This window comes from Nitrosomonas sp. sh817 (assembly GCF_030908545.1).
GTDB lineage: Bacteria > Pseudomonadota > Gammaproteobacteria > Burkholderiales > Nitrosomonadaceae > Nitrosomonas.
In genome coordinates this window covers 519043-634385 of the sequence record NZ_CP133083.1, presented here as the reverse complement: position 1 = coordinate 634385, position 115343 = coordinate 519043, and the positions used below count along the sequence as shown (strand labels likewise).

110 protein-coding genes and 1 tRNA gene (2 of these 111 only partly in view) are annotated in these 115343 nt (G+C 50.4%); 53 read left to right on the top strand and 58 right to left on the bottom strand.

Features of this window, described 5'->3' with window-relative positions; translation table 11 throughout:
- A protein-coding gene (locus tag RBH92_RS03025) for a thiol-disulfide oxidoreductase DCC family protein (protein ID WP_307933218.1) crosses the window boundary here: on the top strand, positions 1–150 show its 3' end. It extends 267 nt beyond the left edge of the window; 150 of the gene's 417 nt are visible here — the last part of the coding sequence; the start codon falls outside the window, past its left edge; it ends in the stop codon at positions 148–150.
- A 9-nt stretch (positions 151–159) separates the two neighbouring features.
- Here RBH92_RS03025 and pyrC read toward each other — a convergent pair whose 3' ends face one another.
- Together pyrC and rsmI are read right to left on the bottom strand one after the other, a co-directional pair.
- The gene (gene pyrC, locus RBH92_RS03020) at positions 160–1203 is read right to left on the bottom strand and encodes a dihydroorotase (protein WP_374049956.1); all 1044 of its coding nucleotides are present in this window, start codon (positions 1201–1203) and stop codon (positions 160–162) included.
- Positions 1204–1248: 45 nt separating this feature from the next.
- The gene (gene rsmI, locus RBH92_RS03015; protein ID WP_307933918.1) at positions 1249–2115 is read right to left on the bottom strand and encodes a 16S rRNA (cytidine(1402)-2'-O)-methyltransferase; all 867 of its coding nucleotides are present in this window, start codon (positions 2113–2115) and stop codon (positions 1249–1251) included.
- A gap of 2 nt (positions 2116–2117) precedes the next feature.
- On the opposite strand from rsmI, the gene RBH92_RS03010 reads away from it, so the two are divergent.
- The 3 genes from RBH92_RS03010 to RBH92_RS03000 all read left to right on the top strand — a co-directional run bounded on the left by RBH92_RS03010 (position 2118) and on the right by RBH92_RS03000 (position 4407).
- Entirely contained in the window at positions 2118–3239 is a 1122-nt protein-coding gene (locus tag RBH92_RS03010; RefSeq protein WP_307933216.1) for a penicillin-binding protein activator, read from the top strand.
- A complete protein-coding gene (locus tag RBH92_RS03005; RefSeq protein ID WP_307933215.1) occupies positions 3226–3564 on the top strand; it encodes a YraN family protein in 339 nt (112 codons plus the stop codon). Before RBH92_RS03010 ends, RBH92_RS03005 begins: the two co-directional genes overlap by 14 nt.
- Before the next feature lie 276 nt (positions 3565–3840).
- A complete protein-coding gene (locus RBH92_RS03000) occupies positions 3841–4407 on the top strand; it encodes a globin family protein (protein ID WP_307933214.1) in 567 nt (188 codons plus the stop codon).
- Positions 4408–4458: 51 nt separating this feature from the next.
- Here the strand turns inward: RBH92_RS03000 and RBH92_RS02995 are convergent, their stop codons facing one another.
- The 3 genes from RBH92_RS02995 to RBH92_RS02985 form a co-directional block, all read right to left on the bottom strand.
- The gene (locus tag RBH92_RS02995) at positions 4459–4839 is read right to left on the bottom strand and encodes a VOC family protein (RefSeq protein WP_307933213.1); all 381 of its coding nucleotides are present in this window, start codon (positions 4837–4839) and stop codon (positions 4459–4461) included.
- A gap of 46 nt (positions 4840–4885) precedes the next feature.
- Positions 4886–7441, bottom strand: a complete 2556-nt coding sequence (gene glgP, locus RBH92_RS02990; protein ID WP_307933212.1) for an alpha-glucan family phosphorylase — start codon at positions 7439–7441, stop codon at positions 4886–4888.
- Between the two features lie 91 nt (positions 7442–7532).
- Entirely contained in the window at positions 7533–8531 is a 999-nt protein-coding gene (locus tag RBH92_RS02985; protein WP_307933211.1) for a glucokinase, read from the bottom strand.
- A gap of 156 nt (positions 8532–8687) precedes the next feature.
- On the opposite strand from RBH92_RS02985, the gene RBH92_RS02980 reads away from it, so the two are divergent.
- From RBH92_RS02980 to RBH92_RS02970, 3 genes are read left to right on the top strand one after another with little or no spacing between them, the layout of a single operon-like run.
- Positions 8688–10196, top strand: a complete 1509-nt coding sequence (locus RBH92_RS02980) for a helicase HerA-like domain-containing protein (RefSeq protein WP_307933210.1) — start codon at positions 8688–8690, stop codon at positions 10194–10196.
- 31 nt (positions 10197–10227) lie between these two features.
- Positions 10228–10803: a Pvc16 family protein gene (locus tag RBH92_RS02975; protein ID WP_307933209.1), complete on the top strand. Its 576-nt coding sequence runs from the start codon at positions 10228–10230 to the stop codon at positions 10801–10803.
- Between the two features lie 26 nt (positions 10804–10829).
- Positions 10830–11690, top strand: coding sequence for a hypothetical protein (locus RBH92_RS02970; protein WP_307933208.1), 861 nt, complete (start codon positions 10830–10832; stop codon positions 11688–11690).
- Here RBH92_RS02970 and RBH92_RS02965 read toward each other — a convergent pair.
- The gene (locus tag RBH92_RS02965) at positions 11687–13843 is read right to left on the bottom strand and encodes a dihydrolipoyl dehydrogenase family protein (protein WP_307933207.1); all 2157 of its coding nucleotides are present in this window, start codon (positions 13841–13843) and stop codon (positions 11687–11689) included. The two genes, RBH92_RS02970 and RBH92_RS02965, sit on opposite strands and share 4 nt — an antisense overlap.
- Before the next feature lie 371 nt (positions 13844–14214).
- On the opposite strand from RBH92_RS02965, the gene RBH92_RS02960 reads away from it, so the two are divergent.
- Complete coding sequence (locus RBH92_RS02960) at positions 14215–14706, top strand: chemotaxis protein CheW (protein ID WP_307933206.1); 492 nt, start codon at positions 14215–14217, stop codon at positions 14704–14706.
- A 36-nt stretch (positions 14707–14742) separates the two neighbouring features.
- Positions 14743–16464 carry a methyl-accepting chemotaxis protein gene (locus RBH92_RS02955; protein ID WP_307933205.1) on the top strand — a complete coding sequence of 574 codons (1722 nt, stop codon included), beginning with the start codon at positions 14743–14745 and terminating at the stop codon, positions 16462–16464.
- 109 nt (positions 16465–16573) lie between these two features.
- Here the strand turns inward: RBH92_RS02955 and RBH92_RS02950 are convergent, their stop codons facing one another.
- The 4 genes from RBH92_RS02950 to RBH92_RS02935 all read right to left on the bottom strand — a co-directional run bounded on the left by RBH92_RS02950 (position 16574) and on the right by RBH92_RS02935 (position 20128).
- Entirely contained in the window at positions 16574–17521 is a 948-nt protein-coding gene (locus RBH92_RS02950) for a radical SAM protein (protein WP_307933917.1), read from the bottom strand.
- A gap of 2 nt (positions 17522–17523) precedes the next feature.
- Positions 17524–18570: a methyltransferase domain-containing protein gene (locus RBH92_RS02945; RefSeq protein ID WP_307933204.1), complete on the bottom strand. Its 1047-nt coding sequence runs from the start codon at positions 18568–18570 to the stop codon at positions 17524–17526.
- Positions 18571–18756: 186 nt separating this feature from the next.
- The gene (locus RBH92_RS02940) at positions 18757–19446 is read right to left on the bottom strand and encodes a TIGR04283 family arsenosugar biosynthesis glycosyltransferase (RefSeq protein WP_307933203.1); all 690 of its coding nucleotides are present in this window, start codon (positions 19444–19446) and stop codon (positions 18757–18759) included.
- The gene (locus RBH92_RS02935) at positions 19439–20128 is read right to left on the bottom strand and encodes a TIGR04282 family arsenosugar biosynthesis glycosyltransferase (protein ID WP_307933202.1); all 690 of its coding nucleotides are present in this window, start codon (positions 20126–20128) and stop codon (positions 19439–19441) included. Before RBH92_RS02935 ends, RBH92_RS02940 begins: the two co-directional genes overlap by 8 nt.
- 225 nt (positions 20129–20353) lie before the next feature.
- Here RBH92_RS02935 and ovoA point away from each other — a divergent pair, with 225 nt between their 5' ends.
- Positions 20354–22468 carry a 5-histidylcysteine sulfoxide synthase gene (gene ovoA / locus RBH92_RS02930; protein ID WP_307933201.1) on the top strand — a complete coding sequence of 705 codons (2115 nt, stop codon included), beginning with the start codon at positions 20354–20356 and terminating at the stop codon, positions 22466–22468.
- Positions 22465–23634 (top strand): MalY/PatB family protein, encoded by a 1170-nt coding sequence (locus RBH92_RS02925; RefSeq protein WP_307933200.1) that lies wholly within the window; start codon positions 22465–22467, stop codon positions 23632–23634. The genes ovoA and RBH92_RS02925 overlap by 4 nt, the downstream gene beginning before the upstream one ends.
- Before the next feature lie 139 nt (positions 23635–23773).
- Here RBH92_RS02925 and tnpA read toward each other — a convergent pair whose 3' ends face one another.
- Positions 23774–24205, bottom strand: a complete 432-nt coding sequence (gene tnpA / locus RBH92_RS02920; protein WP_307931618.1) for an IS200/IS605 family transposase — start codon at positions 24203–24205, stop codon at positions 23774–23776.
- Between the two features lie 173 nt (positions 24206–24378).
- Between tnpA and RBH92_RS02915 the strand changes: the two genes are divergently transcribed.
- The 11 genes from RBH92_RS02915 (at position 24379) to RBH92_RS02865 (ending at position 32670) form a co-directional block, all read left to right on the top strand.
- A complete protein-coding gene (locus RBH92_RS02915) occupies positions 24379–26091 on the top strand; it encodes a hypothetical protein (protein WP_307933199.1) in 1713 nt (570 codons plus the stop codon).
- A 491-nt stretch (positions 26092–26582) separates the two neighbouring features.
- Positions 26583–26798 (top strand): ribbon-helix-helix domain-containing protein, encoded by a 216-nt coding sequence (locus tag RBH92_RS02910; protein ID WP_307933198.1) that lies wholly within the window; start codon positions 26583–26585, stop codon positions 26796–26798.
- Positions 26782–27063 carry a hypothetical protein gene (locus RBH92_RS02905; protein ID WP_307933197.1) on the top strand — a complete coding sequence of 94 codons (282 nt, stop codon included), beginning with the start codon at positions 26782–26784 and terminating at the stop codon, positions 27061–27063. The genes RBH92_RS02910 and RBH92_RS02905 overlap by 17 nt, the downstream gene beginning before the upstream one ends.
- Positions 27064–27066: 3 nt before the next feature.
- Complete coding sequence (locus RBH92_RS02900; RefSeq protein WP_307933196.1) at positions 27067–27279, top strand: type II toxin-antitoxin system HicB family antitoxin; 213 nt, start codon at positions 27067–27069, stop codon at positions 27277–27279.
- A 165-nt stretch (positions 27280–27444) separates the two neighbouring features.
- On the top strand, positions 27445–27684 hold the full coding sequence (locus tag RBH92_RS02895) for a type II toxin-antitoxin system Phd/YefM family antitoxin (protein ID WP_307933195.1): 240 nt from the start codon (positions 27445–27447) through the stop codon (positions 27682–27684).
- Entirely contained in the window at positions 27681–28097 is a 417-nt protein-coding gene (locus tag RBH92_RS02890) for a type II toxin-antitoxin system VapC family toxin (RefSeq protein WP_307933194.1), read from the top strand. The genes RBH92_RS02895 and RBH92_RS02890 overlap by 4 nt, the downstream gene beginning before the upstream one ends.
- Positions 28098–28156: 59 nt before the next feature.
- Positions 28157–28570 (top strand): helix-turn-helix domain-containing protein, encoded by a 414-nt coding sequence (locus tag RBH92_RS02885; RefSeq protein ID WP_307933193.1) that lies wholly within the window; start codon positions 28157–28159, stop codon positions 28568–28570.
- 809 nt (positions 28571–29379) lie between these two features.
- On the top strand, positions 29380–29976 hold the full coding sequence (locus RBH92_RS02880) for a TetR/AcrR family transcriptional regulator (RefSeq protein WP_307933192.1): 597 nt from the start codon (positions 29380–29382) through the stop codon (positions 29974–29976).
- Positions 29977–30030: 54 nt separating this feature from the next.
- Entirely contained in the window at positions 30031–30309 is a 279-nt protein-coding gene (locus RBH92_RS02875; protein WP_307933191.1) for a DUF4242 domain-containing protein, read from the top strand.
- Positions 30310–30362: 53 nt separating this feature from the next.
- Entirely contained in the window at positions 30363–32105 is a 1743-nt protein-coding gene (locus RBH92_RS02870) for a tetratricopeptide repeat protein (RefSeq protein ID WP_307933190.1), read from the top strand.
- Between the two features lie 160 nt (positions 32106–32265).
- A complete protein-coding gene (locus RBH92_RS02865) occupies positions 32266–32670 on the top strand; it encodes a VOC family protein (RefSeq protein ID WP_307933189.1) in 405 nt (134 codons plus the stop codon).
- Positions 32671–32712: 42 nt separating this feature from the next.
- Here RBH92_RS02865 and RBH92_RS02860 read toward each other — a convergent pair whose 3' ends face one another.
- The gene (locus RBH92_RS02860) at positions 32713–33462 is read right to left on the bottom strand and encodes a DUF5765 domain-containing protein (RefSeq protein WP_307933188.1); all 750 of its coding nucleotides are present in this window, start codon (positions 33460–33462) and stop codon (positions 32713–32715) included.
- 433 nt (positions 33463–33895) lie between these two features.
- Between RBH92_RS02860 and RBH92_RS02855 the strand changes: the two genes are divergently transcribed.
- Positions 33896–34291, top strand: coding sequence for a hypothetical protein (locus RBH92_RS02855; RefSeq protein WP_307933187.1), 396 nt, complete (start codon positions 33896–33898; stop codon positions 34289–34291).
- Positions 34292–34392: 101 nt separating this feature from the next.
- Here RBH92_RS02855 and RBH92_RS02850 read toward each other — a convergent pair whose 3' ends face one another.
- Positions 34393–35205 carry an SDR family NAD(P)-dependent oxidoreductase gene (locus RBH92_RS02850; protein ID WP_307933186.1) on the bottom strand — a complete coding sequence of 271 codons (813 nt, stop codon included), beginning with the start codon at positions 35203–35205 and terminating at the stop codon, positions 34393–34395.
- A gap of 97 nt (positions 35206–35302) precedes the next feature.
- Here RBH92_RS02850 and RBH92_RS02845 point away from each other — a divergent pair, with 97 nt between their 5' ends.
- Complete coding sequence (locus RBH92_RS02845; RefSeq protein WP_307933185.1) at positions 35303–35611, top strand: cupin domain-containing protein; 309 nt, start codon at positions 35303–35305, stop codon at positions 35609–35611.
- A gap of 46 nt (positions 35612–35657) precedes the next feature.
- On the opposite strand, the gene rpmE is transcribed toward RBH92_RS02845, so the two are convergent.
- From rpmE to RBH92_RS02770, 15 genes are all read right to left on the bottom strand, one after another.
- A complete protein-coding gene (gene rpmE, locus RBH92_RS02840) occupies positions 35658–35870 on the bottom strand; it encodes a 50S ribosomal protein L31 (protein WP_307933184.1) in 213 nt (70 codons plus the stop codon).
- A 97-nt stretch (positions 35871–35967) separates the two neighbouring features.
- On the bottom strand, positions 35968–37227 hold the full coding sequence (rho, locus tag RBH92_RS02835; RefSeq protein WP_292925209.1) for a transcription termination factor Rho: 1260 nt from the start codon (positions 37225–37227) through the stop codon (positions 35968–35970).
- Positions 37228–37369: 142 nt separating this feature from the next.
- The gene (gene trxA, locus RBH92_RS02830; protein ID WP_292925208.1) at positions 37370–37696 is read right to left on the bottom strand and encodes a thioredoxin TrxA; all 327 of its coding nucleotides are present in this window, start codon (positions 37694–37696) and stop codon (positions 37370–37372) included.
- Positions 37697–37919: 223 nt separating this feature from the next.
- Positions 37920–38975, bottom strand: a complete 1056-nt coding sequence (locus tag RBH92_RS02825) for an ABC transporter ATP-binding protein (protein WP_307933183.1) — start codon at positions 38973–38975, stop codon at positions 37920–37922.
- 4 nt (positions 38976–38979) lie between these two features.
- Positions 38980–40605, bottom strand: coding sequence for an ABC transporter permease (locus RBH92_RS02820; protein WP_307933916.1), 1626 nt, complete (start codon positions 40603–40605; stop codon positions 38980–38982).
- Between the two features lie 77 nt (positions 40606–40682).
- Positions 40683–41696 carry a Fe(3+) ABC transporter substrate-binding protein gene (locus RBH92_RS02815; RefSeq protein ID WP_307933182.1) on the bottom strand — a complete coding sequence of 338 codons (1014 nt, stop codon included), beginning with the start codon at positions 41694–41696 and terminating at the stop codon, positions 40683–40685.
- A 118-nt stretch (positions 41697–41814) separates the two neighbouring features.
- Positions 41815–42576 (bottom strand): DUF3750 domain-containing protein, encoded by a 762-nt coding sequence (locus RBH92_RS02810; RefSeq protein WP_307933181.1) that lies wholly within the window; start codon positions 42574–42576, stop codon positions 41815–41817.
- Positions 42577–42598: 22 nt separating this feature from the next.
- Positions 42599–44164: a GTPase family protein gene (locus RBH92_RS02805; protein ID WP_307933180.1), complete on the bottom strand. Its 1566-nt coding sequence runs from the start codon at positions 44162–44164 to the stop codon at positions 42599–42601.
- On the bottom strand, positions 44165–45394 hold the full coding sequence (locus RBH92_RS02800; RefSeq protein ID WP_307933179.1) for a YcjF family protein: 1230 nt from the start codon (positions 45392–45394) through the stop codon (positions 44165–44167).
- Between the two features lie 12 nt (positions 45395–45406).
- Complete coding sequence (locus tag RBH92_RS02795; protein ID WP_307933178.1) at positions 45407–47047, bottom strand: type I restriction-modification system subunit M; 1641 nt, start codon at positions 47045–47047, stop codon at positions 45407–45409.
- On the bottom strand, positions 47031–47891 hold the full coding sequence (dinD, locus tag RBH92_RS02790; protein WP_307933177.1) for a DNA damage-inducible protein D: 861 nt from the start codon (positions 47889–47891) through the stop codon (positions 47031–47033). Before dinD ends, RBH92_RS02795 begins: the two co-directional genes overlap by 17 nt.
- A gap of 53 nt (positions 47892–47944) precedes the next feature.
- Positions 47945–48316: a DUF1016 N-terminal domain-containing protein gene (locus RBH92_RS02785; RefSeq protein WP_307933176.1), complete on the bottom strand. Its 372-nt coding sequence runs from the start codon at positions 48314–48316 to the stop codon at positions 47945–47947.
- On the bottom strand, positions 48313–49620 hold the full coding sequence (locus tag RBH92_RS02780) for a restriction endonuclease subunit S (RefSeq protein ID WP_307933175.1): 1308 nt from the start codon (positions 49618–49620) through the stop codon (positions 48313–48315). Before RBH92_RS02780 ends, RBH92_RS02785 begins: the two co-directional genes overlap by 4 nt.
- On the bottom strand, positions 49613–50158 hold the full coding sequence (locus RBH92_RS02775; RefSeq protein ID WP_307933174.1) for an endonuclease domain-containing protein: 546 nt from the start codon (positions 50156–50158) through the stop codon (positions 49613–49615). The genes RBH92_RS02780 and RBH92_RS02775 overlap by 8 nt, the downstream gene beginning before the upstream one ends.
- 192 nt (positions 50159–50350) lie before the next feature.
- The gene (locus RBH92_RS02770; protein ID WP_307933173.1) at positions 50351–52831 is read right to left on the bottom strand and encodes a type I restriction endonuclease subunit R, EcoR124 family; all 2481 of its coding nucleotides are present in this window, start codon (positions 52829–52831) and stop codon (positions 50351–50353) included.
- 395 nt (positions 52832–53226) lie between these two features.
- On the opposite strand from RBH92_RS02770, the gene RBH92_RS02765 reads away from it, so the two are divergent.
- From RBH92_RS02765 to RBH92_RS02755, 3 genes are all read left to right on the top strand, one after another.
- Entirely contained in the window at positions 53227–53952 is a 726-nt protein-coding gene (locus tag RBH92_RS02765; protein ID WP_307933172.1) for a phage tail protein, read from the top strand.
- A 99-nt stretch (positions 53953–54051) separates the two neighbouring features.
- Entirely contained in the window at positions 54052–55068 is a 1017-nt protein-coding gene (locus tag RBH92_RS02760; RefSeq protein WP_307933171.1) for a tetratricopeptide repeat protein, read from the top strand.
- A 76-nt stretch (positions 55069–55144) separates the two neighbouring features.
- Positions 55145–61195: a DUF4214 domain-containing protein gene (locus tag RBH92_RS02755; protein WP_307933170.1), complete on the top strand. Its 6051-nt coding sequence runs from the start codon at positions 55145–55147 to the stop codon at positions 61193–61195.
- A 170-nt stretch (positions 61196–61365) separates the two neighbouring features.
- Here the strand turns inward: RBH92_RS02755 and RBH92_RS02750 are convergent, their stop codons facing one another.
- Together RBH92_RS02750 and RBH92_RS02745 are read right to left on the bottom strand one after the other, a co-directional pair.
- On the bottom strand, positions 61366–62613 hold the full coding sequence (locus RBH92_RS02750) for a hypothetical protein (protein ID WP_307933169.1): 1248 nt from the start codon (positions 62611–62613) through the stop codon (positions 61366–61368).
- A 15-nt stretch (positions 62614–62628) separates the two neighbouring features.
- Entirely contained in the window at positions 62629–65439 is a 2811-nt protein-coding gene (locus RBH92_RS02745) for a hypothetical protein (protein ID WP_307933168.1), read from the bottom strand.
- 128 nt (positions 65440–65567) lie between these two features.
- Here RBH92_RS02745 and RBH92_RS02740 point away from each other — a divergent pair, with 128 nt between their 5' ends.
- Positions 65568–65702 carry a hypothetical protein gene (locus RBH92_RS02740; protein ID WP_307933167.1) on the top strand — a complete coding sequence of 45 codons (135 nt, stop codon included), beginning with the start codon at positions 65568–65570 and terminating at the stop codon, positions 65700–65702.
- Between the two features lie 24 nt (positions 65703–65726).
- Here the strand turns inward: RBH92_RS02740 and RBH92_RS02735 are convergent, their stop codons facing one another.
- Both RBH92_RS02735 and RBH92_RS02730 read right to left on the bottom strand, forming a co-directional pair.
- Positions 65727–66533, bottom strand: a complete 807-nt coding sequence (locus tag RBH92_RS02735; protein ID WP_307933166.1) for an abortive infection system antitoxin AbiGi family protein — start codon at positions 66531–66533, stop codon at positions 65727–65729.
- A 106-nt stretch (positions 66534–66639) separates the two neighbouring features.
- Positions 66640–66816 (bottom strand): type II toxin-antitoxin system HicB family antitoxin, encoded by a 177-nt coding sequence (locus RBH92_RS02730; protein ID WP_307933165.1) that lies wholly within the window; start codon positions 66814–66816, stop codon positions 66640–66642.
- A gap of 167 nt (positions 66817–66983) precedes the next feature.
- On the opposite strand from RBH92_RS02730, the gene RBH92_RS02725 reads away from it, so the two are divergent.
- On the top strand, positions 66984–68618 hold the full coding sequence (locus tag RBH92_RS02725) for a L,D-transpeptidase family protein (protein WP_307933164.1): 1635 nt from the start codon (positions 66984–66986) through the stop codon (positions 68616–68618).
- 47 nt (positions 68619–68665) lie between these two features.
- On the top strand, positions 68666–69259 hold the full coding sequence (gene mepK, locus RBH92_RS02720; protein ID WP_307933163.1) for a peptidoglycan L,D-endopeptidase MepK: 594 nt from the start codon (positions 68666–68668) through the stop codon (positions 69257–69259).
- 76 nt (positions 69260–69335) lie between these two features.
- Here mepK and RBH92_RS02715 read toward each other — a convergent pair whose 3' ends face one another.
- The 13 genes from RBH92_RS02715 to RBH92_RS02655 form a co-directional block, all read right to left on the bottom strand.
- Positions 69336–70058 carry an LbetaH domain-containing protein gene (locus RBH92_RS02715; RefSeq protein ID WP_307933162.1) on the bottom strand — a complete coding sequence of 241 codons (723 nt, stop codon included), beginning with the start codon at positions 70056–70058 and terminating at the stop codon, positions 69336–69338.
- The gene (locus RBH92_RS02710; RefSeq protein ID WP_307933161.1) at positions 70055–70201 is read right to left on the bottom strand and encodes a hypothetical protein; all 147 of its coding nucleotides are present in this window, start codon (positions 70199–70201) and stop codon (positions 70055–70057) included. The genes RBH92_RS02715 and RBH92_RS02710 overlap by 4 nt, the downstream gene beginning before the upstream one ends.
- A gap of 73 nt (positions 70202–70274) precedes the next feature.
- Positions 70275–73079, bottom strand: coding sequence for a CHASE domain-containing protein (locus tag RBH92_RS02705; RefSeq protein ID WP_307933160.1), 2805 nt, complete (start codon positions 73077–73079; stop codon positions 70275–70277).
- A 276-nt stretch (positions 73080–73355) separates the two neighbouring features.
- Positions 73356–76070 (bottom strand): TonB-dependent receptor domain-containing protein, encoded by a 2715-nt coding sequence (locus RBH92_RS02700; protein WP_307933159.1) that lies wholly within the window; start codon positions 76068–76070, stop codon positions 73356–73358.
- A 63-nt stretch (positions 76071–76133) separates the two neighbouring features.
- Positions 76134–76880 carry a carbonic anhydrase gene (locus tag RBH92_RS02695; protein ID WP_307933158.1) on the bottom strand — a complete coding sequence of 249 codons (747 nt, stop codon included), beginning with the start codon at positions 76878–76880 and terminating at the stop codon, positions 76134–76136.
- Positions 76881–76922: 42 nt separating this feature from the next.
- A complete protein-coding gene (yut, locus tag RBH92_RS02690) occupies positions 76923–77903 on the bottom strand; it encodes an urea transporter (protein ID WP_307933157.1) in 981 nt (326 codons plus the stop codon).
- Positions 77904–78007: 104 nt separating this feature from the next.
- The gene (gene ureG / locus RBH92_RS02685) at positions 78008–78637 is read right to left on the bottom strand and encodes an urease accessory protein UreG (RefSeq protein WP_307933156.1); all 630 of its coding nucleotides are present in this window, start codon (positions 78635–78637) and stop codon (positions 78008–78010) included.
- 23 nt (positions 78638–78660) lie between these two features.
- A complete protein-coding gene (locus RBH92_RS02680) occupies positions 78661–79350 on the bottom strand; it encodes an urease accessory protein UreF (protein WP_307933155.1) in 690 nt (229 codons plus the stop codon).
- Positions 79351–79577: 227 nt separating this feature from the next.
- Entirely contained in the window at positions 79578–81284 is a 1707-nt protein-coding gene (ureC, locus tag RBH92_RS02675; protein ID WP_307933154.1) for an urease subunit alpha, read from the bottom strand.
- 55 nt (positions 81285–81339) lie between these two features.
- Positions 81340–81648: an urease subunit beta gene (locus RBH92_RS02670; RefSeq protein ID WP_307933153.1), complete on the bottom strand. Its 309-nt coding sequence runs from the start codon at positions 81646–81648 to the stop codon at positions 81340–81342.
- Positions 81649–81672: 24 nt separating this feature from the next.
- Positions 81673–81975 carry an urease subunit gamma gene (gene ureA, locus RBH92_RS02665; protein ID WP_292924558.1) on the bottom strand — a complete coding sequence of 101 codons (303 nt, stop codon included), beginning with the start codon at positions 81973–81975 and terminating at the stop codon, positions 81673–81675.
- Positions 81976–82047: 72 nt separating this feature from the next.
- Positions 82048–83031 carry an urease accessory protein UreD gene (locus RBH92_RS02660; RefSeq protein WP_307933152.1) on the bottom strand — a complete coding sequence of 328 codons (984 nt, stop codon included), beginning with the start codon at positions 83029–83031 and terminating at the stop codon, positions 82048–82050.
- A gap of 230 nt (positions 83032–83261) precedes the next feature.
- Entirely contained in the window at positions 83262–84749 is a 1488-nt protein-coding gene (locus tag RBH92_RS02655; protein ID WP_307933151.1) for a hypothetical protein, read from the bottom strand.
- A gap of 698 nt (positions 84750–85447) precedes the next feature.
- Between RBH92_RS02655 and RBH92_RS02650 the strand changes: the two genes are divergently transcribed.
- From RBH92_RS02650 to RBH92_RS02630, 5 genes are all read left to right on the top strand, one after another.
- Positions 85448–85903, top strand: coding sequence for a universal stress protein (locus RBH92_RS02650; RefSeq protein ID WP_307933150.1), 456 nt, complete (start codon positions 85448–85450; stop codon positions 85901–85903).
- Between the two features lie 113 nt (positions 85904–86016).
- On the top strand, positions 86017–86580 hold the full coding sequence (gene ureE / locus RBH92_RS02645) for an urease accessory protein UreE (RefSeq protein WP_307933149.1): 564 nt from the start codon (positions 86017–86019) through the stop codon (positions 86578–86580).
- Positions 86555–87571 carry a metal ABC transporter substrate-binding protein gene (locus RBH92_RS02640; protein ID WP_307933148.1) on the top strand — a complete coding sequence of 339 codons (1017 nt, stop codon included), beginning with the start codon at positions 86555–86557 and terminating at the stop codon, positions 87569–87571. Before ureE ends, RBH92_RS02640 begins: the two co-directional genes overlap by 26 nt.
- An 8-nt stretch (positions 87572–87579) precedes the next feature.
- Positions 87580–88365, top strand: a complete 786-nt coding sequence (locus tag RBH92_RS02635; RefSeq protein ID WP_307933147.1) for a metal ABC transporter ATP-binding protein — start codon at positions 87580–87582, stop codon at positions 88363–88365.
- 19 nt (positions 88366–88384) lie between these two features.
- A complete protein-coding gene (locus tag RBH92_RS02630; RefSeq protein WP_307933146.1) occupies positions 88385–89296 on the top strand; it encodes a metal ABC transporter permease in 912 nt (303 codons plus the stop codon).
- 43 nt (positions 89297–89339) lie between these two features.
- Here RBH92_RS02630 and RBH92_RS02625 read toward each other — a convergent pair whose 3' ends face one another.
- The 9 genes from RBH92_RS02625 to ftsY all read right to left on the bottom strand — a co-directional run bounded on the left by RBH92_RS02625 (position 89340) and on the right by ftsY (position 96325).
- Complete coding sequence (locus RBH92_RS02625) at positions 89340–89996, bottom strand: response regulator (protein WP_292924726.1); 657 nt, start codon at positions 89994–89996, stop codon at positions 89340–89342.
- A gap of 395 nt (positions 89997–90391) precedes the next feature.
- On the bottom strand, positions 90392–91063 hold the full coding sequence (locus tag RBH92_RS02620) for a response regulator transcription factor (RefSeq protein ID WP_307933145.1): 672 nt from the start codon (positions 91061–91063) through the stop codon (positions 90392–90394).
- A 780-nt stretch (positions 91064–91843) separates the two neighbouring features.
- The gene (locus tag RBH92_RS02615) at positions 91844–92032 is read right to left on the bottom strand and encodes a hypothetical protein (protein ID WP_307933144.1); all 189 of its coding nucleotides are present in this window, start codon (positions 92030–92032) and stop codon (positions 91844–91846) included.
- 182 nt (positions 92033–92214) lie between these two features.
- Positions 92215–92415: an Arm DNA-binding domain-containing protein gene (locus RBH92_RS14945; RefSeq protein ID WP_374049947.1), complete on the bottom strand. Its 201-nt coding sequence runs from the start codon at positions 92413–92415 to the stop codon at positions 92215–92217.
- 179 nt (positions 92416–92594) lie between these two features.
- Positions 92595–92687, bottom strand: a tRNA-Ser gene (locus RBH92_RS02610).
- Positions 92688–92758: 71 nt separating this feature from the next.
- On the bottom strand, positions 92759–93604 hold the full coding sequence (rpoH, locus tag RBH92_RS02605) for an RNA polymerase sigma factor RpoH (protein ID WP_307933143.1): 846 nt from the start codon (positions 93602–93604) through the stop codon (positions 92759–92761).
- 109 nt (positions 93605–93713) lie between these two features.
- Positions 93714–94625: a permease-like cell division protein FtsX gene (gene ftsX / locus RBH92_RS02600; protein WP_307933142.1), complete on the bottom strand. Its 912-nt coding sequence runs from the start codon at positions 94623–94625 to the stop codon at positions 93714–93716.
- The gene (gene ftsE / locus RBH92_RS02595) at positions 94622–95275 is read right to left on the bottom strand and encodes a cell division ATP-binding protein FtsE (protein ID WP_307933141.1); all 654 of its coding nucleotides are present in this window, start codon (positions 95273–95275) and stop codon (positions 94622–94624) included. The genes ftsX and ftsE overlap by 4 nt, the downstream gene beginning before the upstream one ends.
- Positions 95276–95299: 24 nt before the next feature.
- Positions 95300–96325: a signal recognition particle-docking protein FtsY gene (ftsY, locus tag RBH92_RS02590; RefSeq protein WP_292924738.1), complete on the bottom strand. Its 1026-nt coding sequence runs from the start codon at positions 96323–96325 to the stop codon at positions 95300–95302.
- A gap of 75 nt (positions 96326–96400) precedes the next feature.
- Between ftsY and RBH92_RS02585 the strand changes: the two genes are divergently transcribed.
- Positions 96401–97804, top strand: coding sequence for a M16 family metallopeptidase (locus tag RBH92_RS02585; protein ID WP_307933140.1), 1404 nt, complete (start codon positions 96401–96403; stop codon positions 97802–97804).
- Between the two features lie 74 nt (positions 97805–97878).
- On the opposite strand, the gene RBH92_RS02580 is transcribed toward RBH92_RS02585, so the two are convergent.
- Positions 97879–98304 carry an EF-hand domain-containing protein gene (locus tag RBH92_RS02580; protein ID WP_307933139.1) on the bottom strand — a complete coding sequence of 142 codons (426 nt, stop codon included), beginning with the start codon at positions 98302–98304 and terminating at the stop codon, positions 97879–97881.
- A gap of 95 nt (positions 98305–98399) precedes the next feature.
- Positions 98400–98945 carry an oligoribonuclease gene (gene orn / locus RBH92_RS02575; protein ID WP_307933138.1) on the bottom strand — a complete coding sequence of 182 codons (546 nt, stop codon included), beginning with the start codon at positions 98943–98945 and terminating at the stop codon, positions 98400–98402.
- A 150-nt stretch (positions 98946–99095) separates the two neighbouring features.
- On the opposite strand from orn, the gene RBH92_RS02570 reads away from it, so the two are divergent.
- From RBH92_RS02570 to rsgA, 3 genes are all read left to right on the top strand, one after another.
- Complete coding sequence (locus RBH92_RS02570) at positions 99096–100352, top strand: M48 family metallopeptidase (RefSeq protein WP_307933137.1); 1257 nt, start codon at positions 99096–99098, stop codon at positions 100350–100352.
- Complete coding sequence (locus RBH92_RS02565; RefSeq protein ID WP_307933136.1) at positions 100349–100690, top strand: 4a-hydroxytetrahydrobiopterin dehydratase; 342 nt, start codon at positions 100349–100351, stop codon at positions 100688–100690. Before RBH92_RS02570 ends, RBH92_RS02565 begins: the two co-directional genes overlap by 4 nt.
- A gap of 113 nt (positions 100691–100803) precedes the next feature.
- Positions 100804–101607 (top strand): ribosome small subunit-dependent GTPase A, encoded by an 804-nt coding sequence (gene rsgA, locus RBH92_RS02560; protein ID WP_307933135.1) that lies wholly within the window; start codon positions 100804–100806, stop codon positions 101605–101607.
- Between the two features lie 58 nt (positions 101608–101665).
- Here rsgA and RBH92_RS02555 read toward each other — a convergent pair whose 3' ends face one another.
- Both RBH92_RS02555 and RBH92_RS02550 read right to left on the bottom strand, forming a co-directional pair.
- Positions 101666–103387 carry a methyl-accepting chemotaxis protein gene (locus tag RBH92_RS02555; protein WP_307933134.1) on the bottom strand — a complete coding sequence of 574 codons (1722 nt, stop codon included), beginning with the start codon at positions 103385–103387 and terminating at the stop codon, positions 101666–101668.
- A gap of 47 nt (positions 103388–103434) precedes the next feature.
- Positions 103435–103956 carry a chemotaxis protein CheW gene (locus RBH92_RS02550; protein ID WP_292924751.1) on the bottom strand — a complete coding sequence of 174 codons (522 nt, stop codon included), beginning with the start codon at positions 103954–103956 and terminating at the stop codon, positions 103435–103437.
- A 392-nt stretch (positions 103957–104348) separates the two neighbouring features.
- Here RBH92_RS02550 and RBH92_RS02545 point away from each other — a divergent pair, with 392 nt between their 5' ends.
- The 14 genes from RBH92_RS02545 to cas4 all read left to right on the top strand — a co-directional run.
- Positions 104349–105347 (top strand): helix-turn-helix transcriptional regulator, encoded by a 999-nt coding sequence (locus tag RBH92_RS02545; RefSeq protein WP_307933133.1) that lies wholly within the window; start codon positions 104349–104351, stop codon positions 105345–105347.
- Positions 105331–105888, top strand: coding sequence for an SEC-C metal-binding domain-containing protein (locus RBH92_RS02540; protein ID WP_307933132.1), 558 nt, complete (start codon positions 105331–105333; stop codon positions 105886–105888). Before RBH92_RS02545 ends, RBH92_RS02540 begins: the two co-directional genes overlap by 17 nt.
- Before the next feature lie 145 nt (positions 105889–106033).
- The gene (locus RBH92_RS02535; protein WP_307933915.1) at positions 106034–106759 is read left to right on the top strand and encodes an MbcA/ParS/Xre antitoxin family protein; all 726 of its coding nucleotides are present in this window, start codon (positions 106034–106036) and stop codon (positions 106757–106759) included.
- 191 nt (positions 106760–106950) lie between these two features.
- Positions 106951–107346, top strand: a complete 396-nt coding sequence (locus RBH92_RS02530; RefSeq protein ID WP_307933131.1) for an HIRAN domain-containing protein — start codon at positions 106951–106953, stop codon at positions 107344–107346.
- A gap of 17 nt (positions 107347–107363) precedes the next feature.
- Positions 107364–109781, top strand: a complete 2418-nt coding sequence (gene cas3, locus RBH92_RS02525; protein WP_307933130.1) for a CRISPR-associated helicase Cas3' — start codon at positions 107364–107366, stop codon at positions 109779–109781.
- Entirely contained in the window at positions 109774–110502 is a 729-nt protein-coding gene (cas5c, locus tag RBH92_RS02520) for a type I-C CRISPR-associated protein Cas5c (protein WP_307933129.1), read from the top strand. The genes cas3 and cas5c overlap by 8 nt, the downstream gene beginning before the upstream one ends.
- Position 110503: 1 nt before the next feature.
- Positions 110504–112462: a type I-C CRISPR-associated protein Cas8c/Csd1 gene (gene cas8c / locus RBH92_RS02515; RefSeq protein WP_307933128.1), complete on the top strand. Its 1959-nt coding sequence runs from the start codon at positions 110504–110506 to the stop codon at positions 112460–112462.
- A 20-nt stretch (positions 112463–112482) separates the two neighbouring features.
- Positions 112483–113415, top strand: a complete 933-nt coding sequence (gene cas7c, locus RBH92_RS02510) for a type I-C CRISPR-associated protein Cas7/Csd2 (RefSeq protein ID WP_307933127.1) — start codon at positions 112483–112485, stop codon at positions 113413–113415.
- Between the two features lie 161 nt (positions 113416–113576).
- A complete protein-coding gene (locus RBH92_RS02505) occupies positions 113577–113831 on the top strand; it encodes a DUF433 domain-containing protein (protein ID WP_307933126.1) in 255 nt (84 codons plus the stop codon).
- The gene (locus RBH92_RS02500) at positions 113828–114187 is read left to right on the top strand and encodes a DUF5615 family PIN-like protein (protein WP_307933125.1); all 360 of its coding nucleotides are present in this window, start codon (positions 113828–113830) and stop codon (positions 114185–114187) included. The genes RBH92_RS02505 and RBH92_RS02500 overlap by 4 nt, the downstream gene beginning before the upstream one ends.
- A 21-nt stretch (positions 114188–114208) precedes the next feature.
- Entirely contained in the window at positions 114209–114415 is a 207-nt protein-coding gene (locus RBH92_RS02495; RefSeq protein ID WP_307933124.1) for a hypothetical protein, read from the top strand.
- Between the two features lie 18 nt (positions 114416–114433).
- Positions 114434–114784: a nucleotidyltransferase domain-containing protein gene (locus RBH92_RS02490; RefSeq protein ID WP_307933123.1), complete on the top strand. Its 351-nt coding sequence runs from the start codon at positions 114434–114436 to the stop codon at positions 114782–114784.
- Positions 114771–115166: a HEPN domain-containing protein gene (locus RBH92_RS02485; protein ID WP_307933122.1), complete on the top strand. Its 396-nt coding sequence runs from the start codon at positions 114771–114773 to the stop codon at positions 115164–115166. Before RBH92_RS02490 ends, RBH92_RS02485 begins: the two co-directional genes overlap by 14 nt.
- Positions 115159–115343, top strand: partial view of a CRISPR-associated protein Cas4 gene (gene cas4, locus RBH92_RS02480; protein ID WP_307933121.1) — the 5' end (the start) only. The gene runs 448 nt beyond the window's last position; the window shows 185 of its 633 coding nt (coding positions 1–185); the start codon lies at positions 115159–115161; its stop codon lies off the right edge, out of view. Before RBH92_RS02485 ends, cas4 begins: the two co-directional genes overlap by 8 nt.

Below are 115343 nucleotides of genomic sequence, written 5' to 3'. Positions count from 1 at the left end.
GCATTCATTCATCTCTGGCGGCAATCACCCAAACAACGCTGGTTGGCAAAGTTGCTACAATTTCCGGTCATCCGGCAACTTGCTCAAGCGGCTTATAATGGCTTCGCAAAATTGTTATATCGCTGGAACCGGTTATTAAAACATTGGTAAACGCCCGGGTTACGATGCCATTTTCCAGGTCAACGCGTTGCCGGCATAAAGCGGTATTAATCGCTCGTCCGCAAAGTCAAAATGCTGCGGAACTGTCCAGGTCTCTTTATTCAGTGTGATAGTCCCCTGATTGCGCGGCAACCGGTAAAAATCAGCTCCGTGGAAACTGGCAAAAGGCTCCAGTCTATCTAAAGCGCCGGCTTGCTCAAATGCCGTTGCATAAAACTCGATTGCAGCATGCGCGGTATAAATCCCAGCACAACCACAAGCATTTTCTTTACTCGACAGCGAATGCGGCGCGCTATCGGTGCCCAGAAAAAACTTGGGATTGCCGCTTATAGCCGCATCCAGCAGAGCCTTGCGGTGAATCTCACGTTTCAATACCGGCAGGCAATAATGGTGCGGACGAATTCCACCCTGAAAAATCGCATTACGATTCAATAACAGATGATGCGCGGTAATCGTGGCCGCAATCGGATGCGATGATTCTTTAACAAACTGAACTGCGTCGCGCGTAGTGACATGTTCGAAGACCATGCGTAAATGAGGAAACCGTTGTGTCAGCGGCAGCAATACCCGATCGATAAAAACTTTCTCTCTATCGAACACATCGACAGCGGAATCGGTCACTTCACCGTGCAGCAGCAGCGGCAAATCCTGCGCTTCCATCATCTCCAGCACCGCATAGCACTTCATGATATCGGTCACTCCGGCATCCGAATTCGTCGTTGCGCCAGCCGGATATAATTTCACCGCATGCACCACGCCGCTTTCCTTTGCCCGGACAATCTCCGCAACCGGGGTGTTATCGGTCAAATACAACGTCATCAAAGGTTCAAACTGGTTTTTTAGTGCAGCGGGCAATGCCGACAGTATGCGCTGCCGGTACGCCGAAGCCTGAGCAACTGAAACTACCGGCGGGCGTAAGTTGGGCATGACAATGGCGCGGGCGAATTGTCTTGCGGTATGCGGCAATACCGCACGCATTTGTTCACCATCGCGCAAGTGCAAGTGCCAATCGTCAGGCCGGGTAATGGTAATGCTAGTCAAGATCGATTCCGGGAAGTGTTAATCAGCTTCATTATAACGTACGCAAGCTTAAAACCCAGGTTCGCTGGATTTTAGATTCAATGCTAATTGATACAGTGCATTTTTATTTTCACCGGTAATTTCAGCGGCCAGTTTCACCGATTGCTTCAGCGGCAGTTCCGCCAGCAAGCATGATAAGGTATGCCGGGCATCTTCGCTGATACCGGATTCTTCCGGCATCTCCGCCCCTGATAGCAGCAATACGAACTCTCCCTTTTGCTGATTGATATCCGCTTGCAGCCAAACAAGCGTTTCTGCCAATGTTCCGCAATAAATTGTTTCAAACAACTTGGTCAACTCCCGGGCTATGGTTATTCTCCTACTTTCGCCAAACACTTCGATCATATCTGTCACCGATTCCAGAATACGATGCGGCGCTTCATAAAATATCAGCGTAAACGGATATGACTGGATTCCGGTCAGCGCCCGCTTACGCAACCCGGATTTTGTCGGCAAGAAACCATAAAACAAAAAATGGGGATCGCTGATACCCGCTGCGGATAACGCGCAAACTGCCGCATTGGCGCCCGGAATTGGAATAACCCGGCAACCGCCCTCGCGCACGCGTTGCACCAGAATCGCACCCGGATCGGAAATGCCCGGTGTACCGGCGTCAGTCACTAACGCCACACGCTCTCCGGCCCGCAATAACGACAATATTTTCTCGGCAGCCGCGCTTTCATTATGCTGATGTAACCGGATCCATTTTGCGGTGATATGGTGCTTCGCCAATAAATGCGCGGAATTTTGCACATGTTCCGCGGCAATCGCATCGACCCCCGCCAACACCTCCAAGGCGCGCAAACTGATATCGCTTAAATTTCCTATTGGGGTGGCAACCACATATAATGCACTCTTTTCCAGCATCATTTTCATCCATGACACGTTGCTTTTCGATTTTCCTGGCACTGTTTCTGGCAATATACGGCAACCAGGCAGTATTGGCCACCGGACAGGAAGAATCCCCGCTGTCAGGCATAGCCGCCGGCCCGGTGATTGTGTCCCATATCGCGTTGATATTGCCGCTGGAATCGCCGTCGTTTGCGGAAGCGGCCAATGTCGTTAAAGATGGATTTGAAGTCGCCGCGCAGCGCGGACAGGCATTGCCGTATACCATCCGGTTATATGCAACCAGCGACGAACCGCTCGATATTCTCATGAATTATCACCACGCGATCGCTTCCGGCGCGTTATTTGTAGTGGGTCCGCTCACCCGGGACGGTGTTTCCGCGATCGCATCCAGCGAGGCTTTGGCAGTTCCGACATTAACATTGAACACGGTTGATACCAACCTGACCTTGCCGGGCAATCTTTATCTCTTCGGTTTACAAACGGATACCGAAGCCAGTCAAATCGCAAAATTGGCATCCACGATTGGTAGAAACCATGCCGTCGTCATCGGAGATGACAGCGCCTTATCCAGACGCCTGCAAAATGCTTTCATGCAGCGATGGCAAGAAGAATACGGCTACACCTCGCAATTATACCGTTATACCGACAATCCGGTTCTTTTACAGCAACTGCGGGATTTAACCGCTGGCGAAGAACGGTTGGTTTTCCTGGCTCTGGACGCAACCAAATCGCGCATCATCCGCCCTTATATCGATCCGGAAACCCCGGTTTATGCCACTTCGCAGATTTTTACCGGTACCGCCAACTTTCTTCTCAATAGCGATTTAGAAGGTATCCGGTTTCTCGACATGCCATGGCTGCTGCAACCCGATCATGCCGCTGTAATGGCCTACCGCCATACCGGCAGCAATTCCAGAAGCACCGAAATGGAACGCCTCTATGCCTTGGGCATCGACGCTTTCCGTCTCATGACCAATTTGTTGCAATGGCATTCAGCCGATCAGATCACGTTCGACGGCGTTACCGGAAACATCCGCTTCACCCCGCCCAATCTATTCGTGCGTGAACCCATCCCGGCGCAATTTACGCAAGGTAAAGTGCAGCTCATCACAACTCCCGAGAATATCAGCGAAGATGAAAGGCAGTGATGCCGAGAAAATCGCCATCGCTTTTTTGCAACGGCAGCAATTAGTGCTTCTAGCCCAAAATTACCGCTGCCGCTTTGGAGAAATCGACCTGATCATGCGCGATCATGACACATTGGTATTTATCGAAGTCCGCATGCGATCAAACGACGCATTTGGCGGTGCCGCCGCCAGCATTACCCCGGCCAAGCAAGCCAAACTGCTACGCACCGCCCGGCATTATCTGTCAGCAATCAACAGCGAACCGCCTTGCCGGTTTGATGCATTGCTACTGTCGGGTAGCGATGGCCATAAAATCGAGTGGATTAAAAATGCGTTCAGTGAATAACGCTTAGACAACCGGTTTGGACTGAATCGTAACCGTGTTGTTTTGAAAAGCCAATTTGATCATTTATCTTATTGATCTAAGATAACTCTCCTCTCACACTATCACCGCAAGAAATTTTCAACATTCCTACGGCCGTTTGCATCCAAAATTCAAATCCCTGCGTATTGAGTATTGAAACCGCTTAAAAAGCTTTTCCGGCGGTTCCGGCACTTTCCGCCAGAATCCGGCGGCGCTGATTTGGAAAAAACTCAAAACTCATCAACAGGAGAGGAAATCATGACTATGACATCAAGACACTCGACCGAGTGGATCAAATATCTTGCCGTTGCCTTAATTTGCGCTTTAGTCGCCATTGACGGCATCGGCTCGGTAATGGCGAATACAGCCAGAACAAACGGGCAGCAAATGGAAGATAGCACCACCGACGTACCAAGGCTGGTTATAAAAAGTGATTCGGTTGCGTCAAGGCTGGGAGGCTATCACGGTATCCTGGCGTTTTTGCATAACTTCGCCGTTCCCGCTTTGCTCGCTGACGGAGAAATTGCCGCATTCTTCGGTAATTTGACCGTCACACCGGATGACATCGAGCAATGTCTGGCGATGATGCTGGATCATGATTTAGGAGGCTCCTCGCCGCATAGCGGCGCGGTCGTAGAATCCGGGCACAAATGCCGCGGTTCGATGCCGAAGATTCATAAAGGCCGGAACATTCCGGACCGGACCATCAGCAGATTCATTCAGATCATCAGTGAACAAGCCGCGCTAGCGGGTGTCAGCAAAACCGACATCAAAGCAATCGTCAAAGCGCTGGAACAGAATCGTGCCGGTATTCGTAACAAATAAACACCTCGCAATCAGCAAACCCGTTGCTCGCAGCGGGTTTGCGATTACCAGCTACTGCATCGAGTGCAATCCGATCATATTGCCTTCGGTATCACGGATCATCGCGATAAAGCCATATTGACCGATCGGCATTTTAGCTTGCACAATCTCTCCGCCCGATGGCACTGCCCGTTCAGCTTCGACAGCACAGTCAACGCACGAAAAATACACCAGCACGCAATTGCCGCCAGAAGGACCATCCGCCATTTTGACCAATGCGCCGGGCGCACCCATGGCATTCTCGATCATCGGAAAACTCCACAGCTCGACCGGCATATCCGCAGGCGTTTGCAAATGTTCGAGTTTGGTCTGAAACACCGACTCATAGAATTGTTTGGCGCGCGTCATATCTTGCACGTAGATTTCAAACCAGCCGACAGGATTATGATTCATTAGCAAGTCTCCTATTGTCACATCCAGCGGTTATTTAATAAGAAATTCACAACCACACCATCAATCCCATTTCCAGCGGATGCGTCAGCAGCGAATGGTACGGATAAACCCGGATGAAATATTCCTGTTTCCCGCACAATTCTGGCGTAAGCTTGAGCTCAAACAAATGCTCGCCGGAATCCTGCATGCCGGTACATTCCAATTGAAAATGCTGAAAATTACCGAGCCGGGTAGTCTTGAATTGACGGCAAATCAACAACTCGACGATCACATCTCCGGGAGCCAGATTGTTCAGCTTAACCGCCACCTTAAAATCCAATGTTTCGTCGAAATAGATCCGTTCAACGGGTGCATCCAGACGCCTCAGCGATACTCCGGGCCAAGCTTGCCTGATCTTGGCTTTCCATGCCGCGATATTTCTAGCGCCGGAAAAATCATCCGCAGCGTATGACGCTCCTTTTTTGCTGGCGGAACGGTAAAATTTGCTGACATACTCGTCGACCATGCGGGTGGCGTTATATCGAGGCAATAGCGACTTCATCGAATGCTTGGCCATTTTTACCCAATTGGACGAGTAGCCGAGCTTGCCGTAGTTGTAGAACAACGGTACCACCTGATCCTGCAAAATTTCATACAATGCGCGGCTTTCTTCTTTGTCGCGGACTACGCCTTCCATATCTTCCGGACCCGGCTTGATCGCCCAGCCGTTCTTGCCGTCGTAACCTTCCCCCCACCAGCCGTCGAGCACGCTCAAATTAATCGCGCCGTTGATTCCCGCTTTCATGCCGGAAGTGCCGCTGGCTTCCAGCGGATAAATCGGATTATTGAGCCAGACATCGACACCGGCGACCAAACGCCGGGCAAGGCGCAAGTCGTAGCCTTCGATTAACAGCAGCCTCCCCTCGAATTCGGGGAAATTGGCAATCTGACTGATGCGGCGAATCAAATCCTGACCCGGCACATCCGCCGGATGTGCTTTACCGGCAAAAATCAGCAATACCGGCCGTTCCTGATCAAGCACGATTCTCCGCAACCAATCGAGATTTTCGAACAACAAAGCCGCGCGCTTATAAGTCGCAAAACGGCGTGCGAATCCAATCGTCAGTACGCTGGGATTGATCGGATCGACAAACTTCAACAGCCGGTCGAGATGCGCTTCGGAACCGCGATTTCTGGCATTTTGCTCGGCAATGCGCGAACGGATGCCGTAAAACATTTGCGATTTCAACGACTGCCGTACGCTCCAAAACAAATGATCCGGTATTGCGTCGATACGCGACCAATAGTCGTCATCGCACATTTTATTGCGCCATTCGTACCCCAAATAGCGATCGAACAAATCCGCCCATTCCTGCGCCAGAAACGTCGGCACATGCACGCCGTTGGTGATATAGCTGATCGGATTCTCTTCCGGTTCGATTTGCGGCCATAAATCCCGGCAAATATCCGCGGAAACGCCCCCGTGAATCTTGCTGACACCGTTGTGCGTACGCGATCCGTGAATTGCCAGGGCGGTCATATTGAAATCGGGGCTTCCGGGAATATGGCCTAACGCCATGAATTCTTCGTAAGAAATGTGCAAATCGCGGTAGAAGCTGTCGAAGTAGGTTTGCATCATTTCCGCAGGAAAATGATCGTGTCCGGCCGGAACGGCGGTATGCGTCGTAAAAACCGTGTTGACCGCCACGCTTTCCAAAGCGCTGGCGAAATCCAGGCCCTGCTGCACCAGATTGTGGATGCGTTCCAGAATCATGAACGCCGCATGACCCTCATTGATATGCCACACGGTCGGTTCAATCCCCAGCGCATGCAACGCGCGCACGCCGCCCATGCCCAGCATGATCTCCTGCTCGATGCGCATGGCCTTGTCACCGCCGTACAAATTGTGCGTGATATTCCGATCCTGCGGCGAATTTTCCGGTAAATCGGTATCCAGCAAATACAACATGACATGACCGATCCTGACTTGCCAGACTTTTGCGATGACCGGACGGCCCGGCAGCGGCACTTCGATTTGCATGGAAGAACCGTCCGGATGCATCACCGGCGTCACCGGCAGATCTCCGAAATCCGACACGGTATACGTCACTTGCTGATTGCCAAGCCGATCGATCGTTTGAAAGAAATAGCCTTGACGGTAGAGCAAGCCAATCGCGACAAAAGGCAAATGCAAATCGCTCGCCGCTTTGCAGTGGTCGCCGGCCAGAATACCCAACCCGCCCGAATAGATCGGCAGACTCTCGTGAAAACCGAATTCGAAACAGAAATAAGCGACCTGATCCTGCGGGCCTAAACTTTTAGAGCCATTCAACGCAGACGGCGCATCGTGATAAGAATCGTAGGTAGACAGAATACTGTTATACGATGCCATAAAAATACGGTCTTCCGTTGCCTTCAGCAGCACCGATTCATCGACGCGCTTCAAAAAGGCTTTCGGATTATGTCCAACTGCTTCCCACAAAACCGGATCCAACCGGGAAAACAGCGTGCGTGTCGCTCGATCCCAGCTATACCAGAGATTATTGGCCAGTTCCTCCAATCGCTTGAGCCGCGGCGGTATCTTAGGGTTTACAGTAACGGTAAAAGCAGTGCGCGGAAACATTCGAATTCTCCAAAACTAAAAATAATGATCGGCAAACGCCAAGTTTATCGCATATCCCCCATCAAGCCACTAAGAGTCTATCAGAGCTTGATTAACAAGACCGGTTAAGCAGCCGTTGCGCTTCTTGTTGCGCGCCTAACAAGCCAACTTGCGGATTGGTAACGATATGCACCGGGATTTCGTGCATTAATGCGGAAAACCGTCCTTTGGCGCAAAATGCTTTGATAAAACCGCCCGAACACAACACATCGGCAATTTTGGGCGCGATCCCGCCGGCCACATAAACACCGCCGCGGCATAATCCCGCCAACGCCAGATTACCGGCATACGCCCCATAAATCGCGGCGAACAGTTCCAGTGATTGAATCGCCACCGGGTGATGTTGCATCAGCGCCAGCGATGTGATGGCCGCGCCGCTATCTTCTTCAAGCTCAACGGAAACCGGATGGAAATCGCCGCCATCGTCTTGTTGTAAGAACTTAAATATATTGGTCAATCCGGAACCGGATAATAAACGTTCGACCGACACATGACCGAACCGGTGTTGGAGCGACTCCAATAATTTAATCTGCAGCGGATCAACCGGCGCAAAATCCATATGCCCCGCTTCTGTCGGCAAAGCGTGATACCGGTCATGCAACCATGCCAGCCATGCCACGCCCATGCCGGTGCCCGCGCCTAAGACAACCCGCGTGGTTTGCGGGTGCGCTTGCCCGGCTTGCAGTGTCAGTAAATCGCTGGACGGCACATGTTCGATTGCCAGTGCAATGGCTTCAAAATCATTGAGCAGCTTTACGGCGGGAATTGAAAATTCCGCCGAGAGGCTTGCGCTGCTGAATTGCCAGGATAAATTCGTCAATGCCACCTGCTGACCGGTAATCGGTCCCGCTACCGCAAAACAAGCCGCATGCGGTCGATTGGAAGCTCCGGCTTGACTCAGAAAATCCCTCAGAATCTCTGAAAAGGAGGTGAAATCGGCGCTACGATAATGCTGGATCAAGCGTTCCTGTCCATTGTCATCGGTTATTTCAACCAATTGCAATAAAGTTTTGGTGCCGCCAATATCGCCGCAAATCAACTTTTTATTCATACGTTTTTTATCCGGCAATTAATCAATCCGCGCCGTTCATCGCACTCCAGACTCTTTCACGCGTACCGCATGGTCTCTATCCACGAACATGTTTTTATTGTCTTTACCGGAGTTTGACATACAATTATGTCACGGTAGTGTTTTTTAATAGACTAGATGGTAAATTCATTGATCATCGCCTCAACCAATACTGCGGAATTAGCGCTCTTACCCGAAATGGCCACACGGCACGGCTGTATTACCGGCGCAACCGGCACCGGCAAGACCGTGACGCTGCAAAAAATGGCGGAAAGCTTTTCCAGTATCGGCGTGCCGGTGTTCATGGCCGATATCAAAGGCGATTTGACCGGCATCAGCAAGCCCGGATCGCTATCGGAGAAACTGCGGGCGCGCCTGGAAAAACTGCAATTGAGCGAACCCCGTTGGCACGGCTTTCCGGTGACGCTATGGGATGTATTACAGGAAAACGGTCACCCGCTGCGCGCTACGATCTCCGATATGGGACCGTTGCTGCTCTCGCGCTTGCTGAACCTGAATGAAACCCAGGAAGGCGTATTATCACTGGTTTTCAAAGTAGCCGACGATCACGGCTTGCTGCTGCTCGACTTGAAAGACTTGCGCGCATTGCTGCAGTTTGCCGGCGACAATGCGAATACGCTTAAAACCCAATACGGCAATGTGTCATCCGCTTCGATCGGCGCGATTCAGCGGGCCTTGCTGCAAATCGAAACACAGGGCGGCGAGCGTTTCTTCGGCGAACCGATGCTCGCTATCGAAGATTTAATGCAAACCATCGACGGCCAAGGCGTCATCAATATCCTCGCTGCCGAAAAATTACTAAACTCGCCACGGCTCTACAGTTGCTTTCTGCTATGGCTTTTATCCGAGCTATACGACCAACTGCCGGAATGCGGTGATCGCGACAAGCCCAAGCTGGTATTCTTCTTTGACGAAGCGCATCTGCTTTTCAACATGGCCTCGCCTGCATTACTGGAAAAGATCGAGCAAGTCGTGCGCCTGATCCGCTCCAAAGGGGTCGGTATCTATTTCGTCACGCAAAACCCGCTGGATATCCCGGAAAAGATCCTGGCGCAACTCGGCAACCGCATTCAACACGCATTGCGCGCATTTACCCCGCGCGATCAAAAAGCGGTCAACGCCATCGCAGAGACCATGCGCTCAAATCCGCAGCTAAACGTCAAGCAAGCGATTCTGGAACTATCCGTCGGCGAAGCGCTGGTTTCGTTTCTCGATGCCGACGGCACGCCGGGCGTCACGCAGCGCGCTTTTATCTTGCCGCCTGCCAGCCAGACCGGCCCAATATCAACGCAGGAACGCCTGCAATTGATGCAATCCTCGCTCGTAGCCGGCGTCTACGATCAGGCAATCGACCGTGAAAGCGCGTATGAAATCCTGCAAGCACGCGCTGACGTAGAAAGCACTGGCGGCGATTCCTCCAAAACCGCCGATGCCGCAGGTGCAGGCGCTGACGTACTATCCGGTCTGGGTGACTTATTGCTGGGTTCGACCGGCAAACGCGGCGGGCGGCGCGAAGGAATGATCGATGCCTTTGCAAAAAGCGCAGCCCGTTCCGTCGGTTCTTCAATCGCGCGTGAAATCACTCGTGGCTTGCTCGGCTCGCTGCTCGGGCGAAAACGGCGTTAGCCTTCTCCACTCTTTTATACTGCGTTCCGCTATGATCAATGTGACCGTACAACTGCTCGCAACACAACTGAATCAGCATTTCCGCCGCATTTATAATCTCGGCGAAGACGTGGTGGTAGTCTCCAATTTACTGGAAATGGACGGCACCGTCGCCGCCAATGTCAATAACAAGCTGGTCATTTTTCTGGTCAATATCGAGAAGGATGCGGTGCCGTTCCGCAACGTCAACCTTCACGAAGTCGGCGATCGCGAGGTGCAAAGCAGCCTGCCGCTCTATTTCAACATCTACTTGATGATGACGGCCAATTTCACCGGCAACAACTATCCCGAAGCGTTAAAGTTTCTATCCAGCACCATCAGTTTTTTTCAGAAAAACCATGTGATCAACCGTCAAACGGTGCCTGAACTCGATGGCCGCATTGAAAAACTGATTCTGGATATCGAAAATCTTTCCATTCAGGATTTGAGCAATTTGTGGGGTGCTTTGGGCGGAAAATATCTGCCTTCGATTGTCTATCGCGTCCGCATGGTCGCTTTCGACAGCGGAGACATCGCAGGCCGCACGCCAGTTGTCGGCGAGTCCAAACCGCTGGTTAAAGGATCGTGATGAAAAAAATCACGGATTGATCAAACATGGGTACATACTGTCCGCTCTTCAGCGTCACCATCGAACATGCCTATTTCTCGGGAAATAACTGCAAATTGCTCGAGTTTGTTCCCACCGCACCCAGCGTTGCGTTGCTACGCAATGCCGGCTTGCTGCTCAAATCTTCCGAAAGCGGCGTCGCGGTTTATTTTGATCATGACAATATCGATATTCTGCGCCTTCATGCCGCCGACAATCTGACGCTGACATTCAAAGTTTTTGCCAAGGATCCCAATTTTCTGCGCTACACAGCGCCTGGCGCGCCGCCCGATCAGGCAATACTTTTTTTCGATAACCGCGCAATCAACCGAGATAATCCAGACAAACAATTGCTGCACGGCGGCGCCACGGTCGCGGAAGACTCATGGGCGGACATGGCGGTCGAACCGCTGGCAAGCATTCTGGATCGCAAGGATCTGCTCATAAAACCCGCGTTCATTCTGCAAATGAACATTACCGCCGATGCGCAAGGATTGTGCTCGGATCAACTGGATCCTGCCGAGCGCAAATTTTTCATCCGTTTCGGCGCTAATCAGACTTTCTGGAATTACTACGTTCTCGGTGAACTCTCCAAACGCGCGATCTACATCGCCGACCTGGATAACGCCGTGCAATTCAAATCCATCGGCAACGTAACATTGCCCGGGCAGCGCGAAGCACTCGTGCTGCAATCATCCGTCGCCATCCCGATGCAAGAGCACTCGCGCCATCGTCTGCAACTCAGGGAATCGGGGAACATGGGCGATAAAGTGCTGATCAAGCGCCTGCCGAATGCCAGCGTCGACCAGACCTTCAGCGAGATGGTCAATGGCAGGATGGAGAGTGTGTCGGAGATTTTTGTAAACTAGGAATCTGACGCAGTTCCGGTCTTTCCCCGCTGGCGCGCATGATATCGCTCCAGCCACTTTAGCAATCGTTGCGGCGCATGCGCGCGTTTCCAGGCACCCGCTGCGTATTTATTCGCTTCCGGCCAGGTCGGGTAGGCGTGAATGGTGCTTAGAATCTTGTTCAAACCCAGGCCATGTTTCATCGCCAGCACGAATTCCGCCAGCATGTCGCCGGCATGCCTGCTGACGATACTGACACCAAGGATGCGATCGCTGCCCGGTACGGTCAGCACTTTCACGAAACCGTGCGCGGCCTCGTCGGTAATCGCCCGATCCAGCTCAGAAAGATCAAAGCGCGTCACTTCGTAAGCGATATGCCGCGTTTGCGCTTCGTTTTCCGACAAGCCAACCCGCGCCGCTTCCGGGTCGGTGAAAGTCACCCGCGGAATCACCGAATAATCGGCTTTGAAGCGTTTAACCGAGCCGAACAAGGCGTTGACCGAGGCATGCCACGCTTGATGCGCGGCGGTGTGCGTAAACTGATACGGGCCTGCAACGTCGCCGCACGCGTAGATATTCGGATAAACCGTTTGCAGCCAACCATTGGTTTCGATGGTGCGCTGCGGAGAAACGGTTATGCCGAGCTGTTCCAGCCCGAAACCTTCGGTACGCGCGACCCGGCCAACCGCGCATAACAACGCGTCAAACGGCAACCTCGTTTCTTCGCCGTTTTGCTTACGCAGGATCAAGAGTTGCTCGTTGCCTTGCCGCTCGCATCGCAACACTTCCGCGTGCGTCAATAGGTTCACGCCATCGGCTTGCAAGGCGGCTTTAACTAAATCCACGGCATCCATATCTTCACGCGGCAACAAATCGCTGCGAACAACTTGCGTAACATTGCAACTGAGCCGTGCAAAAGCCTGCGCCAATTCGCACCCGACCGGGCCGCCGCCCAGCACGATCAAACGTTGCGGCCGCTCGGTCATTGTCCAGATGGTATCGGAAGTGTAATAACACACGGCTTGCAATCCGGGAATATCCGGCACCAGCGGACGCGCGCCGCTAGCAATAACGATGGCGCGCGTGGTCAGTGTTTGACCGTTCACTTCCACCGACCACGGCGATACGATGGTTGCATCGCCGTGCAGCACTTCCACGCCGAGGCTGGTGTAACGTTCCACTGAATCATGCGGCTCGACGGTTTTGACAATCCGCTGCACCCGCGCCATCACCTCCGCAAAATCGTAAGTCACATCGGCTCGTTGAATTCCCAGCGAAGCGGCATGCTTTGCCTGTTGCAGAAACGTCGCGCTACGAATCAGCGCCTTAGACGGCACGCAGCCGTAATTGAGGCAATCGCCGCCCATCTTGTGGCGTTCGATCAGCGTCACCTTGGCGCAGGTTGCAGCGGCAACATAAGCGCTGACCAGTCCGGCGGCGCCGGCGCCGATCACCACCAGATTCCGGTCAAAGCGGGCTGGCTTCGGCCAGCGCGCATACAACCGCTGGGTTTTAATCCGCTCAATACCCCAGCGCGCCAGCCACGGAAACAGCGCCAGCAACGTGAACGAAACGATCATCTCCGGCGACATCACGTCCGATAGCTGCGTAATCGCTGCCAGCTGCGTACCTGCGTTAACGTATACGGCGGTTCCGGCGAACATTCCGGCCAGACTGACCCGGAAGTATGTACCGGTCCGCATCGCGGTCAATCCCATCAGCAAATTGATCAGAAAGAATGGAAAAACCGGCGCCAGCCGCAGCGAAAATAAATAAAACGCGCCGTCGCGTTCCAGCCCCTTGTTGATCGCTTCCAGACGGTCGCCGAAGCGCCGCTGCACGATATCCCGCAACAAATACCGCGCCATCCAGAATGCCAATGTGGCGCCAATGGTAGCCGAGATCAAGACCACCGGCACCCCCACCCACACGCCGAATATCGCCCCGCCGGCCAGGGTCATCACTGCAGCGCCGGGAAACGACAAAGCCGCCATGACGACATAAACCGCCGAATAAATACCGATCACCAGCAGCGGTTGCCGCTGATAGGCTTGCAACAAATCATCCCGCCCGTCTTTCAGCATTTCGAGACTGAAAAACCGGCTTCCGTCGAAGATCAAAAAACAGCCGACCGCCAATCCCAGCAGTAAGACGAGCCACCCGCGTTTCCTCATATAAACCTCATACCATTTGGTTTTTCACCGACCGGTTCAGCTTACTACGGCTGATCCCTACCGTTGAAAAAAGCCATTGCAGCACAAACCGGACAAGCAAAGAAGACAGGCCGGGATCGAAAAAGCCGGAATTTGAATCCATTTTTCACAAAGAGTTTACATTCTCTCAACATTTCATCGTGACAAATAACGTATCGTTCGACCACTCGTGCTGATGCGCAATGTAACCTTTTCAATGCGTCATCGGCAGGTAGTCGCGTAAAACTCCGGTGATAGCTCCGGACAATTCCGCGGAACGCTTCGGTTAATTATTAAGCTGATATGTTGAAAAATAGCCAGGAGAAATATCTATGACGCCGCAATCGCAAACTATGAACACAACTAACCCTCAACCCCCAGTGGCCACGCCGGTCGCGAATGAATTTCTGACTTTCCGGCTTGGGCACGAAGAATATGGAATCGAAATTCTGAAAGTGCAAGAGATCCGCGGCTATGACGCAATCACGCAAATTGCCAATTCACCGGAATTTATCAAAGGGGTGGTGAACTTGCGCGGGATCATCGTCCCAATCGTCGATATGCGGATTAAATTCGATCTAGGTCAGGCGCAATACGACCAATTTACGGTAGTCATCATTCTGAATGTAGCCGGACGCGTGATGGGCATGGTAGTCGATGGCGTTTCCGATGTGCTCACGCTGGAAGACGAGCAGATCCGTCCGACGCCGGGTCTGGGCTCGATCATCGATACCGAATACATCATGGGACTGGGAACCGTCGATGAGCGTATGTTGATTTTGATCGACATCGAGAAATTGATGAGCAGCAGCGATATAGGTTTGATTGAATCAAATTTTAACTAAAACACATATCAAATTAATCTTTTAGAGGAGAGAACCATGTTTACAGAAACATCGATTAAATTCCGCTTGATGCTGGTCATGAGTATCCTATCGGTACTGATGGTGAGTATCGGCGCGTACGGTTTATATGGATTCAATCGATCGAATCACACCGTTCAATCGGTCTACGAAGACCGCATGATGCCGGCGGTGCAACTCGGCACAATCCTCGATGTGTGGTATCAAGTCCGCGAAAAAGGCAGAATCGCAACGCAAGCGAACAATAGCGCGACCGCCGGCGCTTTGGCCGAAGAAGCCAACAAACTGGTAAAACAAAACGAAAGTGTCTGGGCGAAATACCTGGCCACCAGCTTACTGCCGGAAGAGGAAGCCCTGACAAAAGTAAAAGGCGAACAGCATGTGCAATACGTTCAGTCGATGAATAAAACGTTTCAGCTCGCCATCGCCGGAGAATTTGAAGCAGCCGCAAAAAATCTGGAAACCGATACCACGCCAAAATTCAATGCGTTGCGTGATACGGTATTCGCATTGTTGGATTTGCAAGGAACATTGGCTTCCCATCAGTACGCCGATTCACAAAGCAGCTTTGAAACCATTTCGATGATCTCGATCATTGCCATAGCCGCGAGCATTCTGCTGGCAATTACATTCGGGTTCCTGTTGTTGCGCTCAATCGTCGCACCGCTGGACGAAGCGATCGAGATTGCGCATAAAGTAGCTGCCGGCGATCTGACTTCAAACATTGTCGTGACCTCGACCAAATCGTCAACGGGCCGTTTGCTGCAAGCGCTGAAAGAAATGAATGACAACTTAATCGATCTGGTAGGCAAGGTTCGTTCGGGAACGGATCAGATCGTAACCGCATCGGGCGAAATCGCTTCGGGTAACTCGGATTTGAGTCAACGCACGGAAGAACAAGCATCCAGCCTGGAAGAAACCGCCTCCAGCATGGAAGAACTGACATCGACCGTGAGACAAAACGCGGATAATGCACGCCAAGCCAATCAATTGGCAGTCGGTGCGTCGGAAGTTGCAGTGAAAGGCGGTGAAGTGGTCGGACAAGTCGTGCATACGATGAAATCGATCAACGAAAGCTCGCACAAAATCGTCGACATTATCAGCGTAATCGACGGCATTGCCTTCCAGACCAATATCCTGGCTTTGAATGCTGCGGTGGAAGCGGCGCGCGCCGGCGAGCAAGGCCGGGGCTTTGCGGTAGTCGCGACCGAGGTGCGTACACTGGCGCAGCGATCAGCCGCTGCGGCGAAAGAAATCAAGGAATTGATCAGCGATTCGGTCAGCAAGGTCGACGAAGGATCGCGGCTGGTCGACGAAGCGGGAACCACCATGGAGGAAATCGTCACCGCCGTCAAGCGTGTTACTGACATCATGAGTGAAATATCGGCGGCATCGCAAGAACAAAGTTCCGGTATCGAGCAAGTCAATCAAGCGGTCACGCAGATGGACGAAGTCACGCAACAAAATGCCGCGCTGGTTGAAGAAGCGGCCGCTGCCGCAGAATCGATGCAAGAACAGGCGCAGGCGCTAACACATGCGGTCAGCACCTTCAAACTGGCGAATAGTCATGCGGCAACGATCGCACCGGTAAAAAGAAGCAATCACGCTGCGAATATTGCCAAACTGCCTAACCGCGGACCGGCAACCAAAAAAGCACCGGCAGCAATTGCACTTGCAGCCGCACCTGCAAAACCTCGTAAAGCCGCGACCGGCACCGGCGAAGATTGGGAGGAATTTTAACCGCCTGTAATCGCAATCAGTAGATCCGGCGGCGTCTAACTTCAAGCGCCGCCGCATTCAGGAGTACAAAATGCCAGCAAAGCCAAACGGCTATCGCTGGCATTTTCATTTAGCGCTTCATTTCACTGCAAGTCGCGCCATATTGAAAGCAACTATAGCAACGGTGATGTTTCATGCTGACCGATACTTGCAAGCTCTCCGCCAGAGTTCCTCCGAGCGCGTAGTCGGGGTCGTCATCGACCAGGGTGCAGGCATACACTAGGCATTTCCCTTCGCTTTTCACCACCATGCGGCTGAATGCGCACATAAATCCGCGGCGCGTTTTTTCAGTCTGGTAGTCAGTCATGCAGCTTTGCGTGATCTGCGGCGCGGCTACGGTAATACCCGGCGGATAAAACTCGGGAAACACGATGCGCGGCAGATCCGCCGGCAAACCGGCATTACGGAACACTTCCGCAAAGCATTGCGCGGCTTTGCCAGGCGACATTCCGGCAATTTTCTGGCTGGCGACGGAAACGCCGAAGCCCATCGCATGTAATGCCTTCAGCCCTTCCAGCGCCAGTGCAAACATGCCTGCTCCGCGATTTTTGTCATGCTCTTCCGCTAAAAAATGATCGAGACTGATACGGAAATGCAACGGCTGCGGATGTTCGAGCAAAGCGCGCAATTGCGGCAGGCGCTTCATCAAGGGCTCGGTGGCGTTGGTCAATACCATGCAGGGCCGATGCTGCAACGCATAATCCAGAATATGAATCAAATCTTTGTTTACAAACGGTTCGCCGCCGGTAAAGGAAAATTGCTTGATACCCAGTGTCAACGCTTCATCGATATAAGGCTTGGCATCGTCAAAACGCATCAATTGCAAACGGCCATCGCCAGGCTTGGAGCCTTCCAGGCAAAACGGACACGACAAATTACAGGCCGTGCCGGTATGAAACCACAATTCTTCCAGTGCATGTGCACGGATAAAGCCGCGCGGCTTATCATCCGCCGTCACATACCAATGCTTGGATCGCGATTGCTGACCGCCGCCAACGGGTAACCCTGCCGCTTCCATACTCAACAGCACCCGCCTTGCTGTTGCTCCGCCGCAGCTTCGGCGAACGGCATACCCATGCCGCAGCCGGGAAAAATACCGAAATGCCGGTCAAAATCACCGTAAAAATCAAAATGCCGGATAAATCGCGTATCGTGCAACATGCGCCAGGTATTGCCGCAAACCGGGAATTGTCTGCCGGTTTCGATGAAATGATGCTTATCCAGCCGGAAAGCATGCGCATGGTGCGGGATGGTGCCGCGATACACCACGGATTGCCCGTGATCTTCGCAGGCCAATTCCAGACCCGGCAGTTTAAACAGCCGGTAAGTCGCCGAGTAAAAGCGGATATTGCCGGTTTTCTCCGTCAACGCCGGATTATCGATCGTAACCGGACGGTCATCGACCAGGCGCGGATCGGTGAAACCGCTGTTGCGCGCCAGCTGTAAAAAATCGTTCCAATACAACGCGCCGCTCAGACACTCGCCGTACAACACCGGGTCGCGCATCAAATCCGCCGGAATGCGCCGGTCGCTGTAAACATCGGAAAAATATAATTCACCGCCCGGCTTCAGTACGCGGAACGCTTCGCGCAATACCGCCGCTTTATCCGGCGCCAGATTGATGACGCAATTCGATACGATCAAATCCACGCTGGCATCGGCCAGTTCAAGCTCGTCCAAGCGCGCGATATCGCCGTGCAGAAAACGCACATTCCCACGCTTGTAACCGAATGCTGTTTGATGGTATTTCTCGTGCCGGCGTGCAACCGCGAGTTGCTCTTCGGTCATATCCACGCCGATCACTTGCCCCTTTTCGCCAACCAGTTGCGACAGCACGTAGACATCGCGCCCCGCGCCGCAGCCCAAGTCAAGGATCGTCAATCCCTCGAGGAGCTCCGGCAGCACCAAGCCGCAACCGTAATAACGCGCTAGCACTTCGGCATGCACCCGCGCCAGCAACGGTTTAACAAAATGCGGCAGCGCAGCATCGGTGCAACACGCATTGGTCTGTAAATCCTGGCTGTTTGTCAGCGTTTCACCGTAATATTTTTGCACCGCTTCTTGCATGGTGATCCTTTCAATCGAGAATTTTTCATCATTATGAGACCTTTGCACGGTGTCATGAGCGGTACGAGAATAAGGCAAAAATTTGCGAAAAAGCGGAGTTTACACGAGGTAAATGAGCATTTTTCGCGAATCTTTAACGCAATTATCGTGCCGCGTAGTAACCGTGCAAAGGTCTCATTATGTCATTCACGAACCATTTTTAGAATGGTAACGTGCGGCCAAATCCTGCGGCGCCGCACCGCTCATGAATCTCAATGCCAGCCAGCGATTTTTCAAACTGCGCCGCCACCAGCCGTCGCGTTGCCAACGGCGCGAATCGACAAAAATCGGCTCCGGCAACGCTACAAATCGCCCCAAACGCCGCGCTGCTTTCACTAAAGGCACTTCTTCGAACAACGGCCAGGGCGCATGGCCGCCAGCTTGATGATAAACCATCCGCTGCATGAAAATTCCCTGATCGCCATAGGGTACGCCCAAACGGCAACGCAACGTGATGGCCGGTTCCAGAATCGCCGCCGGCCATGCCCGCGGCGCGGCAAAACGGAACCGGAAATAACCACCGATCGCGCCGCGTTGAATCGCCGCAGCCATCACCGGCAACGGATCCGCTGCTAGTTGCGCATCGGCATGCAGAAACCATAGTACATCGCCCCGGGCTTGCACCGCGCCGATGCCAAGCTGCCGGCCACGGCACGGTTCACCGGTCAGTCGAGTAGCCGCCGATTGTTCGCAAAGCTCTGCGCAATGGCGGCTGTCCGCCGCGTCGACGACGATGATTTCGCGAGGTTGATGCGGCAATCGCCGCAACTGTTCCAGCAAACGCACCAATGGCGCTTCATCGCGATAGCACGGTATCACGATGCTGAAATCAGGCATCCTGCACGTCCGCTTCTGAAAGAATGCAGCTGACTATTTGCAGCAATGCCCGCCGCGCAGGCCGCGGATCGCGCTGCAGCAAGGCCACCAGCTTCACCACGTCGCGCCATTCATCCACGTCGCAGCCATGCCCAACCGCGCTTACCGAATGTCCGGCCCGGCGGCAAAGTCCGGTCAACGCTTCCTCCAACCGGTTCGAGCTCCAGGGCAACGCGGACATATCCGGCCAGGGCTTGCGGTTGGCCATCAGCACCACGCCGCCGTCGGCTGCGGGAATTAACGCCACATCCGCATGCTGCAATGCATCCCGCGCCGCTGCATAATCGCTTGCAAGTAAGCCCGGCGCGTCGCTGCCGATAAAAAATAAATGTTGCATGCCTTGCATTCGCAAAGTCCGATCTAACGCGTTCAACCGTTGTCCGAGATTACCCGTTTCCTGCGGCAATACCGCGACCGCCATAGAACGAGAGATTGGCAGCGAACGCGCCCAATCCGCATCCGCTGCCCCGGCAGGCGCGATCACCACCGGCCCCGGCCACTCAGCCGCGTCCTCCAATGCGCACGCCAGCAGCGCATCCGCAATCAGAAACGCTTTTTCTTGTCCCAGCTTCGCGGCCAAGCGTTGCTTGCCGGTGCCCGGCGCAGGCCGCTTGCAGACCAAAACAAGCGTATTTTTATTCAAGATGGATTGTTGCAATTTAGAAAAATGTCATTAAACTAAAATACGGTTAATTACTTTAAACATCGCCTATTTCCTTCAAAACAGCATGGTTTTTTCACTTTAATCACCGATTCCATAACATTCCGGTCAGTAAAAGTGACTTTTGTCCCGATTTGGTAACGCCTGAAAAGTGCATGGCGTTATAATACCGGTCAAACTAATGAGAGAACTGTCAAAAATTACAATATGCCACAACTTTTATTCCAAAGAACACCTCTGCTCGATGGCGACGACATCAACCTGAAACGTGAAGAAATCCGCAGTTATTTCCACACCACGCTGGATCGTTACGAGCAACTTTTCGAAACACTGCGCACCGACGAAGCGTATTACAAGAAACCGATCTCATTGCGCCATCCGCTGATTTTTTATTTGGGTCATACCGCGACGTTCTTCGTCAACAAGCTGATTCTCGCCGGACTGATTACCGAACGCATCAACCCGCGATTGGAATCGATTTTCGCCGTCGGCGTCGACGAAATGAGCTGGGACGATCTCGACAGCACGCACTACGACTGGCCGACCGTCGACGAAGTGCGCGCGTACCGCAAAACCATGCGCGCGATAGTCGACAACCTCATTTCCACGCTACCGCTAAGCCTGCCGATCACCTGGGAAAGCCCGTGGTGGCCGATTGTAATGGGCGTCGAGCATGAACGCATTCACCTGGAAACATCGTCGGTGCTGATCCGCCAGCATGCGCTGCATTTCGTGCAACCGCACCCGAATTGGCAACCGTGCCGCACATCCGGCGCGGCGCCGCAGAATTCACTGATTAATGTTGCCGCCGGATCAATCACGCTGCATAAAACCAAAACCAATCAACAGCATTACGGTTGGGATAACGAATACGGCCTGCACAGCGCGGACATCGCCGCTTTCCAAGCCAGCAAATATCTGGTCAGCAATCAGGAGTTTTTGGCTTTCGTTGAAGCCGGCGGCTACCGCACCGGCAGTTACTGGCAAGAAGAAGGCCGTTCGTGGCAAAAATTCACCCAAGCCGAGCACCCTACGTTTTGGGTTAAAAAAGGCAGCGATTGGTACTTGCGCTTAATGACCGAGGAAGTGCCGATGCCGTGGGATTGGCCGGTGGAAGTCAATTACCACGAAGCCAAAGCATTCTGTAACTGGAAAGCCGCAACGACGAAACAACCGGTGCGGTTGCCGACCGAGGACGAATGGTACCGGCTGTACGATGTTGCCTGTCTCAGCGAAGTACCGCACGACCGCAAGGCGGCTGGCAATCTCCATCTGGATTATTACGCGTCGAGCTGTCCAGTCACCGAATTTGCGCACGGCGAGTTTTTCGACATCGTCGGCAACGTCTGGCAGTGGACCGAAACGCCAACGTACCCGTTCGAAGGTTTCGACGTGCACCCGCTGTACGACGACTTCACCACGCCAACGTTCGACAATCAGCACAACCTGATCAAAGGCGGTTCATGGATCGCTTGCGGCAACGAATCGATTCGCAGCTCGCGCTATGCGTTCCGCCGGCATTTCTTTCAACATGCCGGTTTCCGCTATGTGGTGTCGGACGCACCGGCGACATTGCCGACATCGAATTATGAAACCGATAAATTGCTTTCGGAATACGCCGAGTTTCACTACGGCGACACCTACTTCGACGTGCCGAATTTCTCCAAAGCTCTGGCGGAAATTGCCATCGCCGCGATGGGCGACCGGCCTAAACGCACCGCACTGGACTTGGGCTGTGCCTCCGGCCGTTCGACTTTCGAGTTAGCAACAGTATTCGATCACGTCACCGGCATCGATTTTTCCGCGCGCTTCATCGGCCAAGGCGTACAACTCGTGCAACAAGGCATTTTGCGCTATACCCTGACCGACGAAGGCGAATTGGTGTCGTACAAGGAACGCACGCTGAGCAACCTGGGACTCGATCACGTCAAGCACAAGGTCGAATTCTTCCAGGGCGACGCTTGTAACCTGAAGCCGATTTTCACCGGTTACGACCTGATTCTTGCCGCCAATTTGATCGACCGCCTGTACGATCCGGCCAAATTGCTCAACAGCATTCACACCCGCATCAATCCGGGCGGATTGTTGATGATCACGTCGCCGTATACCTGGCTCACCGAACACACCAAAAAAGAAGCATGGATCGGCGGCTTCAAGCGCGACGGCGAGAATTTCACCACGCTCGACGGCTTGAAAGAAATGCTCGGCAAGCATTTCCGCCTGATCCAAGGCCCGCAGGCGGTGCCGTTCGTAATCCGCGAAACCAAGCGCAAATTCCAGCACACGCTGGCGGAAGTCACGATCTGGGAGCGCATCGCTTGAGCGACGCGTTCGATTTCGACCGGGAAATCGATTGCACAGGCACGCACAGCGTCAAATACGACAGCCGCCTGGCGGTGTTCGGCAAGGCCGACGTCATCCCCGCGTGGGTGGCGGACATGGACTTCGCCGCCCCGCCCGCCGTCATGCAAGCCCTGATCGAGCGCGCACAACACCCGATCTACGGTTACACCGTATTTCCCGATAGCCTTTACGAGGCGCTGATCGATTGGCTGCAACGGCGGCACGGCTGGATGGTGCAGCGCGACTGGATCGTGATGTGCCCCGGCGTGGTGCCATCGATCAACGCCGCCGTGATGGCGCTGACGCAACCGGGCGAAGCCATCATCGTTCAACCGCCGGTATATTTCCCGTTTTTCTCCGCCGCCACGCAAACCGGCCGCAAGCTAATGCTCAACCCGCTGCGGCTCGACAACGGCCGCTACACCATTGACTTCGATCACTTGGAACAATGCGCCCGGCAAGCCAAATTCCTGCTGCTGTGCTCGCCGCACAATCCGGTCGGGCGCGTGTGGTCGCCGGATGAATTGGAACGATTGCTGCAACTCGCCGCAAAGTACGAGCTGGTGGTTTTCTCCGACGAAATCCACCACGACCTGCTCTACCCCGACCAACAACACCACGTGCTCGCCGCGCGGGCAACCGATCAGCGCGCCGTCATCACCGCCGTCGCGCCGAGCAAAACCTTCAACATCCCCGGCTTGAATCTGTCCGCGCTGATCGTTCCCGACAAAACGATGCGCAATGCGATCATTCAGGTTTTCAACAGCCTGCACGTCAGCGCTTCCAACCCATTCAGCGTCACCGCCTTCGAAGCCGCCTACCGCGGCGGCGAAGCCTGGCTGGAAGCACTAAAAATTTACCTGCGCGACACGCGCGATGCGGTCGAATCGTATCTTGCTGAACATTTACCGGAAATCAAAGCGATCAAAGCCGAAGGCACCTACCTGCTATGGCTCGACTGCCGCGCTATGAACCTGACCGACGCCGAACTGAAACACTTCTTCATCCACCAAGCCGGGGTCGGGCTGAACCCCGGCGTGCAATTCGGCCAGGAAGGCAGCGGGTTTATGCGGTTGAATATTGGGGCGCCGAGGAAGACGGTTTTGCGGGTGTTGGAAAGAATCAAACACGCTAGATACAAATAATACCTCTTACAGATCATGCACACATGAAATCTTTGCTCTGCAACGCCGTACAATTGCATACTAAACAACCACCGGCTAAAGCCGGTGGGTTTGAGTTACGGACTGAAAGTCCGGATACGCGTCGACTAAACGACGCGTCTTATTCCGGCTCCATTTTAAAATTGTCGTTTGGATTTGGCTCAAAATGATGCTCCAAGTATTGTTTGATCATCTCTTCTGTCATCTGACCTACTGTCACGCAGAAATACCCTCGCGCCCAAAAATGCCTTCCCCAGTACCGCTTCTTCAAGTGAGGAAATTCTTCAAACAGATAGCTCGATGTTCGTCCTTTTAGCCGCCTCATGATCTCACTCGGAGCCATCTCCGGCGGACAACTCACCAGAATATGCACATGATCCTTACTTACTACACCCTGTACAATTCTCATTTCAAATGCTTCACACGTCTGACGAACCAACTCTCGTACTCGTTCTGCTACTTCTCCCTTCAGAATCTTATATCTATACTTCGTTACCCATACAAAATGATATTCAATCTGATAAACCGTATGACTTCCATATCTATAATCCATGCCACACCTCCTGTGTGGCATATTCTCGCAGCTAAAGCTGACCGGCTGAAGCCGGTGGTTTTAACCTTATGATGGACAATAAATTTTGAATTCTTAACGCGCTCCCAAATCTTTCCCTTTTTTCGAGCAGCTCCTTTCCTTCATTCTCACTAAACCTTCTCACTTTTTTGATTATGACAATAGATACATTTCTAATTCCAATATTTTTCATTACAGTAGGAATAATAGTATCGCTTGATGTAGCGGGCCTAACATTAATTAAGAGCAGGCAATTCTATGAACATCCGAAAAGCATATTTTGGTGGGCATTTACTAATGCAGCGTGGCATTCAGGCCTATTGCTTGTCTACATACTAACTATTTCTGGATTATTTGACTTTATCCCTTTAATAGTAAAAAAACTTCCTGAATTGGTTGAACATGTTGCTGCATATATTCCAATCCTCGCAGAGTTAATAATGTATTTGGCGCTAATTTCTGAAGCATTGTCTAATCACGCATCAGTTCTTCTTGGCCTGCTTACTTTGTGTCTGGTTTGGGTGATCTATTCAAACAAAATAATAAGTCAGCCGAGTGATGGAGCTGTTCACGAATTGCCTCCTCTTGCACGTTTCTTCTTTAATTTTATGGAGATAGGGGTTCGACTATTACTACCAAGATCTTGGGTTGATGAGAAAAATATTGCAATAAAAGTTCATTGGAATTTGCAGGCTGCATTAGTAGCAGTTGATATGCTTGCATTGGCCGCACTCCTAAAATCTATGCAGGTTTTGCAAAGCTCATGGTCTAATATACTTATTTTATTTATCGTCTTTTCTTGTGTACTAATATGCACTTATTGTGCAGCTATTTTTGGAAGTCGAATCTATTCTGAAGCTCACATTGATGGTATGGGAGCATCACATAAATCAACTCGAGAGTGGGTTCTAGTAACTCTACGCCTTGTTGAGCCATATTTTATCTTCTACTTCGCTCTTCAAGTTCTCGGATTCTTAATTTTTGGTGAACAAATACACAGTGTGACTTTCTTCTTTGCAGCAGGCTTTCTGGTCTTAGCACTGGTTAAGCACCATTCCTTAACCAATATAGTATCAGCCGCAATTGCAGAGCCTTCTATAAAGAAGGAAACGCCTGCAAAAATAAGTGGCTGGAAAATATATCTACAAATTGCAGAATCTCCTGTAACAGAAGAAACTCCTGCGCCTATTCGAAAGATACGTGAAATCCTAATTGATTCTTGGAAACTGTCTATACAGTTCTTGGGTTGGTTTGGATTGTTCGTGAAAGTAATTTTTGGTTTCGCGGTCTTTCTCTGGATTAAAGCTCTATTCATAAGATTAATTTCTGGTGGAAATATATACCCCACTGATAAAGTTACAGTGATTTCATTTGAGTCAGAGATCAGTTTTCTTATTGCAACACTTGCATTTATTGGAGCTTTATCTTATGTCCTACAAATCTCAAAATTGATGAGTAGAATCGACAATTTTATGTTGGTATTTCTTCCTTGGTTGATCAAACATAGTTATGCATTTGTCTTTATAGCACTAGCTCTCTTTATGGCTGCAATTTTCCCACTTTATGATGTCCTAGTGGATGCTTGTCAGTCTAATCAGAGCAATTGCTCTGATTCTTATATAGTTACAAACATTTTTGTTGATAACCACCGTCACACGCTTCAATTTGGGCTTTGGTTGTTTTATCTTTTGTTACTGTCAGGCATCACCCTCACCATAAATCGACGATGGTCATCGGAAATTGAAGAAGTTGAATCAGATCCAGTAAAGAAAGAGTTATTCTGGCGTATAGTGTATGGTTGTTTGTGTACACTTGCTGGAACAGTGCTCGGCTTTATTGGTTTTATTCAATCAAACATTGCAAATTAGCTCGAAGGTTGGGGTAAGACACGAACCCCAACATCACGTAATCGCCAATCGTTTGGCTTCATTTCATTCAACTCAACCTACGGGCTATGCTCTCGTCCGGAAAGTAAGACTCCGTTGCTTTTCCAATGAACACCTCCTCAAGGTTTCTCATGCTGCGAGGCCTTTGCACGGCTACTACGCGGCACGATAATCGCGTTAAAAATTCGCGAAAAATGCTCATTTACTCCGTTGCAAACTCCGTTTTTTCGCAAATTTTTGCCTTATTCTCGCACCGCTCATGACACCGCGCAAAGGTCTCGCTACAACCTTAAATCGTATCCAGGATTATTAACCATCACAGCAAGTAGCCTGGATAAGCTTGCGTCATCCAGGATCAACAATGGCAACCAATAAAGCGCAATTCGTATTTTAATAGCAAAATGTATCAGCTTACGCTAATGTGACATTCAGTGAATTTCGTTGACATTAAGAATTGGGATAGAGAACCTGAAATGAGCCAAATATCTGCAAGATTACCGGATGAATTGATTGCTGCCCTTGATGAAGCGGCCACAAAATTGCATCGCACGCGTGCCGATGTGATCAGACAAGCTGTCGAATATTACCTCGACGATTTTGAAGCCATTTCCCGTACCGTAGAAGTTTTGCACGATCCGGCTGACCCGGTATTGGATTGGGAAACCGCAAAGCATGAGTTACTCCGTTAGCATTAAGCAAAGCGCGATGGAAACACACGATAAATTGCTTCGCCGCATCCTTGAAGGCCGCTCGGATGCCAATATCGATTTTTCTGATTTACGGGCACTTTTGTTACACTTTGCCTTTGAAGAGCGTGTCAGGGTAGTCATCACATTTTTCGGCGTAATGGTATTGAAGAACGAATCAATCTCCAAAAACAAGGCAGCAAAGCCAAGCCTTATCAAGTACGCCAAGTCCGCGCAGTTATCTTACATTGCCGCTTGGGAGAAATAAGCGATGTATAAATATGAAGTAATTATCTATTGGAGCGCCGAGGACGACGTTTTTGTCGCGGAAGTTCCTGAACTTCCCGGTTGCATGGCGCACGGCGACAATTATGAATCGGCCTTATCGAACGCACAGGAAGCCATCGGTCTTTGGATCGATACTGCAAAAGAGTTCGGCGATCCGATCCCGGAACCCAAAGGGCGGAGACTTCAGCTTGCTTGAAATGCTGTCTCTAACTCAACTCGTGAGTTGAGGTGAAGTACAAAACCCAACAATATCGAAGCTATTCAGAACTTTGATTTCACTTCACCCGACCCTGCCAACTGACAGAACCAGCGCCATCTGTTAAACTGGTTTACAAGATCAACCAGAATTGAGAGCTAAGCGATGATTACTGTCGGCGCCTTTGAAGCAAAAACCCATTTATCTTCGTTGCTGGAGCGGGTGGCCCAGGGCGAGGAAATCATTATCACCCGCCACGGCAAGCCTTTGGCACGGCTGGTGCCTGTAAATGTTGCAGACCGCTCGCGAATCGATTCCGCGATTGCAAAATTAAAGGTGCTGCGAAAAAATTGCACCCTTGATGGTATTTCGTGGCAAACGCTGCGTGACGAAGGCCGCCGATGACCGGGTTTGTTCTTGATTGCTCGATTGCCGTCGCCTGGTGTTTTGAAGACGAAGCATCGGATACTTGCGATGCGTTGCTGGAACGTGTCCGCGATGAAGGGGCATTAGTGCCTGCCCTATGGTATCTGGAATTGGGAAATGTCATGATACAGGCGGAACGCAGGGGAAGGATCATGCCCGCCGACGTTTCGATCCGGCTCGAGTTGATTGGTGACTTGCCCATAAGCATCGACGATGAGACTTCGCCTCGCGCTTTGCACGAAATTCTCGCCCTCGCTCGTGCTCAAAACCTGACGACTTACGATGCTACTTATTTGGAGCTTGCCATCCGGCATGGCCTTCCGCTCGCAACGAACGACAAGCGGCTGCGAAGTGCAGGCATAAATTGCGGTGTTCAGGTAATTCCGGTTTAATCCATGATATCGCACTTGAAAATTTAATTGTGGATCGGCGGCGAAGGTGCCTGGAAATCATGACAGTATCCATTGACATGAAGCATCTGCTACCCGCTTGGGAGCAATTCCGCAACCGAACCGACATTGCACTCATTCGCGATGATATACACTACGATCGCATGATTGCATTGTTGAATGCATTGCTGGAAGAGGCATCAGGCGACGAGAATCATCCAGCAATGAGCTTGGCCGATATTGTCGGCGATTTGGTCGAAGATTACGAAACGCAGCATCACCGCTTACCCGATGCAACCGGTATCGATGCGCTCAAATTCCTTATGCAACAGCATGGACTCAAACAAAATGATTTAACCGAAATCGGCAGCCAAGGTGTCGTCTCGGAAATTCTGTCCGGCAAACGCGAGTTCAACATTCGTCAAATCCGGGCATTGAGCGAGCGATTCGGGGTATCGCCAGCGACTTTTGTTTGATGGCATTTGAATTTAATTCGTCAGCAAGTAGCCTGGATAAGCTTGCGCCATCCAGGATCAAAACAATGGCAATCAGCGCCGCTGATTGGGATAAGACACAAACCCCAACATAAACGCAATCTCCTACCGTTGGGTTACATTTCACTCAACCCAAACTACGGGCTAAACTCCCGTCCGGAAAGTAAGACTCCATTGCTTTCCCAATCAATACCTCCTCAAGGTTTCTCATGCTACAGCCTTAAATCGTATCCGGAATTATTAACCATTACAGTTTTTCCCGTAGGTTCACGATGTGTTCATCTGGATTGAGACATAGTTCTAGCATCAGTCTACGAAACGGGGTGTGGTCATGAGCAGTAAATGGTCGATCTGGAAATTGAGTATTATGGTTGTTGCTGTTGTCATCATGTCGGGTTGTGTGTCTGTCGAGGAGCAGCGACGGAGCATGGTTAACCATTGCTACAAACTGGGTTTCAAATATAATTCACCGGAATTCTCAGACTGTATTGCGCAATTGGACCGGCAAATTGGCCTTTCGCAACAATATGCCGGAGCATTTCGTTATGGTGTTCCTAATACCTATGGTAGTTGCATGTCCCAAAGACTGCGTTGAATGAGGTATCCGGAATGCGATAAAACCATCGCAATCCTTGATCTGTGACGAACTGACCAGGTCAAATTGTTCGCTTTATGATCCGGTAACCTTACGTAGCGGACTTAAAACCGGAAACAACAGGAATTGCGGAATTATGTGTGCAATGTTCGGACGATGATTTGACAATCGAGACAACCGGTCGTATTATCTGTGCATGTCAAAATCAACCAAAAAAGAATTAAATAGGGAAGGCCTGTTAAACCAAGGTGTTACATTATTCATGGAGCAAGGCTACCATGGCACTGGGTTGCAGGAAATCCTGGACGCAGTAAATGTCCCGAAGGGTTCTTTTTATAATTATTTTGACAGCAAAGAGGACTTTGGCGCCGATGTCATTCAGTACTACATTGATCCGTTTATTGCACAATTGGCGAGTTACTTGGATAACTCTGATACAGATGCTCTCGGTGCAATCAAATGTTATTTTGATGAACTAATAATAGAACTTGAAAAGAATGCGTTTAAAGGGGGTTGCCTCTTAGGCAATCTGATGGGAGAAATAGGCGACACCAGCGAAGTTTGTCAGAAATCTCTCCAATCTGCGGTCAATCGTTACCGGGATCTATTGCAAGTTGGAATAGCGAAGGCACAGCAACAAGGAACAGTGCGACAAGATAAGTCAGCAGAAGAAATGGCTGATTTGCTCATAAATACCTGGCAAGGCGCTTTACTGCGGATGAAGATAGAAAAATCTTCCGCTCCGGTTAAGCAGTGTTGTCAGAATTTATTAGACGATTATTTCAGACCTTAATTTTTTTACTGAGAACAAATACGACTGGTCATATTTAATTCTAAGGAGAGCGAAATGCCGAAATATATAATAGAACGTGAAATTCCTGGGGCCGGTTCACTAACACCGCAAGATTTACAAGCCATTTCTCAGAAATCATGCAATGTGTTGAACAATATGGGTCCAAGAATCCAATGGCTGGAAAGTTACGTGACGGATGACACAGTCTATTGCATTTACATTGCACCGGACGAAGCGACTATCAGAGCGCATGCCGAGCAAGGCGAGTTTCCTGCTCAGCGTGTTTCTCGGATCAAATCTATGATTGACCCAACCACTGCCGAGCAGGATTAGAGAATTTCTCTCGGTTATGAAAATTAAACACTGATATCAAGGGGGTAATATTCATGCAATCCTATACTGCCATCCGCTCCACGATTTTAGTTCTGACTCTGGTTGTTGCAAGTACTCTCGAATCGTATGCCGAGTCAGAAGCAATGACAGTAACCCAAAAACAGCAGGCTTCCACCGGGCATGGCGGTGGCCATAAGCATTATGCGGAGTCCGAAATGGCAAATAAGCCAAGCCCGGATGGCCAGCTTGCGCCCAGGTTGCATAATTTAGGTTCGCACACATTTCCCGTCAGTACCCGCAATCCCTTAGCACAACAGTACATCAATCAGGGACTCAATCTTGCTTACGCATTCAACCATACCGAGGCACGCCGGTCGTTCCGCGAGGCGGCGCGGTTGGATCCGGAACTTGCAATGGCTTATTGGGGGCAAGCACTCGTGCTGGGTCCCAATATCAACGCGATGATGGAGCCGAACGAAGAACCACAAGCTTTGGAGATCGTTCAGCAGGCTAAATCATTGATGACGAATGCATCACCGAGGGAACAGGCGCTTATCAGCGCCCTTGCGAAGCGTTACTCCGGGCAGGCCGGACAAAGGGAGGCGAATAATAAGGCTTACGCAGAGGCAATGCGGGAAGTACATGAGCGTTTTCCAAACGACCCGGATATTGCGATGTTGTATGTGGAGTCCATGATGGATCTCCGGCCCTGGGGTTATTGGATGCTCGATGGCCAGCCGTATGAGGGAACAGCCGAAATCGTAGCGCTCACCGAGGAAGTATTGCGGCGCAATCCGAAACATCCGGGGGCGTTGCATATGTACATTCACCTGATAGAACCAACCAGTACACCCGAGCGCGCAGAACAAGCAGCCGATACACTATTGACATTGATGCCCGCAGCGGGGCACATGATACACATGTCATCGCATATTTATCAGCGTGTAGGCCGTTACGCCGATTCTATGAAGAGCAACCAGCTTGCTATCGCCGCTGACGAGGATTACATCACGCAGTGTCACGCGCAAGGTTTGTATCCGATGGTGTACTACCCGCACAATATCCATTTTCTTTGGTTCGCAGCGACCGTGGATGGTCAAAGCAAGATTGCCATTCAATCCGCACGAGAAGTTGCTAGTAAGATTAGCGATGAAGTGTTGAAGGCAATACCGTTGACAGCAGTTTTCCGCGTAACCCCTTATTGGGCTCTCGCAAGATTTGGGCACTGGCAGGAAATTCTAGCTGAACCCGCACCGCCATCGACCAATCTATTTTTGACGGGAAGCTGGCACTATGTGCGCGGCCTTGCATTTGTCGCAACGGAACAATTGCAACAAGCCGGGCAAGAACTGGAATCGCTACGCAAGATTATGGCTGATCCTTTGCTGGATGGCCCTCTTCTTTCGAAAAACACCACAAAAACGGTGCTAAGCGCTGCACCTGAAGTACTCGCCGGCGAGATTGCTGCTGCGCGCGGACAGTTCGATCAGGCCATTACACATCTTGAGAAAGCGGTTCGCCTGGAAGATGCGTTGGTGTATACAGAACCACTGGAATTTCACTTACCGCCACGGCTGGCACTGGGCGCTATTCTGCTGAAATCAGGGCGGGCAGACGAAGCAGAGACAGTATATTGGGAAGACCTGCGACGGAATCGTAACAACGGATGGGCGCTTTATGGATTGCAGCAGGCTTTGCGTGCGCAAAACAAGGATGAAAAGATCATTACAGCGCGGTTTGAACAAGCCTGGGCGCGCGCCGACGTGAAATTGAACGCCTCCCGTTTCGGGCGCTAGTGAAAATATAGCGCTGTGCATAAGGATTTCAGCGCAAATTCATTAGAAATGCCATGAATTTCTAGAGAAAAGCTTTTCTTCCAACGGCTTGCCGTGGCTTAACTGCCGGTATTGCCAGTAATTGGTTTCAATAGAATTCAGACAAGTGAGAATCTCCACTATGTTCACACATTTCCGGATAGCTCGTCCCGTCAGCGACCTTTCCCGCAGCGATGCGATGTATCAGGCCGGTCTCGGGCTTGCCCGGGTCGGTCATTTTGACGATCACGACGGCTTCGACGGGGTGATGCTCGGCCTTCCCGGTGCAGGTTATCATCTCGAATTTACCTACTGCCGCACCCATCCGGTTGCACCGGCTCCTACGCCTGAAGACCTGCTGGTCTTCTATTTTCCCAGCCGCGATGCATGGGAATCGCGTTGCCAGGCGATGCTCGATGCCGGTTTCAAGCGCGTTTCTTCTTTGAACCCCTATTGGGAGCAAGATGGCCGGACTTTCGAGGATCATGACGGGTATCGCGTGGTTATCCAATGTGCGGAGTGGACTAACGTCAGCGAATCTGATTAATTGCCTGCGCGAGCGATTTGCTGTGTTGGAAACAGAGGCTCATTATGCACGCAGGAATTTCGGCAGCGGCAATCCGTACCAGCTTTTGACGTACAAATATTTCCGCACCGGGGTTTTAATCATCAGCAACAGCAATCCGATGGAATACAAGCACCAGACCGCTACCCCTTCGTTCAAGTCGTTAGTGGTCATGTACGCCAGCAACGGCCCCGACACGAAGTGATAGCTCACCATTTTCCAAGACCCGTACAGTAAAGGCAGCACAAAAGCGGCGTAACCGTAAACATTTCCCATGAAGACATTGCCGTTGGCGGGAATGGCCCAGGCGATATGCCAATCGCCGGAGGTCGAGCAAATCTGCTCACCGCAGAAAGGCATGGTAAATTTTGCGCTGGTGAAGAATGTCATGGTGTAGTTTCTTTCGAAACAGTAGACGACCCAATCGAACGGATAAATCCGCATCATAAAGATGATCGCGGCGGCGGCGCACAATGTGTAAACAGCCGGAGCGATGCGGCGGCGCAAGTCTTCAGGGATGAAATGCATCGCCACTGCATTGACAAAAAAGGGCTGGAACGCGATATGCATATATCCCAGAAAAGTCGCAATCTGATTTCTGGGATCCTGGCATTGATCGATCACCGTGTATGTGTACGCTTGAAGCAATTCCATCAACGAAAAGTAAGCCAGCGCGGCGCACAATACGCCCGACTCACCTTTCCGGTAAAAATACACGGTACTTGCAATGCCCGCCGCTGCTAGCACCGCCGACGCTTCTCCACTCCAGCACATATAACCTCTCTAGAAATATTGAATATGCGCCTGGCAGATTTTTAGACTTATCGAAAGGTTTCAATGAAACGTCAAGGTCTGTTCACGCAATAACCGTTGACTTGAAAGAAATTGGGTCTCGGTAGGACAGGATTTACAAGGGCATTTAAGCGGCATTGTACATGGCTGCCTATTAAATAGACAGCCGTTGCTGAAGATATATTTGTTCTCGACAAACTTCTTGATATCCAGTTCTTATGCGCATTCATCGAGGTTGCACACTTAAATAGGCATTAATTTCCACAAAAATTGTGGGAATTATTTACACAAATATCTTGACGTGTAAATATTTCCCGCATATAGTGCATTCTGTGTGGGAAATAATCACACACAAATTAACTGAAGCAGCAATCATTAACTTCTAATTCATTTAATCTTTGATGGAGAAATAACGATGAAATCCACGATTCTAAAAACTTCAACCGCTTTATCCGCAGTAATGGCAGTATTTTTCACATCACTACCCGCAGCTGATGCGAATGCCGCAAACATTCGCGTGAAATGCGAAAAAAGAGCAGACCAGTCGAAGGTTTCAGTTGACGGCAATAATATGGTTTCCGGCAACTATATTGCCAAAATCGTATCAGGTGACAATGTTAAAGAATCCGAAGCGAAAGCGACGGTTGGGGATGAAATCGAATTCGATTTCGATAGCAGCACTAAGGATGTTACTACCGGAGCAACACGCATCAGCCGGTCTTTCATCCAAGGCGGACGAGTCACCGGGCAACTGATCAACGAGCAAGGATTTACTGTTGCGCAGACAACAAGCACCTGCAGTGTGAAATAACAGTGGCCAGGCTGCTTGAATCCCTCCTGCTCAAGCAGCCTGATTTGTACCAGTTGTTATTGAATTGTATCCTGACTAATTTCTAATTTTCCCTGAAACAATCAAATTCTCATCTGCTTGCGCACCGCCCAGGCAAACAGCCGCGCGCCTAACAACCAGCGGGAAATCACGGCGGCTTTCGAATCCCACGGCAATGCGTGCCGGACCGGCGGAATTGACCGGGTTACGGCTTTCAGGATCGCATTGGCGATGATTTCCGGACCGGGTGCCTGCGGCTCGCCGGCAAGCAGCCGGCGCAAACCGTCGAGGATTTTGCGGTACACCGGCGGGTGCTGAACGGTTTCGAGCAACGCGAATTCCTTCTCGGCGAATTCGGTTTTAATCAGACCAGGCGCAATGACGACAACGTCGATTCCCAGTGCTTTGACTTCGCCGCGCAGCGATTCCGACAATGCTTCGACCGCGTGTTTCGATGCAGCGTACCAGCCAAAACCCGGCAGTGATATTTTTCCGAGAACCGAAGAAACATTGACGATACACCCCGACCGTTGTTCGCGCATATGCGGCAGAACAGCCTGAATGAAATGCGCATAGCCGAATACATTCACTTCGAACTGGCGGTGCGCGGCTTCCACCGAGACGCATTCGAGCGTGCCCAGCTGGCCATAACCGGCATTGTTGACCAGCACGTCGATACGGCCTTTGGTCGCGATGACATGCGCCACCGCCGCGTTGACCGCTGCGATATCGGTGACATCGAGCGGCAGCGGCTCGATATTATCCGAACGGATTTGCTCCAGCCGCTCTTCCCGGCGCGCCATCGCAAACACATAAAAACCCTGTTGCGCCAGCAAGCCGGCCGTGGCTCTGCCGATTCCGCTCGATGCGCCGGTCACCAATGCAATTCGTTGCATAATTTGTCCTTTTTCAACGCGTGTTGCCGATCTTGCCGGAAAAATCCGGGATACAATAAGCCGATGCCTGTTAATTCAGCAATCCAGCGAGTATTTTATGACACTGCAAAATATTTTTTCAGCGATTCCGCGCGATTTATCCGGCGAAGTTTTTGAGACATTGATCGAAAGCAATTCGATCAAGATCGAGCGTATCGTATCAAAAGGCCAGCAATCGCCTTGGTACGATCAGGCGCAACACGAATGGGTCATGGTTCTGAAAGGACAAGCGGTACTATTATTCGACGATCAAACGTCGGTACAGCTTGGAGAGGGTGATTTCATCAATATCCCCTCTCATAAAAAACATCGGGTTTCTTGGACGGATCCCGATCAGGAAACGATTTGGCTGGCGATTCATTATTAAGCCGATCCAAACTTTCGCTGATCCGGCTTAAGCTGAATCAGGAAAATTACTTGCCTGCGAATTGACCGTATTTTTGACGGAATTTCTCAACCCGCCCGGCAGTATCCACAATTTTCTGTTTTCCGGTATAAAACGGATGACATTGCGAACATACTTCGATGCTCAAATTTTTACCCATGGTAGAGCGTGTCTGAAATACGCTGCCGCAACTGCAAGTAACCGTTATCTCTTGATAATCTGGATGAATTTCTGCTTTCATTTGCTACTTCCTCGATGACTGATCCCCGAAAGGGAGAATTAAAAAGTCGTGTATTATCCTTTATTGCGGATGCCGGTGCAACTGCCGCGGCCCAAACTCATACCCGCCGCATGGAATCAAAAAAATCGGAATTGTTCTTGGTTGCCTTGACTTTATCCAGCAGAAACGACATCGCGTCCATATCATCCATCGGGTGCAGCAATTTGCGCAATACCCATATTTTTTGCAGCACTTCAGGTGGAATCAACAATTCTTCGCGGCGGGTGCCGGAGCGATTCACGTTAATCGCCGGATAAATGCGTTTCTCGGCCATGCGCCGGTCCAGGTGGATTTCCATATTACCGGTGCCTTTGAATTCTTCATAAATCACATCGTCCATGCGCGAACCGGTATCGATCAGCGCCGTCGCGATAATGGTCAGCGAGCCGCCTTCCTCGACATTACGGGCGGCACCGAAAAAGCGTTTGGGCCGTTGCAAGGCATTGGCATCGACACCGCCGGTCAGCACTTTGCCGGAAGCCGGTACCACGGTGTTGTACGCGCGCGCCAAACGGGTAATCGAATCGAGCAAGATAACCACATCTTTTTTATGTTCAACCAGGCGTTTGGCTTTCTCGATCACCATTTCCGCAACCTGCACATGCCGTGTCGCAGCTTCATCGAAGGTCGAAGAAATCACTTCGCCTCTGACCGAACGGATCATGTCGGTCACTTCCTCGGGACGCTCGTCGATCAGCAACACAATCAGGATTACATCCGGATAATTGGCCGCAATGGCGTGGGCAATGTGTTGCAGCATCACGGTTTTACCCGATTTCGGGCTGGCAACCAGCAAACCGCGCTGCCCTTTGCCGATCGGCGCGATCAAATCAATGATCCGGCCGGTAATATTTTCTTCCGCCTTGATATCACGTTCCAGCATCAGCCGTTCATCCGGGAAAAGCGGCGTCAGATTTTCAAACAGAATTTTTTGCTTGGAGTTTTCCGGCGGCTCATTATTGACTTTATCCACCTTGACCAGCGCGAAATAGCGTTCGCCGTCCTTGGGCGGACGGATCTCGCCGTCGATCGAATCCCCGGTATGCAAATTAAACCGGCGGATCTGGCTTGGAGAAATGTAAATGTCGTCGGGGCCGGCAAGGTACGAAGTATCCGGAGAACGTAAAAAACCAAATCCGTCCTGAAGCACTTCCAGAGTCCCGTGTCCGTAAATATTTTCGCCCTTCTTAGCTTGATTCTTCAGCAATGCGAAAATCAAGTCCTGCTTTCGCATTCGATTGGCTCCGTCAATTTCGTTTTCGATAGCCATTTTTACTAATTCGGTGACGTGTAAATTTTTAAGATCAGATAAGCGCATGAAGGAGCTCGAAAAAAGGGGATTTACGTATTAAAGATAAGTGCTGGAAGGAAAGCTGTTACAGACGGGAAAGCGTTAATTATGATCGTGGCCTACATCGGAGCCTGGTTCACTAAGCTCATTACTCAATATACTCAGCCAGTTAAATATGACTATCGATGAACGCGGTTAATTGCGATTTAGAGAGCGCGCCTACTTTCGTCGCTTCGATATTGCCGTTTTTGAACAGCATCAGTGTCGGAATTCCGCGAATGCCGTATTTAGGCGGTGTCAATTGATTTTCATCAATATTGAGTTTGGCCACTTTCAAGCGATCGCCGTATTCATTTGCGATTTCGTCAAGAATCGGGGCTATCATTTTACAAGGGCCGCACCACTCCGCCCAATAATCCACTAACACAGGAATTGTCGACTGCAAGACTTCCGCCTCGAAATTCGCATCGGTTACATAATGAATATGCTGACTCATAAAATCCTCTTTTAAATTATTAGTTTCAGGAATAGCTACCTCAGTATTATCACTGAGCCGGGTTTACTTGATCGCTTGGAAAAAAGCTATAAAAGAAAGGTATTAACACGAATTGGCAATGCTATAGAAAAAACCGCGAAAAGGGAAGTACACTTACTCTAAAAATTTTATCCAGCGGCTCAGTGTGCGAATTTGTCAACACTGGTTGCGGAACCGCTCAGCATCACGGTAACGATTGCGGGAAAACCACCAGATGATGCGTTTCAAGTTTGATGCCGATTTTCTCGCCAATCGGATGATTGTGATGGCTGGGAACTAACGCCAGAATCCGTGCCCCGCCGGCAAGGCGCAGCGTGTACAAAATTTCCGCGCCGCGAAATGCCTTGCTGACAATAGCCGCCTGTAACGGACTGGCATCATCGTGAACAACATCGTCCGGCCGCAGCAAGACTTCCACGCGATCGCCCGGCGCGCAATGCGGCGGAATCTCACCGGCAATCACCCCGAGTTCGATTTCAACTTGTTGCGGATTCTTCACCGTGCCGGTAACAAAGACCCCTTGACCGATAAAATCAGCGACAAACCGGTTGGCCGGATGATGGTATAAATTAAAGGCGGTGTCCCATTGCTGCATTGCGCCGTGGCTCATCACGCCGATTTCATCCGCGATCGCAAAAGCTTCGGCTTGATCATGCGTTACCAGAATCGCGGTTATTTTCTGCTGTTTGAGAATCTCGCGGACTTCCATGCTCAAGCGTTCGCGCAAACTGACGTCGAGATTGGAAAAAGGCTCATCCAGCAACAATAACGCCGGTTTCGGCGCTAACGCCCGCGCCAGCGCCACGCGTTGCTGCTGCCCTCCCGAAAGCTCATGCGGATATTTTTTCGCGACAGACGCGAGATGAACAACGTGCAGCATCTCTTCAACGCGCTGCTCGCGTTCGTTTTTGGTTAGCCGGTGCAAGCCGAAACCGATATTTGCAGCCACGTCGAGATGCGGGAACAATGCATAATCTTGAAATACCATGCCGATCTGCCTGCGTTCCGGCGGCACCAGATGCCCGGAACTGCTGACGCACACGCCGTTCAGCAAAATTTCTCCCGCCGATACCGGTTCAAATCCGGCAATGCAACGCAACGCCGTAGTTTTTCCGCAACCGCTCGGACCCAGTAAACAACCGATTTGTCCTTGCTCCAGGGTCAGCGACAAATCATGAATAACGACCTGCGAGCCATAAGCCTGGCGGACATTTTTCAGTTGCAACAGAACGTTACCCATACGATTACTTTTCAGTTTGGCGCATCAATAAGAAAATCGGTATCAATCCCGCCAATACCAAGGTGACGGCAGGCAAAGCCGCTTGATCCCACTGGCCTTCGGAAGTCATTTCGTAAATGCGGACCGCCAGCGTATCCCACCCGAACGGACGGGTCATCAGCGTGATCGGCATCTCCTTCATGACATCGACAAACACTAAGGCAGCCGCGGTAAAAATGCCCGGTTTCAAGATCGGCGCGTGCACTTTCTTGATCATAGTCCAACCATGCACGCCCAAACTCATCGCCGCTTCGTCGATACTCGGCGTTATCCGCTGCATTGCGCTATCAATCGGATAGTGACTGACCGCCATGAAACGGATCAAATAGGCGATCAGCATTGCAACCAGCGTACCTTGCAAGATCTGGCCGGTATCCATCTGAAACCAGTTCAGCGCCAGTTCGCTGAGTCGCGCATCCAGCCACGTCAACGGCAGATAAACACCGATCGCCAGAACCGCGCCGGGTAATGCATAACCGATGGTCGCGATGCGCACGGCATTTTTGGTCGCGGTGTCTGGGTATCGCCGCGCCGCATAGACCATCGCAATCACCATCGCACAAATCAACAATGCCGCCATGCCGGACAACGATAGCGAATGCCATAGGAAATCCAGATAGCGGGCAAAATCATAATCGTGCGCAAACGAATCGGCCGCCCAGTAGCTTAACTGCATAACCGGCAGCAAAAAAGCCAGAAACAGCACGCTGAACATGGATCCGCTCACCACCCCCCCCTGCCATCCGCTTAAGGTGATACGCTGCGCGCGTGCAGTTCTTTTGGATTCCGCGTAACGCATGCGCGCGCGAAATTGCTGCTCCAGCACAATCACCACAAACACAATAATAATCAACAAGGAAGCCAGTTGCGAAGCCGCTTGCAAAGAAAACATGCTAAACCATGCTTTGTAAATGGCGGTGGTGAAAGTATTGTAATTAAACACAGCTACCGTGCCAAAATCAGCCAGTGTTTCCATTAGCACCAGCATCAAGCCGCCGGCAATCCAAGGACGCGCCATCGGCAACGCCACTTTGAAAAAGCCCTGCACTTTGTTTAAACCCAGCGATTGAGCGACTTCCAGCGAACGCTTGCCCTGACTTAAGAAAGCATTTTTCGCCAGCAAATAGACATAGGGATAAAAAGCCAAGGTCATTACCAGGATCACACCCGCTCTGCCGCGTATTTCCGGAAACCACGACAAATCGGAATCCAGCCATGCGCGCAAAGTTGTTTGCACCGGTCCGGTAAAATCAAACAAACCCAATGCTACAAAGGCTGTCACATAGGCCGGCATAGCCATTGGTAACAACAATGCCCAAGCGAAGAACCGCCGCCCGGGAAATTCATAGACCGAAATAAACCATGCCAAACCGATACCGACCAACGCGGTGCCGCAGATAACGCCCGCAGCGAGCCAAAAGGTATTGATTAATATATCCGGAAGCGTGGTTTCAAGCAGATGTTGCCAGATATCGCCGGCAGGCGCCAGTAGTGACGACACCACCACCGCAACCGGCGCCAAAACCAGCGCGGCTACGATAAAAGGCGTCAGGCGCCAGAAAGCGAAAAAGCGATAACGGGAAAATAGCACCGGCAGTTTCCCGCCGGAAGAAGCATCACGATTGAACACGCTGCAACTGCTTGAGGATGCGGTGGTTTATCGCGAGCTTAGCGATAACCTGCACGATCCATCAGTTTCACGGCAGCCGTTTGCAACTCGCCGGCTTTCGCCAGATTCATCGGATTCTGCTTGAATTCACCCCACGCCGCGACAAAAGGATCCGCTGTAATCTTCGGATTGACCGGATATTCCATGTTCACGTCGGCAAAAAGATTTTGCGCTTTGTCCGATGACAAAAATTCCAGCAGCTTGATCGCTGCGGCTTCATGCCGGCCATGACGGGTGACACCGGCACCGGAAATATTGACATGCACGCCGCCGTCATTCTGATTCGGCCAGAAAACCGCCAGCGGCAACTTGGGGTCCTTGCTCATCAACCGGCCAAAATAATAAGTATTGACGATGGTCACATCGCATTTACCGGCAGCAACGAATTCCAAAGCTCGGGTGTCATCGGATAAAGGATCGGTCGCCAGATTGGCCACCCAGCCTTTCACGATTTCTTCAGTCTTGGCTTCGCCATGCTCGGCGATCATCATGGCGACCAGCGATTGATTGTAAACTTTCTTCGAAGTGCGCAAACATAAACGCTTACGCCACTTAGGATCGGCCAGATCCTCGTAAGTCGACAGCTCTTCGGGTTTCACTTTCTTGGTGTTGTAAATCAACGTCCGCGCCCGGATCGACAAACCGAACCACTCATTGGCCGGATCGCGCAAATGCGCCGGGATATTGCTTTCCAGCACCCCCGACTTGACCGGCTTCAATAATCCGGCCTGCGAAGCCGCCCAAAGATTACCGGCATCGGCGGTAATCAACATATCAGCCGGGGTGTTTTTCCCTTCGGCTTCGAGCCGCGCCAGCAGCGCACCTTCATTGTCGGTCGTATATTTAACCTTGATACCGGTTTCCTTGGTAAACGCATCGAACATCGGCTTGATGAGCTGTTCGATACGTGCGGAATAGACAACCACTTCTTCCGCATGAACCGGACATACCGCCACGATAGAAAGCAGGAAAAAAAACGCAATCGAAAAATGGGACTTTATTTGACTTAACATGAAAGATTTCCAAGCAAAAAATGTTGAAATACCGGACTACCCTATGGCTGCTACTATAGAATGAATAAGAATAATTATCAATTGAAGAACCGCACCTGATTTATATGCAAGTCACCGCTCAATTTTCGACCGCGGATTGAAACCAGCTATTCAGTTCCTTGCGCCCGACCAGCGGCAGCTTGATCGCCGGCGGATCGAGATCGACGCCGAACGATAAGCCGAGAAAATTAAACTCGATGCCTTCGATCTCGCTGACCAGCACCCCCATCAAACCGAACAGCGAAACCTGAAAACCGCTGCCGCTGGGTGCTTGCCCAAAAATCCGGTAGCCGAGGTAATCTTTACCGATCGCTGTCGGCGGCAAATCCAGTTGCAACTCCGGCACGGCACGCGAAATCCACGCAACAAAAGTATTGGAATTCGGGCCCGGCCAGATCGTGTAATTTTTAGGATAGGGATAGCTGCGCGCCGCTTCGTCGATTTTCGCAATCAGCGCATCCACACCTTCGCCGCGTTTGTCCAGCAGCAGCTCGGGCATATTGCCGTACCAGCGCCGGTCGGGCACATTGTCGTAAATCACCACCACCGGCAATTTGCGCCGCTGCATCCAGCCGATCACTTCGTATATCGTGAACGACTCCGCCGCCGTGGGTTTGACCGCGATCCAGGTGTGAATGCCGAAATAGCCGCGCCAGCTAAACGCTCTTGCACCATAAACCTGCACAATCGCTTCCGGCGTCGTCAGCGGATCGGGCGCGATGCCGGCCGATTCGCGGCTGGCGTTCCACCAGTACTGCGCTTGCGCGCGGTGCGGTGTCGCGGCAATCAGCACCAATCCCAATGCCAGCAGTATAGAAAAAAAGATAGCAATCCGTTTCATTCAATCATCGGCCTAAGCTGTTTCACGGCCCGGTACGTTTCCCCAGCATCTCCGGCAAATTCCGTAAAAACCGGCCGGCATCCAGCATCTGCCGCCGCAACAACTCCCAATCCTCGGCGCGTTTTCTGGCATCCATGCAACGCATCATGCGCACCCGCAATGCTTCGTCCTGATGACTCAGGATCGCCGCCCACAAGCTGTCGTCGACATTATAAACTTTACCTTTCAATAAACAGACCGGGATCACCTTTTCAACCGGCACCGCCAAATCGCTGGCGATCGCCTGCACTGCTGCGTTGATATTCAGTGACTTGGTATTGGACGGCTGGGTCAAATCATACGGCGGCTGCCATTCATTCACCGGGCGCAATCGGTCGATAAAACTGGCGGCCACCAGCAACGGCGGCGAGCGCCGGTCGGTCCACGCCGCTTGCGCGGATCGCAATTGATCCAAACACTCGCGTTCGCTCTGCCGGTCCGGACGGTTGGCCGCGCTGACCCACAAGATCAAGTCGGCGTTCTTTGCAGCCGCCAGCATTTTCGCTGGATCGAATCCGGCGCTATCGCATCCCGGACTATCGAAAATCAACGCCTGCGTGAACCCCTCGCGCGTTAGCACAGACGGTTTAAAGGTTTGCTTGCCGTCCGGTAATTGCTCGGTAGTGGCTGCGAGATTGCCAAATAACGCATTGATCAAGCTCGATTTGCCTGCATTCGTTCGGCCGAGCACCAGAATCCGCAACGGTTCCGCCGCTGTTGCGGCCGTTTCCTGAGCCGCTTCCTGCGCCTGTTCCAGATCCGTTTTGGATTCCGGCGTGGTTGATTCGATCAATGCTTCGTCCGTCAACGTTAATCGGCCGCTGTACAAATCGATCGCGTAGTAACCGACCTTGCACACATACGCTCGCAATAACCAGCGGTGCAATTCGTCCCTGGCCTGATCGAAACTGCGCTCGCGCAAATGCCGCCATGCTTCACCCAGCAGCGCATTGAGCGGATTAATGAGGATGCTGCCGGCGCGGTAGATATCGATAACTTTTTCTGCCTTTGCCTTCCAGCGCTGAATCCGGAAAAAATCGCCAATGGTCAGGCGTGTGCTGAACGGTATTTTTTCCGCGAAATCACGGCGCAAATCACGGCTCGCGCGCTCGATGATCAGCAAGGTGTGCGGAATCGTCAGTTCGAGTAAAGGCTTTTCCACATCCGGATGATAGCTATGCGCGACCGTTTCCAGCGTTTTCTGCCCGAGCGACAGTATCCAGGTGCCTTCTTCCAGCGGCCAGTCCTGCGGATTACAAGTTTCGGCAAGCGCTTCTACCCGTTGCCAGACCGCATCCGCATTCGGCGGCCACTGCGGATTCGGCGCTGTCACGGGCGCATTCAGCAATTGCCGCTGTTGCCGCACCAGCCAATACTGCAAGCCGTAGCCCAAGCTGCCGCATATCACCAAGGCAATCAGCCAATATTGCAAATTGCCGCTTTGCCACAGCCAGAAAAAGCCAAAACCCAGTAAAGCCAGTAGCGGCAATAGCATCAGAATGAATACCAGCAGCCGTAACGGATCGATTCGCGCGAGCGTCGATTTCATCTAGGCTTGCCCCCGCAACCGGCTTTTCAGCACGGCAGCGCCGCGTTCCAGCTCTTCGACGTAAATCCGGCGCAAAGTATCGGCATCGACATTCAAGCCATTCTTGCGCCGCTCAAAAAAATAAATCGCGATTTTGCCCAATGCGTAAGTAGTCGCGCCACTGGAACTCGCACCCCACACCGCGCCGATCGTTTGCCCCCAGAACGGGATCACCTTCACCACTGCGCGGCTGAGCCAGCGCGCCACATAACTGGACGCGATTCCGGCGCCCACCAGCCCCAGAAACTCAGTGACCGTACTGCGATCCCAGCGCTGTCCGTAAAGCAACGCCAAACTATGCAACAACTTCGCCTGCACCGCCGATACCGCGACCAGATCCACCACCGGCAAAGCTCCCAAGCCCGCAGCCACCAGCGCAAAACCGACGATGTGCGAATGCGCGGTGCGCGCGTATAAATCCTGCACTTCCTGATCGCCGCCCAGCTGGTGCTGCAAACCCAGCGATGTCAACGACTCAATCGCTTGCCATAGCGCTTCCAGACCGTAATCCGGCGGCTCGAAACCGTCCTCGGGCAAGGTCAGATCGACCGTCACCCAGTTTACGGCTGCAAATCCCGGCAACGGCTTCAAGGCTTCGCGTTGCGCTCGAATCGCGCGGCGCAAATCCTGCGGCACGTCTTCCGGCAACGGCTCGGATCCGAAAGGCCACGGTTGCACGTGCTTAAAACCGTCCGGATACAAATCGTGCAAGCCGGTTTGCACCAGCAGCACCGGCCACTCCGGGTGACGCCCACGAATGTTATGCAACACCTCGAATATCGCTGCCGGATCGGAATCCGCCACTTTCATCACCGCCACCAGCAAGTGCGCTTGCGCTTCGCAATACTGCATATCGTCGCTTGGGTCGTAAGCCACCACGCCCAAACCCGGCGTATCGAGAAATTTGACGAGCGGCGCTTCCGCCGGAAAATCGTAAACGCGTGAACTGCGCGTGCACGGCTGGAACCCGTTGCCGATCTCGGCAGTTTCGCTACCGGTCAGCGCACGGATGATCGAGGTCTTACCGGATTGAGTTTTACCCAGCAGCCACAGCACCGGCACCGGCATCTTCGCGCGCGCTTCGCGCAGCGAAGCCTCCAGCAACGCCGGATCGACTTTGGGTTCGAGCAACGCGGTTCGCAGTTGCTCCCAATAATCCGTCCAGTTTTTTGAATCTTCTCCTTTCATCATTCAGGTATCTTATCACTGCGGCAATGGTGGTAGCCCGAGTTCCTTGAGAAATTCATTGTGTTTCCCGGTATTTTCCTTGATCCGTTTTTCCAATTCCGTCAACTCGTTATGCACCAACGCCAAATCCACCTCTTCTTCCTGCCTTGCAGTGCTGATATAGCGCGAAATGTTCAGGTTGTAGCCATTCGCCGCTATTTCATCCATCGGCACCCGCCGGGCGTAGCGCTCTTCTTCCTTGCGAAATTGGTAAGTGGAAACAATCTTGCCGATATGTTCCGGCAGCAAGCGGTTCTGCCGTTTGCCTTTCTCGAACTGTTCGCTAGCATTGATAAACAGCACATCGTCCGGCTTTTTACACTTCTTCAAAACAAGAATACAGACTGGGATACCTGTCGAGAAAAACAGATTGGCGGGCAAACCGATCACCGTGTCGATATGTCCGTCTTTCAGTAGTTTGGTGCGGATACGTTCTTCCACCCCGCCACGGAACAACACGCCGTGTGGCAGGATGATAGCCATGACGCCTTCGGGTTTCAGGTAGTGGAAGCCGTGCAGCAAAAAGGCGAAATCGGCAGCGGATTTCGGTGCCAGGCCGTAATTCTTGAAGCGCATATCTTCACCCAGCGCATCAAGCGGCTCCCAACGGTAGCTGAATGGCGGATTGGCCACCACCGCATCGAATCTCGGCATCTTGGCCGGATTGGTTTCGCGCAGCCAATCCCAGTCGTTGGTAAGCGTATCGCCGTGATAAATCTCGAACTCCGAATCCTTTACCCCGTGCAGCAGCATGTTCATGCGCGCCAGATTGTAGGTGGTAATGTTCTTTTCCTGCCCAAAGATTTTGCCGATGCCGTGCGGGCCGAGCCGATGGCGCACATTAAGCAGCAACGAACCGGAGCCACAGGCAAAATCAAGCACGCTTTCCAGTTGCTTCTTGGTGCCGGTGGCGGGTTCCTGACTATCCAACGTGACAATGCCGGACAGAATGCTGGAAATCTGCTGTGGCGTATAGAACTCGCCCGCCTTCTTGCCGGAACCGGCGGCAAACTGACCGATCAGGTACTCATAGGCATCTCCGAGCGTGTCCTTGTCGGTGGAAAACTGCGCCAGTCCCTCGGCAATCTTGCTGATGATGGTACAAAGCTTGGCATTACGCTCGGGATAGCCCTTGCCCAGTTTTTCCGAATTCAGATTGATCTCGGAGAATAATCCGCCAAAAGTGCTGGCAAAGGATTCGTTTTCGATGTAATCGAAGCCTTTCTGCAAGGTATGCAGTAATTCCTTGTCTTGCGTGCGCGCCATCTCGGCGATGCTGCCCCAGAGATATTCGGGTTTGATCACATAATGCGTCTTGCGGCGCATCTGTTTTTCAAATTCAACGGTATCGTCCGGGTTCTGCGCATACCATACCGCCAGCGGTGTGCGGCGGTCGCTAGCATCCAGCTTGGGATAATCCGGCCCCAGTTCCTTTTGCGCCGCCGTCTCGTAGTTATCCGACAAATAGCGCAGGAACAGAAAGGACAGCATGTAATCGCGAAAATCGTCCGCGTTCATCGCACCGCGCAATTGGTCGGCAATGCTCCACAGGGTATTGCCCAGTTGTTTTTGATCTTGTTCGGTCATGGTTGATTCGGCTCTATCGATTGTCGTCATGCGGTGGCAGAGTTTTGGTGCGCTTAGCCAGTTTCTTTTCTTCTGACTTCACTCGGCGCTCCAGCTTCTGCAAGTCTTCCTCGGCGGCCAGTTTTTCCGGTTTGATGCCGCGCTGCCCCAGCATGTCGCGCACGCTCTCGTTGTTCTTTATATGCTCATGGGTGATTGCGTGTTCCCCGAGCAAATTGGCTTGTTCCACGTTGTGATTGGTCATTTCGGTAGCCAGGTTTTTGGCGGCAATCGTCAGCGTGGGCAAAAAGTCCGCCAGCGGACGGCTTTTCACAATGCCATATTTGTCTTTCATGGCTTGCGTGGTATGCCCGCCGAAGAGTGCCTGATCACCTTTCGAGCGGATACGGCCAAAACCGGCATCATCCACGCCGCGCTCGAAGATGTTCTGCGATAGGGCTTTTTCCGATTCCCTCAGCCGGTCGCGGGCCTCCATGCGCGCCTGTAGCCGCATACGGTCTTCAATCAGCTCCTGCTTACGGGTTTGCAAGGCAAAGTAGCTTTGCGCAAAGGCAATCTCGGGCTTACGCGGATCGCCGTTCTGGGCAATCAGGTAGCAGGCGTAACGGGTAAGCATGAAATCATCAATTTCCCGCTCCCCGCCCTTGCCGTGAACGATCAATTTCGTGACGCCACGAAAATGATCCGAAATCGCATGGCCAGAGGCTTCGCAGGACTCCATGGCGCGCTGGATGGCGGTTTGAAAGTTCTCCCAACGAGCATACCCCAGAGGCGCTTGCAGATCGCGAGCAAACCAGAATTCAATGCCTTCGGCATCGGCGCGCTGCACAACGGTTTCAAGGTTTAGTTGCAAATTTTGTAGCTGTTTATCCATGACATAGCCTCCATTGCTCTGAGTTTTCATAATCGATACGAGTGGCGTTAATATCAGTGATTATTGGATAGTCGTTTAATTAACTGAACCCGCATGATCAAGCGCAGATGGCTCCAGCTCAATTCTCTACACAGTGTGTAGAGAATCTCCTGATCGGGAAAGGTCAGGTAAAACTGACGGCAGTTGTACAGGTTGGCATAGGAAAAACCCTTGCCGAAATCCGCCATCAGCGCTGCCGAAAGGTCTTCGATCAGCCGTTTACCATATTGGGCTTTGTGCTGCCCAAGCTGCTCCTCTTCAACGATCCGCCGGCCAATCAGCCAGTAGGCTTCCACCATCGCGGCATTCACCGCTGAACGCGCCTTGCTCCTCGCCTGCTCGAGGATGTTTTTGATGTCGGCGTGAAATGCGGTCAATGCGTTCATCCTTGCGCCTCGTCCACTACGGGGCGACCACCCCGTCCGGCTTCGCCGTCCACCCCTCCAACGGAGGGGAATAACTGTTGCATCAATCCTTTTTTATGGGCCTTGAGCGCGGCGAGCTTTTGGGTTTGGGCGGTGATCAGCTCGTCGATGGAAGTGAGGCAGTTGGCGATTTTTTGTTGTTCCGTTTTCTTTGGAAGCGGGAGTTTGATACGCCTTAGCTCATTCAGCGAGAGAACTGTTTGTGACGTGCCTACGCTGTACTTCCCAACGATTGTTGAGTAGCGAGCAAGCAACTCAACAAAAAACTTGTTGCTGCCGTCGAGTACACGGAACACGGGGTAATAGGTGCTAATAATTCCGGTAATGCTCAAGTTATTCTCGTTGAAGTAGAACCGACGATCGTCACTTCTACTCCGGTAGGTCAGGTAATTGGGCGGAATAATATTGAACCCGATATTGTCCCGCTCAGTGATTCTATCGTTGTCATAGTACTCTCTCTGTCTTACTAGCCCGCACCGGGCGGACGTTAGGACTTCAAATTCGTCTTGAACCGCCGACTTTTCTCGAAACTCTTCTATAAAGCTGCCTAGTAGCTTCTCCTCCCACTCCCCCGTATCCAGAAACTCAGGAAAGCGAAGCGTGGGCAGGGTTTCACCTTCGGCGGGAAAAAGCTGCTGCATCAGCCCTTTCTTGTAGGCTTTGAGCGTATCGAGCTTTTGGGCTTCGGCGGTGATCAGCACGTCGATGGAAGAGAAGCAGTCGGCGATTCGCTTTTGCTCATCGGGTCCGGGCGCGACCACTTCGATTTCCTCCAAAGTGGATTTGTTTACTGACGGAACGGCACCACCGCAATGCTTATTGAGGTCGATCAATTGACTCAGCAGATAGACAAAATAATCGTCAGCAACACCGTCGATTGCTTTCAAGCCAGTGGCATTGTTGTCAATCAAGCACTCTGTCTGAACGTAAGCGCGCCGGTTTAACCTAAGCGCTTCGCCAATCTTGGCGAACACCGTCGCACCCTTCGGAATTGGTTTTGCCCTCAGTTTCAACAGCGCATCGCCACCAATGTAATTGGTTGCTTCAACTAAAAGACCACCATTTTCGGCAACTGCTCTCGAAATATCGCTTACCTTGCAGAACGGATATTTTCCCTCGCTCTTACCTTGCAACACCTCAGGGAAACCGTATCCCTGAAGTATGTTACATACCTGAGCCAACGGTTTGCTTTCCCACTCCCCCGCCTCCCGAAACTCAGGAAAGCGCAGTTTGGGCAGCAATGCCCGCTTTCTTTGTTCACGCATCGCTTCCCTCCGAAGGCGGTAAAACCACCCCGTCAGGGCCTGCCCGTCTTCCCTTCAAAGAAGAGAAAACCACCCCGTCAGGCTTCGCCTGCCACCCCTCCACAGGAGGGGAATGCCGCCCAGAATTCCCCTCCTGTGGAGGGGTGCCCCGCAGGGGCGGGGTGGTCGCTTTGCCCCGGGATGGAGCGGTCAAAGCCGGGTGCTGTAAAAGAAACTGCATCACCCCCGCTAAATTATTTTTCACGTCCTTATCCAACAAATGGATGACAGTCAAATCCAGACTCATTAAATATGCATCCCGTTGAGCATCATATTCCACCTTGTGATCATGACTGCCACCATCTATTTCAATCACAACCGCTTTTTCAGCGCAGTAGAAATCGACAATGTAATTGCCGATGATCTTCTGCCGATCAAAATCCAACCCTGAAAATTGGCCGCTCTTGACTTGATTCCACAACAACACTTCAGACAAATTACCCGTTCGCCGTAACTCCCTGGCGCGTTGTTTGAGTGCCGGATTGTACGGTAATGTCATATAACGGGCCGTTTTCCGCATCACGACCACCCCGTCATGTTTCGCCCATCATCTCTCCAGTCGAGGTAAAACCACCCCGTCAGGCTTCGCCTGCCACCCCTCCACAAGAGGGGAAAGACCCAAAAATTCCCCTCCCATGGAGGGGTGCCCCGTAGGGGCGGGGTGGTAGACGTTGTAGTGAACGAAATAGTTTTATTGCTCATACGCCCCCAAGCCTGAAATCTCCCGCCCTTGGGCGAGTTTGTGCAACAGCGGAATCAGGTCTTCCATCAGCGCCAGCTCCGCCTTGGAGCGGGCTTTCCAGCCCAGTTCCTGCGGGGCGAACAGATCGCTAAGTTGATCGCCATCAAACACCATCCGGCGCAGGATGCTGTCGACAAAATCTTGCAGGGCGGCGGTGGCGAGGCCGTGTTTGGCAGCCACCTCGGCAATGGCTTGGTTGGTTTTGGCGGCCTTGTATTGGGCGTATTCTTCTCGAATACCTTGCACGGTATGAGGTTTGTCGGTGTTGAGACTATCGATATATTCAGTGAGCGCATCCCGGTCGTCGATGAGTTTGGCATCGGACTGAATCAAACCAATCAACTCGGCGCGGCTCATCTTCTGCTTACCTGGCGCTTGGCTGGCGTAGCGGGCTATCAGCGCCATGATGTAGTTGAGCACGCGGTTGGTGCGCGAGAACGCCTGAATCAGGCCGTGGTACTTGAGGTTTTTGTCCACGTAAAGAGTGTTCAGGTATTTGGAATCGAAACCGGTGAGCAGCATATCCACCACGATGACGATGTCGATCTTCTGCGCGTGAGGCAAATCCTGGTTGGGATATTGCTGATCCTTGATGCGCTTTTGCACGTCCTGATAGTAGAGATCGAATTCGCTAATGCTGTGATTGGTTCCAAAGCGCGCGTTGTAATCGGCGATGATGGCTTTGAGCGCGGCTTTCTTTTCATCCGGTGCTTGTTCGTTGTCGGCCCTTTCCTGCGGCAGGTCTTCCTGGATCTGCTGCACGTCCTTGTTGCCCTCGGCGGGTGGGGAAAATACGCAGGCAATGTTGAGCGGTTGGAAATCACCGCCCCCTGACTCAATCTGGGCCTTTTTTTCCACCTGCACGGACTTGAACAACGCGTAATATTCAATCGCGTCGTTGATCGAGGCCGTGGCCAGCACGGCGTTGAACTTGCGCCCGTTGGTGGCGGCATCGTGCTTGGACAGCATCGCCTCGACGATGGCTTTTTTGGTCAGCGCTTCGCCCGGCTTCGGCTTGTTCTTACCCTCGGGTTTGTAGTAATCCACATGGAAGCGCAGCACGTTGCGGTCTTCGATGGCGTGGGTGATGGTGTAGGCATGCAGTTGCTGCTGGAAGATGTCCGCCGTGGTTTTGAAGGATGCCTGCTGGCCTTCGATCTGCTGATAGCTGGCGTTGTCGTCAAAGATCGGCGTGCCGGTAAAACCGAACAACTGGGCGTTGGGAAAGAATTCTTTGATGGCTTTGTGGTTCTCACCGAATTGCGAGCGGTGGCATTCGTCGAAGATGAAAACCATGCGCTGCTGGCGCAGCGGTTCCAGCCGGGCCAGATAATTCTTTTTGTTGTTGCCATCGAGTGCCAAGCCGAGTTTCTGGATGGTGGTGACGATCACTTTGTCGGCGTAGTCGTCGGAAAGCAGTCGGCGCACCAGCGCTTCGGTGTTGGTGTTTTCCTCGACGCATTTTTCCTGAAACTTGTTGAATTCTTCCCGCGTCTGCCGGTCGAGGTCTTTGCGGTCGACCACGAACAGGCATTTATCGATATCCGGGTTGTCCTTGAGCAGAGTCGATGCTTTGAACGAAGTAAGCGTTTTCCCGCTGCCGGTGGTGTGCCAGATGTAGCCGTTGCCGCAGTGCTGGTGGATGCACTCGACGATAGCTTTGACGGCATAAATCTGATACGGGCGCATCATCAGCAGTTTTTGTTCGCTGGCCACCAGCACCATGTAGCGGCTGATCATCTCGCCCAGCGTGCACTTGGCGAGGAATTTCTCGGCAAAACTGTCCAAATGGGTGATCTTGTTGTTGTCTTCACCTGCGAACTGATAGAGCGGCAAGAAGCGTTCGTCGGCATTAAAACTGAAGTGACGGTTGTTATTGTTGGCGAAGTACCAGGTATCGCTGCGGTTGCTGACGATGAACAGTTGCACGAAGCACAGCAGGGTTTTGCTGTAGCCGTTACCGGGGTCGTTTTTGTAATCGACGATCTGCTGCATGGCCCGGCGCGGGCTGATGGCAAGCGTTTTCAGCTCGATCTGCACCACCGGCACGCCGTTGATGAGCAGAATCACATCATAGCGATGGTGACTGTAGTCAGTGTTAATGCGCAGCTGGTTGACCACCTCGAAGCTGTTCTTGCACCAATCCTTGATGTTGACAAGCGTGTAGTACAACGGTGTGCCATCGTCGCGCTCGAAGCCGTTCTTTTCGCGCAAGTGACGGGCGGCAGCGAAAACATCGGCGTTAACAATCCCGTCCCGCAGGCGCGAGAATTCCGGATCCGTCAGTTTGACCCGGTTAAGTGCTTCGAATTTCTCCCGGAAATTGTTTTCCAGTGCTTCACGATCACGAATATCCGGACGATAGGTATATTTGAGCGCTTCAAGCTTAGCGATCAGATCTTGTTCAATTTGGGTTTCTGTTGCTGTCATCGGAATGGATACAAAAGTTCAACTTATTAACTCCAAAGGATTTTATTGCTTCATCGCCATTAATGGGAATGGGGCGATATCACGACGCAATCCTGAGCTGCCGCCAATCATCCGTTCAGCTCTTCAGATCGTTGACTCATGCGAGCATCTTATCATCAGTACACCGCGGAATTAAATTTGCGCAACCGCCGGTCACCGGCAATGGTCCGCCGCCAGCCGGTCATTTTCGATAAAAAGGGGAGAAAAGCGCTCTTTTAGCACGCTACTACCGGCTTACCCTCCTGCTAACATCATCTCCCAATCCGTCATATCAAAAAGATCTGACCATCGACCCATTGCTTCATAGGGTCCATTGTGGAACCGCAAGTTTAATCTTAAGAAAAAGGGAGAAACCGATGCAACAGAATAAGACAGAACACCGTGTACTTTCATTAACGGCAGCCGCTTTGCTGATGACCGCCGCATCCGGCAGCGCGACAGCCGGCGTGGATCCGTTCGTTGGAGAAATCAGCTACGTGGCGTTTAATTTTGCGCCCGACGGCTGGCTGCAATGCGACGGGCAAATATTACCCGTCAGCCAGTACAACGCGCTTTTTTCTCTGATCGGCAACACCTACGGCGGCAACGGCACCACGACTTTCGCACTGCCCGATATGCGCGGCAGAGTGCCGGTTCACCGCGGGCAGCATCCGGGCGGTTCGATGTTTACGCTGGGACAGACCGGCGGCGCGGAAAACACCGCGTTAACCGTCAACAACTTGCCGGCGCACAGTCATACGGCCGCCGCCACTTCGGCGTCGACTTCGGCGGTCGCACCGGGCGCCAGCGCCACATCGACATTGAAAGCGGTGAACAGCGACGCCGATCAGAAAAATGCGAGCGGCAATTCGCTGGCCAACGCCAAGGGATTAAACTCGAATTACTCCGCCGCCGCGCCGAACGTCAGTATGAATGCGGCTTCAATCGAAACCACGCTGAGCGGGCTCAACATCACCACCACGACCAGCACCAACGTCAGCATCGGTTCGACCGGCAACTCCCAGCCTTTCTCGATCATGCCGCCGTATACCGTGGTGAACTGCATCATCGCTTGGCAAGGCGTTTATCCGACGCGCCCGTAATTTCGACCGGAATATACGATTGGACCGCGTTGATCAGGGCCGAAGCGGATGGGTTCTCTTTCGCCCCTGATCAACCGCTCCAATTTCCTTTAGGAAACGATGAAAAACTATTGTACCCAGCCATACGGCATTAAAAAAACGATCCCAATCGTTTGGATCATCTTCTGCGCCGCAACCCTCCTGCCCAACGCCTTCGCGAGCGTCGTATCGCCAGCCGATGCGCCGCTCAATGACGATCAGAACTTGAAAACCGCGCAGTCGTTGCTTGCAGCCGGAGATTACGGCAACGCCTTCGACCGGTATCGCGCCGCCGCCGTGAACGGCCGCCAACCGCTGGCGCAATTTACTTTGGCGCTGTTTTACCAGAATGGCTGGGGGCGCGCCGCCGACCGCAAGACCGCCTGCGAATGGTTCGAGCAAGCGGCGCAAAACAACGTTCCGGCGGCGCAGCACATGACCGGTCTGTGTTTCGAGGAAGGCGTACACCGCCCGGCCGATCCCGTAGCGGCCGCCCGGTGGTTTCAGAAAGCGGCGCAAGCCGGACAACTCAATTCCTACTGCCATCTCGGCAATCTACTGATGACCGGAAACGGCGTGGTCAAAGACCCGGTTCAGGCGCTGGAACTTTGCCGCCCTGCAGCGCTGCAAGGATCGGCACCGGCGCAACTCTGGATGGGCAAGTTTTATCTGTACGGCGACTCCAGCGTGCGCAATCTTCAAGAAGCTTACCAGTGGTTCCTGGCAGCGGCGCAAAAGCAATCCGCGGAAGCCTTTTATCATTTAGGCATGATGCTGGCGCAAGGTGCGATCAGCGGGCCTGATGCGGCACAGGCCCGGCAGCTTTTCGAGCAAGCCGCCGCGCTCAAATACATTCCAGCTTATTTTCAGGCAGGCAAGCATTTTTTCGCCACGGAAGCCGGTGCAGAAACGAACCGGCTTCCGGCGGAACATCTGGCCAAAGCGTACGTATGGATTTCCGCCGCGATACAACGATCCATGGATGCGGAAGAAGTAGCCGCCGCCCGGGCAATGCGCCAGCAAATCCTGGCCATGATGCCGCCGACTTGGCTGGCTGAATTGGACCGTAAGGTTGCGCGGCACTTACAACCGGATTAAATCGTTTTTTTTGCAGCCGGGTGAATTCAATGCCAACGATTGAACCGCAACTGCCGATTTTTATAGGAGGCGCAACATGACTGTTACCAATTTCAATAGCGGATCGCTCGTCAATAATACATCCGTGACCTCCGCGACCTACGACGGATGGACATTCGGTTCCGGCAGCTCGATCGATATCGCGAATGTCAACAACAGCGATATGGCCGTACTGCTCAATCAATCCGGCGGGCGGTCGATCCTGCTCAATTACAGCGGCGCTTCGGTAACCGGTTTTTACTTCAAATCTGCCGACGGCTCGGATTTCAAACTGAATTCATTCAATTTCGACAATGGCCCGAGCGGCGCGTCCACTTCCTTGACGGTCGCCGGTTACCGCGACGGCGGCTTGATCGTGTCCGCCGAGGCGGTCAATATGACCGTCAACGATTCCACCGGCAATATCAGCTACACCCAGTTGAGCAATATCGGCTCGATATACAGCGGCACCCTGAGTTTCAATTCGGCTTTCGCCAATATCGACGAAATCCGCTTCGTATTCGGCAGCGCGGTGGAATTGACCATTGATGACATCGACATTTCCACCGCGGTGGTACCGCCGGTCATTACCTCAGCCACTTACGACGCCAGCACCAATTCATTGGTTGTCACCGGCACCAACATGACCGCCACCTCCGGCGCAGCCAACGATATCGATGTCTCGAAACTGACATTGACCGGCCAAGGCGGCTCGACCTACACCCTCACGTCATCGAACGTCGAGCTCGATTCCGCCACGCAATTTACCGTCGCACTGAATGCCGCCGACCAGCTCAACGTCGAAGGCTTGCTGAATAAGAATGGCACCTCCTCGGTCGGCGGCACCACCTACAATATCGCCGCGGCAGCGGATTGGAATCCGGCGCAAAGCGGCAACGCCGACACCACCGGCAACGGCATCACCGTCAGCAACGTGCAAACACCTACGATCACTTCCGCCACGTATGACGCCAGCACTGGCACGCTCACCGTCACCGGCGCGAACCTGGTCAAAGCCAGCGGCGCAACCAACGATATCGATGCGTCGTTGCTGACGTTCACCGGCGAAGGCGGCTCGACCTACACCCTGACCGACACCAGCGATGTCGAAATTACCTCCAGTACTTCATTTGCCTTGACATTGAGCAGCACCGACAAGGCCGCGGTCAACCAGATCATCAACAAAAACGGTACCAGCTCGACCGGTGGCACCACTTTCAACTTAGCCGCTGCCGATGACTGGAACACGATTATCGGCAATACGGATATCTCGGATACCACCGGCAACGGCATTACCGTCAGTAACGTAGCCGCTCCGACGATCACGTCCGCCACTTACGATGCCAGTACCGGTGCATTGGTAGTCACCGGTACCGGTTTCTTGAAGCTAAGCGGAGCAACCAATGATATTGATGTCTCCAAATTCACGTTCACCGGTGAAGGCGGCGCTACCTACACTCTGACCGATTCCACTGATGTTGAAATTACTTCCGGAACGGCATTCACCGTGACTTTGAGCAGCACCGACAAAGCCGAGGTCAATCAAATCGTCAACAAGAACGGCACCAGTTCGACCGGTGCCACTACTTATAATTTGGCTGCTGCGGAAGACTGGGCAGCCGGCGCGGACAGCGCCGCCGTCGTCGCCGACACCACCGGCAACGGCATCACCGTATCCAGCGTCGCGGCACCGGCGATCACCTCCGCCACTTACGATGCCAGTACCGGCGCACTGGTGGTCACCGGCAGCGGATTGTTGAAAGCCAGCGGCGCCGCCAACGATATCGATGCTTCCCGATTCACCTTCACCGGCGAAGGCGGCACAACCTATACGCTGACCGACAGCAGCGATGTCGAAATCACTTCCGGCACGGCGTTCACCATCACGCTAAGCGCTACCGACAAAGCTGCGGTCAACCAATTCATCAACAAGAACGGCACTTCCTCGACCAGCGGCACCACCTACAACCTGGCTGCGGCGGAAGACTGGGCCGCCGGTGCAGATGCCGCCGCCGTCGTCGCCGATACCACCGGCAACGGCATCACCGTCTCGAATGTCGCGGCGCCGGCGATCACCTCGGCCACTTACGATTACAACAGCAATGTGCTGACTGTAACCGGCACTGGCTTCTTGCAAAAGAGCGGCGCAACCAACGATATCGATTTATCCAAGCTGACTTTCACCGGCGAAGGTGGCGCAACTTACACGCTGACCACGGCAACCGATGTGGAAATTACGTCGGGAACTTCGTTTTCAGTGACCTTGACCGGCGCGGACTTGATCAACGTCGAGACGTTGCTGAATAAAAACGGTACATCATCGGCCGGCAGCACTACCTATAATCTGGCCGCCGCCGAGGATTGGGCGGCGGGCGCGGATAGCGCCGCTGCCGTCGCCGACACCAGCGGCAACGGCATCACGGTGAGCAACTACGCCGCGCCTGCGATTACCTCCGCCACGTTCGACGCCAGCACCAACGTGCTGACGGTCAGCGGCACCAACTTCGTTGCCAACAGCGGCGCCAGCAACGATGTGACGGTTTCACTGCTGACGCTGACGGGTGAAGGCGGCAGCTACACACTGACCTCTTCGTCTGTCGACGTGACGTCGGCCACTGCCTTCAGCGTCACGCTCAATGCAGACGACCAGTTGGCGGTACGCGGATTGTTGAACAAGAACGGCACAACGTCTTCGAGCGCCACGACCTACAATATCGCGGCGGCTGAAGACTGGATGGCCGGCACCGCGGCTTCGATCGCGGTTGCCGATCTGACCGGCAACGGCATCACCGTCAGCAATGTGCAGACCCCCACGATCACGTCGGCCACCTACGATTCCGATACCGGCATTTTGGTTGTTACCGGCAGCAATCTTTTCAAAAAGACCGGCGCCAGCAACGACATCGATATTTCCACCCTGACGTTGACCGGCGGAACCGCAAGCGCTACCTACACCATTACCAGCGCATCGGATGTCGAGATCACTTCCAGCACGTCGTTCAGCGTTACCTTATCGGGAGCGGACAAAACCGCCGCCGATGCCTTACTGGATCAAACCGGAACGGCGTCTTCCGGCGGTTCGACCTACAATCTGGCGGCCGCCGATAATTGGTTGAGCGCCGCCGATGCCGCCACCGATATCAGCGATGCCGTCAACGCGGTTACGGTGTCAATCAATCCGCGCATCACCTCGGCCACTTACGATGCCTCGTCCGGATCGCTGGCCGTAACCGGCACCAATCTGCAAGCCAACGGCAGCGGAGCCGACATCGATGCGTCGAAATTCACCTTCACCGGGGAAGGCGGCTCCACTTACACATTGACCGATAGCGCCGATGTCGAAATCAGCTCGAGCACGGCATTCACGATCACCCTGAGCGCCACCGACAAAGCCGCCATCAATCAAATCGCCAACAAGAACGGCACCGCTGCCACCGGCGGCACCACGTACAATCTGGCCGCGGCGGACGACTGGAACACCAATGCCACCGGTGGCGATACCGCCGATGCCACCGGCAACGGCATCACGGTTTCAAATGTCGCAACGCCTGCGATCACGTCGGCCACGTACGACGCCAGCACCGGCGCGCTGGTAGTCACCGGCACCGGCTTCTTGAAGCTGAATGGCGCGGCGAACGATATCGACGCCTCCAAATTCACCTTCACCGGCGAAGACGGCGCGACCTATACGCTGACCGACTCCGCCGACGTTGAAATCACCTCCGGTACGGCATTCACCGTAACATTGAGCAGCACCGACAAAGCCGCCATCAATCAGATCGTCAATAAAAACGGCACCGCTTCCACCGGCGGCACGACTTATAACCTGGCCGCCGCTGAGGATTGGACGGCTGGCGCCAGTGCGGCGGTAGCCGTGGCCGATCTAACCGGCAATGGCATCACCGCGTCGAGTGTCGCCGCCCCCGCGATCACATCGGCCGCCTACAATACCGGCACCGGCGCGCTGACCGTGACCGGATCGGGATTCTTGAAAGCCAGCGGCGCGGCCAACGATATCGACGCCTCGGCCTTCACCTTCACCGGCGAGGGCGGCGGCACCTACACACTGACCGACACCGCCGATGTTGAAATCACCTCCGGCACAACGTTCACCCTCACTTTGAGCAGCACCGACAAGGCCGCGGTCAATCTGCTGCTCAACAAAGCAGGCACGGCTTCCACCGATGCGACGGCCTACAATCTGGCCGCTGCCGAGGATTGGGCGGCGGGTGCGGATGCCGCGGTCACGATTGCCGATACCGGCGGCAACGGCATTACCGTATCGATCCCCACTTCTTCAAGCAGTGGCGGAGGCGGAGGCGGCAGTAATAATGACGGTACCGCCACATCCACAACGACCGACGGCGCAGCCACCACGACAACGACTCAAGCGGACGGCACTGTCGTCACTGTCGTTTCGGCCGTTGAGTCCTCCCGGCAGGAAGATCCCGATTCGTTATTCCGCGATTACGCGGATATTCCGCTGGCGGCGGATGCAGCGGGTAATCCTTTGTTGACGGTCAGCCTGCCAACCGGCGCCGGATTGAACGTCACCGGACGGCCGGCGGCGCTGGGCTTGGCGCAAGCCGAGGCAAGCGCGATTACGGCGCTGGCGCAAATCGGCGGATTGAGCAGTAACGCGGCCAGCGGCTTGGCGGCGCAAGCACGGCAATTCTTAGCGCAACTGCCCGGCAGCGATCCGGTCAGCGTCTATACCATCACACCAAGCGTTACCGGCGATCAACCGCCAGCATTGCCGATTCTCATCGGCAGTCCGGCAGGCGCCGGCGCAACCGGCAATCTGCTGGTGATCGACGCCCGGCAATTGCCTCCCGGCACCGTTATCCAGCTGGACAATGTTGCATTCGCATCGATCGTCGGCGCTGTGCGGGTGACCGGCGGCAGCGGACAAAATTTCGCCGCGGGCGACGATCAGAATCAATTCATCGTCCTCGGCGCGGACGACGACACGCTATCGGGCGGCGGCGGCAACGACACAATCGGCAGCCTCGGCGGGGATGATCGCACCTCGGGCGACGCCGGGCAGGATATCGTTTTCGGCGGCGCAGGCAATGACCAATTGAACGGCGGCAGCGGCAACGACCGCTTGAACGGCGGTTTCGGCTTCGACCGCGCCATCCAGGACGGACAACCGGCGGATTACCGTATCGCCATCACCGGTACGCAAATCACGCTGACCAACGCGACGGGGGAAACCGACACGCTGACTGATGTTGAATTGATCGAATTCTCGAGCGGCGAAACGATTGCGTCCGCTTATTCCGAAGCGGAAGCAGCCGCGCATCATCTGGCGAAAACCTGGCTAGGCCGCGATTTGACGGCTGCGGAAGGCAACGGTATCCAAAACTGGACCGGCGTCGATACCGGCGGTATTCTTGCCGCTTTCCGCAGCTTGCCGGAAACCATCGAACTGGGACTGCAAGACAAATCCGGCGATGAATTGCTCGCCGGCCTGGCCGGCGATCCGGCGATCATCCGGCTCGATACCGTACGCGATGCTGGCACCGGCAGCGCCAACGATGAAGGCTATTTACCGCTGGGACTGGCGTTGCGCGCCGATGGCGGCGCCGGGCACGACACTTTGCGCATGACCGGGCATCGCGGCGACGTGCATCTGGAAATGGCGGGAGATTATTTGCAATTAACCCGCTTAAGCGATGGCGCCATGCTCGATATCAGAAACGCCGAAGCGATTGCGTTCAACAGCGGCGAAACGACCGTAATCGCGCACGATCCGGTCGAAGCCATCCTCGCGCGCCTGGCGCACAGTTTCTTTGGCCGCGATGCCACTGCGGCGGAATGGCAGCTCGGCCGCGAAACACTGCAACAGCCTTACGATGCGGAGGCGATTCTGGATTGGTTCCAGCAGCGCGCCGGTTTGCGGGAACTGACGGATACCGGTTTTATCCAGACGATTTACAACCATACCCTAGGCCGCGCGGCAACGGATGACGAACTTAGCATGCAACTGGCCCGGCTGGAAAACAACGAAATAGACCGCAGCTGGCTCACGGTTGAAATCGCGGGTAGCGCCGAGGCTGCAACCCATTTAGTCGGTAGCGTGATGCAGCACGACGGCTGGATATAGCAGATCGTTCAGAGAAACTCCAGCACAGGCCTCATGCGGACAAAACCCGCCTGCGAGAAACGTTCAATGCAGCGCTTGGATCGGTAAGAAAATGATCAGGGTAAATCTATTCATCCAGCACTCTGGCTATAACTGAATAATCATATTGCGGGCTTTGCGATGTCTATGGCTTAAGATTTATAAATTGCATAGCCGCGCCCAAGTCCCTGATACTCGACGGCCACGGAATTAGTGGGTTTGAATGCGCCATTATCGATAAAATCCACACCCATTTCTTTGTAAAAACGTAATTGACTCTTGTGTTGTGACAACTCCACATGCATCATCACCGGATTGAATACCGCGCCACTCGTATCGGTATTTTCCTCGCCTTCGTGTACCGAACCGGTTCCGGGTGGAGCGGAATAAACCGGTTTAGCTGCTGCCTTGGCAAGATGCGTTGCATACAGATTACGCATCAATGCGCGCAATTCATCACGTTCTTTACCGAGCACGGCATCCAGTTTAGCGCGATATTGTTGTTCTTCCTTCTTGGTCAATGAGATTTTGGCTTTTGCTTTCGCTTGCAGAATCAGCAATTGGGGATAGCGGCTCGCTTCGCAACCCCAAACGACCAAAAATGCATCATTTGTAAAAGCAGCCTGAAACTTGGCTAGCTCTTGTCCGCCGAAAACATGAGCAAGCTCAGAATCGGTAAAATCATCCCGCCGCGCATCCTTATCAAACTGTTTGCGTTTGTAGTTAGGGGTATTCACGATTACCGGGCCATCTGCAATCGCATGCCCGATGAAATGCACTTCACACAGTGATGCAGCGGGTTGCGTTGCCGCAATCTCATACAGATCGGACACGGACATGCTGTTTTCCTTGCCACCCGGCCATTTGTCGTAATCGGCTTTCGATATATCCCCGTCTTCATTCCCGGTTAATTGCTTGGCTAATTCATGCGCACCACTATAGTACAACCGTGAATTCACCTGCTTTTCCGCCGGAGATACTTTTAACTTCAAAGTGCCATTGATATTGTAACGATAATTCTTTGCCAGCAAAGCATCGCGCTTAGGCTGTATGGTTTGTCCATCTTTTGCGCCTCCTTTCTTGAATTCGATGAAGGTCCCGTTAAGAAAATCGAAAATGACGACACGCTCAGCTTTACCCTGTTGTAGTAAATAATCTTTGTAATTTTTCGCCATTTTCAGATAGGTCGCAGGGTTCTTTTGCGGATCTTCATTGGCCTGAGATTTACGCGGGTAATTAACTTGAGCAACCAGTAATGCCGTGCGCGCATTTGCAACAATGCTTGGTTGTTCGATTTGCTCAATGACCTGCTGCGCAACTGGCTGAATGGCGTCTATCACAGCTTGCCGCACGGGCTCAATCATTGGCTTAACCGGCTGGTTTGGCTGGTTGATGCGCATAGCAACAGTAATATCCTACAACTGCCGCCCGGTTTTCGGATCGTACGCCACCGGCACCGGCACGACTTGATCGGTCGGCAGCACTTCCACCCATTGATCGAAGACTTCAAAATCCTCACCCGCCTGCAACGCGCGAAAACCGCCTTGCAGCGGATAAAAACCGTGCTCGTAAACCTTGTCGACCGGCGTCGCCGAGACGCGGTTATCGTCGTTGATTTCGTCGCCGGGATAGCGTCCGACTTGCATCGACTTGGCGTGTTTTTCCGCCACCACGTCGCACAAGTGGTTGATGGCGTCGCGGATCGTCACATTCGGACCGCTGTGCGGGATTTTGGCGAGCTCTGCCGGCGGCGCGACGTAATTGTCGTCCAAGCCGTCGGTGCCTTCGACATGCAAGCGTTGCAGCCAATTCATCGCCGCGCGCTCCTGGCCGGGGCGGATCGGAATCACCGCCTTGACCCACGGCGCATTCAAAAACGCGTTGCGCATGTTGTCGCCGTCGAGTTGCAGCAGCCAGCCGAGCGACGCGCCGAGCTTGGCCGGTTCCGATTCTTCGGTGATGTAGTAATTGTCGACGCGGTTATCGTGCGCCCCGCCCCAGGTGACGGTATCGGTCGCCGCGATTTGCGAATCTTCGGCTTTGATCGCAGCGGATGTCACCAGATTCTTGCTCAGCTTGCCTTTGATCTGCGTGTAAACCGAACCGCTCGCTGCAGCGGGTGCGGGTTCGACAGTAGAAGGTTTGCGGATGCCGCCCAAGCCTTGGTGGCTTTGATGCAAGCGCGGACGCCACCATTCCGGCGCGACGAAATACAGCATTTTGTCGATGTCGAAAATCGTATTGAGCAATTCCGACACCACATGCCGCGTACGATCGTCCGGCATCGGCAAACCCTTGGTCAGCATGTCCTGAATCAGGCAGCGGTACACCACGATGCGTTCTTCCTCGCGCAAATCCTCGTACTTGCGCGATTCGATGCGCGACATCTTATTGATGCGGTCGCGCGCCGCTTCGACAAATGCCTGTTCGAACTCCATCCGGGTTTTTTCGTTGAATTCGCTGATTTTCTGGTCGTTCTGCGCGGTGATATCGTCGCGCAACTTCTTGGTCGGCTGCCAGGTGATCTTGGCGATCACGCGCAGCGGCGATACGTTGCGGAAATTGACATGCTTGACCTTGACCGAAAAACGGATCGAACCCGGCGAGACTTCCTCCACGTCATCGAGCTGCAAGCGGATATCGTTGCCGCCGTAGTCGAACGTAATGAAGCCATCTTCGCCATATTCATAACCCGGCTGGTCGCACTGCGCCTTGAAGCCGCCGAAATGCCATTGAACCTTCTCCGGCTCGCCCTCGTTATCGTCCAGATTCACCTCCTTGCCTTCGGCGTAGACTTCATCCATATCGTCTTCCGGCAACGTATCTTCGGTTTTGGGCACGAATGGAATATCCATGCTCAATTCGGTGGAGACCGCCTGCGGCATCGGAATCGCTTCCGGCGGCGGCGTTTCGCCGACTTCCGGGCCTTTGGCCAAATGCACCAGCTTGGAAATCCCTAACTGCCGCCCCGGATCGTCGACATACGTCTGCCAGCACAAATACGTGCCGATATCTTGCACTTGCACGCCGACTTGGCGCATTTTGCGGCGCATCTCGTAATTGAGCAGCTCGGCGGTGGTGTTGTTCAACACGTAACGCTTGCTCGAGGTATCGGTGGTTTCGGTAACGGTGCGGAAGGTGGATTTGTAGTTCTTGCGAATCTCGGTGGAAATTTTCTCGGTCTGCTGACGCATGTGCTTGTGCGTCACTTCACGCGCTTTCGATTGCGTATTGGCCATGTCGATGCTCGCTGAAGCGCTGGCGCTGCCGCCGATCCAGCTTTGGTTGGCGGTCGCGTTCATGCCGAATTTGGTATCGGATTTGTTGTCTTCCTTCACCGCTTGCGACAGTTCGTCTTCCTCGGTCAGCGACTTCTCGGTTCTCAACACCGTTTCCAGCGAGGTTTCCAGCGTGCGTTCGACCAGCGTGCGGCGCGTGCTGACTTCGACCAGCTCGACGCTGCTGCCGGGACTGAGCCACACATGCCCGACCGCCGGGCCGAGAAACGTGTCGAACTCGAAGAAATACTGGCGAAACAAATGCACGATGCCGATCGGCGACAACCCGGCGCGTCCGAGGTCCTTGAACGGATCCATGTAATCGAGCGGGTCCTTGAAACTCAGCAGCTTTTGCAAATTGGCCCAATGATCACCTGGCTTATAGAACAATTGCTTGAGCGCCTCAAACTGTTTGGTTTGCTTCAGATGCAGCACATAACCCGCCACCGCCGATTCGCGCTGCAATTGCTCCGCCGCCAGCGCATTGGTCTGCTCCACGCGGCTATTTGCACGCGGCTCTTGCGCGCCGCGATACCATTCCATGATGTTCGGAATCACCTCGCGGTTCAACGTGGTCTTGATGCGTTCCTCGTCGATCAACCGATCCCAGATGCGCTCGTCGTAACGCTCCAGCGGCGGCAATTCGCGCGTCAGATTCTCAATCACGAAACTGCCCATCGCCCCCTTGCGCGGCACTTCGTTGCTGCCGGTATCCAGCCGCGAAATCTTGTCGAGCATGCCGCGCTCGTTCAGCACCATCTCGAAATTGCCGCGATAGCCTTTGAACAACTGATCGCGCACCTTGCTCAAATCCGCGCGAAACCCTTTATCGATGCGTTGCTGAATACGCTTGGATTTCCAGCCGATCATCGGCTGATACACACCGAAAATCTCGCTGTCGTACGGCAGGATATTCTGATACTTGGAATAGTCGCTGATTTTTTTCATGACCGGCCTCCTGATGGTTGGCGATTGTCGTTGCGATGAAGAGGAACCTCTGCTGGTGACTATAGGGAAAAGCGGCGGAGGCGTCAAATGGCAGGAGCCGTAAACCTGTCCTCTTTAAAGGAGATCGAATGACTGAGGAGAAAACTAAAAAACGCAATCAAGAGAATGACTTGACCAAAATTAAGGCAATCCTATCGATTACTTTATGCTTAAAAGCCGACAAAGATAATTTACAAGAAAAATTTCATAAAAATGCAGCCTGAAAAAACTATACCAATCCAGGAAATTTACCACTTTTGCAGATCATCATAATGAATTATAGGTAAAGGATTTTCCTTAAATTGAACCAAGCGCTCTTCAGAATCATTTGGAATATTAAGAAAGTAATTTAGTAGCTTAATTCGAATATCCTCATTTGGAACAACAACCATATTCACATCACTACGATTAAACTTGTAATAAGCTTCATTACTTATCTCATTAACAATACCAAGCTGCAAGTCAACAGCTGACGGAACAAGTCGCCATTCCCGCTCTTTATAGTAAAGATCAATTTCTTTAGTTTCGTCACGAGCAGGACCAAGATCACCCATTTCTTTATCAAAAGAAAAGGCATAGATCGCACTACTCACATATTGATTCAGCATTTCTGTAGTAAACACAACTTCTCCGTCTTTATTCAGAAGCTTAAACTCAGAATCATTCACTAACTGATTACGTAGCGCCATCACGAACTTAAATTGCTCCCAAAGATTCAAATAGGGAACCCCTCGTCTTTCATTATTATGATTACCTGTAGCGTAATCAACAAAGTATCTTGCTGGATTACCACCAGCATTTTTCACAAATGACTTCTTAAATCCGATGCCAAATTTACCGTAAATAGACGTATGATCATCACATTCCTTCAGAGGAATATCTGTAAAGCAAATAACTTGATTAAAAACAAATGAACCATCCGGAAACTTAACCTGCATTACAGAAGTACGCAGTCCTTGTTCAAATATTTGCGTACATACCTCAAGTTGTCTTAAGGGATTATCTTTAGCAGAACGAGCAAGAAAATGTATAAGATTGTCGGAAATTATAGACATGGCGCGTATAGTTTATTCTGATGAATAGTTTATTTGAAGTACTTCGCTTGCTTCCATTCCTAAAACAACCTGCAATTTAAGTATGCCCAGGGAATCTGGAAGGTTGTTAGCAATGCACGAGATGGATATTCACCGGAAATTCTTCAAGGTAAAGCCCGGTTGCTTCGACTAAGTTGGCCAATGCTTCTTCAACGGTTTCACCTTGCGTGGTCGTGCCGGTTTCTGAGTTAAAAACAACATAACCGCCTTCCGATGCTGGTGTCAATACTGCGGATAGTTCCATGATTTCATCCCCTTTCAGTTTCTCGGAATTATACCGTAGAGATTCAACAATTAAATTCCGTTCAAAACTGCTACCTGAAAAACCGCTACTCCCATAACTGCCGGTCTTTGATGCTAGAATCCCGGCCATAACACAAACAAGAACCGCTCCAATCAAGGAATTTACGCATGAGACGTGACCGATCCACTGCTTTTTTATGGTTTATACAATTCTTTTGCTGTGCCTTTTTGCTGCTCGATGCCCCCACTTCCCGCGCGGCGCGGGTGGATGCCAAAACCATCGAACGGCAGCTTTCGAACTCCGCTACGCTCGGATTGAACAAAACCGAAGCCGCCGAATTGCAGAAATTCTACGCGCAGCGCGGTTATCAGCCGGTTTGGCTGACGGATGATCCCGGGCCGTCGTTGCTCGAATCCGCGATGACGTTTATCGCCAATGCCGATGCCGAGGGATTGGATAGCCGCGATTATGGTTTGCCGGAGTTACAGCAATTGCAGCAGCAGGCGGGGCAGTCGTCCGCTGCCGCGATGGAATTGGAATTGCGCACCACATGGGCGGTGTTGAATTTAGCGCGGGATGTGTCGCGCGGACGGTTGACCGCGACTGCAGCCGACCCGGATTGGCATATCACCCAACCGGACTTTGACGCGGCGGGATTTTTACTGACCGCAGTGCAATCCGGCCAGTTGCCGCAGGCGTTTGACGAATTGCCGCCAACCAAGCTGCATTACCGGTTGTTGAAGCAGACTTTGGCGCGCTACCGCAAGCTGGCGGATGAACAGGTGGAGTGGCTGAAAATTCCGGATGCGCCGTCGATCCATCCGGGCGACACCCACCCGCATATTCCATTGATCCGCCAACGCATCGCGCAAGCGTTTGACGCCGACGGTATCGCCGGATTCCAGGTTAAGCCCTCGAAAAGCGAGCATTACGATCGAGAGCTGGTCAACGCGGTCAAAGCGTTTCAGACGCAGCACAATTTGAATACCGACGGCGTCATCGGCAAAAACACCTTGCGCGCGTTGAACCGGCCGCTGGCGTGGAAAATCCGCCAGTTGCGCATCAACATGGAACGTTTGCGCTGGTTGCCGAAGAAACTGGGGGATCGCTACTTGCTGGTGAATACCGCCGGATTCATGCTGACCGCCGCGGAACAGGAGCAGGAAGTCTTGTCGATGCGCATCATCGTCGGGCGCGACTACCGTTCGACGCCGACGTTCAACAGCGCGATGTCGCACATGGTGCTGAATCCCTATTGGAATGTGCCGTACAGCATCGCCACCAAGGATTTGCTGCCGAAGCAGAAAAGCGATCCGGCTTTCTTCTCCAACGGCGGATTCAAGATTTTTCCCGGTAACAACCGCAATGCCGAACCGATTGACCCGGATGAGATCGATTGGCACGATCTGAAAGGCGGATTCCCCTATTTCCTGCGCCAAGACCCCGGCAAACAAAATGCGCTGGGTAGGATCAAGTTCATGTTTCCAAATTCTTTCAGCATTTATCTGCACGATACGCCATCGAAATCGCTGTTCCAGCGAGATATCCGCACCTTCAGTTCGGGTTGCATCCGTTTGGAAAAGCCAATGGAGCTGGCAGCTTTTGCGCTTAAAGAACAAAGCCTTCCGGAAAAATTCATGGCCGATTTGGATAGTGAATATACCAAAACCGTGCATTTACCCAAGCCATTACCCATCTTCTTAGTGTATATTACCGCCTGGGTTGATGAGCACGAAATGGTGCACTTTTCGCCCGATATTTACGACCGTGATTTACGCGCATTGCGTTATGCTCGCTGGTAAATTGTTTTTTCGCACACATTCGCAGATTTTTCAGGAGAAAGAATACGATGATACGAAAACTATTAGAGCAAGCTTATTTATCAGAAACAGAACCTGTGCAAAGCCGCCGCCGGTTGATTCAAGCGGGATTGGGCGCTTGCGCCATGCTGGCGCTGCCGATGACGGCCACCACCGCGCACGCCGCCATCAAAAAACCTTACGAGAAAAAACTGAGCTTTTTGAATTTGCATACCGGCGAACGCACCCGAGCGACATTTTGGGCGAATGGCCGTTATGTTCCGGAAGGATTACGCGCGATCAATCATGTGTTGCGCGACCATCGCACCAATGAGCGTATGACGATTGATCCTTACTTAGTCGATTTTCTGCACCAATTGCAATACCGCCTCAGAACCAACCAAGAATTTCACGTCATCTCCGCTTACCGTTCCCATGCGACCAATGCCAAGCTCGCCCAACTCAGCGACGGAGTCGCTAAAAACAGCTTGCATACCCAAGGCAAAGCCATCGATATCCGCCTGCCGGGCCGTAAACTGGCGGATTTACGCTCCGCTGCATTGTCGCTGCAAATGGGCGGCGTCGGTTACTACCCTTCCTCCAACTTTATCCACCTGGATTCCGGACGCGTGCGTTTCTGGTAGCAGTTACAAATCGCTAATCGCAAACGGCCGATCAATTTTCCCCGAAAATGCCGGTAGAACGCTCGGATAGCGCTCGTCAGTTGGTTTGTGGTGTCAGTTTCAGTTCGGCAAATATATCCGCGCTCCAGCGCACGCTGTCTCCCTGCTTGCGCCAAATCTGAGCGAAATACGCATCCAGTTCCGGGTTGGCGATCGTTTGTCCGGCGACGATATATCCGGTGGTTTTCACCGGATTGACCGCGCTACCCGGCCCGATCGAACCTTCCAGCAGCACCTTCGGCCTGTCCTGCAACAGCCGGATGCTGTTCGCATATTCGTTCAGCGACATTTCGCCGCTGGCCAGCCGAGCCAGCAGCACCGGTAATTTGCTGACATCCTCGGCAGAAGTGCGAGGTAACTGCACTTGTGAATATAAATCGGCCATGCGTTGATCAAAACGGTCACGTAACCGCCGGGCCGGTACGCCAACATATATACCCAACGGCTCGCACTGGCCGGTTACGACCGCACCGGCGCCGATGATTGACCCGGAACCGATATGCGCGCCGCCGACCACAATCGCACCGGTCGAAATCATCACATTGTCGCCGATGCGAACCGGCTTGACCGGTGCAACGGTGCACAGCAACCAATCCTGTTCTGTCATGAAGCGCTTGAAGACATTCGCCGGACCGCCGAAGGTATAATTCAACAAGGATTCATTGCGATGCTCGCCGCCGATCACGATGGTGGCATCGTGCGCAATTTCACAGAATGCACCGGCGGAAAACACCAATTCGTCGGCAGGATTGGCGATCAAGCGGATACGCGGCAACAGTCCGAGCGAGAAAAGCGGCCAATCTCCAACCGCACCTTCGGCGCTACCGTAATCACCAGATCATAAGGCGCCAGCAAAGACCAGTTTAATTCCGACATTGCCGGGATATTAACGTTGTAGAGCATGTTTCAGATGCTAGCAGCCTGGCGGAAGACTGTCACGCTTTTGCTCGGCGTTTGAACGGAACACCCGCAGCGCCTAGTTGCCGACGTGCCGATTACTCCACTTGTTAAGCACCGCCACCAACAGATTCATATTGACAGGTTTTGAAAGAAAATCATCCATGCCCGCCGCAAAGCACCGCTGACGGTTTTCTTCGAATGCATCGGCAGTCAACGCGATGATCGGCAGCGGCAGTTTCCCGTTTTGCCGCTCCCATTGGCGGATTTTCTCGGTTGCCTGATAACCGTTCATCACCGGCATTTCACAATCCATCAGCACCAGCGCAGGTTGCAGCCCCTGCATCACCGCATTCACGGCTTCTTGCCCGTTCACGGCTACCTCGCAGCGAAATCCGTGCTTCTCCAGTAACGAAACGATAACCGTGCGGCTGATCGCATTATCCTCGGCTACTAAAATCAAGCCGTCTTGCTGAGACTGGTTGCGCACGGGCACGGCACCGGTAATAGATGCGCCTCCGGCAAGATCGCCTGCATCGCCGGGTTCCGGCCGATTAACGCGGATCCGGAACCATATCCTTGTTCCTTGGCCTTCTTGGCTCTCGACGCCGACGCTGCCTCCCAGCAATCTGGCCAAATTGTGGACGATGGACAAACCAAGCCCGGTGCCGCCGTATTGCCGGGTTGTCGAAGCGTCCACCTGCGAGAATGGCTTGAAAAGTCTATCTTGCTTATCGGCGGGAATACCGATGCCGCTATCGGTGACCGCGAATTCCAGCATCGTTTCCGCCGTCGCCGTTTTGATTTCGCGCGCCTCGACGCGCACGAAACCTTGCGGTGTAAACTTGATGGCATTGTTAACCAGATTGGCCAGCATCTGCCCGATCCTGACCGGGTCGGAACGATACCGCATTCCCGGTTTGCCGTACCAGGATACATCGAGCGGCAACCCTTTCGCGTTCGCGCTCTCGGCAAATAGCGCCGCCGTTTCCAGCATCAATTGTTCGGGATCGAAAATATGACTTTCCAGCTTGATCTGTCCGGCCTCAATTTTCGACAAGTCAAGAATATCGTTGAGTACGACCAACAGGTTGTTTCCGGAAGTTACGATTACCCGAGCATAATCCAACCGCTCGCTATCTTTGATGTCCGGCAACTGGAGCAGGTAAGCCATCCCCAGAATGCCGTTCAGCGGCGTTCTGATTTCATGAGACATGGTCGCCAGAAACCGGCTCTTGGCCAAATTAGCCGATTCCGCGGCAACTTTGGCTTGCTGCAACGCTTCGCTGTTCGCGCGCAATTGTGCTGTCTGCTCGTCCACCGTTTCCTGAATCAGCACGGTCCGCCCTGTCGTAACCAGCATCAGCATCTGCAGCATGCTGGCCACCAGCAGCCCGGCGAAGCTCAGCGCCCAAGCCTGCCAAGGCCGGTGCGCGCTTAGCCATTTCGCATCCGGGAAAATGATCAATTCCCAGTCGCGATCAGCCATCTGTAGTGTTGTCCGCCAAATGAGAGCGGCATCCGTTGCAATATCGGGCGCTGAACTGAACAGCAATTGACTGTCAGGTTGTCCGGCTAAATCCCGCAATTGAAAAACAATGCCCGGCGTTGCAAGGCTCCCAACGGCAGAGTAAACCATATCGGGAATTTTCAATGCGCCTACCACAAAACCGATAAATTCCGGCGGATGTTCCGTGCCGTTCCTGTCAAAATTCTGGCGGTAAACCGGGTGCAGTACCAATATGCCCGACTTATTCTGTTGATCCTGTACCAGATTGATCAAACTGGTCGCCGCTGGCCGGGCAGATTGCCGGGCGCGATCGATGGCTTCCGCCCGAACCGGATTGGAGTAAATATCATAACCGATCGCTTTTTGATTGCTTTCAGGCGGGGTCATATAGGTCACGACGATATACTCCGCCCGGTTGTTTGCTATCGTCAACTCGCCCTGCGCATCCAGCTCGGTTATCCGGAATGTTTTGCCAGGTTGGTTTGCGGATTGGGTTTGCTCGAACAGCGTCCGCTCCCGGTCACGCACGTAAAAATTGTAACTAAGCCCCGCAATTCCTTGGGATTCCCGCAGTATTTCCCGGGTAAAGTAATCGAATTGCTGAAAGCTCATATCAGGATTCAGCTCGACCAATCGCCGCAATGCCGACAGTGTTTCGTTATAGGCGCTGAAACGTTCCTGCAACTGGAAAGCGATGATTTGCCCGATGTTTTGAATCTCGGCTTGCTGCTGTCTACTTTCGAGTCTCGAGGTGTTAACGAATCCGGCCACGATCAGTACCACCAGAATCAGGGTAATGGGCGCAATGACGGCCTTTCGCGTTTTCCAGTAAGACTGCTTGCAGAAAAAAGCCAACAATAGCGGTGCGAAGACCAACACGCCGAAAGTATCGCCGGCCCACCAATTCCACCACGACCAAGAAATATCGGAGACGCTGATAGTGCCTAAAAAGAACAGGGTCAGATGCGCGGCACTGGCTGAAATCATGCAGGACAATGGGCCGCCCAGCAGAAAAAAAACGACGATATCTTGTTCCCGCATTAATATCTGCCAGCGATCCTTGACGAATTTGCGAACCAGACAAGCGCCGGCTGCGGCTTGCAACATCGCCCCTATTCCTAAGAATGCCGCAACCAGAATACTATCCGGCGTGAAATTACCGTGATTCCAGGCAACCCAGCTATTGAGCCCCAAAGACCCGATCCAGATACCCGGCAACAGCCGATAACCGGACACCAGAATCAGCGCAAGCGCCAATCCGGCGGCAGGAAACACCGGACTCGCATACCCCGGCGGAATTGCCAGCAACAATCCCAGAAAGCCCAGCAGGGCATAACCAATAGCTGCATAAGCATTGTGCCGTATGATCTTCAAAGATGCTCCAGTTGATGTTTGGATCCGATCCAACATGCAAATAACAATTTGTTATGGCAGAGAATTTATACGACTGATAGCGAATTAAGCCATGCGAACATTGTGATTATATTCGGAATCGCCGCCCTGAAGTTAGCGGCTATGCGTTTTTCTGATTCCTGAGCCAATGTCAGGTTTCAGAGAGCATTCTTTGGAACAACCGGCTAGCCGGTTGATTGGGATCTATTTTTCAGACCACCCGGCAAATCCAGGCGGGTAACCGTGCAAAAATCTCCGTTAATAATTAAGAACAAACCCGACCCGGAAACTCACTGGCTCGACAGGGTGGAAGTGGAAGTCGTTTACGCCGGTGAGCGGCTCACCCGGCAGGCGGGACGTGTAGAAATAAGTGATCGCATCATCCTTGCGGTTCAGCATGTTGAACACTTCGGCCTGAATGCGGAACGACCGGTTGAATTCATACCCCAGCATCGCGGAGAGCAAAATAGTGCCGTCCGAGCGCTTGGAGTTGTCTTCGTTCAACGCGCGCGGCCCAAGATACCGCAATCTCGGGCCGCCGTAGAAACCGCCGGAAACATCATGAAAGGTCGCGCCCGTGGCAATGACCGCTTCCACGGCGTTAGGCACATGATTGCCTTCATCCGGCACGGCATTGCGAAAACGTGCATGCGAGAAACTGAAATCCGCGTCAAATGTCAGCCAATGCACCGGCTGGTAATAGTTGGTGAATTCGATGCCGTAGCGGCGGCTGGGGCGGCTTGCTTCGGTCGTGCCTGCATCCCCGACAAAAACCAGTTCCGATTGAAGATCCATCCACCAGGCAGTCAAGGTGCTGTGCAAGCCCGGGATCCAGGTTGAGCGGATACCGGTTTCAGCACTGTAGGTGCGGGCAAGGGGATCGGCGCGATCCACGGGACTGCCGCTGGCCGGATCGATGCGGGTATTGATCCCGCGGGCATCATTGCTGTGAAAGCCCAATCCGCCGTTTAAGTAAAGCTCGGTATTCGCCCAGGGACCGAAGACGATACCTAATTTCGGACTGGCCAATCCGTCATAGCGCGTGCCGTTGTTTTGCTGGATATTGCTTTGGTTGACGGCAAAGCGGAAGCCATCGAAACGCACGCCCATGCTGGTACGCAGCCAGCTTTGCCACTGTGTCTTGTTTTGCAGAAAAGGGCTGACGCTGGTAACCCAGACGGAGTCCTGGCGGGTAATGCCGTACACCCGCTGCGCATGCGCTTTTGTCAGGGCATTCTGAATATTATCGTTGCGCACTTGTATTCCCAGCGTCGTTTCGGAATCGAACCGGCCGATTTTATGAAATACCGTGTGGCTGGCCGCCAGGCCGGTTGTCCAGCGGTCGTCGGGCTGACCGAACTGATCGCCGCAGGTCTGGAATATGCTCGTGGAAATCCGGTTGGCGGACTGTAAACCGTTTAACCCCGAGCATCCCACCGGATTGGTCGTTTCATTATTATCCAGAAGAAAAGAGAAATTCGAATAAAGGTCCAGTTTGGAGTAAATGCCGTACGCCATGACCGACGTCAGGCTGTTTTCCGAGCGCCGGTTCCATTCGCCCGTCAGGCTGTAGCGATGACTTTTTCCGCCATCGGTCGGGTCGATCGCGTCGAACCGGCGGATAGTGTCCATCCCGATAGCCCGCCTCGGGATTTGATCGGTCGCGCGCCAATCCGAATGCGTTCCCATCGCGGTGATACGCCAGTCCTGGTTGCCGTTGCTGCCGCTGTACCGGATCAGGCCGTTGAACTTCAGATAATTATTTCCGGTAGTCCACGGGCCGTCGTTGTGCACGATCTCGCCGGCATACAACACATTGCCTTGTGATAGCCGACGTGATCCGGCGATCAATCCCCGGTAATAATCAAAACTGCCGCCGGTGAAGCGCAGCATATTTTGGGGCAGACGGTTGAAGTAGCGGATGTTGGCTGATCCGGCGCTGGAGAAATCCCCGGTGTCGGCGTAATAATTTCCTTTTCTGAATTCGATCGATTCGATTAATTCCGGGATCAGGAAATTGATATCCGTCCAGCCCTGCCCGTGGGCATGAGAAAGCTGATTGACCGGCACGCCTTCGATCTGCGTGAGAAAATCGGTGCCATGATCCAGATTGAAGCCACGCAAAAAAAACTGATTCGCTTTACCTTCGCCGCTGTGCTGGGTAGCGATGAGTCCCGGCACCGTTTCCAGAATTTCTCCGGGACGAGTCATCGGCCGGTACCGGATTTGATCCTGCCCGACTTTGCCTTGTGAAGCGGCGTCGGCGATGCCGGTCAGTTCATCGGCACGGCCGGTAACACGCACTTCATCCAGAGTCGCATGGGCAAGTTTATTGGTCTGTGAACCACGTTCAGCAGTATTTGCATAAGCTGGCAGGTCTTTTCCCTGGGCATGAATACTGGTGCTGAAAAAGAAAGTAAACGCTAGCACGATCAGCCATGAAATCAGAATCCCGACGCCATGTAGTAGTAGTGTGGCGGACACAAAACCTGCAATGTAAAAACCAAGGCTGGTGGAGGCCGAGATTTCCTGTCCGTGCACATAACCATGAAAAAATGCAAACAGGGAAATAATAATGATATTGGCCGGTGCGCTGAATCGTACCCCGCATATGATCAAGGCGCTGATCATGAAACAGGATAAAAGAACCATGGCTTCCGCGCCTGGAACAGCATAGCTGGCAGCACCCGTCAGGCCGCCAAGACTCATGATACCGACAAATACAGCAGGCAATATCCACAGGGCCTGTCCTCGTATCTGAGCAGCCCAGATGCCCACCGCCACCATCACGAGAATATGATCCCAGCCCATTAGCGGATGCAGGAATCCTTCACTCCAGTCCTTAGCGAAATAGAAATTGAATGTAAATTGCGCGTGAGAGGAAGGCAAAAACGCAATAATTAAACCAAGCAAAAGCAGCGAGATCAACAAAAAGAATGCGGAGTGCTTCGTGGAAATATATCGGGTAAGCATTCTCGGCTAGGCAAGTAAGTTAATGAAATGCTACGAGCGGCGATTAATTTTCTGCGATACCTATTATGAAATTAACTCAACTTTTCCGGTTCTGAGATGATATACCCCCCCTACGATCTTGAGTTTCTTGCTATCAACCAACCGGCTCAAGATGGGCGGCTGTTTTCTTAATTCTTCAACATTGAGCACGACATTCTTTTTAACAATGTCGAAATACCGGTCACTGGCAACATAATCCGGGGTTATGCGTACAGCCCTGACTGCCGGAGTCAGTGCCGTGGCAATTGTCTGTATATGTCCTGGAAACTGCTGGTAATTATCCGTTGCATCGATTGCTGCTTTGATAGCTCCGCAACTCTCATGTCCCAGAACCATGATTAACGGAACGTGCAAAACAGCAGCAGCGTATTCAAGGGTTGCAATAAAATCTGTGGTAATGTAATTGCCCGCCACGCGTGCTACAAATAAATCTCCACGTTGTTCATCAAAACAGAATTCCGGACTCACACGGGAATCCGAGCAACTAAGAATACAGGCAAATGGATTCTGCCCTTTGACCAGATCCAATCGCTCATCTTTAAAATTCAGCGGTGTTGAATTGTTCGTGACATACCGTTCATTCCCTTTCATCAAGCGTTCAAGAGCAGCTTCTGGACTTAATACGTTCTCGGGAATAGGCGGTATTTTTACTATTTCGGATATTGCATTTGCTGTACCCGAAAACGGTAGGCTCAAACCAAGCAAGGATGCCGTAGTCATTTTAAGCAAAAGCCTTCTTTGTTGCGTTTCTTGCTTTCCTAAAACCGGCATTTCATTCTTCCTTCAAATTTAATTTCATAATTCGGTTATTTATTACGATGACCAGTGTTTAGACATTCCCGCTGCAAATAAGAACATCCACATGGTCAATACAAATGGAAATGTCAGAGTGGGTAAACCGATTGGCGCCAGGAAATTGGCTAGAGCCGCCTGACAAATGACAGTCAGAATACCAGCCAGAAATGCCAGGATGGCGGTTCCGGTTGACGGTTTGAGAAAAACCCAACCCACTGCCATCATGGTTAGTACCGGATTAAACGCATATAATCCCATTTCGATTAGATTTTGGCTCGCACCTAGATGAATCGGCACCAAAACACCGACAAATGTTCCGCAAAACGCCATGACGGCACCACGCGCCGAAGTAATTAAAATACCGATTAGAAATAGAATCCCAACCAGTACATTATCTGCAAACATGACTTCTGCAATTCCTTTGGCCAGCGCCACATACCATAGCTCAATCGTATTATCCGTAAAGGACGAAAGCCAGGCTGCGACAGGCAGGTTTGCGCTTGCAATCGCTTCGGGTATCCCCGGCACCGGCAAAACAGGACTCGGGGATAGTGCCTCAAAAGAATATATCGCAACCATAAACATCCAACAGGTCAACACAAAGGGTGATGTTGAAGCGGGTATTTTGTAGGGAGTCAGAATTTTGATCATTGCAGCCAGCACGACGCTCGATAAAATTGCAGCGAATACGACGTAAACCCACAGCAGCGGCGTGTTCTCAAGAAACAAGAACAGGCACGGCCCAACCAAAGTGCCGTTAAATCCATAGAGTCCGGCATCGATATCATCTTCCGAGAAACCAAGCAGAACAGCGGTGATCGTACTTGTAATCACGCCCACAGTCGCCGCCAATCCAGCGGTTGTGCCGCCAATATATAGCGCAACCAAAAAAACAAGGCCAGTAACAGCATTACCGCAAAAAAATACTTGACCTACACCCCTCAGTATTACTCGGATTGGACGTGGCAAAGCCATATCTATTTTCACTGCCCATTGCATTTTTTATCTCCAGATAATTTCTCGATTAGAAAATTCCGAACCAAAGTTTTCACCCCAAAAACGATCGCTCAAATTCAGATAAAGATTTCTTGAGTAATAATTAGTTAATGCGCTCCCACTTCTTCCAGAAGACCTTGTTTCACAATAAAATCAATTATTTCCTGAACCCCCTGGCCTGTGCGCATATTGGTAAAGACGAAGGGCCGGTCACCACGCATCTTTTTGGCATCGCGCGCCATAACATCCAGATCGGCACCAACATACGGAGCCAAATCAATTTTGTTTATGACCAGCAAAGCGGATCGTGTAATACCCGGTCCGCCTTTTCTGGGTATTTTTTCTCCGCCGGCAACATCAATGACGTAAATGGTCAAATCCGATAATTCGGGACTGAATGTGGACGCTAAATTATCACCGCCCGACTCAACAAGTATCAGATCCAAATTTGGAAATTCCTGGGTAATGCGGGCGATCGCTTCGAGATTAATAGAAGCATCTTCTCTAATTGCGGTATGAGGACAACCGCCGGTTTCCACGCCAATCAACCTTTCCGCAGGAAGCGCTTCAGCACGCAATAAGATTTCAAGATCTTCCTTGGTATAAATATCGTTTGTAATTACCGCCATTTCGTATTTGTCGCGCATTTTCTTGCTTAATATTTCACACAGAGCGGTTTTGCCGGAACCAACTGGCCCGCCTATGCCGACACGGAGCGGATTAGATTTTTGTGTCATACGGTATATTCCAAGTTATTGTTTTAGGATCGATAAATTCGGCTGTATTGTATTTCATGCATCATCGACAAAATCGATAAGCCGGGCGCCCAATTGGAAAGCTCATTATCTTCGAGCTGTATTGCACGTTCAGCCGCTATTTCTATTTCCGGATGAAGCGACAGCAACAGGCGCTGACCTGCAACTTGCCCAAGCGGTACGGATTTAACACATACCAGCACCTGATTTTCTATTATTGAAAATAAGAAACCCAGCAGCGCAGCTTTATGCGATAGCTTCAATGCAACGGCTGCGCAAGCGAATGCGGTTGGCAACGGAATTTCTGTTTGATGTGCCATCATTGACTGCAGCGTTTCGTTAGCCACATTCAAGTCAAGTATCAACTTGCTCAGCGAATAACCCATCTGAATGGTTTCAGCTCTAAATTCATGGGTATCTCGAGAGACAAGAAATATTTCCGTCCAGCGTGTAACCTCCGATTCGTTTTTGTTTGAAAAAGCTTGCAACAGGCGCCAAAAAACCGGCGCCTCGAAATCGGCAACAACGGATAAGGATTCTTTAATCCAGGCCTGCGCGGATTCTTCGTTGGTTACATTGCCGATTTCTATTGCCGCTTCCAAGCCTTGCGAGTATGTATAGGCACCAATCGGTAATGATGGGCTTGCCAAGTGCAGTAAGCTTAGTAACTCTGCGGATTGTCCCTCGTTTATCATTTTTTCGAGTATCGGTACACGTTAAGATAATTATCAAAAAGCAACGGCATCTATTTATTCGATTTTTTAACAATCAAGCTGTCACGGAAACGCCTGTAATTCGTGGTGCAATCATGAAAACACCCGACATTTGTGATGTTTAATGAAAACTTTACTTCGAGCTTGGGATTCAGCAAAAGAAAGATTCCGGAATCGTTCTTTTGCCGAGAAGAACCAACCAAGTGTTTCTAAAATAGAAAGTAACGCTGAGCCATAGGAAGCGTAATCGCGGGCTCACAAATCAACAATTCTCCGTCAGCGCGAACTTCATAAGTCTCAGGATTGATTTCCATCTTTGGCGTTGCGCCATTATGAATCATGTCCTTTTTGCGCAGACCGCGAGTGTTCTTAACCGCAATCAATGGTTTCTCGGTTTTAAGAAAATCCACCAAACCGGCATTCAAGGAGGCTTCTGATACAAATGTATAACAAGTATTTCTCAGTGCGGTGCCATAGGCGCCAAACATGTACCGGTAATGTACGGGTTGTGGTGTGGGAATTGAGGCATTCGGATCGCCCATCAATGCAGCCGTAATCATGCCTCCCTTCAATACCATTGAAGGTTTGACACCGAAATGCGCCGGTCTCCACAACACCAAATCGGCATATTTCCCGACTTCAATCGACCCCACAGCATGCGAAATGCCATGACAAATCGCCGGGTTGATTGTGTATTTGGCAATATAGCGTTTCACCCTGAAATTGTCGTTTCTCGCTGAATCTTCTTTGAGTGCGCCGCGTTGAACCTTCATTTTATGCGCGGTTTGCCATGTTCTTGTCACCACTTCGCCAATACGTCCCATGGCTTGCGAATCTGAAGACATCATCGATATAGCTCCGATGTCATGCAAAATATCCTCGGCTGCGATGGTTTCCTTGCGAATCCGGGATTCAGCAAAAGCGACATCTTCCGGAATCGCAGGACTTAAATGATGACATACCATCAGCATATCCAGATGTTCATCCAGCGTATTGCGGGTATAAGGGCGCGTCGGATTGGTCGACGAAGGCAACACATTGTCATATTCAACAACTTTCATAATGTCCGGTGCGTGCCCGCCTCCTGCACCCTCGGTATGAAATGTATGAATCGTTCTGCCTTTCATCGCTTTGATTGTATTCTCGAGATAACCGCCCTCGTTAATCGTATCGGTATGAATCGCCACCTGTACGTCCATTTTGTCGGCAACCGTCAGACAGTTATCAATCGCAGCATACGTTGTACCCCAGTCCTCATGCAGCTTCAAACCGCATGCACCCGCCAGAATCTGCTCTATATTCGGTGTCGGTAAACTGACATTGCCTTTGCCAAAAAATCCAGTATTCATGACCATTCCGTCGGAGGCCCGCAACATTGAATGGATATGCCAAGGACCCGGCGTACAGGTAGTCGCCAGCGTTCCCACCGCTGGACCGGTACCGCCTCCCAGCATTGTGGTAATGCCATTCATCATGGCATCTTCTTCCTGCTGCGGACAAATAAAGTGGATGTGTGTATCCAAACCGCCGGCTGTAAGAATCTGCCCTTCCCCGGCAATAATTTCGGTAGCGGCGCCGATGGCCATCGTAACCCCTGGTTGTATATCGGGATTACCCGATTTACCGATTGCCGCAACTCTGCCATTCTTAAGCCCAACATCCGCCTTCACTATGCCCCAGTAGTCAATAATGATCACATTAGTGATAACTGTATCCATAACATCCGCATGGTTACGCTGTGATTGTCCCATGCCGTCGCGGATGACCTTGCCGCCGCCAAATTTAACTTCCTCGCCGTAAATGGTGTAATCGCTTTCTATTTCGATGAACAGTTCAGTATCTGCTAAACGAACTCTGTCCCCAGTAGTCGGCCCCATCATTTCAGCATAGGCCTGGCGCGAAATTTTAAAGCTCATATTTTCTGCTCCTTTTGATTGTCTGTTCTGTGGTTGCTGCTTATCATCAGATTGATTAAACAAGCGGGCCCATAACTTTTTGGTTAAATCCATAGATTATTCTGCTCCCTGCAAGATCAACGAGCTCAACGGTACGCTCCTGGCCCGGTTCAAAACGAATCGCGGTTCCCGCCATAATATTCAATCGCATGCCGTAAGCCTGTTGCCGATCGAAGTCAAGCGCAGAGTTCGCTTCAAAAAAATGAAAATGAGAGCCCACCTGAACCGGGCGGTCGCCTGCATTTTTAACTCTGATTGTTTTTGTGTTCCGGCCGGCATTTAGTTCTATCTCGCCTGACTCAATGATGGTTTCTCCTGGAATCATGGTCGTTTACTCCTTGCAGAATTATTAAGAAATCGGGTTATGAACAGTTACCAGTTTGGTGCCATCTGGAAAGGTAGCTTCAACCTGAATGTCATGGATCATTTCAGGAACGCCTTCCATGACATCCGCGCGGGTCAGAACGCGCGCGCCTGCGGCCATTAGCTCAGCAACTGTGCGGCCATCGCGCGCCCCTTCGAGAACAGCACATGTAATCAAAGCAACTGCTTCAGGATAGTTCAGCTTTACACCGCGTGCTTTACGTCTCTCAGCAAGGAGTCCGGCAGTAAAAATTTGCAGTTTGTCTTTTTCTCGTGGAGTCAGATCCATGAATACCTCCTTTTAAATAAGTCATTAAAATACGTGAAACAACAGAATCAATTCGTAACGAAGAAACTTAACTCAGGTATTCCACATGCGCGGAACTTCTGCTTTGCGTCCGAGTAGCGCTGGACGCAAAACACCCCAAAGCTTTAACATCACGATACGTGCAACTTCACTTGAGTTACCTAGATAACGCGCTACTATTACTGATTTTACTTGCGAGACACCCAGCATCCCGGCTCCTTTATCAAGGTCAGCTGTCAGACTGCGAAGTGTATTAATTAACTCGTTGGAACAAATTGAATCACTAACCGCTAACAAGGTTGCACAAACAGTTTTATCAGCCAGAATGAGCGAACTGCGCATCGCTTCGCTTCCACCGCGTAAATTAAGCTGTTCGTACCAGATTAATTTTTTCTCCCTGCATATGGTTACTTTCTGCCTGATTTGACCGGTATTGAATGATTCACCGAAAGCGGTGCGCCCGAGACAGAATATCTCGCATCCAATATAGACTGCGTTCTTTTCCAGATTGATGCTTTGAACAAGTTCCACTTGCGCATCGTCAAAAAAGATCGTTTCTTGCGGCAACCACTCCATCGAACCGCCGGTTTTCACATCAAGCGTTACATTTTGATACGAAATGTGACCATTGGATCTGTACCACTTTGCCGCACCTGGTGTTGTTATCTGCACGCTAGCATCTGCGCCGACATGGTTCGCTATTTCCAGTCTGTCCCCTCCGACGACTCCCCCGGGCGGATGAACCAATACTATGTGGCAAACTTCCGAGCCTTCAGGATAAAATGGCTTTTGCACATACAGTTGTCCAAAATGATCACGTGTCGCTAAACGACTTTTTCCTGCTTCCTTGTCAAAGGTTAATGAAATACTTGCATCCGGCTTTATTTCAGAAGCTGGATGCACAAATTTAAGCTGAGCTTGATGGTCCGTTACCCGGGATTCACGGATGCCCTGCTGTTTATCATTACTTATCTTGTCTATAGATACCACAGAGGCTTCCGTTTCCGAATTCTGCTGTAAATTTCGATATGTGGACATTTCTATTAGTGCGCCTTCTGTTTCTGTATCGTTTTCATTTTTAATTTATACGCAAATTGCACAAAGCACATCCGGGGATAAATATTAAATAATACAAATTATTACAAGACCCTATCTCAATAACTCCAGAGTATTCAAAAAATCTCTGATCTGAATCTTTGGTTACATAACATCCATTTCTCTTCCGGAAAAACTTTTTTCATGCCACACACATATTCAGCGGATGATGATCAGATTTGCAACTGGAATGAGAGCTTAAAAACATTGACCTTTTCCCCAAAAGCATCCGGTGAATAATTTAAGCCTTTCGTAAATAAATCACCATGCTGGTAATAGGCTGAGACCCGGGCATTGAAGCCATCAATGATATAGTTTAAACCGCCTTCAATTTCTTCGCGGTTTCTGCTTAAATCGGGTTGAACACTGGTAAATCTACCATAGGGCTGAAACTGACCGATCCCAATTTTGGTAGGAAACAAATAAAGACCGGTCACCGTCCAGGATTGCCCGTCAAAAATACAGAAACAACCACCATCAGAAAACGCAGATCTATCGTAGTTTGCATAAAATTTCTTATACTCACCATTAAATGTAAGAACGCCTAGATTTTTAGGGAGTACTTTCTCAAACACTCCGTCAGTTACCCAACCGAAAAAGTCACTGTTATGCGAACGTGAACCAGCACCATTCTTTTGGTATGAAAAGCCCCAAGCAAGCGCGAGAATATCTCCGGCCTTACCGTAATAAGTTTGGCTTGTATAATAGCCAGGATTTTGCTCAGGATTTAAAAAATTATAAGTTAACCGGCCAGCCCACAGTACATCATCTGAATGATTGGGTCCCACATTATTTTTAGAACTCAACCCGCGATATACCCCCCCGGCATAACCGAGAGTGCCCGGGATGAATCCCGGTTCTAAACTTCCCCAGAGAGTACCGCCATCGTCACGGCCATAACGACCGGCTCCACCCGCGCCAAAATGGGTACTGAAGTCACTGGAGAAAAAAGGAGTTTTGAAAGGATCGTGCGTGGCTTGATAGAAGGGACCGCTTAATTCACCGCGTTCCGTAGGAACAAGCATGCGCCCGCCCCAGATATTGAAATAACGGTTATATTCGAATTTACCGATTGCATCGAGTACAGTGTAAAGATTCTTTGGAGAATCACCCTTGTGCGTGTTATTACACCAAAAACATTCCGTGTTAAACTCGAATTTGACAAAGCGGTGAACTTGCCCGTTCACATAAATACGAGCATTATCGTTACTAAACCGATCCCGGTAATCATTTTGAGTGTTTTGCGCCCACACACCGGAACCTCTATAGCCAGCACCAATGGTCAGCCATCGATAATTATCATATTCTATCCGGAACTTATATTTATCGAATCCAACTTTTAGATCACCTACTTTATTATGATTAGCTTCGAAGTTATTGCCATGAAGCCACGAATTCATTTTTTTTCTGTCAGCAACAGCTTCTGCTTTGTCATTGCTGGATGTTGTTTTTAAATTGTTCTCAACAACAGAGTCTGCATTTGCATTTGGTGAGTAGACTGCACTCATTATCATTACAATCGCAGAAAAGAAAAGGCATTTGAAAAGTTTCTTATGTTCTTTATATGTATCTTTCATACATTGATGCAATTGTTGCTGAATTTCTGGCTTCTTACTATTAATGCCAGATACCGGATGCATCCATAAGAAATAAAACTTCATTCATTATCTCCCTTTTTTTACGATAGATGATATGCAGTATGTAATAGAAAGAGAAAGCTGAAACTTTCTATTACGAAAATTTTTTATCTGTCTAAAAAACGATTTTATAAAATATAATATAATTTCATCTGATACTAAAATACTCTTGCTGCAAGTACTGAATGTATACAAAACCAAGTACCGATTAACCAACTCGCCTCTCTTGCTTACATCGATACTTAACTCATTTTCCATAAATTTGAATCCGCAAGCATGCCCCGTTCTTAAAAAAGATGAGGCAAATACATTTTTTATCCATTGATGTTCTTTAATAAAAGACCAGCGCTCTTGGAATATTAAGCCGCTGAGAGATCTTCCACCATTAGGAAATCTTTTGTTTTCTACTCAGGATAATTTTTATTCCCTCTTCTGGAAAAATTTTATTTTTTGCTCAGTGGATTCTCTATTTTTCTTTAAGAGAAAGTATTAGATATTACTTCTGATGCTGGTTAGATATTGATATTTCAGATTAAATAATCAGGCATTGAATATTTGAAGAGGCAAAATTTAAGTGCAACTTTTGTTTATGAGATGGTCGTAAAGTATTGACAGTTTTATATTAGAAGCCTACTAATATCTGCATTTGAACGCTGATACCACTAAGAAGAAAATCAGCAAGATGTTTCTATTTTCGATTACTTGAAGGGAATCTTCCTGCTATGGATTCTAAAAAACTATTAGTTACAACAGATTTCTCCGATGTGTCATATGCTGCTTTAGCCTATGCGGCAAAAATGAAAGGGAACCAAGTTACGTTATTAAGCATTCTCCAAACCGGCAATGTGCCGCCTGGTCTTTTACAGCAAATGCCAAACCCGAATGTTATCCAAGAATATCGCGATAAAGTATTAGATCAAACAAAGCAGAAACTTAATGCGGTTGCCAATCAGTATTTTATAAATACTGGAGTGAACATTGATGTTGTCATATGCGAGGATGACATTGCTGAAGAAATATGCAAATACGCTGAAAAAAACGCTATCGATATGATCGTTATGACCGGCCAAGGCAAAGGGGCTCTAGGTAGCTTGTTTGTAGGCAGTACCGTACAGAAAGTATTACGAATGGCCAAAATCCCGGTTTTAGTCATTCCGAAAGCCCCCCCAATAACCTGATGAGACTCATGAGAATTCAGAAAGAAACAAATCAGCAACAGACATAGACCCGGGCGAGAAAATTATTCATCTTCAGAGTCCAGTAAGAAAATTATAAGGGAATATTAATATAAATGCTTAAATTGAATACTAAAGTATCGCATGCTGATTCGATCTATGCGCAACTGGTTTTACCTTATGAGTTGCGCGTAAACAGCCGTTTGCGGACCACACTGGCTTCGGGTGAAGAAGTCGCTATTTTCACACAACGAGGCGCAGTTCTGCGAAGTAACGATCTTTTGAGCAGCGATGATGGCAAAGTCGTTCAAATTATTTCTGCTGAAGAACCGACATATCGCATCACATGCAATACAGAGTACGATCTACTACGTTGTGCGTTTCATTTAGGAAATCGTCATACAGTTACCCAGGTAGCGAATGGTTTTTTGCGCATTTATCAGGACAGCGTCTTGAAAGAAATGCTTGAAGGACTCGGCGCAACGGTTGTCGAAGAATCGGCACAATTCGAGCCGGAAGCCGGCGCCTATAGCACGAGCGGACACCATCACGGTGGACACCATCACGGTGGACACGATCACGATCATCATAATCATAACCACAGTCACATACACAATCCGCTAGCTCCGATTCCCACACGCCAGAAGATACACCGTGGAACGGATACGCAATCGTCCTGAAAAATTCCAATTAACTCGCATGATAAAAACTATAAAGTTAATGCATCCATTGATTTTGTTTTATTCAGCGCTCTGTTTGACACTGAATCCGGCGTATGCCGAAGAAATTAGCAAAAATCTGCGCATTGCCACAACCGTACCACCAATAACCAATATCATTGAAAATGTAGGAGGCTCATTAATTGCGGTGACTGGCCTCGTCCCGAACGGGATGGATTCCCATTCATTTGAGCCGGTTCCAAGTAATGCAAAAATATTGGCAAATGCAGATATCATTATTGTAAATGGCTTGAATCTTGAAGAGCCGATAATCAGACTTGCTGAAAAAGTAAAAAGAACCAGTACCCCCATTGTTTATTTGGCAAACGAAACACTTCCTAAGGAAGAATGGCAATATGATTTCAGTTTTCCCAAAGAGCAAGGCAAACCCAATCCACACCTTTGGCCTAACATTGCAATGACCATACAATACGTAGCAATCATTCGCGATCGGTTAGTTAATCTTGATCCAAGCCATGCAGCTTTTTATGAAGCGAATGCATCGTCGTACATAGCTAAATTGAACCGGCTCGACCAGGCGATTTTTGCTTGCATTGGAACCATTCCGGAAAGTAACCGCAAATTGGTAACTTATCATGACTCCTTTGCCTATTTTGCTCCACGTTATGGAATGAAAATTATCGCGGCAATCCAGCCAGCGAGCTTCACTGAACCCGGTCCTCGCGACATCATAAATATTATCGAACAAATTAAGCGTGAAAAAATACCAGCTATTTTTGGATCAGAGGTCTTTCCTAGCAAAATTATGGAACAAATTGCACGTGAATCGGGCGCCAATTTTGTTGATAAACTTTCGGATGATACGCTGCCAGAAAAGCCCAATCATTCATTTATTGGCATGATGATTAACAACATTGAAATCATGACAAAGGCATTGGGTGGCAAGCCAGCTTGCGCCCGTCATGTTGATGCCAGTAATCTAACCGACTAACTCGCGGGATGATTCCTGCCATTCAATTAATTGACGTCACAACCAGTTATGAGAACAATGTCGTCTTTACAGGTTTGTCACTTCAAATTAAAACAGGTCAATTTGTCGGCATAGTTGGCCCAACCGGCTGTGGCAAAACAACTCTACTTAAGACGATCCTTGGCACTCAAGCTGCGTTTAGCGGACAGGTCTTATTGAATGGCCAACCTATCAGGCGTGTTCAAAAACTAAAAATAGGTTACATTCCGCAACTGGAGAGTGTCGATTGGAGCTTCCCGGTAACGGTCGAAGAAGTCATTATGATGGGACTTTATTCTGGCAAACGTCTATTACCTTGGCAAAGCAAACAAGAACGGGAGCTTGTAAAAGATCTGGCCGCAAAACTTGGCATTTATAACTGCCTACGCCAGCACATTGCTCATACATCCGGTGGACAGCGTCAGCGCGCTTTTCTCGCACGAGCCTTAATTAGTAACCCTCAATTACTAGTTCTTGACGAACCAACTGCTGGTGTGGATATCAAGACTCAGCACGAAATTCTCCACCTGCTCGGAGATATCAATAAACAGGGCATGACAATCATATTGACAACGCATGATTTGAATGCCGTTGCTTCTCATTTACCCTGGGTGATCTGTTTTAACAACGGAATCATTGCAGAAGGCCGGCCACGAGATATTTTCACAAACGATATCCTCACAAAAACATACGGCAGCGACATTATCATCATTCAACACGGTGATTATCATCTAATCGCCAGTAGCACGCCATTAAAATTCAATCACGATATGTAACACAGCAATGCAATTCCTTTTGGAGCCTTTATATTACGAATTTTTCCTTCACGGTTTAATAGCTGCTGTTTTAATCGGAGCTTTATGCGGACTGATAGGAACTCACGTTGTGCTACGCGGCATGAGCTATGTCGGCCATGGTTTGTCGCATGCTGCATTTGGCGGTGCGATAATAGGCTTCGTCCTCAATTTCAATTTTTATGTCGGCGCTGGAATAACGGGGCTATTCGCTGCATTAATGATAAACCAGCTTACCAAAAATAAAAAAATAAAATCAGATGCAGCTATCGGAATTGTCACAACCGCTATTTTTGCACTAGGCGTAGCTGTCATCAGTCAGCAGCGTAATTTGAACAAAAGTCTTGAAGCAGCATTGTTCGGCAACATTCTGGGCATTACAGATAGCGACTTAATGATTATTGGATTAGTTTCAGTAGTTACAATAGCCATTATGTTTTTGACATACAGACCGTTACTGTTTTCGATTTTTGATCAAGAAGCCGCGCAGATTTTCGGTATCAGAACAGAAGCTTTACAACTATTGTTTGCAGTATTGCTTACGTTGTCTGTCATAGTTGCGATGAACATCGTTGGCGTCACAATGATCGCTGCGGCATTGATTATACCTGCGATGACAGCGCGCTTATTGACAGATCGATTTAGTATAATGCTATTATATTCTATAATAATCGGTATTATGATCGGTGCAGGAGGTATGTATTTAAGTTATTTTTTTAATATAGCCTCTGGCGCCACCATTGTTTTGTTCGGTGCTTTTATTTTCTGTCTTTCTGTTTTTATTCAATATATTCGAGAAAAAATTTCCCTTCATACAAATTTACACCGTCATGGCAACTTGATCCACTCACATCCGCTTGACGACGAAAAACATAAACATGTTGATGAAATTAAAGGTGATGGTAAATGCTAAAACATTAATCCTCAGTACGTAATTTACTTTAGTGTCATTAGATTTATTGTTGTCCATTGATCCATCGGGTTGCATAGCGTATCAATTCAGTACTGTCTTTCAAATTCAATTTAGCACGGATGTTTAAACGATGTGATTCGATGGTTTTTACACTGCGATCAAGTAATTTGGCAATTTCTTGGCAACTATGCCCTTTTCCAATTAGATTCAATACGCCAAACTCGCTTGGTGTCAATGAATTGATCAATTGTTCGGTATCAGAACGTTTCAGTATTATCTTATTTAAGAGTTTTGCATACATTTTCTTACTTAGGAAAATGTTTCCCTTAAGTACCTCGCGAATAGCATTGATTAGTACTTCGCCGGATTCTTGTTTCATGACGTACCCATAAGCGCCCGCTTGTAAAGCACGTTCAGCATAAATCTCTTCATTATTCATGGAAACAAAAAGTACGGGTAATGCGGGATATAGAGACTGTATATCTTTTATTATTTCAAAGCCTGATATCGTTCTAAAAGTTACCGCTAATAACACAACATCCACATTACTATTTCGCTTTAGCGCCTCTATCGCTTCGACACCATCTTTTGCTTCAGCACAAACCTCCAAATCGGGCTCTTGGTTAACCAGTATTGCAATGCTTTGCCGCATCATGGCATGACCATCCACCAGCATTACTTGTGCTTTCAAAATTGACATAATTGAGCAATTTATTATTTTGATATTCCTGCAAAGCGTGCCGTATCATCGCTTACGAAACAGGATGCATACTTTATAACGTACTATAAACCAGTACAACCCGACCAGAATCATAGCCCCAAAATTCTGTCCGAACGAATTACTCACTTAGTGGCAGCCAATAAAGCAGATTCAATAATTCCTCGACCCCCTTCATTAGCGCAGAAAAGATTGCCCGATTTTACCTGATTGAGGATAAATAAATACAACAGTGATAGGTACGAGAGATTACGATCTTTAACTTTCTGCAGAACATCGCAAACAGTCAATGAGAATATCAAGTTCTTTTGGGAAAATCTGATACGCCGATAAACTGCTCGGTGCGTACTCGAATCGAATCCAACTACATCAGAAAACTAAGACATCGCTTTTCTTAATTCAGCTAAATTCCACTGGGTTGCAAAATGGATCAAATCTGTACCATCTTTTAAATTCAATTTACTGCGAATATTAAAACGATGCGTTTCAATTGTATTGACACTCCGGTTAAGCAACTTAGCAATTTCCTGACTACTGTGCCCCGCACCAATCAAATGAAAAATTTCAAATTCACTAAGAGTCAGCGAGTCAATTAATCGCTCCGGCTCTGAATGTCCGATTTTGATTTTTCTCAGCAGCTTGGCATGCATATTCTTACTGAGAAAAATATTACCTTGCAATACTTCACGGATAGCAATTAACAGTACTTCGCCCGTTTCTTGTTTTGAAACATAACCGCGCCCACCAACCTGTAAAGCACGCTCGGCATAGATCTCCTCGTCATGCATTGAAACAAAAAGTACAGGTAATGCAGGTAACAGTAGATGGATACTTTTAATAACTTCAAAACCAGGAACTGTTTTAAGTGTTATATCGAGCAAAACAATATCCACACGCACATTTCTTCTAAGCAGTGCCAACGCCTCACCGCCATCACCAGCTTCAGCACACACCTTCATATCGGGTTCATTGTTAACGAGTAACGAAATACCGTGACGCATCATAGCATGATCGTCCACAAGCATTACTTGTATTTTCTGATTTGACATATTAACGCAATTATATTTAGTACTCCCTAGTGTTTGCAAAAGCACCGGTCCATTGATCCATTATTTATGCGATATTGAACATGCCAATTATCATCGCCTTAGTCGCAGCACATTCACCTATCTATAAAACATCATCATTCAATTTTTATACAGACAAGGCAGATTAGTTGAGGTGATAGTTTCTATGCCGCTCTAGCAAATGATATCACCACCAACCACTAACGCTCTAATATAAATCCATATTCTGCTTGTTATCAATAATACACTTTGATCTTAGGAAGTTAAAGTGGGTCTTAATGTAACAATTGAGGCGCCGCGCGATGAAGGTTTAATTGTTGAGTCTCTGATAAAAACGTTCTTGATTGTACCAATTGAACCAGGGGATTAAACCGCTTCTTACCTACTTTAGGTTATTGAATATTAGGGATACAGAGTTCACGCTTGACGGTGCGCCGCAGCCGTTCGACAAAAAATCATACTAGCAGCCTTGCCGTCCAGGCTGATTTGAACACGATGTCGCTACAATACTTCGATAAATGCCGCGCTGGTAGACAGAATGCCTTGGCGCTGAAACCAGGTCGCATAACTTCGTGAGCCGTATTGCGGTGTTCTGAGATATTGCTCGTCCATCTTGCTTAACAAAGCCAGATGATCGTCAGCGATCGGTTGCGGCCGGTAATAATAAGAATAAGGCCAATCACGATAAATCCAATAACTGGCACTGACGAGTGAGACTCAATTGTTGGTTGGACTCAATCATCATTTTTCGCTCTCGCGCACTCAATGATTAAGCTTTTTGGCTAGCCCCCCCCGTTTCACCGTCAATTGTCCGATGACTCGACGCAAATCATCAATACTACGTTCTTGGTTTCTGCCAGCAAATAACTCCGCAGCTTGCTCTATCAAGTGCCGCTTCCGGCTGTTGATCTGTGTTGGGTAAATTCCGTAACGCAACGCCAGCTGCAGCACGGTTTCTTCCCTTGGATTACTGCTATTGCCACCTTGTCTTTGAATTCACTGGCATATTGTTTTCGTTTCTTGCTCATAATTATGATCCTCTTTAGTGTTCATAACAGAGCTTGGCAACCTGTCCGGTTTTGCGGTACCACTTCTATGAGCCACAACCCGATTCCACTATCTGGTTCAACAAGTTATGGAAACTTGTCATACCAATTAAGCCTGAATCGGACCTCAGTGTTGCTCGTTAACGAGTAGTACTTGGAAGTAAAGCGAACACGCCAGCATTTTTGACCGTCAGGCTGTACCCATAGAACAAGACCCTTGCCATCGGGCAGGCTGTAGCGTTTGTCCCTTGGCTTTGCTGCTTTAATGATTGAATCGGTGAGTTTCATGCAACTCCCAAGTATCGTTAAACAATACAAAAAACGGGTATGTTTTTTACCCGCTTTTTTACCCATTTTCAGGAATGTTACCCGCTTTTACCGAGGTTGCCAATGATTGGCTAGATTTATGTAACTTTTTTATTTTAAAGGTATTTTTTGGTGTTGCTGGGCAACGTTTGGAAGAAAACTGGCGGAGAGGATGGGATTCGAACCCATGTGCCAGGTTACCCTGACCATCTGATTTCGAGTCAGCGCCGTTATGACCGCTTCGGTACCTCTCCGGTGTGCTGGAATTAATACACCCGTTTGACTGGTTTACGCCAAACGGGTGTTAAGTAGAATTATATAGTTATTACGCAGTCGCTGTCATGGTGCCGCGCATTTTTTGCAGCGCTTTTGCTTCGATTTGCCGTACCCGTTCAGCCGACACGCCCAGTTCCGCAGCGAGATCATGCAACGTAGCGCTGTCTTTTTCTCGTAGCCAACGCGCTTCGATGATATGGCGGCTACGATCATCCAAGCACTCGAGGGAATGTTGCAAACCTTGCTCGCGCATCTGGGTAATTTGCACGCTTTCCAGAATTTGTGAGGGTTCAGCACCATCCGTCAGATAACTGATCGGACTGAATGTATCGTCTTCCTCATCGGAAAGCGGTTCCAATGAAATATCCGAGCCGTTAAAACGTTTTTCCATTTCCACCACTTCTTCCGATTTGACGCCTAATTGCGTGGCCATGGCTTCGACTTCTTGCGGATTCATGGTATCCAATCCTTGCTTCATGCTCCGCAAGTTAAAAAACAATTTACGTTGTTGCTTGGTTGTCGCTATTTTAACAAGGCGCCAATTACGCATAATAAATTCATGAATTTCAGCCTTGATCCAATGCACTGCAAAAGATACCAGACGAACACCGCGTTCCGGGTCAAAGCGCTTCACCGCTTTCATTAATCCGATATTGCCTTCTTGGATCAGATCCGCTTGCGGAAGCCCATATCCTTTGTAGCCGCGCGCTATCGCCACAACGAAACGCAGATGAGACAAAATCAGTTTCTGAGCAGCTTCAATATCGCCGTGATTCCATAAGCGCCGTGCCAGACCCGTTTCTTCCTCTTGCGAGAGGATCGGGAAAGAATTAACAGACTGAATATAGCTTTCAATACTTCCCCCAACAGCCGGCAGTGTCAAAGCATTCGTCATCGTAATAATCTCCTGTAAGGTATTGTGCGAACTTTCGGGTAAATTGCATTTTAGCACTCCCGAAATGAGAGTGCCAAACTTTTGAAAAGTTTCACAACAGACAATAAGCTTAGCGTGGTTCGATTTGCCAGAGATGATTTGCAACGGAAATGCGTGCGCCCAGCCATCCGAGCCAAGCTGAGAACAATTGTAAACTCAAACTGTCCTGTAGCGACAAGTGCTGCAAATGAATGTCAACTTCGTAGAGGCCGGCCAGCACCCCAAGCTCTTCGTTCAGAGCACTGATAAAGAGCGCTACAATCAACCATGCCGCAATACCGCCAGCCAATCCTTGGATAGTGCCGAAATATAAAAAAGGCCGGTGAATAAAACTGTCGGTTGCGCCAATGAGTTTTGAGATTTCGATTTCATCGCGCTTAGTCAGGATTTGCAAGCGAATGGTATTAAACATAATGGCGATAATGGCGACGCTCAGCAACGTCGCCAGCATCAGAATAACCGCGCGTCCCAATTGCAGTAACGCGTTGAGCCGTTCTATCCATTCGGAATCGAATTGCACATGCGCCACTTCCGGCCAACTTTGCATTTCCGCACGCAACTGTTCGAGGGCATCGGATGAATTGTGCTCCAAGTGCACAATGAACGCATCGGGTAGCGGATTACGCGTCAACCCGGCCATGACATCGGCAAGACCGCTATCCTGTTGCAACTGCTTTAACGCAACTTCTTTGGATATGAACTGAAAACTTACAATCCGCGACTCTTCTTGCAGTCGTTGTTTGACACGGTTGAAATCATTCTGCTGCGCATCTTGTTGCAGAAACAAGCTCATCTGCGGCGTACTAGCTGCTTGCCCGGACAGGGACTGCAAATTCTCCATCAGCACATAAATTCCGGTTGGCAAACTCAACGCAATACCCATTACCGTAATGCTCAGCAGGCTTGTAACCGGTGTAGCAATCAATCGCTTCAGCGTATGAAAAAATACAAACGCATGTTGTGTCAGCCATGCGCGCATCATGCCGCCAGCTTTCCTTGTTTGAGTGACAAAATTCGATGCTGGGTGTCTTCCAGCAGCGATGCATCATGCGTGGCAATCAGTACAGTAACACCCACTTGGTTGAACGATGTGAACATGGTCATGATATCGCGGGCATACTCCACATCCAGATTACCGGTCGGCTCATCTGCAATCAATATCGACGGACGATGCACCACCGCGCGCGCGATACAGAGCCGTTGACGCTCCCCGCCGGACAATGCGACCGGCATGGCTTTTTCTTTTTTCAACAAGCCGACTTTATCCAATGCGGCTCGCACCCGGGAAGCCACAGTTTTGCTATCAAAATTACCGATTTGCAACGGCAGCAAAACATTCTCAAATGCATTGCGATCAAACAGCAATTTGTGATCCTGAAATACAAAACCGATTTTGCGGCGCAGATACGGAATGGCAGCCGGCTTGAGCTGAGCGATATTTTGCCCGCTGATGGAAATCGTACCGGAAGTCGGCCGTTCAAGAGCAGCGATCAACTTTAACAAAGTGCTCTTGCCAGCTCCTGAATGACCCGTAAGAAAAACCATTTCACCGGCTGGTACGGTCAGATCAACGTTATTTAACGCCACATAACCGTCAGGATAGCGTTTGCTGACATTTTTAAAAACAATCATGGCTGACTCAAATTTTCAGCTTGCTTAATCGAATAGGGCATCGACAAATTCTTCCGCGTCAAACGGCCTTAAATCATCCACGCCTTCACCGACACCCACAAAGCGCAGCGCCGGGGGATTTTGCGGGTATTGCGCGGCAATTGCCGCAACGACCCCGCCTTTGGCCGTTCCGTCCAACTTAGTGAGAATCAAACCGGTCACCTGGAGCGCCTCGTCAAATGCTTTCACTTGCGCTAACGCGTTCTGACCGGTGTTTGCATCCAATACCAGCAGCACTTCGTGCGGTGCATCGGGCAGCGCCTTGGCGATCACGCGTTTTACTTTCTTGATTTCTTCCATTAAATGCAACTGCGTCGTCAATCGTCCGGCAGTATCCGCCAGCACGATATCAATACCGCGCGCTTTGGCTGAGGTAACTGCATCAAAAATCACCGCGGCCGGATCGCTTTTTTTGTCGGGATCGCTATCGGGCGCTATGACAACGACATTATTGCGCTCCCCCCAAGCGATCAACTGCTCGCGCGCCGCTGCACGGAACGTATCGCCAGCAGCCAGCAACACCGTTTTTCCTTGATTCTGGAAGTACCGGGCAAGCTTACCGATCGATGTTGTCTTTCCCACACCATTCACACCGGTAATCATAACCACGAACGGGTTATGCGCGCTGGTATCCAATGACCGCTCCAACGGTTTCAGCAAGGCAGTCAAAGATGCCTTGAGCGCTTGCTTCAATTGCGCGGAATCGGTTAAAGCATCGCGTTTAACCTGCTTGCGCAAATCCTCCAGCAGTTGCTGCGTTGCGCTGACGCCAATATCGGATGTTAAAAGTATGGTTTCCAGCTCTTCGTATAATGCTTCGTCGATTTTACCGCCGCCGAACAGACCGGATAACTGCCTGCCTAAATTCTGCCGGGTACGGGCAAGACCTTGCTTGAGCTTGCTCGCAAAACTTACCGGTTCTTCCTGATTGGATTCGGATACAGTGTCTGATGGAGCCGGAATTTCAGTTGAATCTGCTGGATCTTTTTTAGATTTAAAAAAACTAAACATTCTGGTAGGCTCTATGAACAGTGATATTTTCAAAACGCGATTTTAGTCTGTTTACTCACATTTTGGTTAGTAAAAATGAATTCTGATAACCGTAGCACTTTTTTTAGTATCTTTTCAATTTGCAATTTTCTATTGCTCATCAGCCTGTCGGCACCATCCGCAGTATTTGCCAATCCGCATGAATTCTTGCTCGATAATGGCTTAAAGTTGATTGTAAAACAAGATCATCGCTCACCGGTGGTCGTCACTCAAATTTGGTACAAAGTAGGCAGTATCGATGAAGTCAATGGTGTTACCGGTGTAGCGCATGTGCTGGAACACATGATGTTCAAAGGCACTGAGAAAGTTCCGAATGGTGAATTTTCGAAAAAAATTGCAGCGGCCGGCGGGCGCGAAAATGCTTTTACCAGTTACGATTACACCGGCTATTATCAGCAATTGCACAAAAAACATTTGCCTATGGCGATGGAACTGGAATCGGACCGGATGCGCAATTTGCTGATCACCAAAGAAGAGTTTGAAAAAGAGATCAAAGTCGTCATGGAAGAGAGAAGATTGCGCACCGACGACCAACCACGTTCATTGCTGTACGAAAAAATGATGTCGGTCGCCTACCAAGCGCATCCGTACAAAAATCCGATCATCGGCTGGATGAATGATTTAGAAAACATGACTGTAGATGATGTGCAAGACTGGTACGACCGCTGGTATGCGCCGAACAATGCGATATTGGTAGTGGTCGGTGATGTTGATGCTGAAGAAGTACATCAGTTAGCAAAAAAATACTACGGCGCAATTCAGTCCCGCCCATTGTTTTCTTTCAATGAGCGCAAACCACAATCAGAACCGCCGCAACTTGGCTCAAAACGAATAACCGTCAAGGCGCCGGCGGAATTACCTTATCTAATTATGGGCTACCATGCTCCGGCGATCAAAAATGTCCAGGAAGACTGGGAGCCTTACGCTTTGGAAATTTTGGAAGGCGTGTTGGATGGCAACGCATCCGCGCGACTGAATAAATCACTAGTGCGTGAAAGCCAGATTGCCAGCTCCGCAAGCGCAGGCTACGGCGCCATGGCACGTGGCCCAAGCCTTTTCTTCCTTAGCGCGGTACCGAGCGCAGGTAAAACTGTTGCAGAACTGGAACAGGCATTACGAGGAGAAATTGAAAAAATCGCTAAAACCGGGGTAACAGCAGCAGAACTGGCACGGGTTAAAGCGCAAGTAATTGCCGGCCACGTCTATCAGCTCGACTCCATGTTTTCCCAGGCCATGCAAATAGGCCGACTGGAAAGCATCGGAGTATCCTATCGGGACACGGATCTTATTTTAGAGAAATTAAAAGCAGTAACTGCGGAACAAGTCCGCGATGTCGCGCGGAAGTACTTTAATGATGACAGCTTGACGGTTGCGGTATTAGATCCGCAACCTTTGGAACAAAAGGCGCCTCCACGAGCACCGGCCGGATTACGACATTAACCGGTTATCAGACTTTGGCAGCAGCCTAAAGGAGAAGAGGAGAAAAAAGCCGCTGCCAAATTTGCAGAAACCCGCTATTTTTTTGCACCATTGTGTGAATGACCATCGGTCTTCTGATGGTCATCATGTTCATGTTTGTGTTGTTTATTTTCTTCCATATGCTGATGCATTTTTCCCATCATGCGATGCATTTCTTCTTTATCAATAAAACCATCCTTATTGATGTCCTTTTTATCAAACATCTGTTCGTGATGTTTCATGAATTCTTCCTTGCTGATCCTGCCATCTGTATTGGCATCAACCGCCACCATGTGCTCGCACTGATGACCATCGTGCTGATCGTGGCTATGTTTGGATTGGTTGCTGCCATGCGCTTGATGCTGTTCCCCCTGATGTTGATGGCCGCCTGCTTTGCCAGCTTCAGCAGCAAAAACCACCGGTGCAGAAACGGTCAATAGAGTAATTGTTGCCAAATATAAAAGACTTTTGTTATGAAACATTTTGTTTCTCCGTAACAGTGAATAAAGTGAAGAGGGATAGTAAAACCAGCCAATTTGAAAAGCGCTTACCTTTAAAGTTCACAGGGTATGATGCCTCACCCAATAATAAAATGCTGGCGGTAGTATTTGAGTTCGTTGATGGAGTCATATATATCCGCTAGCGCTTCATGCTTACTTTCTTTGCTGAAGCCGGATGCAATCTCGGGTTTCCAGCGTTTAGCCAACTCTTTCAGAGTACTGACATCGAGATTGCGGTAATGGAAGTAGGTTTCAAGCTGCGGCATCGAGCGCACCATGAAACGCCGGTCTTGGCAAATTGAATTTCCGCACATCGGTGATACGCCGCGCGGTACGTACAATTTCAAAAATTCAAGCAATTGCGCTTCGACTTCTGCTTCATTCAGGCACGAAGTTTTCACTTTATCGATCAGACCGGATTTGGAATGCGTCGATTGATTCCATTTATCCATGCCGTTCAACACATCATCGGATTGATGCACGACCAGAACAGGCCCTTCTGCAACCGTATTCAATTGCGAATCGGTAATCACGACAGCCACTTCGATGATGCAGTCGGTATCCGGATTGAGTCCGGTCATTTCCATGTCCACCCAGATGAGGTTATTGTTATCTTGTGCCATAATGTTTATAAAATTTTGAATGCTAAGCTCTGAATTGTGTCATATCGACGACATACAGTCACTTTTAATCAGACTGAAAATGCAGACTCAAGATCGCAATTCCACTTGAATGCTCCTTGAATTCAAATCCATGAACTTTTGGTAAGGACTATGCAAACATTTACTTTGATTTTCTTATTTGCACTGCTGGTCACCACGCTGATGCAAGTTTGGTTATCTATCCGGCACATCCGCCACGTCCGGGCGCATCAGCACCAGGTACCGGAAGAATTTGCCAGCAAGATCAGTTTGGCCGATCATCAGAAAGCAGCGGCTTACACTTGCGCAAAAACCAGCACCAGATACCCCGGTATCCTTCTGCATGTTGTGCTGCTGCTGACATTTACCCTCGGCGGCGGTTTGAGTGCTTTAAGCGAATTCTGGGCTGGCTGGTTCAGCGACCCGGTCGTTCACGGCATGGCGCTGATTATCAGCACTTTCATGATCATGAGCGCGGTTGAGCTCCCATTAAGCTATTACCGTGTGTTTGTAATCGAAGAACGTTTCGGTTTCAACAAAATGACCCCGCTGATGTTTTTCACTGATCTGATCAAACAAACTGCTATCGGTCTACTGCTTGGCGCCCCCTTGTTGTTTTGCGTGCTGTGGTTGATGGAAAAAACGGGGGATTTGTGGTGGCTGTATGCCTGGTTTGCGTGGATCGCGTTCAACCTGTTCGTGCTGGCGATCTATCCGGCCTGGATCGCACCGCTGTTTAACAAATTCACACCGTTGCAAGACGCCGCTTTGAAAACACGCATCGAGCAGTTGATGAATAAATGCGGCTTCACTGCCAGCGGCTTGTTCGTGATGGACGGCTCGCGCCGCAGCAATCACGGCAACGCTTATTTCACCGGCTTCGGCAAAACCAAGCGCATCGTGTTCTTCGATACCTTATTAGCGCGCCTCGAACCGGCTGAAATCGAAGCAGTACTGGCGCATGAACTGGGGCACTTCAAATTGCGCCACGTCATCAAGCGCATCGCAGTATCCTTCATCATCAGCCTCGGATTTCTGTCGCTGTTGGGCTATTCGATGCAACAAGCCTGGTTTTACGAAGGGTTGGGCGTAACCGCCGGCAGCGTGCCGTCAACCGCAATGGCGTTATTGCTGTTCTTTCTGGTGATGCCGGTATTCACTTTCCTGCTACATCCAATCTCCAGCCTGTATTCCCGCAAGCATGAATTTGAAGCCGATGCCTATGCCGCGCAAAACGCTTCGGCGGACGATCTGATACATGCACTGGTAAAACTCTATCAAGACAACGCCGCGACACTGACACCTGATCCATTGCATTCGGCATTTTACGATTCACACCCGCCAGCATCGATCCGTGTCGCACATTTACAAAACCAGGGGCAAGCATGAATACGACCGTGTGCGATTTAACATCCAAGCAATGCAAACCGTGCGAAGGCGGTATCTCGCCGCTATCAAGCGCGGAGGCTACCGCCTTTATGCAGCAAATTGAAGGCTGGCAATTACAGGATAAACAGATCAGTAAAACCTACACCTTTAAGAATTATTACCAGACCATGGCATTCGTGAATGCAGTAGCTTGGATTTCGCATCGCGAGGATCACCATCCTGATATGCTGGTAGGCTACAATCAATGCGCTGTAACCTACACCACACACGCCATCGGTGGTTTATCTGAAAATGATTTCATTTGTGCGGCGAAAATCGACAAGTTATTCGCAATTTGAATATTAGCCGCAATCACAAGCGACAACCGCCCTGCCAGACCGGGCTGGTTGTTGCTGCATTTGGCAGACACTTTTCAGTTGAAACAGCTAACGGTGAAATTGTCTCTTGTGTCATGCGCGGCAAAAAAAGCGGTGTCGCATGCGGTGATCAGGTTGAATACCAATTAACCACCATCGGACAAGGTGTAATTGAGACAGTACAACCGCGCATCTCGTTGCTCTACCGCAGCGACGCCTTCAAGGAAAAAATCATCGCCGCCAACGTCACGCAAATCATCATCGTCGTTGCAGCGGTTCCGAGTTTCAGCGAAGAGCTTATCAGCCGCTGCCTTGCTGCCGCCGAAAGTGAAAATATCGAAGTATTAATCGTACTGAACAAAGCTGATCTGATCGCACCGACCCAAACGGCAATGCAAACACTATCGCTGTACCAGAATTTGGACTATCGTATTCTGCCGGTCAGCGCTCTGCAGGATGTATCCGCACTTCGCCCCCACCTGAGAAATCACTTGAGCGTACTGGCCGGACAATCCGGCATGGGCAAATCGACATTACTCAATTCCTTGATTCCGGAAGCACGGCGTGCCACTGCGGAAATTTCCGTAGCGCTCGACTCAGGCACACACACCACCACGTACTCTCAGCTTTACCATCTCGATGAAAACAGCGCCGTCATCGACTCCCCCGGCTTCCAGGAATTCGGCCTGAATCACATTAAGGAAGAAAACCTGGCATGGGGATTTCTCGAATTCCATCCCTACTTCGGTCAATGCAAATTTAGTAATTGCCGCCACCTTAAAGAACCTGGGTGTGCAATACTAACAGCGGTAAAACAAGGAAAAATCACCGAGAAACGGTTAGGCTTTTATCATAAATTGCTGTGCCGGGATCGTTCCGGCACAGGCTTGACTAGATAAGATTGATTACTGGATGGAGTATCACCGATCATCCGGTGGTGATACTCCAAGAATTTTGTTAGAACTCTTCCCAATCCTCTCCACCGCCTCCGGCTGCAACTTTGCGAGGCGCCGGTTCACTGGCCGGGCTCGCACTGGATTTTACCAACGCTTTTTTCGTTGCCGGGCCGCGGTTAGGCAATTTAGCAACCGTTGCTGGACGATTGTTTCTTTTTACAAGCATTGACATAGAACTTTCACCAGACAACCTGAACACGCTTACTGCTTGTGTTAGCGATTGCGCTTGTTCTTGCATCGATTCGGCGGCTGCGGCTGCTTCCTCCACCAGCGCGGCATTCTGTTGCGTCACCTCGTCCATCTGCGTAACCGCTTGATTGACCTGTTCGATTCCAGAGCTTTGTTCTTGTGATGCCGCGGAAATTTCGCTCATGATATCGGTCACACGTTTCACCGCGCTCACGATTTCATCCATCGTCGCACCTGCTTCGTCGACCAGACGGGTACCGTCTTCCACTTTCGCCACCGAGTCGCTGATCAGCTCTTTGATCTCTTTTGCCGCCGCTGCTGAACGTTGCGCCAGGGTTCTTACTTCCGTCGCCACCACCGCAAAGCCACGGCCTTGCTCCCCGGCCCGGGCCGCTTCGACTGCTGCGTTCAATGCCAGAATGTTGGTTTGGAATGCAATGCCATCGATCACGCTGATGATGTCGACAATTTTCTTGGAACTCTCATTAATCGAACTCATGGTTTGCACCACTTGCCCTACTACCGCACCACCCTTGACTGCAACTTCCGATGCGCCTGCCGCCAGTTGATTCGCTTGGCGTGCATTATCGGCATTTTGTCTGACGGTTGAGGTCAATTCTTCCATGCTGGATGCAGTTTCTTCCAGGCTTGACGCTTGTTCTTCGGTGCGCTGACTCAGATCCGAGTTGCCCGATGCAATCTCTCCCGATGCCGTGGCAATCTGATCCGTGCCCGAACGCACTTTTCCGACTAAGTCAACCAGATTGTCATTCATGGTTTTCAGCGCTTGCAGCAAACGCCCTGTTTCATTGTTCGAGTTCACTTCAATGCGGCTAGTCAAATCACCAGCCGCTACCGCGTTAGCGACAGCTACCGCTTCATTGAGTGGACCTATCACGGCACGAATTAGCAGCATGCCGATGATTACCGCCAGTACAACTCCTAATCCCACCATCGTTGCTGTAAGCGCAAACATCGTACTGAAATTGCTTTGCGCTTCAGCGTATTCTTGTCCTGCAACCTTCGACTGCAATTCGATCAAAGCCATCAAAGTTTTATGCGCCTCATCAAATTTTGGTACCGCATCGGACGTCGCATTGGCATGGGCATTTTCAAAATCCCCCGTCATCGCCAAATTCATTGTGCGATTGCGTGATTCTTTATAAATCGCCCATTGCTGTGTAAAGCTTTTTGCCAATTGCTCTTCTTCAGGCGTTAGAATCGTATTCATGAATTTTTGCCATGTTGCTTCGATTTCGGCATCTCTTTCCGCCGTCATCGCAGTACGTTGCTTGGCAATGGAAACATCTTTCATATTCGCTGCCATCACTGCGTTCAGACGTACCCGATGAACCCGGTCAAGAACCGTATTTAAATCACCCAGTACCACAGTCCGGTCTTCGTATACCGTCTTTAAATTTCCATTGGATTGATCGATTCCGTACAAACCCAAACCGCCAACACCGGCGAGCAAAACTGACAGTATGCCGATAACAAGTACCAATCGTGATTTAATCGTCATATTATTAAACATTTAATTCTCCTCAAAGTAACCTACCAATATCCAATCCGTCTCTAAAATCAATTAATGCTTTGTTCGATCAAACCCATATCACTGCTACTCATCATCTTTTCGATGTCGATTAAAATGAGCATCCGATCATCAATGGTTCCTAACCCCATGATATATTCGGTATCAATAACCGATCCCAAACCTGGTGCCGGTCGTAATTGATCGGCTGTCAAATTAATCACATCCGACACGCCATCCACCACAATACCCATTACCCGGCCGGCAACGTTTAAAATGATAACCACTGTAAATTGGTTGTAATCCACGTCAGTCAATCTGAATTTAATCCGCATATCAATGATCGGCACGATGATGCCCCTTAAATTCACCACACCTTTGATGAAGTCGGGCGCATTGGCTATCTGCGTGATGGCTTCATAGCCACGGATCTCCTGCACTTTTAGTATCTCGATTCCATACTCTTCTTTTCCCAAGCGGAAAGTCAGATACTCATTGGTTGCCCCTGCAACTGCGACGCTACTCGAATCCGTTGCTCTATTTGCCGTTTGTTCCGTCTGTTCCTGAAACATGGATTAACGCTCCTTTTGTGCTATCTGAAAACCAGATGAATCTTAAAACGAAGCTTTAATTACGGAGCCTCATCCATTAGGTTCTGCCAGTAATTTCTTATTTTTTCTAAGAAAAATTCCTTTAAAGTTGTAGGATAATTCTTTCATACAATATTATTAATATAATAACCAACTGAATATCAACGGATAAATTAAAATGAATTAGATTGACTCTGTTTAAAGCAAACACCAGCAATATTTAATCGACAACTAAGATTGATATAAACTATTCCGCCGCATCATGATCGCGGCGATATAATCGCGGAGAATACTTTCGGGAAGGTGGCAAGCGCCGGTCAGGAAGGGCAATACCGGCCTGGAAAATGACACTTTAAAATGACAGGACTACGCGATTGAATCCTTTTCAACGGCTCTATCAGCTACACCGCATTCTGGCGGCCCATCGCTTGCCGGTCTCGCATAAGCGCCTCGAAGAACTGCTGGAATGCTCGCGCGCGACGGTTACTCGCGCCATCGATATGCTGCGGGATAATTTCAACGCCCCGCTGGTATACGACCGCGACCGTAACGGCTATCACTACGACACCAAAGAAAGCAATGTTTTCGAACTGCCCGGCGTCTGGTTCGACGCCAACGAATTGCACGCATTGCTGACCGCGCAGCAATTGCTCGAACAAATCGAGCCGGGCCTGCTCGGCGCGCAACTCAAACCGGTCAAAAACCGGCTGGAAAAAATTCTCGCAGCGCAACATTCGAACAATCCGCCAATCACCGCCCATCGCATCCGCATCCTGAGTATGATGGGCAGGCAAACCGGATTGAAACATTTTCAAACAACCGCCAGCGCCGTGCTGCAACGCAAACAACTCAACATCGCCTACCACAGCCGCAGCCGCGATCAACAAACCGAACGCACCGTATCCCCGCAACGCCTCACACATTACCGCGACAACTGGTATCTCGATGCCTGGTGCCACAAACGCGAAGCCTTGCGCAGTTTCGCGGTGGAACGCATCGCCGCGTCAACCCTGCTCGATACCGCCGCGCGCGAAATTCCGGAAGCCGAACTCGACGAACACTTTGCCACCGGCTACGGCATCTTCGCCGGCAAAGCCACCCGCACCGCCATTTTACGTTTCACAACCGAACGCGCCCGCTGGGTCGCCGACGAGCAATGGCACCCGCGGCAGCAAGGAAAATTCCTGCCCGATGGCCGCTATGAACTCCACATCCCCTACGCCAGCGAAACCGAACTGGTAATGGACATTCTCAAGCACGGCGCGGCGGTTGAAGTCATCGCGCCGGAAACATTACGCCAAACCATCCTGTTAAACTTGCAGCAAGCACAAGAATATTATGTGACAAGGAACAAACATGAAAACAGGACGTAACGACCCCTGCCCTTGCGGCAGCGGCAAAAAATACAAACAATGCTGCTTGCAGGCGCAAGAAACACAGCAAACCGAGGATTTTTTATGGCATCAGATACGCCGTGCAATTAATGGACTGCCTGAAAAATTACTGAAATTCTCGCAAAACCATTGGGGCCAGCACGCCTTGCTGGAAGCATGGGGAGACTTCACATTATGGAGTGAAGAGGAATTTTCTCCGGACACGCCGCACTTGCAGTTATTCATGCCTTGGTTCTTTTTTAACTGGCACCCGGACGATTCAATCCCCGATACCCCCCGTAAAAAAACAACCGGGGAAGCATTTCTCGGCAAGCATGGGCCGGCAACTCGATCCGCTCCTGAAACGCTACATCGAACAATGCTGCGTAACGCCATTCAGTTTCTTCGACATTGTGTCGGTGCGCCCCGGCGATGGATTCCTGCTACGCAACATCCTGACCGGCGAAGAATGTTACGCCACCGAGCACTCCGCCTCGGTGCACGCCGAAGCCGGGCAAATCGTATTTGGCAAGCTGGTTAAAGTCGATCACGTCGCGATACTGGAAGCCAGCGCTGCTTTCTTTATTCCGCCCGGAGAAAAATTTGCCATTCTGGAGCTGCGCAAAAAATTACTCGAATCAGAAAACCCGCCGTCGCCCGCATTGCTCGGAAAATACGAACATGAAATGCTCGCCATTTATCAAGTAGTTTACGACCGGCTATTCAATCCACCCACGCCGTCACTGCGCAATACCGACGGCGATGCGATGGTATTTCAAAAACTCGTTTACGACATACAGTCTCCGCAAGCGGCTTTCACCGCGCTAAAACAGCTTTGCATCGACAGCACCGAAGACGAACTTCTGCAAGACGCCGAATTTGACGCGGCAGGCGGACTGCACCGCATCGAATTTCCATGGCTGAAAAAAAACAATGCCAAGAACACCATCCTCGGCCACATCCGGATCAACGGCCGCCAGCTCGCCGTCGAAGTCAATTCCGGCAAACGCGCGCAACAATTCCAGAAACTGATCAAAAAATTATTACCGGAAGCCCGCTACAAAACCAGCGTCATCGAATCTCCGCAAGCAAAGCTAGAACACATGCCGGACCAAGGCGAAAGCGCCCAAGCCAGGCAACGCCGGGAAGAGCAGGAAAAACTGAACAACCGCCCGGAAGTACGGAAAAAAATTACGGAACTCATGCGTGAACACTACCGCCAATGGCCGCATGAAAAACTGCCCGCCCTGAACGGCAAAACACCGCTGCAAGCCATCAAAACCGAAGATGACCGTGAAATGGTCGAAGCGCTGCTGCGGGATTTCGAGTTAAGCAATGCAGATTCCAATTTACCAATCGACTCATCCATTTTCGACGAACTGCGCGAGCGATTGGGCTTAAAGAAACGCTAAATCCGCATGCGTCATTCCGAATGCAGCGAGGAATCTTTAATAATCAACAAAATAGATTTCTCGCTCTTACTCAAAATGACACTTGCCCAACGTTTCTTCAAGAAAAATCAGAAAAACAAATTCACAGCCTCACATTTTGAGCCTGTGACTCCGGATAATGAAAGCGGATATTAATTAGAGAAGGAATCACCATGTCTCGACGCGCATTTTTGCAATCACTCACCGCTCTGCTCGGCGGATTTGCGTTACCGGCATTGACGCAAGCAAAACCGGCGGCCAGACAATGGAAAACCCTGCAAATCTCCCCGGTCGCAGGGTTCCAGTACCACCAGGGCGAAACGCTCTGGCCGCAACTCGCCGCCGGCCAATCCGTCACCCTGATCCGGGAACCCGGTAACCGCTTCGACCAACGCGCCGTCCGTATCGACTGGCAAGGCGAAAAACTCGGCTATATCCCCGCAAGAGACAACGCCGCCGTTTCGCAACTGCTGGATCACGGAGAAAAATTATCGGCTTTGATCGTAGGGTTGAAAAAAAGCAATAATCCGTGGGAACGGATTGAGGTGGAGGTGAAGTGGTTTATATAGCGCATAAGAATCATACGTTGGAACAGCACCTATTAGGTGTAGCTGACAAAGCAAAAGGCTTTGCTGCCAAGTTAAGCTTGGATGAGCAAGGTGAATTGATAGGGTTGCTGCATGATTTAGGTAAATACAGTGCCCAGTTCCAAACTTATATCCAATCGGCCATTGGTTTGATTGACGAGGACAAAGACGATTATGTCGATGCACAGGACTTAAAGGGCAAGGTAGATCATTCCACCGCAGGTGCCCAACTTATTTGGAATGAGTTATCCAGACAAGGTAAATTTGGGTTAATTGTAGGTCAGCTTTTATCGTTGTGTATTGCGTCACATCACTCAGGTCTGATTGATTGTATTTCTCCTGGTGTAGCAGCTCCGAGCATTGATAAGTTCACAAAAAGAATGGGGACCCGGGAAGAAAGATCGCATTTTGAAGAAGTGCAAGCGAAGATGGATGCAAGCATCATTGCACGATTTCATGAACTTATCATTTCGCCCAAGTTGATTGACAGAATCAAGAGCTTAATTCTGCAGATTGTTCAATATGATTCTGGTAATGAGTTAATTACGAGATTCAAAATCGGATTGCTGGTTCGTTTTCTTTTCAGCTGCTTGATTGACGCAGATCGTATTGACACAGCAGATGCGGAGAAGCCGCGAGCAGCAAGGCAGCGACAGCATGGAAATTATATCGAATGGACAATATTGATCGAGAAGTTGGAGAAAAAACTAGCCGAATTTAGTGATGCTGAGCCTATAGACAAAATCAGGCGCAATATTGCTTATCATTGCCGTGATGCAGCACAAAGAGATAAAGGGATTTTTACATTATCAGTTCCAACAGGTGGCGGAAAAACACTCGCCAGTCTTCGCTTCGCGCTCCATCATACGCAACAACACAAGATGGAACGGATAATTTACATTATTCCCTATACCTCCATCATTGACCAGAATGCGGATGTAGTGCGCAAAATTCTTGAGCCAGAAGGTGAATTACGAGGCAGTGTTGTATTGGAACATCACTCAAATCTCACACCGGAACAGCAGGGTTCGCGTGAAAAAGTACTAGCAGAAAACTGGGACGCACCAGTGATTTATACAACCATGGTGCAATTGCTTGAAACACTTTTTGGTGGAGGCACTCGTGGCGCAAGGCGGATGCACCAATTGGCAAACTCCGTATTGGTTTTTGATGAAATCCAAACTCTTCCAGTTAATACTGTCCACATGTTTTGCAATGCTATCAATTTTCTTGTGGAGCATTGTAGTAGCACCGTGGTTTTATGCACTGCCACCCAGCCATTACTGAATAGCGTGGATTCCTCAAAGGGAGTTTTGAAATTTACCAAAGATAGCGAAATCATGCGTGATGTGAAGCAGTTATTTGATGATCTGGAGCGTGTCAAAGTGTTCAATCAACGAAAGCCAGGCGGTTGGAAAGTTGAAGAGATCGCCGAACTGGCATTACGCGAAGTAAGCGAGAGTGGTAGCTGTTTGGCAATTGTGAATACCAAGAAATCAGCGCAAGCACTGTTTTCGTTACTCAGGCAAACCCAAGGAATGCGCGTGTTCCATCTCAGCACTAATATGTGCCCAGCGCACCGTAAAAAGATTCTGGCTGAGATTCGTGGTTTACTGGAGGAGAAATCCCCCGTGCTTTGTGTGAGTACACAATTGATCGAGGCTGGTGTGGATGTGGATTTCGGCGCAGTTATCCGCTACACGGCAGGGCTAGATTCCATTGCTCAGGCAGCAGGCCGGTGCAACCGCAACAAGCGCCGCGAGGTAGGGCATATCCATATCGTTAACCCAGCCGACGAAAATCTGGATATGCTCATGGATATTCGAGTAGGTAAAGAGGTGACGGAGCGTTTGTTGGATGATCAGAAATCTGGTGCCGAAAATTTCGATGGTGGCATGATCGCGCCACAAGCCATGAAACGGTATTTTGAGTATTACTTCTTTGCGCGCAAGGATGAAATGGATTACCCGGTTTCAAGGGAGATAGGCGGACGAGATGACAGTCTGTTAAACATGCTTTCCACCAACCAGCAAGCCGTTGCGGATTATGCTCGGGAATACAATTCTGCACCGAACATTTATTTACGACAATCCTTTATGACCGCTGCTAAGGCATTCAAGGTGATTGATGCTCCCACACGGGGTATTATCGTACCCTACGATGATGAGGGTAAAAAATTGATAGGTGAGCTTTGCGGAGCGTTCGAAGTGGAGAAACAATTTAATCTCTTGCGGCGAGCGCAGCAATTTACCGTCAACGTGTTTCCACACCAATTGGAAAAACTTCAAAAAGAAAAAGTCTTGCATGAAATACAAGATGGAGTGGATATTCTCTATCTTGCAGATGTGCGCTACTACAACGAGGATTTCGGGCTAAGCTTGTCGCCCGAAGGAATGATGGAGGTACTTTGTGGCTGAGTTTAATCTACGCAAGAACGGCATTGAGTTCAAAGTGTGGGGGCGCTATGCCTTGTTCACCGATCCCTTGACCCGTATCGGTGGAGAGAAATGTTCCTATCACATACCGACTTATGAAGCGATCAAGGGAGTCGTCAAATCTATCTACTGGAAGCCCACCATCATCTGGGTCATAGACGAGGTGCGCGTGATGAACCGCATCCGGACTCAGACAAAGGGCACGAAACCGTTGAAATTCAGCGGCGGGAATGATTTAGCGATTTACACATTTCTCGTCGATGTTGAATATCAGGTAAGAGCACATTTTGAATGGAATCTGCATCGCCCGGAATTGGCGGATGATCGTAACGAGGCAAAACACCATTGCGTTGCCCGGCGTATGGTTGAACGAGGCGGGCGGCAGGATATTTTTCTTGGCACGCGGGATTGTCAGGGGTATGTGGAGCCATGCGAGTTTGGCAGCGGTTCCGGGCATTACGACAAGGCGGATGAAGTGAGTTACGGCCTGACCTTCCACGGCTTTGACTACCCGGACGAAACCGGAGAAAACAAGCTGCAAGGCCGTTTTTGGCGACCAACAATGAAAGATGGCGTGATTCGTTTTTCTCAACCAGAGCAGTGCGAGATACGGAAATTTATTCGGGAAATGCGTCCCAAGCAGTTTGTTGAAGGAAAAAATCTTGTCAGTGTCGAGGCTGAATCAGCCGGACTGGAGTGCTGAGATGAGCTGGATTCAGAAACTTTATGAAACTTATGATAAGTGCAAAGATGCTCCTCAATTTGAAAACAATCCATTGCCGCCTATCGGTCATATAGCACAGCAAGCCCATATTGAAATCGTTGTGGATGCTGACGGGAATTTTAGGCGTGCCTCTGTTGTTAACAAGGAAATCACGGTAATCCCTGCCACGGAGAAATCATCCACGGCCAGAACAAGTGCGATAGTGCCTCACCCGCTTTGCGATCATGTCAAATACTGTGCTGGTGATTATGTAGAAGATAACCAAATAGAAAACGAATATTTTGAAAAATATCGGGAGCAGCTTGGAAACTGGTGTCAGCTCCATCCTAAAGCAACTGCGGTTTTCAAATACATAGAAAAAAAAACCGTATTGAGCGATTTAATCAAAGAGGGGGTCATGCCTGTTGATGCTGACGGGCATCTGCTGAGAGCATGGGAATCCACGCAAAATAAGCCACCATTATTGAAGCAGTTGACCGCAGAAAAAAAGATATACAAACCTCAAAATGCACTGATTCGCTGGCGTGTTGAGACTGCGAACGATCCAGTACCTGAAGTATGGAAAGACAAAAATCTGCAAGATGCATGGCTTGCTTATTGCACTGAAAATGAAGCCACCAAGACTCCTGATCTTTGTATGGTTACGGGAAGTAGAATGTTTTTGGCCGATAAGCATCAAAACAAAATTCGTAATGGAAAAGATGGGGCAAAACTCATCTCGAACAAGAAGGATACGGATTCCGATTTTGTTTATTTGGGCCGATTCCTGAGTGCACGGCAAGCAGCAGGTGTAGGAACCGAGGTTTCGGAGAAAGCGCACAATGCCCTACGTTGGCTAGTTCAACGCCAAGCGTTTCGTAATGGCGATCAAGCCATAATTGCTTGGGATGTTGGTGGCAAAGAAATTCCCGACCCGTTTGGTAATACCGCCGACACGTTTGAATTAGATGTTGAGGGAGACGATTCAAAACCACAGTTTCAAGGAGATATTGGACAGGCTTTCGCACTCAGGTTGAATAACCGTATTCGCGGTTATCGAGCCAAGCTGGGATCAACTGACGGCATTGTGGTAATGGGGCTTGATTCAGCGACGCCTGGCCGAATGGCTATTACTTATTACCGGGAGCTCACTGGTTCAGAATATCTTGATCGCATTCAAGCATGGCACACAGCATTTGCTTGGCATCAAGACTATGGGCGCGACGCGGAAACCAAGCAGCAAATACGTTTTGTCGGCGCACCCTCACCCAAAGACATCGCGGAAGCCGCCTATGGTCGTCCCAAAGACAAGCAACATGAAAAACTGATTAAAGTGACAGTGGAGCGACTGTTGCCCTGCATCATTGATGGTCAGGCTTTCCCAGGAGACTTGAGAGAAACAACTTTTCGTAAAACATGTAACCGCATTTCCTTCGAGAAGGATAAATACGGTAGAGAATGGGATTGGGAGAAAAATCTGGGTATCGCTTGCGCCCTAATAAAGGGGGCTTATATTGGAAAGGAGAGGTATCAAATGACTCTGGAAACTAACCGGGTATCGCGAGATTATCTATATGGTCGGCTCTTGGCAATCGCCGACAGCATTGAGGGTTTCGCGTTAACCAAAGCTGAAAAGAACCGTGACACTACAGCCGCAAAACTAATGCAGCGTTTTTCTAGTCATCCGTTCTCAACCTGGAAAAACATCGAGCTTGCTTTGAAACCATACATGTCTCGATTACGGACTTCTGATCATGGGGTTGGCTTCCTTGTCATTAGAGAAAAATTGCTCGATGAGGTTGTGTGTGCATTCCAAGGTGATGATTTTACGGATGATCGTCCGTTGTCTGGTGAATTTTTATTGGGCTATCACTGTCAGCGACGGGAGTTGAATAAGGCAAAACCCCACAAGGACGGTGAATCAGCAACCGATGCTGAAATGACCAGCACCGATAACTAGACAATTCAAGGAGACCAGACATGAGCATATTGCAAAACAAAATTGATTTCGCCGTAATTCTTCGCGTCAAGAATGCCAATCCGAATGGCGATCCCCTCGATGGTAATCGCCCGCGTACAGATTACGGAGGTATCGGAGAAATGACAGATGTGTGCATTAAACGCAAAGTCAGGGACCGGCTACTAGAACGTTGGGTCACTACCGGAAAAAAAGATGATGGCAATGCGATTTTCGTTCAATCTGACGACCGAAATGAGGATGGTGAACCCAGCCTTCGTGTTCGCGCGGAATCTGACAAGAACGGTCTTGGTAAAGACGCATTCAAGAACAGTGCCAACAAAATTGATACAGTAAAAAGAGCATGTGCTAAATGGTTTGATGTCAGAGCATTTGGTCAAGTATTTGCTTGGAAAGATAAAGAGGCAAAAAAAACCAAGAAGGTAGCTGCTGACGAGATTCCAACTGAGGATGATGAATTGAACAAAGTTTCAATACCGATTCGCGGGCCAGTTACTATCCAATCCGCCTTTAGTGTTGAGCCTGTCAGAGACAAGATTACCAGCAATCAAATCACCAAAAGTGTTAGTGGTGAGGGGGATGGCAGCAAGCGTGGTTCTGACACAATGGGTATGAAACATCGGGTTGACAGTGGGATTTATGTTTTCTACGGTAGTATGAATCCACAATTGGCTGAAAGAACAGGTTTTAGTGATGCAGATGCAGAAATTATTAAGCAGTTGCTTCCAAAGTTATTTGAGAACGACGAGTCATCCGCAAGGCCAGCAGGAAGTATGGAAATTTTGAAAGTGATTTGGTGGAAGCACAATTGCAAGTCTGGACAATATTCTTCGGCCAAGGTACATCGAACACTTCGAGAATCGATTCAGTCTGATGGAAGTTTTAAGCTTCAGGAATTAAAAGGTCTTGAACCTGAAATCATTGAGGGGTTTTGATGACCACAACTAATGTTATTCGTATCCAACCGAGACTCAAGGATAGCATTGCTATCCCTCGTAGCTTTAGCGATTACACCGTAACAGTAGATGAAGCCAACATGCCGTCCGGCGTACAACTGCTACAGCGTATTGGTTAAATATTTTTAGGAGGTATTGATATGAACTGGCAAGATCGTATCGTTTCAGACCCGGACACTCTGTTCGGTAAGCCGCGTATCCGGGGAACCCGTATCGGGGTTGAGTTTATTCTTGATCTATTGGCTTCCGGTTGGGATGAAGCACAGATACTTGAAAGCTATCCGCATTTGACCTCGGAAGATTTGCAAGCGGTATTTGCGTTTATCCGGGATTGCATGAAAGATGAGACCTTTATCATGCGGGCGGCTGCAGAATCTGGCACTGTTACTCGATGATTTCGAAGTTGCTGGCCGATGAGAATTTTCCTCTGCCGGTTATAAAGGGTCTCATTGACGCGGATTACGATGTTCTTTCAATTGCAGAGATTTCACCGGGAATCAATGATCGTGCCGTGCTTTCCCTTGCGCGTGAAACGGGACGTAGCTTACTTACGTTCGATGTGGATTTTGGGGATCTGGTGTTTTTTCATGGAATAGAACCACCTGAGGCAATTTTGTATTTCCGCTTGCATCCCATCATTGTGGAAGAATTACTGGCAATAAGCTTGTGTGCCTTAAACGAAATCCAATCAGGATATTTTGCGGTAATTCAGCGCGAAGGGATACGATTGCGGAAGTTAAAAGAGAAATAGCTTAATAGAGGCAAATTAACTATGAGAGAGATTTTATTTCTGGTCGAAGAAGCCCCAGAAGGCGGCTACACCGCCCGTGCGCTGGGGGAATCCATTTTTACAGAAGCGGATGATCTTGCCAGTTTGCATCAACAGGTGCGCGATGCCGTGCATTGTCATTTCGATGAAGAATTGTCACCAGAGAAAATACAACTACTTCAGCACGGCCAGAAAGTAATTGTTGAATAACAAAAGAAGAATACCAAAATGACTTCCCCAATCGACGCCGCTGACGAAAAAATCCTATTGCAACAGATGGTTGATACCATCGTTCGTGAAGTTTCGCCGGAAGCCATCATTCTGTTTGGTTCTCGAGCAAGGGGAGATGCGCGGGTGGATTCCGATGTCGATTTGCTGATTGTCGAAACCGAGCCGTTTTCTCCACAGCGCAGCCGCAGGAAGGAAGCGGCGCGTTTGTATATCGCGTTGAAGGGATTAAATATTTCTAAGGATATTTTGCTCTACAGCCGGGATGAATTCGAGCAGTGGAAGAATTCAACGAATCATGTGATTGGCCGGGCGATTCGCGAAGGGAAAGTGCTGCATGGCCGACCTTGACCGGGCGCGCGCGATGTTGCGCATGGCGCATAAAGACTTAAACGCACTGATTGGCATGCAAGACAATCCGCTTTTTGCAGATGAGATTTTCGGATTTCATATCCAGCAAGCGGTGGAGAAAGCATTGAAAGCATGGCTATGCATTCATACCGACACTTATCCCATGACGCATGAATTGGCGAGATTGCTGGCTTTGCTGGAATTGCAAGGCATTGAGGTAAACGCATATTGGCCATTGGTTCAATACACAATATTTGCCGTTCAAGCGCGCTACGAAGAAGGCATTACCGAACTCGACGAACCGATTGATCGCAAGGTGGAAATCCTTAATGTACATACGTTGCTGACTCACGTTGAACACGCCGTCGCCGCACATGAATAACCGCCTGGATAACGACGACCCCATCATGCTTTCGGCATTGCAGCACTACAGCTATTGCCCGCGCCAGTGCGCGTTGATTCATGTCGAGCAGGCATTTGACGAAAACGTTCATACCATGCGCGGCAACGCCGTGCATCAGCGTGTCGATGAGCCGGGTTTTGAGTCATTTGAAGGCGT

Coding starts and splice junctions, on each gene's coding strand:
- rsmI (WP_307933918.1), bottom strand. CDS start 2,115: ATGAAAATGATGCTGGAAAAGAGTGCATTATATGTGGTTGCCACCCCA.
- RBH92_RS03010 (WP_307933216.1), top strand. CDS start 2,118: ATGACACGTTGCTTTTCGATTTTCCTGGCACTGTTTCTGGCAATATAC.
- RBH92_RS03005 (WP_307933215.1), top strand. CDS start 3,226: ATGAAAGGCAGTGATGCCGAGAAAATCGCCATCGCTTTTTTGCAACGG.
- RBH92_RS03000 (WP_307933214.1), top strand. CDS start 3,841: ATGACTATGACATCAAGACACTCGACCGAGTGGATCAAATATCTTGCC.
- RBH92_RS02995 (WP_307933213.1), bottom strand. CDS start 4,839: ATGAATCATAATCCTGTCGGCTGGTTTGAAATCTACGTGCAAGATATG.
- glgP (WP_307933212.1), bottom strand. CDS start 7,441: ATGTTTCCGCGCACTGCTTTTACCGTTACTGTAAACCCTAAGATACCG.
- RBH92_RS02985 (WP_307933211.1), bottom strand. CDS start 8,531: ATGAATAAAAAGTTGATTTGCGGCGATATTGGCGGCACCAAAACTTTA.
- RBH92_RS02980 (WP_307933210.1), top strand. CDS start 8,688: ATGGTAAATTCATTGATCATCGCCTCAACCAATACTGCGGAATTAGCG.
- RBH92_RS02975 (WP_307933209.1), top strand. CDS start 10,228: ATGATCAATGTGACCGTACAACTGCTCGCAACACAACTGAATCAGCAT.
- RBH92_RS02970 (WP_307933208.1), top strand. CDS start 10,830: ATGGGTACATACTGTCCGCTCTTCAGCGTCACCATCGAACATGCCTAT.
- RBH92_RS02965 (WP_307933207.1), bottom strand. CDS start 13,843: ATGAGGAAACGCGGGTGGCTCGTCTTACTGCTGGGATTGGCGGTCGGC.
- RBH92_RS02960 (WP_307933206.1), top strand. CDS start 14,215: ATGAACACAACTAACCCTCAACCCCCAGTGGCCACGCCGGTCGCGAAT.
- RBH92_RS02955 (WP_307933205.1), top strand. CDS start 14,743: ATGTTTACAGAAACATCGATTAAATTCCGCTTGATGCTGGTCATGAGT.
- RBH92_RS02950 (WP_307933917.1), bottom strand. CDS start 17,521: ATGGAAGCGGCAGGGTTACCCGTTGGCGGCGGTCAGCAATCGCGATCC.
- RBH92_RS02945 (WP_307933204.1), bottom strand. CDS start 18,570: ATGCAAGAAGCGGTGCAAAAATATTACGGTGAAACGCTGACAAACAGC.
- RBH92_RS02940 (WP_307933203.1), bottom strand. CDS start 19,446: ATGCCTGATTTCAGCATCGTGATACCGTGCTATCGCGATGAAGCGCCA.
- ovoA (WP_307933201.1), top strand. CDS start 20,354: ATGCCACAACTTTTATTCCAAAGAACACCTCTGCTCGATGGCGACGAC.
- tnpA (WP_307931618.1), bottom strand. CDS start 24,205: ATGGATTATAGATATGGAAGTCATACGGTTTATCAGATTGAATATCAT.
- RBH92_RS02915 (WP_307933199.1), top strand. CDS start 24,379: ATGACAATAGATACATTTCTAATTCCAATATTTTTCATTACAGTAGGA.
- RBH92_RS02910 (WP_307933198.1), top strand. CDS start 26,583: ATGAGCCAAATATCTGCAAGATTACCGGATGAATTGATTGCTGCCCTT.
- RBH92_RS02905 (WP_307933197.1), top strand. CDS start 26,782: ATGAGTTACTCCGTTAGCATTAAGCAAAGCGCGATGGAAACACACGAT.
- RBH92_RS02900 (WP_307933196.1), top strand. CDS start 27,067: ATGTATAAATATGAAGTAATTATCTATTGGAGCGCCGAGGACGACGTT.
- RBH92_RS02895 (WP_307933195.1), top strand. CDS start 27,445: ATGATTACTGTCGGCGCCTTTGAAGCAAAAACCCATTTATCTTCGTTG.
- RBH92_RS02890 (WP_307933194.1), top strand. CDS start 27,681: ATGACCGGGTTTGTTCTTGATTGCTCGATTGCCGTCGCCTGGTGTTTT.
- RBH92_RS02885 (WP_307933193.1), top strand. CDS start 28,157: ATGACAGTATCCATTGACATGAAGCATCTGCTACCCGCTTGGGAGCAA.
- RBH92_RS02880 (WP_307933192.1), top strand. CDS start 29,380: ATGTCAAAATCAACCAAAAAAGAATTAAATAGGGAAGGCCTGTTAAAC.
- RBH92_RS02875 (WP_307933191.1), top strand. CDS start 30,031: ATGCCGAAATATATAATAGAACGTGAAATTCCTGGGGCCGGTTCACTA.
- RBH92_RS02870 (WP_307933190.1), top strand. CDS start 30,363: ATGCAATCCTATACTGCCATCCGCTCCACGATTTTAGTTCTGACTCTG.
- RBH92_RS02865 (WP_307933189.1), top strand. CDS start 32,266: ATGTTCACACATTTCCGGATAGCTCGTCCCGTCAGCGACCTTTCCCGC.
- RBH92_RS02860 (WP_307933188.1), bottom strand. CDS start 33,462: ATGTGCTGGAGTGGAGAAGCGTCGGCGGTGCTAGCAGCGGCGGGCATT.
- RBH92_RS02855 (WP_307933187.1), top strand. CDS start 33,896: ATGAAATCCACGATTCTAAAAACTTCAACCGCTTTATCCGCAGTAATG.
- RBH92_RS02850 (WP_307933186.1), bottom strand. CDS start 35,205: ATGCAACGAATTGCATTGGTGACCGGCGCATCGAGCGGAATCGGCAGA.
- RBH92_RS02845 (WP_307933185.1), top strand. CDS start 35,303: ATGACACTGCAAAATATTTTTTCAGCGATTCCGCGCGATTTATCCGGC.
- rpmE (WP_307933184.1), bottom strand. CDS start 35,870: ATGAAAGCAGAAATTCATCCAGATTATCAAGAGATAACGGTTACTTGC.
- rho (WP_292925209.1), bottom strand. CDS start 37,227: ATGCGCTTATCTGATCTTAAAAATTTACACGTCACCGAATTAGTAAAA.
- trxA (WP_292925208.1), bottom strand. CDS start 37,696: ATGAGTCAGCATATTCATTATGTAACCGATGCGAATTTCGAGGCGGAA.
- RBH92_RS02825 (WP_307933183.1), bottom strand. CDS start 38,975: ATGGGTAACGTTCTGTTGCAACTGAAAAATGTCCGCCAGGCTTATGGC.
- RBH92_RS02815 (WP_307933182.1), bottom strand. CDS start 41,696: ATGTTAAGTCAAATAAAGTCCCATTTTTCGATTGCGTTTTTTTTCCTG.
- RBH92_RS02810 (WP_307933181.1), bottom strand. CDS start 42,576: ATGAAACGGATTGCTATCTTTTTTTCTATACTGCTGGCATTGGGATTG.
- RBH92_RS02805 (WP_307933180.1), bottom strand. CDS start 44,164: ATGAAATCGACGCTCGCGCGAATCGATCCGTTACGGCTGCTGGTATTC.
- RBH92_RS02800 (WP_307933179.1), bottom strand. CDS start 45,394: ATGATGAAAGGAGAAGATTCAAAAAACTGGACGGATTATTGGGAGCAA.
- RBH92_RS02795 (WP_307933178.1), bottom strand. CDS start 47,047: ATGACGACAATCGATAGAGCCGAATCAACCATGACCGAACAAGATCAA.
- dinD (WP_307933177.1), bottom strand. CDS start 47,891: ATGGATAAACAGCTACAAAATTTGCAACTAAACCTTGAAACCGTTGTG.
- RBH92_RS02785 (WP_307933176.1), bottom strand. CDS start 48,316: ATGAACGCATTGACCGCATTTCACGCCGACATCAAAAACATCCTCGAG.
- RBH92_RS02780 (WP_307933175.1), bottom strand. CDS start 49,620: ATGCGTGAACAAAGAAAGCGGGCATTGCTGCCCAAACTGCGCTTTCCT.
- RBH92_RS02775 (WP_307933174.1), bottom strand. CDS start 50,158: ATGACATTACCGTACAATCCGGCACTCAAACAACGCGCCAGGGAGTTA.
- RBH92_RS02770 (WP_307933173.1), bottom strand. CDS start 52,831: ATGACAGCAACAGAAACCCAAATTGAACAAGATCTGATCGCTAAGCTT.
- RBH92_RS02765 (WP_307933172.1), top strand. CDS start 53,227: ATGCAACAGAATAAGACAGAACACCGTGTACTTTCATTAACGGCAGCC.
- RBH92_RS02760 (WP_307933171.1), top strand. CDS start 54,052: ATGAAAAACTATTGTACCCAGCCATACGGCATTAAAAAAACGATCCCA.
- RBH92_RS02755 (WP_307933170.1), top strand. CDS start 55,145: ATGACTGTTACCAATTTCAATAGCGGATCGCTCGTCAATAATACATCC.
- RBH92_RS02750 (WP_307933169.1), bottom strand. CDS start 62,613: ATGCGCATCAACCAGCCAAACCAGCCGGTTAAGCCAATGATTGAGCCC.
- RBH92_RS02745 (WP_307933168.1), bottom strand. CDS start 65,439: ATGAAAAAAATCAGCGACTATTCCAAGTATCAGAATATCCTGCCGTAC.
- RBH92_RS02740 (WP_307933167.1), top strand. CDS start 65,568: ATGACTGAGGAGAAAACTAAAAAACGCAATCAAGAGAATGACTTGACC.
- RBH92_RS02735 (WP_307933166.1), bottom strand. CDS start 66,533: ATGTCTATAATTTCCGACAATCTTATACATTTTCTTGCTCGTTCTGCT.
- RBH92_RS02730 (WP_307933165.1), bottom strand. CDS start 66,816: ATGGAACTATCCGCAGTATTGACACCAGCATCGGAAGGCGGTTATGTT.
- RBH92_RS02725 (WP_307933164.1), top strand. CDS start 66,984: ATGAGACGTGACCGATCCACTGCTTTTTTATGGTTTATACAATTCTTT.
- mepK (WP_307933163.1), top strand. CDS start 68,666: ATGATACGAAAACTATTAGAGCAAGCTTATTTATCAGAAACAGAACCT.
- RBH92_RS02710 (WP_307933161.1), bottom strand. CDS start 70,201: ATGCTCTACAACGTTAATATCCCGGCAATGTCGGAATTAAACTGGTCT.
- RBH92_RS02700 (WP_307933159.1), bottom strand. CDS start 76,070: ATGCTTACCCGATATATTTCCACGAAGCACTCCGCATTCTTTTTGTTG.
- RBH92_RS02695 (WP_307933158.1), bottom strand. CDS start 76,880: ATGCCGGTTTTAGGAAAGCAAGAAACGCAACAAAGAAGGCTTTTGCTT.
- yut (WP_307933157.1), bottom strand. CDS start 77,903: ATGCAATGGGCAGTGAAAATAGATATGGCTTTGCCACGTCCAATCCGA.
- ureG (WP_307933156.1), bottom strand. CDS start 78,637: ATGACACAAAAATCTAATCCGCTCCGTGTCGGCATAGGCGGGCCAGTT.
- RBH92_RS02680 (WP_307933155.1), bottom strand. CDS start 79,350: ATGATAAACGAGGGACAATCCGCAGAGTTACTAAGCTTACTGCACTTG.
- ureC (WP_307933154.1), bottom strand. CDS start 81,284: ATGAGCTTTAAAATTTCGCGCCAGGCCTATGCTGAAATGATGGGGCCG.
- RBH92_RS02670 (WP_307933153.1), bottom strand. CDS start 81,648: ATGATTCCAGGAGAAACCATCATTGAGTCAGGCGAGATAGAACTAAAT.
- ureA (WP_292924558.1), bottom strand. CDS start 81,975: ATGGATCTGACTCCACGAGAAAAAGACAAACTGCAAATTTTTACTGCC.
- RBH92_RS02660 (WP_307933152.1), bottom strand. CDS start 83,031: ATGTCCACATATCGAAATTTACAGCAGAATTCGGAAACGGAAGCCTCT.
- RBH92_RS02655 (WP_307933151.1), bottom strand. CDS start 84,749: ATGAAGTTTTATTTCTTATGGATGCATCCGGTATCTGGCATTAATAGT.
- RBH92_RS02650 (WP_307933150.1), top strand. CDS start 85,448: ATGGATTCTAAAAAACTATTAGTTACAACAGATTTCTCCGATGTGTCA.
- ureE (WP_307933149.1), top strand. CDS start 86,017: ATGCTTAAATTGAATACTAAAGTATCGCATGCTGATTCGATCTATGCG.
- RBH92_RS02635 (WP_307933147.1), top strand. CDS start 87,580: ATGATTCCTGCCATTCAATTAATTGACGTCACAACCAGTTATGAGAAC.
- RBH92_RS02625 (WP_292924726.1), bottom strand. CDS start 89,996: ATGTCAATTTTGAAAGCACAAGTAATGCTGGTGGATGGTCATGCCATG.
- RBH92_RS02620 (WP_307933145.1), bottom strand. CDS start 91,063: ATGTCAAATCAGAAAATACAAGTAATGCTTGTGGACGATCATGCTATG.
- RBH92_RS14945 (WP_374049947.1), bottom strand. CDS start 92,415: ATGAAACTCACCGATTCAATCATTAAAGCAGCAAAGCCAAGGGACAAA.
- rpoH (WP_307933143.1), bottom strand. CDS start 93,604: ATGACGAATGCTTTGACACTGCCGGCTGTTGGGGGAAGTATTGAAAGC.
- ftsX (WP_307933142.1), bottom strand. CDS start 94,625: ATGATGCGCGCATGGCTGACACAACATGCGTTTGTATTTTTTCATACG.
- ftsE (WP_307933141.1), bottom strand. CDS start 95,275: ATGATTGTTTTTAAAAATGTCAGCAAACGCTATCCTGACGGTTATGTG.
- ftsY (WP_292924738.1), bottom strand. CDS start 96,325: ATGTTTAGTTTTTTTAAATCTAAAAAAGATCCAGCAGATTCAACTGAA.
- RBH92_RS02585 (WP_307933140.1), top strand. CDS start 96,401: ATGAATTCTGATAACCGTAGCACTTTTTTTAGTATCTTTTCAATTTGC.
- RBH92_RS02580 (WP_307933139.1), bottom strand. CDS start 98,304: ATGTTTCATAACAAAAGTCTTTTATATTTGGCAACAATTACTCTATTG.
- orn (WP_307933138.1), bottom strand. CDS start 98,945: ATGGCACAAGATAACAATAACCTCATCTGGGTGGACATGGAAATGACC.
- RBH92_RS02570 (WP_307933137.1), top strand. CDS start 99,096: ATGCAAACATTTACTTTGATTTTCTTATTTGCACTGCTGGTCACCACG.
- RBH92_RS02565 (WP_307933136.1), top strand. CDS start 100,349: ATGAATACGACCGTGTGCGATTTAACATCCAAGCAATGCAAACCGTGC.
- rsgA (WP_307933135.1), top strand. CDS start 100,804: ATGCGCGGCAAAAAAAGCGGTGTCGCATGCGGTGATCAGGTTGAATAC.
- RBH92_RS02555 (WP_307933134.1), bottom strand. CDS start 103,387: ATGTTTAATAATATGACGATTAAATCACGATTGGTACTTGTTATCGGC.
- RBH92_RS02550 (WP_292924751.1), bottom strand. CDS start 103,956: ATGTTTCAGGAACAGACGGAACAAACGGCAAATAGAGCAACGGATTCG.
- RBH92_RS02540 (WP_307933132.1), top strand. CDS start 105,331: ATGAAAACAGGACGTAACGACCCCTGCCCTTGCGGCAGCGGCAAAAAA.
- RBH92_RS02535 (WP_307933915.1), top strand. CDS start 106,034: ATGCTCGCCATTTATCAAGTAGTTTACGACCGGCTATTCAATCCACCC.
- RBH92_RS02530 (WP_307933131.1), top strand. CDS start 106,951: ATGTCTCGACGCGCATTTTTGCAATCACTCACCGCTCTGCTCGGCGGA.
- cas8c (WP_307933128.1), top strand. CDS start 110,504: ATGAGCTGGATTCAGAAACTTTATGAAACTTATGATAAGTGCAAAGAT.
- cas7c (WP_307933127.1), top strand. CDS start 112,483: ATGAGCATATTGCAAAACAAAATTGATTTCGCCGTAATTCTTCGCGTC.
- RBH92_RS02505 (WP_307933126.1), top strand. CDS start 113,577: ATGAACTGGCAAGATCGTATCGTTTCAGACCCGGACACTCTGTTCGGT.
- RBH92_RS02500 (WP_307933125.1), top strand. CDS start 113,828: ATGATTTCGAAGTTGCTGGCCGATGAGAATTTTCCTCTGCCGGTTATA.
- RBH92_RS02495 (WP_307933124.1), top strand. CDS start 114,209: ATGAGAGAGATTTTATTTCTGGTCGAAGAAGCCCCAGAAGGCGGCTAC.
- RBH92_RS02490 (WP_307933123.1), top strand. CDS start 114,434: ATGACTTCCCCAATCGACGCCGCTGACGAAAAAATCCTATTGCAACAG.
- RBH92_RS02485 (WP_307933122.1), top strand. CDS start 114,771: ATGGCCGACCTTGACCGGGCGCGCGCGATGTTGCGCATGGCGCATAAA.